Source organism: Pantoea sp. BAV 3049, assembly GCF_009765445.1.
Lineage (GTDB): Bacteria > Pseudomonadota > Gammaproteobacteria > Enterobacterales > Enterobacteriaceae > Erwinia.
In genome coordinates this window covers 1056959-1172301 of the sequence record NZ_WHOY01000031.1, presented here as the reverse complement: position 1 = coordinate 1172301, position 115343 = coordinate 1056959, and the positions used below count along the sequence as shown (strand labels likewise).

General features: G+C 54.9%; 100 protein-coding genes, 1 tRNA gene, 3 rRNA genes and 1 riboswitch (1 of these 105 cut by a window edge). Of the genes, 71 read left to right on the top strand and 33 right to left on the bottom strand.

The window, feature by feature from the left end:
• The 15 genes from frr to GSQ70_RS06190 all read left to right on the top strand — a co-directional run.
• Window positions 1-61, top strand: partial view of a ribosome recycling factor gene (gene frr, locus GSQ70_RS06260; RefSeq protein WP_158781747.1) — the final stretch only. Its footprint begins 497 nt before the window's first position; the window shows 61 of its 558 coding nt (coding positions 498-558); its start codon lies beyond the left edge, outside the window; the stop codon is at window positions 59-61.
• Between the two features lie 131 nt (window positions 62-192).
• Window positions 193-1395 (top strand): 1-deoxy-D-xylulose-5-phosphate reductoisomerase, encoded by a 1203-nt coding sequence (gene ispC, locus GSQ70_RS06255; protein WP_158781746.1) that lies wholly within the window; start codon window positions 193-195, stop codon window positions 1393-1395.
• Window positions 1396-1581: 186 nt separating this feature from the next.
• Window positions 1582-2334 carry a (2E,6E)-farnesyl-diphosphate-specific ditrans,polycis-undecaprenyl-diphosphate synthase gene (ispU, locus tag GSQ70_RS06250; RefSeq protein ID WP_158781745.1) on the top strand — a complete coding sequence of 251 codons (753 nt, stop codon included), beginning with the start codon at window positions 1582-1584 and terminating at the stop codon, window positions 2332-2334.
• Between the two features lie 18 nt (window positions 2335-2352).
• Window positions 2353-3210: a phosphatidate cytidylyltransferase gene (gene cdsA / locus GSQ70_RS06245; RefSeq protein WP_158781744.1), complete on the top strand. Its 858-nt coding sequence runs from the start codon at window positions 2353-2355 to the stop codon at window positions 3208-3210.
• 8 nt (window positions 3211-3218) lie between these two features.
• Entirely contained in the window at window positions 3219-4568 is a 1350-nt protein-coding gene (gene rseP / locus GSQ70_RS06240) for a sigma E protease regulator RseP (RefSeq protein WP_158781743.1), read from the top strand.
• A 55-nt stretch (window positions 4569-4623) separates the two neighbouring features.
• A complete protein-coding gene (bamA, locus tag GSQ70_RS06235; RefSeq protein WP_158781742.1) occupies window positions 4624-7026 on the top strand; it encodes an outer membrane protein assembly factor BamA in 2403 nt (800 codons plus the stop codon).
• A 159-nt stretch (window positions 7027-7185) separates the two neighbouring features.
• Window positions 7186-7683: a molecular chaperone Skp gene (skp, locus tag GSQ70_RS06230; RefSeq protein WP_158781741.1), complete on the top strand. Its 498-nt coding sequence runs from the start codon at window positions 7186-7188 to the stop codon at window positions 7681-7683.
• A gap of 3 nt (window positions 7684-7686) precedes the next feature.
• On the top strand, window positions 7687-8709 hold the full coding sequence (gene lpxD / locus GSQ70_RS06225) for a UDP-3-O-(3-hydroxymyristoyl)glucosamine N-acyltransferase (RefSeq protein WP_158781740.1): 1023 nt from the start codon (window positions 7687-7689) through the stop codon (window positions 8707-8709).
• A 159-nt stretch (window positions 8710-8868) separates the two neighbouring features.
• Window positions 8869-9324 (top strand): 3-hydroxyacyl-ACP dehydratase FabZ, encoded by a 456-nt coding sequence (gene fabZ / locus GSQ70_RS06220; protein WP_024965665.1) that lies wholly within the window; start codon window positions 8869-8871, stop codon window positions 9322-9324.
• A gap of 3 nt (window positions 9325-9327) precedes the next feature.
• On the top strand, window positions 9328-10116 hold the full coding sequence (gene lpxA / locus GSQ70_RS06215; RefSeq protein WP_158781739.1) for an acyl-ACP--UDP-N-acetylglucosamine O-acyltransferase: 789 nt from the start codon (window positions 9328-9330) through the stop codon (window positions 10114-10116).
• A 3-nt stretch (window positions 10117-10119) separates the two neighbouring features.
• On the top strand, window positions 10120-11265 hold the full coding sequence (gene lpxB, locus GSQ70_RS06210; RefSeq protein WP_158781738.1) for a lipid-A-disaccharide synthase: 1146 nt from the start codon (window positions 10120-10122) through the stop codon (window positions 11263-11265).
• A complete protein-coding gene (rnhB, locus tag GSQ70_RS06205; RefSeq protein WP_158781737.1) occupies window positions 11262-11885 on the top strand; it encodes a ribonuclease HII in 624 nt (207 codons plus the stop codon). The genes lpxB and rnhB overlap by 4 nt, the downstream gene beginning before the upstream one ends.
• Before the next feature lie 32 nt (window positions 11886-11917).
• Complete coding sequence (dnaE, locus tag GSQ70_RS06200; RefSeq protein WP_158781736.1) at window positions 11918-15400, top strand: DNA polymerase III subunit alpha; 3483 nt, start codon at window positions 11918-11920, stop codon at window positions 15398-15400.
• A 12-nt stretch (window positions 15401-15412) separates the two neighbouring features.
• On the top strand, window positions 15413-16372 hold the full coding sequence (accA, locus tag GSQ70_RS06195) for an acetyl-CoA carboxylase carboxyl transferase subunit alpha (RefSeq protein ID WP_158781735.1): 960 nt from the start codon (window positions 15413-15415) through the stop codon (window positions 16370-16372).
• Between the two features lie 848 nt (window positions 16373-17220).
• On the top strand, window positions 17221-17943 hold the full coding sequence (locus GSQ70_RS06190; RefSeq protein ID WP_199257229.1) for a DUF4297 family anti-phage-associated protein: 723 nt from the start codon (window positions 17221-17223) through the stop codon (window positions 17941-17943).
• A 685-nt stretch (window positions 17944-18628) separates the two neighbouring features.
• Here the strand turns inward: GSQ70_RS06190 and GSQ70_RS06185 are convergent.
• Entirely contained in the window at window positions 18629-19090 is a 462-nt protein-coding gene (locus GSQ70_RS06185; protein ID WP_158781734.1) for a hypothetical protein, read from the bottom strand.
• Between the two features lie 448 nt (window positions 19091-19538).
• Here GSQ70_RS06185 and GSQ70_RS06180 point away from each other — a divergent pair, with 448 nt between their 5' ends.
• Window positions 19539-20459 carry an Rpn family recombination-promoting nuclease/putative transposase gene (locus GSQ70_RS06180; RefSeq protein WP_158781733.1) on the top strand — a complete coding sequence of 307 codons (921 nt, stop codon included), beginning with the start codon at window positions 19539-19541 and terminating at the stop codon, window positions 20457-20459.
• A 393-nt stretch (window positions 20460-20852) separates the two neighbouring features.
• Here GSQ70_RS06180 and GSQ70_RS06175 read toward each other — a convergent pair whose 3' ends face one another.
• Window positions 20853-22886 carry a glycoside hydrolase family 3 N-terminal domain-containing protein gene (locus tag GSQ70_RS06175; RefSeq protein WP_158781732.1) on the bottom strand — a complete coding sequence of 678 codons (2034 nt, stop codon included), beginning with the start codon at window positions 22884-22886 and terminating at the stop codon, window positions 20853-20855.
• Between the two features lie 509 nt (window positions 22887-23395).
• On the opposite strand from GSQ70_RS06175, the gene GSQ70_RS06170 reads away from it, so the two are divergent.
• From GSQ70_RS06170 to GSQ70_RS06155, 4 genes are all read left to right on the top strand, one after another.
• Window positions 23396-25534 carry a lysine decarboxylase LdcC gene (locus GSQ70_RS06170; protein WP_158781731.1) on the top strand — a complete coding sequence of 713 codons (2139 nt, stop codon included), beginning with the start codon at window positions 23396-23398 and terminating at the stop codon, window positions 25532-25534.
• Between the two features lie 76 nt (window positions 25535-25610).
• Entirely contained in the window at window positions 25611-26000 is a 390-nt protein-coding gene (locus GSQ70_RS06165; RefSeq protein WP_158781730.1) for a VOC family protein, read from the top strand.
• Between the two features lie 57 nt (window positions 26001-26057).
• Window positions 26058-27479, top strand: coding sequence for a tRNA lysidine(34) synthetase TilS (tilS, locus tag GSQ70_RS06160; RefSeq protein WP_158781729.1), 1422 nt, complete (start codon window positions 26058-26060; stop codon window positions 27477-27479).
• A complete protein-coding gene (locus tag GSQ70_RS06155) occupies window positions 27476-27790 on the top strand; it encodes a cytochrome c (RefSeq protein ID WP_158781728.1) in 315 nt (104 codons plus the stop codon). Before tilS ends, GSQ70_RS06155 begins: the two co-directional genes overlap by 4 nt.
• A 36-nt stretch (window positions 27791-27826) precedes the next feature.
• Here the strand turns inward: GSQ70_RS06155 and rof are convergent, their stop codons facing one another.
• Window positions 27827-28090, bottom strand: a complete 264-nt coding sequence (rof, locus tag GSQ70_RS06150) for a Rho-binding antiterminator (protein WP_158781727.1) — start codon at window positions 28088-28090, stop codon at window positions 27827-27829.
• The gene (locus GSQ70_RS06145) at window positions 28077-28277 is read right to left on the bottom strand and encodes a YaeP family protein (RefSeq protein ID WP_158781726.1); all 201 of its coding nucleotides are present in this window, start codon (window positions 28275-28277) and stop codon (window positions 28077-28079) included. The genes rof and GSQ70_RS06145 overlap by 14 nt, the downstream gene beginning before the upstream one ends.
• A 129-nt stretch (window positions 28278-28406) precedes the next feature.
• Here GSQ70_RS06145 and GSQ70_RS06140 point away from each other — a divergent pair, with 129 nt between their 5' ends.
• Genes GSQ70_RS06140 through GSQ70_RS06130 form a run of 3 tightly spaced genes read left to right on the top strand, consistent with a single transcriptional unit; the run spans window position 28407 to window position 29808 of the window.
• Window positions 28407-28958: a YaeQ family protein gene (locus GSQ70_RS06140; protein ID WP_158781725.1), complete on the top strand. Its 552-nt coding sequence runs from the start codon at window positions 28407-28409 to the stop codon at window positions 28956-28958.
• A complete protein-coding gene (arfB, locus tag GSQ70_RS06135) occupies window positions 28955-29377 on the top strand; it encodes an alternative ribosome rescue aminoacyl-tRNA hydrolase ArfB (RefSeq protein WP_158781724.1) in 423 nt (140 codons plus the stop codon). The genes GSQ70_RS06140 and arfB overlap by 4 nt, the downstream gene beginning before the upstream one ends.
• Before the next feature lie 29 nt (window positions 29378-29406).
• Window positions 29407-29808 (top strand): copper resistance protein NlpE N-terminal domain-containing protein, encoded by a 402-nt coding sequence (locus GSQ70_RS06130; protein WP_158781723.1) that lies wholly within the window; start codon window positions 29407-29409, stop codon window positions 29806-29808.
• Window positions 29809-29956: 148 nt separating this feature from the next.
• On the opposite strand, the gene proS is transcribed toward GSQ70_RS06130, so the two are convergent.
• The 6 genes from proS to metN form a co-directional block, all read right to left on the bottom strand.
• Entirely contained in the window at window positions 29957-31675 is a 1719-nt protein-coding gene (gene proS, locus GSQ70_RS06125; RefSeq protein ID WP_158781722.1) for a proline--tRNA ligase, read from the bottom strand.
• Window positions 31676-31785: 110 nt separating this feature from the next.
• The gene (gene tsaA / locus GSQ70_RS06120; protein ID WP_158781721.1) at window positions 31786-32493 is read right to left on the bottom strand and encodes a tRNA (N6-threonylcarbamoyladenosine(37)-N6)-methyltransferase TrmO; all 708 of its coding nucleotides are present in this window, start codon (window positions 32491-32493) and stop codon (window positions 31786-31788) included.
• Entirely contained in the window at window positions 32490-32894 is a 405-nt protein-coding gene (gene rcsF / locus GSQ70_RS06115; protein WP_158781720.1) for an Rcs stress response system protein RcsF, read from the bottom strand. The genes tsaA and rcsF overlap by 4 nt, the downstream gene beginning before the upstream one ends.
• Window positions 32895-33049: 155 nt before the next feature.
• Window positions 33050-33865: a MetQ/NlpA family lipoprotein gene (locus tag GSQ70_RS06110; protein WP_158781719.1), complete on the bottom strand. Its 816-nt coding sequence runs from the start codon at window positions 33863-33865 to the stop codon at window positions 33050-33052.
• 33 nt (window positions 33866-33898) lie between these two features.
• Window positions 33899-34552, bottom strand: coding sequence for a methionine ABC transporter permease MetI (locus tag GSQ70_RS06105; protein WP_158781718.1), 654 nt, complete (start codon window positions 34550-34552; stop codon window positions 33899-33901).
• Window positions 34545-35576, bottom strand: a complete 1032-nt coding sequence (gene metN, locus GSQ70_RS06100; protein WP_158781717.1) for a methionine ABC transporter ATP-binding protein MetN — start codon at window positions 35574-35576, stop codon at window positions 34545-34547. Before metN ends, GSQ70_RS06105 begins: the two co-directional genes overlap by 8 nt.
• 179 nt (window positions 35577-35755) lie before the next feature.
• Between metN and gmhB the strand changes: the two genes are divergently transcribed.
• The 6 genes from gmhB (at window position 35756) to rrf (ending at window position 41884) form a co-directional block, all read left to right on the top strand.
• Window positions 35756-36316, top strand: coding sequence for a D-glycero-beta-D-manno-heptose 1,7-bisphosphate 7-phosphatase (gene gmhB / locus GSQ70_RS06095; RefSeq protein ID WP_158781716.1), 561 nt, complete (start codon window positions 35756-35758; stop codon window positions 36314-36316).
• 11 nt (window positions 36317-36327) lie between these two features.
• Window positions 36328-36549, top strand: a complete 222-nt coding sequence (locus GSQ70_RS06090) for a hypothetical protein (protein WP_158781715.1) — start codon at window positions 36328-36330, stop codon at window positions 36547-36549.
• Between the two features lie 154 nt (window positions 36550-36703).
• A 16S ribosomal RNA gene (locus GSQ70_RS06085) occupies window positions 36704-38243 on the top strand.
• A gap of 91 nt (window positions 38244-38334) precedes the next feature.
• A tRNA-Glu gene (locus GSQ70_RS06080) sits at window positions 38335-38409 on the top strand.
• 227 nt (window positions 38410-38636) lie between these two features.
• Window positions 38637-41543: ribosomal RNA gene (locus tag GSQ70_RS06075) — 23S ribosomal RNA — on the top strand.
• Window positions 41544-41768: 225 nt separating this feature from the next.
• A 5S ribosomal RNA gene (rrf, locus tag GSQ70_RS06070) occupies window positions 41769-41884 on the top strand.
• Together the 16S, 23S and 5S rRNA genes with 1 tRNA gene alongside form the textbook arrangement of a ribosomal RNA operon.
• An 87-nt stretch (window positions 41885-41971) precedes the next feature.
• Here the strand turns inward: rrf and GSQ70_RS06065 are convergent.
• The 3 genes from GSQ70_RS06065 to GSQ70_RS06055 form a co-directional block, all read right to left on the bottom strand.
• The gene (locus GSQ70_RS06065; RefSeq protein ID WP_158781714.1) at window positions 41972-43669 is read right to left on the bottom strand and encodes a M28 family peptidase; all 1698 of its coding nucleotides are present in this window, start codon (window positions 43667-43669) and stop codon (window positions 41972-41974) included.
• Window positions 43670-43756: 87 nt separating this feature from the next.
• Complete coding sequence (locus tag GSQ70_RS06060) at window positions 43757-44557, bottom strand: transporter substrate-binding domain-containing protein (RefSeq protein WP_158781713.1); 801 nt, start codon at window positions 44555-44557, stop codon at window positions 43757-43759.
• Window positions 44554-45762, bottom strand: coding sequence for a M20 family metallopeptidase (locus tag GSQ70_RS06055; RefSeq protein ID WP_158781712.1), 1209 nt, complete (start codon window positions 45760-45762; stop codon window positions 44554-44556). The genes GSQ70_RS06060 and GSQ70_RS06055 overlap by 4 nt, the downstream gene beginning before the upstream one ends.
• Before the next feature lie 161 nt (window positions 45763-45923).
• Between GSQ70_RS06055 and GSQ70_RS06050 the strand changes: the two genes are divergently transcribed.
• The 5 genes from GSQ70_RS06050 to aceK all read left to right on the top strand — a co-directional run bounded on the left by GSQ70_RS06050 (window position 45924) and on the right by aceK (window position 52947).
• Window positions 45924-46775 carry a LysR family transcriptional regulator gene (locus tag GSQ70_RS06050; protein WP_158785241.1) on the top strand — a complete coding sequence of 284 codons (852 nt, stop codon included), beginning with the start codon at window positions 45924-45926 and terminating at the stop codon, window positions 46773-46775.
• A gap of 104 nt (window positions 46776-46879) precedes the next feature.
• Window positions 46880-47809 carry a homoserine O-succinyltransferase gene (gene metA, locus GSQ70_RS06045; RefSeq protein WP_158781711.1) on the top strand — a complete coding sequence of 310 codons (930 nt, stop codon included), beginning with the start codon at window positions 46880-46882 and terminating at the stop codon, window positions 47807-47809.
• 385 nt (window positions 47810-48194) lie between these two features.
• Complete coding sequence (gene aceB / locus GSQ70_RS06040) at window positions 48195-49793, top strand: malate synthase A (RefSeq protein WP_158781710.1); 1599 nt, start codon at window positions 48195-48197, stop codon at window positions 49791-49793.
• Window positions 49794-49811: 18 nt separating this feature from the next.
• Window positions 49812-51116: an isocitrate lyase gene (gene aceA, locus GSQ70_RS06035; protein ID WP_158781709.1), complete on the top strand. Its 1305-nt coding sequence runs from the start codon at window positions 49812-49814 to the stop codon at window positions 51114-51116.
• A 19-nt stretch (window positions 51117-51135) separates the two neighbouring features.
• Entirely contained in the window at window positions 51136-52947 is a 1812-nt protein-coding gene (aceK, locus tag GSQ70_RS06030; protein ID WP_158781708.1) for a bifunctional isocitrate dehydrogenase kinase/phosphatase, read from the top strand.
• Here aceK and iclR read toward each other — a convergent pair.
• Window positions 52901-53734, bottom strand: coding sequence for a glyoxylate bypass operon transcriptional repressor IclR (gene iclR / locus GSQ70_RS06025; RefSeq protein WP_158781707.1), 834 nt, complete (start codon window positions 53732-53734; stop codon window positions 52901-52903). The two genes, aceK and iclR, sit on opposite strands and share 47 nt — an antisense overlap.
• 198 nt (window positions 53735-53932) lie before the next feature.
• On the opposite strand from iclR, the gene metH reads away from it, so the two are divergent.
• Window positions 53933-57616 carry a methionine synthase gene (gene metH / locus GSQ70_RS06020; protein WP_158781706.1) on the top strand — a complete coding sequence of 1228 codons (3684 nt, stop codon included), beginning with the start codon at window positions 53933-53935 and terminating at the stop codon, window positions 57614-57616.
• A 44-nt stretch (window positions 57617-57660) separates the two neighbouring features.
• Here the strand turns inward: metH and GSQ70_RS06015 are convergent, their stop codons facing one another.
• A complete protein-coding gene (locus GSQ70_RS06015) occupies window positions 57661-58377 on the bottom strand; it encodes a UTRA domain-containing protein (protein WP_158781705.1) in 717 nt (238 codons plus the stop codon).
• A 207-nt stretch (window positions 58378-58584) separates the two neighbouring features.
• On the opposite strand from GSQ70_RS06015, the gene GSQ70_RS06010 reads away from it, so the two are divergent.
• The 6 genes from GSQ70_RS06010 to GSQ70_RS05985 all read left to right on the top strand — a co-directional run bounded on the left by GSQ70_RS06010 (window position 58585) and on the right by GSQ70_RS05985 (window position 64880).
• Window positions 58585-59640: an ABC transporter substrate-binding protein gene (locus GSQ70_RS06010; protein ID WP_158781704.1), complete on the top strand. Its 1056-nt coding sequence runs from the start codon at window positions 58585-58587 to the stop codon at window positions 59638-59640.
• A 9-nt stretch (window positions 59641-59649) separates the two neighbouring features.
• Window positions 59650-60462 carry an alkaline phosphatase family protein gene (locus tag GSQ70_RS06005; protein ID WP_158781703.1) on the top strand — a complete coding sequence of 271 codons (813 nt, stop codon included), beginning with the start codon at window positions 59650-59652 and terminating at the stop codon, window positions 60460-60462.
• A complete protein-coding gene (locus GSQ70_RS06000) occupies window positions 60462-61301 on the top strand; it encodes an ABC transporter permease subunit (RefSeq protein WP_158785240.1) in 840 nt (279 codons plus the stop codon). The genes GSQ70_RS06005 and GSQ70_RS06000 overlap by 1 nt, the downstream gene beginning before the upstream one ends.
• A 20-nt stretch (window positions 61302-61321) precedes the next feature.
• Window positions 61322-62107 (top strand): ABC transporter permease, encoded by a 786-nt coding sequence (locus tag GSQ70_RS05995; protein WP_158781702.1) that lies wholly within the window; start codon window positions 61322-61324, stop codon window positions 62105-62107.
• A 2-nt stretch (window positions 62108-62109) separates the two neighbouring features.
• Window positions 62110-63105, top strand: a complete 996-nt coding sequence (locus GSQ70_RS05990; protein ID WP_158781701.1) for an ABC transporter ATP-binding protein — start codon at window positions 62110-62112, stop codon at window positions 63103-63105.
• A 149-nt stretch (window positions 63106-63254) separates the two neighbouring features.
• On the top strand, window positions 63255-64880 hold the full coding sequence (locus GSQ70_RS05985; RefSeq protein ID WP_158781700.1) for a Na/Pi cotransporter family protein: 1626 nt from the start codon (window positions 63255-63257) through the stop codon (window positions 64878-64880).
• A gap of 39 nt (window positions 64881-64919) precedes the next feature.
• On the opposite strand, the gene panS is transcribed toward GSQ70_RS05985, so the two are convergent.
• The 3 genes from panS to lysC all read right to left on the bottom strand — a co-directional run bounded on the left by panS (window position 64920) and on the right by lysC (window position 68341).
• A complete protein-coding gene (gene panS / locus GSQ70_RS05980; protein ID WP_158781699.1) occupies window positions 64920-65840 on the bottom strand; it encodes a ketopantoate/pantoate/pantothenate transporter PanS in 921 nt (306 codons plus the stop codon).
• Between the two features lie 202 nt (window positions 65841-66042).
• Window positions 66043-66735, bottom strand: a complete 693-nt coding sequence (gene aqpZ, locus GSQ70_RS05975; RefSeq protein WP_370521038.1) for an aquaporin Z — start codon at window positions 66733-66735, stop codon at window positions 66043-66045.
• A gap of 250 nt (window positions 66736-66985) precedes the next feature.
• On the bottom strand, window positions 66986-68341 hold the full coding sequence (lysC, locus tag GSQ70_RS05970; protein ID WP_158781698.1) for a lysine-sensitive aspartokinase 3: 1356 nt from the start codon (window positions 68339-68341) through the stop codon (window positions 66986-66988).
• 95 nt (window positions 68342-68436) lie between these two features.
• A riboswitch (Lysine riboswitch) is annotated at window positions 68437-68682 on the bottom strand.
• Between the two features lie 472 nt (window positions 68683-69154).
• On the opposite strand from lysC, the gene pgi reads away from it, so the two are divergent.
• The 8 genes from pgi to ubiA all read left to right on the top strand — a co-directional run bounded on the left by pgi (window position 69155) and on the right by ubiA (window position 77407).
• On the top strand, window positions 69155-70804 hold the full coding sequence (gene pgi / locus GSQ70_RS05965; protein ID WP_158781697.1) for a glucose-6-phosphate isomerase: 1650 nt from the start codon (window positions 69155-69157) through the stop codon (window positions 70802-70804).
• Between the two features lie 632 nt (window positions 70805-71436).
• On the top strand, window positions 71437-71685 hold the full coding sequence (gene yjbE / locus GSQ70_RS05960; RefSeq protein ID WP_158781696.1) for an exopolysaccharide production protein YjbE: 249 nt from the start codon (window positions 71437-71439) through the stop codon (window positions 71683-71685).
• 79 nt (window positions 71686-71764) lie between these two features.
• A complete protein-coding gene (locus GSQ70_RS05955) occupies window positions 71765-72412 on the top strand; it encodes a YjbF family lipoprotein (RefSeq protein ID WP_158781695.1) in 648 nt (215 codons plus the stop codon).
• Window positions 72409-73164, top strand: a complete 756-nt coding sequence (locus GSQ70_RS05950) for a capsule biosynthesis GfcC D2 domain-containing protein (protein WP_158781694.1) — start codon at window positions 72409-72411, stop codon at window positions 73162-73164. Before GSQ70_RS05955 ends, GSQ70_RS05950 begins: the two co-directional genes overlap by 4 nt.
• Window positions 73164-75260, top strand: coding sequence for a YjbH domain-containing protein (locus GSQ70_RS05945; RefSeq protein WP_158781693.1), 2097 nt, complete (start codon window positions 73164-73166; stop codon window positions 75258-75260). Before GSQ70_RS05950 ends, GSQ70_RS05945 begins: the two co-directional genes overlap by 1 nt.
• A gap of 186 nt (window positions 75261-75446) precedes the next feature.
• Window positions 75447-75845 carry a phosphate-starvation-inducible protein PsiE gene (gene psiE / locus GSQ70_RS05940; protein WP_158781692.1) on the top strand — a complete coding sequence of 133 codons (399 nt, stop codon included), beginning with the start codon at window positions 75447-75449 and terminating at the stop codon, window positions 75843-75845.
• Window positions 75846-75995: 150 nt separating this feature from the next.
• The gene (gene ubiC, locus GSQ70_RS05935; RefSeq protein WP_158781691.1) at window positions 75996-76520 is read left to right on the top strand and encodes a chorismate lyase; all 525 of its coding nucleotides are present in this window, start codon (window positions 75996-75998) and stop codon (window positions 76518-76520) included.
• A 2-nt stretch (window positions 76521-76522) separates the two neighbouring features.
• Complete coding sequence (gene ubiA / locus GSQ70_RS05930; protein WP_158781690.1) at window positions 76523-77407, top strand: 4-hydroxybenzoate octaprenyltransferase; 885 nt, start codon at window positions 76523-76525, stop codon at window positions 77405-77407.
• Window positions 77408-77468: 61 nt separating this feature from the next.
• Here the strand turns inward: ubiA and plsB are convergent, their stop codons facing one another.
• Window positions 77469-79892: a glycerol-3-phosphate 1-O-acyltransferase PlsB gene (gene plsB, locus GSQ70_RS05925; protein WP_158785238.1), complete on the bottom strand. Its 2424-nt coding sequence runs from the start codon at window positions 79890-79892 to the stop codon at window positions 77469-77471.
• A 128-nt stretch (window positions 79893-80020) separates the two neighbouring features.
• Here plsB and GSQ70_RS05920 point away from each other — a divergent pair, with 128 nt between their 5' ends.
• The 4 genes from GSQ70_RS05920 to GSQ70_RS05905 all read left to right on the top strand — a co-directional run bounded on the left by GSQ70_RS05920 (window position 80021) and on the right by GSQ70_RS05905 (window position 82892).
• Window positions 80021-80389, top strand: coding sequence for a diacylglycerol kinase (locus GSQ70_RS05920; protein WP_158781689.1), 369 nt, complete (start codon window positions 80021-80023; stop codon window positions 80387-80389).
• A 108-nt stretch (window positions 80390-80497) separates the two neighbouring features.
• Window positions 80498-81106 carry a transcriptional repressor LexA gene (gene lexA / locus GSQ70_RS05915; RefSeq protein ID WP_158781688.1) on the top strand — a complete coding sequence of 203 codons (609 nt, stop codon included), beginning with the start codon at window positions 80498-80500 and terminating at the stop codon, window positions 81104-81106.
• A gap of 12 nt (window positions 81107-81118) precedes the next feature.
• Entirely contained in the window at window positions 81119-82441 is a 1323-nt protein-coding gene (gene dinF, locus GSQ70_RS05910) for an MATE family efflux transporter DinF (RefSeq protein WP_158781687.1), read from the top strand.
• Window positions 82442-82682: 241 nt separating this feature from the next.
• Entirely contained in the window at window positions 82683-82892 is a 210-nt protein-coding gene (locus GSQ70_RS05905; RefSeq protein ID WP_158781686.1) for a CsbD family protein, read from the top strand.
• Between the two features lie 134 nt (window positions 82893-83026).
• Here GSQ70_RS05905 and zur read toward each other — a convergent pair whose 3' ends face one another.
• On the bottom strand, window positions 83027-83542 hold the full coding sequence (zur, locus tag GSQ70_RS05900) for a zinc uptake transcriptional repressor Zur (protein WP_158781685.1): 516 nt from the start codon (window positions 83540-83542) through the stop codon (window positions 83027-83029).
• 476 nt (window positions 83543-84018) lie between these two features.
• On the opposite strand from zur, the gene GSQ70_RS05895 reads away from it, so the two are divergent.
• Complete coding sequence (locus GSQ70_RS05895; RefSeq protein WP_158781684.1) at window positions 84019-85263, top strand: conjugal transfer protein TraF; 1245 nt, start codon at window positions 84019-84021, stop codon at window positions 85261-85263.
• A 397-nt stretch (window positions 85264-85660) separates the two neighbouring features.
• Here GSQ70_RS05895 and GSQ70_RS05890 read toward each other — a convergent pair whose 3' ends face one another.
• Complete coding sequence (locus tag GSQ70_RS05890; RefSeq protein ID WP_158781683.1) at window positions 85661-86557, bottom strand: LysR substrate-binding domain-containing protein; 897 nt, start codon at window positions 86555-86557, stop codon at window positions 85661-85663.
• Window positions 86558-86774: 217 nt separating this feature from the next.
• Between GSQ70_RS05890 and GSQ70_RS05885 the strand changes: the two genes are divergently transcribed.
• The 7 genes from GSQ70_RS05885 (at window position 86775) to pspG (ending at window position 92710) form a co-directional block, all read left to right on the top strand.
• Window positions 86775-87638, top strand: coding sequence for a transketolase (locus GSQ70_RS05885; protein WP_158781682.1), 864 nt, complete (start codon window positions 86775-86777; stop codon window positions 87636-87638).
• Entirely contained in the window at window positions 87635-88636 is a 1002-nt protein-coding gene (locus GSQ70_RS05880; RefSeq protein ID WP_158781681.1) for a transketolase family protein, read from the top strand. Before GSQ70_RS05885 ends, GSQ70_RS05880 begins: the two co-directional genes overlap by 4 nt.
• Window positions 88637-88663: 27 nt before the next feature.
• On the top strand, window positions 88664-89518 hold the full coding sequence (locus GSQ70_RS05875) for an NAD(P)-dependent oxidoreductase (RefSeq protein ID WP_158781680.1): 855 nt from the start codon (window positions 88664-88666) through the stop codon (window positions 89516-89518).
• A gap of 62 nt (window positions 89519-89580) precedes the next feature.
• Complete coding sequence (locus GSQ70_RS26225; protein ID WP_255455400.1) at window positions 89581-89706, top strand: hypothetical protein; 126 nt, start codon at window positions 89581-89583, stop codon at window positions 89704-89706.
• A 9-nt stretch (window positions 89707-89715) separates the two neighbouring features.
• A complete protein-coding gene (locus GSQ70_RS05870; protein ID WP_158785237.1) occupies window positions 89716-90903 on the top strand; it encodes an MFS transporter in 1188 nt (395 codons plus the stop codon).
• A gap of 144 nt (window positions 90904-91047) precedes the next feature.
• Window positions 91048-92043, top strand: coding sequence for a tRNA dihydrouridine(20/20a) synthase DusA (gene dusA, locus GSQ70_RS05865; protein WP_158781679.1), 996 nt, complete (start codon window positions 91048-91050; stop codon window positions 92041-92043).
• Between the two features lie 436 nt (window positions 92044-92479).
• On the top strand, window positions 92480-92710 hold the full coding sequence (gene pspG, locus GSQ70_RS05860; protein WP_199257228.1) for an envelope stress response protein PspG: 231 nt from the start codon (window positions 92480-92482) through the stop codon (window positions 92708-92710).
• A gap of 223 nt (window positions 92711-92933) precedes the next feature.
• Here the strand turns inward: pspG and GSQ70_RS05855 are convergent, their stop codons facing one another.
• Complete coding sequence (locus GSQ70_RS05855; RefSeq protein ID WP_158781678.1) at window positions 92934-93914, bottom strand: quinone oxidoreductase; 981 nt, start codon at window positions 93912-93914, stop codon at window positions 92934-92936.
• Window positions 93915-94014: 100 nt separating this feature from the next.
• Here GSQ70_RS05855 and dnaB point away from each other — a divergent pair, with 100 nt between their 5' ends.
• The 5 genes from dnaB to GSQ70_RS05830 all read left to right on the top strand — a co-directional run bounded on the left by dnaB (window position 94015) and on the right by GSQ70_RS05830 (window position 98768).
• On the top strand, window positions 94015-95430 hold the full coding sequence (gene dnaB, locus GSQ70_RS05850; protein WP_158781677.1) for a replicative DNA helicase: 1416 nt from the start codon (window positions 94015-94017) through the stop codon (window positions 95428-95430).
• Between the two features lie 119 nt (window positions 95431-95549).
• Window positions 95550-96014 (top strand): Lrp/AsnC family transcriptional regulator, encoded by a 465-nt coding sequence (locus tag GSQ70_RS05845; RefSeq protein ID WP_158781676.1) that lies wholly within the window; start codon window positions 95550-95552, stop codon window positions 96012-96014.
• A 257-nt stretch (window positions 96015-96271) separates the two neighbouring features.
• Window positions 96272-96886, top strand: a complete 615-nt coding sequence (locus GSQ70_RS05840; protein WP_158781675.1) for a YitT family protein — start codon at window positions 96272-96274, stop codon at window positions 96884-96886.
• 79 nt (window positions 96887-96965) lie between these two features.
• Window positions 96966-98159 (top strand): amino acid aminotransferase, encoded by a 1194-nt coding sequence (locus GSQ70_RS05835; protein WP_199257227.1) that lies wholly within the window; start codon window positions 96966-96968, stop codon window positions 98157-98159.
• Window positions 98160-98351: 192 nt separating this feature from the next.
• Entirely contained in the window at window positions 98352-98768 is a 417-nt protein-coding gene (locus tag GSQ70_RS05830; RefSeq protein ID WP_158781673.1) for a secondary thiamine-phosphate synthase enzyme YjbQ, read from the top strand.
• 40 nt (window positions 98769-98808) lie between these two features.
• On the opposite strand, the gene GSQ70_RS05825 is transcribed toward GSQ70_RS05830, so the two are convergent.
• Together GSQ70_RS05825 and GSQ70_RS05820 are read right to left on the bottom strand one after the other, a co-directional pair.
• On the bottom strand, window positions 98809-99258 hold the full coding sequence (locus GSQ70_RS05825) for a hypothetical protein (RefSeq protein ID WP_158781672.1): 450 nt from the start codon (window positions 99256-99258) through the stop codon (window positions 98809-98811).
• Window positions 99248-99763 carry a lysozyme gene (locus GSQ70_RS05820; RefSeq protein WP_158781671.1) on the bottom strand — a complete coding sequence of 172 codons (516 nt, stop codon included), beginning with the start codon at window positions 99761-99763 and terminating at the stop codon, window positions 99248-99250. The genes GSQ70_RS05825 and GSQ70_RS05820 overlap by 11 nt, the downstream gene beginning before the upstream one ends.
• 229 nt (window positions 99764-99992) lie before the next feature.
• Between GSQ70_RS05820 and GSQ70_RS05815 the strand changes: the two genes are divergently transcribed.
• Window positions 99993-100325, top strand: a complete 333-nt coding sequence (locus tag GSQ70_RS05815) for an MmcQ/YjbR family DNA-binding protein (protein ID WP_158781670.1) — start codon at window positions 99993-99995, stop codon at window positions 100323-100325.
• A 52-nt stretch (window positions 100326-100377) separates the two neighbouring features.
• Here GSQ70_RS05815 and GSQ70_RS05810 read toward each other — a convergent pair whose 3' ends face one another.
• The 6 genes from GSQ70_RS05810 to GSQ70_RS05785 form a co-directional block, all read right to left on the bottom strand.
• The gene (locus GSQ70_RS05810) at window positions 100378-101496 is read right to left on the bottom strand and encodes a M20 family metallopeptidase (protein ID WP_158781669.1); all 1119 of its coding nucleotides are present in this window, start codon (window positions 101494-101496) and stop codon (window positions 100378-100380) included.
• Window positions 101496-102251, bottom strand: coding sequence for a glutamine amidotransferase (locus tag GSQ70_RS05805; protein WP_158781668.1), 756 nt, complete (start codon window positions 102249-102251; stop codon window positions 101496-101498). Before GSQ70_RS05805 ends, GSQ70_RS05810 begins: the two co-directional genes overlap by 1 nt.
• Window positions 102252-102263: 12 nt before the next feature.
• On the bottom strand, window positions 102264-103343 hold the full coding sequence (locus GSQ70_RS05800) for a phosphotriesterase (RefSeq protein WP_158781667.1): 1080 nt from the start codon (window positions 103341-103343) through the stop codon (window positions 102264-102266).
• Between the two features lie 3 nt (window positions 103344-103346).
• The gene (locus GSQ70_RS05795) at window positions 103347-104357 is read right to left on the bottom strand and encodes an ABC transporter permease (RefSeq protein ID WP_158781666.1); all 1011 of its coding nucleotides are present in this window, start codon (window positions 104355-104357) and stop codon (window positions 103347-103349) included.
• Between the two features lie 10 nt (window positions 104358-104367).
• Window positions 104368-105114 (bottom strand): ATP-binding cassette domain-containing protein, encoded by a 747-nt coding sequence (locus tag GSQ70_RS05790; protein WP_199257319.1) that lies wholly within the window; start codon window positions 105112-105114, stop codon window positions 104368-104370.
• Window positions 105115-105484: 370 nt separating this feature from the next.
• Window positions 105485-106498: a LacI family DNA-binding transcriptional regulator gene (locus GSQ70_RS05785; protein WP_199257226.1), complete on the bottom strand. Its 1014-nt coding sequence runs from the start codon at window positions 106496-106498 to the stop codon at window positions 105485-105487.
• Between the two features lie 353 nt (window positions 106499-106851).
• On the opposite strand from GSQ70_RS05785, the gene GSQ70_RS05780 reads away from it, so the two are divergent.
• The gene (locus GSQ70_RS05780; protein ID WP_158785234.1) at window positions 106852-107805 is read left to right on the top strand and encodes a substrate-binding domain-containing protein; all 954 of its coding nucleotides are present in this window, start codon (window positions 106852-106854) and stop codon (window positions 107803-107805) included.
• A 37-nt stretch (window positions 107806-107842) separates the two neighbouring features.
• On the opposite strand, the gene GSQ70_RS05775 is transcribed toward GSQ70_RS05780, so the two are convergent.
• Entirely contained in the window at window positions 107843-108703 is an 861-nt protein-coding gene (locus tag GSQ70_RS05775; protein WP_158781664.1) for a PfkB family carbohydrate kinase, read from the bottom strand.
• Window positions 108704-108730: 27 nt separating this feature from the next.
• Between GSQ70_RS05775 and GSQ70_RS05770 the strand changes: the two genes are divergently transcribed.
• Both GSQ70_RS05770 and GSQ70_RS05765 read left to right on the top strand, forming a co-directional pair.
• Window positions 108731-109576, top strand: a complete 846-nt coding sequence (locus GSQ70_RS05770) for a BtpA/SgcQ family protein (RefSeq protein WP_158781663.1) — start codon at window positions 108731-108733, stop codon at window positions 109574-109576.
• Complete coding sequence (locus tag GSQ70_RS05765) at window positions 109576-110226, top strand: TenA family protein (RefSeq protein ID WP_158781662.1); 651 nt, start codon at window positions 109576-109578, stop codon at window positions 110224-110226. The genes GSQ70_RS05770 and GSQ70_RS05765 overlap by 1 nt, the downstream gene beginning before the upstream one ends.
• Window positions 110227-110324: 98 nt before the next feature.
• Here the strand turns inward: GSQ70_RS05765 and GSQ70_RS05760 are convergent, their stop codons facing one another.
• Together GSQ70_RS05760 and uvrA are read right to left on the bottom strand one after the other, a co-directional pair.
• Complete coding sequence (locus GSQ70_RS05760; protein ID WP_158781661.1) at window positions 110325-111377, bottom strand: NAD(P)-dependent alcohol dehydrogenase; 1053 nt, start codon at window positions 111375-111377, stop codon at window positions 110325-110327.
• 198 nt (window positions 111378-111575) lie between these two features.
• Complete coding sequence (uvrA, locus tag GSQ70_RS05755) at window positions 111576-114407, bottom strand: excinuclease ABC subunit UvrA (RefSeq protein ID WP_158781660.1); 2832 nt, start codon at window positions 114405-114407, stop codon at window positions 111576-111578.
• A gap of 304 nt (window positions 114408-114711) precedes the next feature.
• Here uvrA and ssb1 point away from each other — a divergent pair, with 304 nt between their 5' ends.
• A complete protein-coding gene (ssb1, locus tag GSQ70_RS05750) occupies window positions 114712-115248 on the top strand; it encodes a single-stranded DNA-binding protein SSB1 (protein WP_158781659.1) in 537 nt (178 codons plus the stop codon).
• Window positions 115249-115343 lie beyond the last annotated feature (95 nt).

Sequence of the window (115343 nt, the reverse complement as noted above, 5' to 3'; positions counted from 1 at the left end):
CTGTATCAAGAAAGTTGATACCGCGCTGGCAGAAAAAGAAGCAGAGCTGATGGACTTCTGAGTCCCTTTGGCTTCGCTGAAACGCCGTACAGATTGCCGTTCTTTTGAGTGGTCAGTCTTGCGGCGTTTTGCATTTAATTTCTTATCTGACGAGACGCCTGCGTTTCTCAGGTTTTTACACAGAGCACCCTCATGAAGCAATTGACTATCCTCGGTTCAACCGGCTCTATCGGTACCAGCACGCTGGCTGTGGTCAAAGCGAATCCGCATCTGTTTGCCGTGAAGGCGCTGGTTGCCGGGCACAACGTGGAGCTGATGGCGGAGCAGTGTCTGGCTTTTCGTCCTGCCTTTGCCGCGATGGCCGATGAGGTGTCTGCTTCGGCCCTGCGACTTCGTCTGAAAAGCCTGAATGTGGCGACCGAGGTCCTGAGTGGCGAGCAGGCGTCCTGTGAACTGGCCGCGCTGGACGATGTGGATCAGGTTATGGCGGCGATCGTCGGTGCCGCAGGATTAATGCCTACTCTGGCCGCAATTCGCGCCGGAAAACAGGTTCTTCTCGCCAATAAAGAGTCTCTTGTTACCTGCGGCCAACTATTTCTGGAGGCGGTAAGCAGCTCAAAAGCCCAGCTTCTTCCCGTCGACAGCGAGCATAACGCCATTTTTCAGAGTTTGCCTGCTTCCCTCCAGCAGCAGTTAGGATACGCTTCTCTGGAAGATAATGGCATTGACAGCATTATCCTCACGGGATCGGGTGGTCCCTTTCGCGAGTCGCCGCTGGCTGACCTGGTGAACATGACACCGGATCAGGCCTGTGCGCATCCGAACTGGTCAATGGGGCGTAAAATCTCCGTTGATTCGGCCACCATGATGAATAAAGGTCTGGAATATATCGAAGCCCGCTGGCTGTTTAATGCGACCGACGCTCAGATGGAAGTCATCCTGCATCCGCAGTCGGTGATCCACTCTATGGTGCGATACCGCGATGGCAGCGTGCTGGCTCAGCTAGGCTCGCCAGATATGCGTACACCAATTGCGCATGTGATGGCATGGCCGCAGCGCGTTCAGTCTGGCGCTAAACCGCTGGACTTTACCCGCATGGGGGCGATGACGTTCGCTGAGCCGGATTATGCACGTTACCCTTGTCTGAAGCTGGCGATTGACGCCTGCAAAATGGGGCAGGCTGCCACCACGGCGCTGAATGCAGCCAATGAAATTGCCGTAGCGGCATTTCTCGATGCGCAAATTCGTTTTACCGATATTGCTGCCGTGAATACCACCGTTCTGGAAACGCTGAGCGGTGATGAGCCCGACAGTGTGGAGTCGGTGCTGGAGATCGATCGCCAGGCCCGTGCCACGGCGCTGGCTTGTCTGCCACGTTTCAGCATTTCCCGGTAATTCCGTGCGGCAACCTGCCGCCATTTGTGAGGCGAGGGCGGAGATGGTATAGTCTTCGCCCGCCAAATGAAAATGACGTTGCATTGAGCGGTATTAGCTGCCGTGTTAAACACGGCTTTTTTGCGTCGGGCGGGTAGAGATTTCAGAAACCGTCGTATTTCTGAGTAAAGGAAATAATTACGCGTTATGTCGTCCGAAAATCAATTAAAAACCGATGACCTGCAGGGTGAAAATCCCCGCCACGTGGCCATCATTATGGATGGCAATGGCCGCTGGGCTAAGAACCAGGGGAAACTGCGCATTTCGGGCCATAAAGCAGGCGTGAAATCGGTTCGTCGTGCAGTCAGCTTTGCCGTGAGCAACAAGCTGGATGCGCTGACTCTGTACGCTTTCAGCAGTGAGAACTGGAACCGTCCGCCGCAGGAAGTGATGGCGTTGATGGAGCTGTTTGTCTGGGCTCTCGACAGCGAAGTGAAAAGTTTACACAAGCATAATGTCCGGCTGCGGATTATTGGTGACATTGGTCGTTTCAATGCCCGTCTGCAGGAGCGTATTCGTCGCGCTGAGGAACTTACTCAACAAAATGATGGACTCACACTCAACATTGCCGCGAATTATGGTGGACGTTGGGATATCATTCATGGCGTCAGAAAGATCGCCAGGCAGGTGCAGGAAGGTCTGATTCGTCCAGACCAGATCGAGGAAGAAACCCTGGGTCAGCATCTTTGCCTCAACGAACTGGCACCGGTGGATTTGGTAATAAGGACAGGGGGAGAGCATCGAATCAGTAACTTCTTGCTGTGGCAGGTTGCCTATGCGGAGTTCTTTTTTACCGATGTTCTCTGGCCTGATTTTGATGAACAAGTTTTTGAAGGTGCACTGAATGCGTTTGCACAACGAGAGCGCCGCTTTGGCGGTGCAGCACCCGGCGGCGCCTGAGCGCACTGGGGGTAATCTTTGCTGAAGTCTCGCCTGATTACCGCGTTTATACTGATTCCGGTTGTGATCGCAGCGCTGTTTTTGCTGCCGCCTCCAGGCTTTGCCATTGTTACGCTGGTCGTTTGCATGCTGGCCGCCTGGGAATGGGGGCAGTTTGCCGGTCTGGCTGCGCGTTCGCAGCGTGTCTGGCTGGCCGTGCTGTGCGGGCTACTGCTCGCCTTCATGATGTTCACTCTCCCTGCTTATCAACACTCTGTTCATCTTCCACAGGTTGCCGGCTCGCTTTGGGCCGCTTTGTGCTGGTGGATTGTGGCACTGGTGCTGGTGCTGTTCTATCCCGCTTCCGCCTCACTGTGGCGCGCTTCCAAAGTGCTACGGTTGGTGTTTGGCGTGCTGACCATCGTGCCGTTCTTCTGGGGCATGCTGGCGCTGCGTCAGTATCATTATCAGGCTGACCATTTCGCCGGAGCCTGGTGGCTGCTGTATGTGATGTTCCTCGTCTGGGGTGCAGACTCTGGCGCTTACATGTTTGGTCGCCTGTTCGGCAAGCACAAGCTGGCACCGAAAGTGTCTCCGGGTAAAACCTGGGAAGGCTTCTTTGGTGGGCTGGTGACTTCAGCGTTGATTGCCTGGCTGTTCAGCCTGTGGGCGCCGCTGTCTGTCTCCACCGGGATCCTGCTGGTCTGTTCTCTGGTTGCCGCGCTGGCATCCGTGCTGGGCGACCTGACCGAAAGTATGTTCAAGCGCGAAGCGGGAATCAAAGACAGTGGCAGTCTGATCCCAGGTCACGGCGGCATGCTGGATCGCATTGACAGCCTGACCGCAGCGGTGCCGGTGTTTGCCTGTCTGCTGCTGCTGGTCTTCGGGACGCTATAAGGGACTCTATGCTGAGCATTCTCTGGAGCCTGGGTGCGTTTATTGTTGCACTGGGCGTGCTGATTACCGTGCACGAATTCGGCCACTTCTGGGTGGCCCGTCGCTGTGGCGTCAGGGTCGAACGTTTCTCGATCGGCTTCGGTAAAGCCTTGTGGCGTCGCAGTGACCGCCAGGGCACCGAGTATGTGCTGGCGCTGATCCCACTGGGCGGCTATGTGAAAATGCTCGACGAGCGCGTCGAGAGCGTACCGCCGGAACTGCGCCACCAGGCCTTCAACAATAAAACCGTCTTTCAGCGTGCCGCCATTATCAGTGCCGGCCCCATCGCTAATTTCATCTTTGCCATCTTCGCTTACTGGCTGGTGTTTATCATCGGTGTCCCTGGCGTTCGTCCGGTTGTTGGCGAAATAGTGAGCGGTTCGCAGGCGGCAGAGGCTCAAATTGTTCCTGGCATGGAACTTAAAGCCGTTGACGGTATCGAAACGCCTGACTGGGATGCTGTGCGTATGGCTCTGGTGTCGAAAATTGGCGACCAGCAAACCACGCTCAGCGTGGCACCATTTGGCTCCTCTCAGGTCAGTGAAAAGCGGCTCGATTTGCGCAACTGGCAGTTCGAACCCGATAAGCAGGATCCGGTGACTTCGTTGGGTATCCGTCCACGCGGGCCACAGATTGAAACCGTGCTGGCAGAAGTACAGGCTAACTCGGCGGCAAGCAAAGCGGGTTTGCAAGCGGGCGACAGGATCGTTAAAGTCGATGGTCAGCCGGTGGACCAGTGGCAGAGTTTCGTCACCCTTGTGCGGGATAATCCCGGCAAAGCGATGGCGGTAGAGGTGGAGCGGCAGGGCAATCCGGTTGACCTGACTCTGACGCCGGACACCAAACCAGGCAGTAAGGCAGAAGGGTTTGCCGGGGTGATCCCGAAGATTGTCCCGCTGCCGGATGAATACAAAACGGTTCGCCAGTATGGGCCGTTTGCGGCGGCAGGTGAGGCCAGCGCCAAAACCTGGCAGCTGATGAAGCTGACAGTGAACATGCTGGGCAAACTGATCGTCGGCGAAGTGAAATTGAACAATCTCAGCGGGCCGATTTCAATCGCCCAGGGTGCTGGGATGTCGGCGGAATATGGCTTGATTTACTACCTGATGTTCCTGGCTTTGATCAGCGTGAACCTCGGGATTATCAATCTGTTCCCCTTGCCGGTATTAGATGGTGGGCATTTGCTGTTCCTGGCGATCGAAAAGATCAAAGGTGGACCGGTGTCTGAGCGAGTTCAGGACTTCAGTTATCGCATTGGCTCAATTTTGCTGGTGCTGTTAATGGGGCTTGCACTATTCAATGATTTCTCGCGTCTCTAGTCAGCCAGAAGGCTGTCTTCGCACGGGAACCAGTTAGGAAGAATGCATAACAACGATGGCGATGAAAAAGTTGCTCATAGCGTCGCTGCTGTTTAGCAGCGCCACCGTATACGCGGCAGACGGCTTCGTAGTGAAGGATATTCATTTCGAAGGCCTGCAGCGAGTCGCCGTCGGGGCGGCATTGCTCAGTATGCCTGTCCGCGTGGGAGACACCGTCTCCGATGAAGATATCAGTAATACTATCCGCGCGCTTTTTGCAACCGGGAACTTCGAGGATGTTCAGGTTCTGCGCGACGGCAACACCATGATCGTTCAGGTTAAAGAGCGTCCGACCATTGCCAGCATCACCTTCTCCGGTAACAAAGCGGTGAAAGATGATATGCTGAAGCAGAACCTGGAAGCCTCTGGCGTGCGCGTGGGCGAAGCCCTCGATCGTACGACCATCTCTTCGATTGAGAAGGGGCTTGAAGACTTCTACTACAGCGTCGGTAAATACAGCGCCAGCGTGAAAGCGGTGGTAACCCCACTGCCGCGTAACCGCGTTGACCTGAAACTGGTGTTCACCGAAGGTGTTTCCGCCAAGATCCAGCAGATAAATGTGGTGGGTAACAAAGCCTTCAGCTCTGACGAACTGATCTCCCGCTTCCAGCTGCGTGATGAAGTGCCGTGGTGGAACGTGGTTGGCGACCGCAAATACCAGAAGCAGAAACTGGCGGGTGACCTTGAAGCCCTGCGCAGCTTCTACCTCGATCGTGGTTATGCCCGCTTTAACATCGACTCCACGCAGGTCAGCCTGACGCCGGACAAGAAGGGCATCTACATCACCATCAACATCACCGAAGGCGATCAGTACAAGCTCTCCGGTGTGGTGGTGAACGGCAGCATGGCCGGTCACTCCGCGGAAGTGGAAGCGCTGACCAAAATCAAACCGGGCGAGCTGTATAACGGCGCGAAAGTCACCAAAATGGAAGACGACATCAAGAAGATGTTTGGCCGTTATGGCTACGCCTATCCTCGCGTGATGACTCAGCCTGAAATTAACGACGCGGACAAGACCGTGAAACTGCACGTCAGCGTGGATGCGGGCAACCGTTACTACGTGCGTAAAGTGCGCTTCGAAGGCAACGACACCTCGAAAGACTCCGTTCTGCGCCGCGAAATGCGCCAGATGGAAGGCGCATGGCTGGGCAGCGATCTGGTTGAGCAGGGTAAAGAGCGTCTGAACCGTACCGGCTACTTCGAAACGGTGGATACCGATACGCAGCGCGTACCAGGTTCTCCGGATCAGGTGGACGTGGTGTACAAGGTGAAAGAGCGTAACACCGGGACATTCAACTTCGGCGTCGGTTATGGCACCGAGAGTGGCGTCAGCTTCCAGGTTGGCGTAACCCAGGACAACTGGCTGGGTACCGGTAACACTGTTGGCATCAGCGGCACCAAAAACGATTATCAGACCTATGCTGAATTCTCACTGACCGACCCGTACTTTACGGTCGACGGTGTCAGCCTGGGTGGTCGTATCTTCTATAACGACTTTAAAGCGGACGACGCTGACCTGTCTGACTATACCAACAAGAGTTACGGTACAGACGGTACGCTGGGCTTCCCGGTTAACGAGAACAACACCCTGCGTGTGGGTCTGGGCTATGTCCATAACGACCTGTCCAACATGCAGCCGCAGATTGCGATGTTCCGCTATCTGCGTTCCGTGGGCCAGAACCCGGATCTGTCCGGTCGCGCAGAGTACTCTGCTGATGACTTCACGTTCAACTACGGCTGGACGTATAACAACCTTGACCGTGGTTTCTTCCCAACCTCGGGCAACCGCACCAACCTGAATGGTAAAGTGACCATTCCTGGTTCGGACAACGCCTTCTACAAAGCGACTCTGGATACGCAGCAGTATCTGCCGCTGAACCAGGATCGTACCTGGGTGCTGTTAGGTCGCGGTAAGGTCGGCTACGGTGATGGTCTGAACGGGAAAGAGATGCCGTTCTACGAGAACTTCTATGCCGGTGGTTCAAGCACCGTGCGTGGTTTCCGCTCAAATACCATCGGTCCAAAAGCGGCCTACTATAATAACGCTTCGAGCACCTGTTCAACTGGCGTGTACTGTGATTCCAGTGATGCAGTGGGTGGTAATGCCATGGCAACAGCCAGCGCTGAACTGATCACCCCAACGCCGTTCCTGAGTGAGAAGTATGCTAACTCGGTTCGTACCTCGCTGTTCGTTGATGCGGGTACCGTGTGGGATACCAAGTGGGAAAACACCGCTGATACTCGTGCTGCGGGCATCCCGGACTACAGCGAACCGGGCAACATCCGTATGTCGGCTGGTCTGGCGCTGCAGTGGATGTCTCCACTGGGTCCACTGGTGTTCTCTTACGCCCAGCCGTTTAAAAAGTATGACGGAGATAAGGCCGAGCAGTTCCAGTTTAACATTGGTAAAACCTGGTAAGCCGGTTCAGCAAGGAAGCTGAGGGAATGGAGGTTACCTCTTTTCCCACCACTTGCGGTGATTATCGCAAGTATCGCGCCGTTCACTGGCAACCTCGGGGTTGCCTTAACGCGCAACACCTGTGTCGAAGACACAAACGTTGATGGTAAGGAGTTTATAGTGAAAAAGTTGTTGTGTGCCGCAGGCCTCTCTATCGCTCTGGCGGTTTCCGCTGGTGCTCAGGCTGCAGACAAGATTGCAGTGGTGAACGTTTCCAGCATTTTCCAACAGTTACCGGCGCGTGCGACAGTTGCGAAACAGCTTGAAAACGAGTTCAAAAGCCGTGCGACAGAATTGCAGGGTATGGAACGCGATCTGCAGACCAAAATGCAGAAGCTGCAGCGTGACGGTTCAACCATGAAGGCCAGCGAACGCAGCCGCATGGAAAAAGACCTGATGGCTCAGCGTGAAACTTTCCAGACCAAAGCTCAGGCTTTTGAGCAGGATAACCGCCGTCGTCAGGCTGAAGAACGTAACAAAATCCTGAGCCGTATCCAGGATGCCGTTCAGAAAGTGGCTGACAACGAAGGTTATGACGTCGTTATCGATGCTAACGCTGTGGCTTATGCCGGTAAATCCAAAGACATCACTGCTGATGTTCTGAAACAGGTTAAATAATCGATGTCTTCAATTCGACTGGCTGATTTAGCCCAGCAGTTGGATGCAGATTTGCACGGAGATGGCGAGCTCGTCATCTCCGGCATTGCTTCTATGCAATCCGCCCAGGCAGGACAAATCACTTTTCTCTCTAACAGCCGTTACCGCGAGCAGCTCGCAGCCTGTCAGGCTTCAGCCGTGGTGCTGACGGAAGCGGATCTGGAGTGCTTCCAGGGCGCAGCTCTGGTTGTAAAAAACCCTTATCTTACCTATGCGCGTATGGCGCAGATCCTCGACAGTACCCCGCAGCCTGCCAAAGATATCGCACCAGGTGCGGTCATTGATGCCAGCGCGAAACTGGGCCAGAACGTCTCTGTCGGGGCGAATGCGGTGATCGAATCCGGCGTTGAGCTGGGCGATAACGTGGTGATTGGCGCTGGCTGTTTTGTCGGCAAGAACACCCGTATCGGCGCGGGCACACGCTTGTGGGCCAACGTGTCGGTTTACCATGAAATTCAAATCGGTGAGCACTGCCTGATCCAGTCCGGTACGGTTATCGGTGCGGATGGCTTTGGTTACGCTAACGATCGCGGCAACTGGGTGAAAATCCCGCAGCTGGGCACGGTGGTGATCGGCGATCGCGTGGAAATCGGTGCCTGTACCACTATCGATCGCGGAGCGTTGGATAACACTCAGATCGGGAATGGTGTTATCATTGACAACCAGTGCCAGATTGCACATAACGTTGTGATTGGCGACAATACCGCAGTTGCGGGCGGCGTCATTATGGCGGGTAGCCTGAAAATTGGCCGCTACTGCATGATTGGCGGTGCAAGCGTAATTAATGGTCACATGGAAATTTGTGACAAAGTTACGGTCACCGGAATGGGAATGGTCATGCGACCAATTACCGAACCTGGGGTATACTCTTCCGGGATTCCGCTGCAACCCAACAAAACCTGGCGCAAAACAGCCGCGTTGGTAATGAACATCGATGAGATAAGCAAGCGCTTAAAAACCATCGAGCGCAAGGTCGGTAAAGACTGACTGAGCGTTTGTTGCCAGCACGATGACCTGCTTTCAAAAATACAATGCTAAGCATGGAAAGCTTGCGCACAGAAACTGATTTGCGGCCTGCGAGAGTCTTTCGATCTTCGCAGGCCGTGTTATTGATGCCATCAGAATTTTTAGGACAGGAAGAGTATTTTGACTACTGAAACTCATACTCTGAAGATTGAAGAGATTATTGAACTGCTGCCGCACCGCTATCCGTTTCTGCTGGTCGATCGCGTACTCGAATTTGAAGAGCACAAATTCCTGCGCGCAGTGAAGAACGTGTCGGTCAACGAACCGTTTTTCCAGGGCCATTTCCCTGGTAAACCGATTTTCCCAGGCGTGCTGATTTTAGAAGCTATGGCGCAGGCTACCGGTATTCTGGCGTTTAAAAGCGTTGGCAAACTTGAGCCGGGCGAGCTGTACTACTTCGCCGGGATTGACGAAGCGCGCTTCAAGCGCCCGGTAGTGCCTGGCGACCAGATGATCATGGAAGTCACCTTCGAGAAAACCCGCCGTGGTCTGACCCGCTTCAAAGGCGTGGCGACTGTTGACGGTAAAATTGTCTGCGAAGCAACGATGATGTGTGCCCGCAGTCGGGAGGCATAATTCGTGATTGATGCAACTGCTGTTATCCATTCAAGTTCCGTTATTGAAGAGGGCGCCATCATTGGCGCTCGCGTCCATATTGGTCCTTTCTGTTTCATTGGCGCTAACGTTGAGATTGGTGAGGGCACCGTCCTGAAATCTCACGTGGTGCTCAATGGGCACACCCGTATTGGCAAAGACAACACCATTTACCAGTTCGCCACTATTGGTGAAGCGAACCAGGATCTGAAGTACGCTGGTGAGCCGACCCGTGTTGAAGTGGGCGATCGTAACAGCATCCGTGAGAGCGTCACCATTCACCGCGGTACCGCGCAGGCGGAAGGGGTGACCAAAGTCGGCAGCGACAATCTGCTGATGGTCAATGCGCACGTTGCTCACGACTGCGTGATTGGCGATCGCTGTATCCTCGCCAACAACGCCACTCTCGCGGGCCATGTGACCGTGGATGACTATGCCATTATTGGTGGGATGACCGCAGTTCATCAGTTCTGCACTATCGGTGCGCACGTTATGGTCGGCGGCTGTTCAGGCGTTGCTCAGGACGTGCCGCCGTACGTGATTGCCCAGGGTAACCATGCCACGCCATTCGGTATCAACCTTGTCGGCCTGCAGCGTCGTGGCTTCAGCAAAGAAGCACTACATGCAATCCGTAATGCCTACAAGATCCTGTACCGCAGCGGTAAAACGCTCGATGAAGCGAAGCCGGAGATTGCCGACATCGCCCGTGAGCATCCTGAAGTGCAGCCGTTCTATGATTTCTTCGCCCGCTCCACGAGAGGTCTGATTCGTTAACTTATGCCACAGCATCCTTTAACGATTGCCCTGGTCGCCGGAGAAACCTCCGGCGATATTCTTGGTGCCGGTCTTATCCGTGCGCTGAAGGAAAAGCACCCTGATACCCGATTTGTCGGTGTCGCCGGGCCGCTGATGCAGGCCGAAGGCTGTGAAGCCTGGTATGAGATGGAAGAGCTGGCGGTGATGGGGGTGGTGGAAGTGCTGGGTCGCCTGCGTCGCCTGCTGAAAATCCGTCGCGAACTTACGCAACGATTCACCGAGCTGCAACCCGACGTCTTTGTCGGCATTGATGCGCCAGATTTCAATATCACCCTTGAGGGGCGTCTCAAGCAGCGCGGTATCCGCACTATACATTACGTCAGTCCGTCAGTCTGGGCGTGGCGTCAGAAGCGCGTATTCAAAATTGGCCGCTCCACCGATCTGGTGCTGGCATTCCTGCCATTTGAAAAAGCCTTCTACGATCGTTTTAACGTTCCCTGCCGCTTTATTGGCCATACCATGGCTGATGCCATGCCGATTGAGCCGGACAAGCGCGCCGCGCGTCTGGAGCTGGGTATTGCTGAGGGGACACCCTGCCTGGCTCTGTTGCCGGGCAGCCGCGGCGCGGAAGTGGAAATGCTCAGCGGTGACTTCCTGAAAACCGCCGCGCTGCTGCGCAAGAAGTGGCCCGATCTGGAAATCGTCGTCCCGCTGGTCAATCCGCGCCGCCGTGAGCAGTTTGAGAAAATCAAAGCGGAAGTGGCTCCCGATCTGCCGATGCATCTGCTGGATGGCAAAGGGCGCCAGGCTATGATCGCCAGCGATGCCGCATTGCTGGCCTCTGGCACGGCCGCGCTGGAGTGTATGCTGGCCAAATGCCCGATGGTGGTTGGCTACCGCATGAAGCCCACCACTTTCTGGCTGGCGAAGCGTCTGGTAAAAACCGACTACGTTTCACTGCCTAATCTGCTGGCGGGCCGCGAGCTGGTGAAAGAGCTGCTGCAGGATGAGTGCCGGCCTGAGCTGCTGGCTGCTGCGCTGGAGCCGCTGCTGGCGGAAGGCGAACCCCGTGACCGGCTGCTGGCCACCTTTGCGGAGCTGCATCACCAGATCCGCTGGAATGCCGATGAGCAGGCCGCAGCGGCCGTACTGGAGCTGTGTTCATGAGCAATTTTATCTATCCTGTCGCCACCTGTATTGCCGGAGTGGACGAAGTGGGCCGTGGCCCGCTGGTCGGCGCGGTCGTGACGGCAGCGGTGATCCTCGATCCGGCCAGGCCAATTATCGGGCTGGCGGATTCGAAAAAACTATCTGAAAAACGGCGTATTGCGCTGTTTGAAGAGATCAAAGAAAAAGCGTTAAGCTGGAGCCTGGGCCGCGCCGAACCGGAAGAGATCGACCAGCTCAATATCCTGCACGCCACCATGCTGGCAATGCAGCGTGCGGTAGCCGGTTTGTCCATCACGCCTGATATGGTGCTGATAGACGGCAACCGCTGCCCGGCACTGCCAATGCCGTCGCAGGCCGTGGTGAAGGGCGACAGCCTGGTTGCTGAGATCAGTGCCGCTTCCATCATCGCCAAAGTCACCCGTGACCGTGAGATGGCCGAGCTGGACCTGCTGTTCCCGCAGTACGGTTTTGCACAGCACAAAGGTTACCCGACGGCGCTCCATATGGAGAGGCTGGCGCTGCATGGTGTGACGCCATACCATCGCCGGAGTTTTGCGCCAGTGCGTAATGCGCTGCTGGACGCTGAAGTCGCGGCTGTTGCCACGACCACGCTGTAATTTTCATTTCTCAGCCTTAAGCGGGATCAACTATGGCCGAACCTCGTTTTATTCATTTGCGTGTACACAGTGACTACTCCATGGTGGATGGACTGGCTAAAACTGCACCGCTGGTGAAAAAAGCGGCGGCGCTCGGCATGCCCGCTATTGGTATCACCGACTTCACCAACCTGTGCGGCCTGGTAAAGTTTTACGGCACCGCGCACGGGCAGGGCATCAAGCCGATCATCGGCGCTGATTTCAACGTCGCCAGCGAGGCGATGGGCGATGAACTGTCCCAGCTGACGGTGCTGGCTGCCAACAATACCGGCTACCAGAACCTGACGCTGCTGATTTCAAGAGCCTACCAGCGAGGCTATGGCGCAGCGGGACCGATCATTGATCGTGACTGGCTGGTTGATCTGAAAGAGGGATTAATCCTGCTCTCCGGGGGACGCCGTGGTGACGTGGGCAAGATGCAGCTGCGCGGTAATGCTGTACTGGTTGCCGAATGCCTGGCGTTCTACCAGCAGCACTTCCCGGATCGTTACTATCTTGAGCTGACCCGCACCGGCCGGCCGGATGAAGAAACCTGGCTGCATGCTGCGGTTGAGCTGGCGATTGCCGAAGGTATCCCGGTCGTGGCCACTAATGAAGTCTGCTTCCTTGAGGAAGGGGACTTTGACGCGCATGAAATCCGCGTTGCCATTCACGATGGCTTCACTCTTGACGATCCCAAACGTCCGCGCCTGTACAGCCCTCAGCAATATCTGCGTACCGAAGAGGAGATGTGTGAGCTGTTCTCAGACATCCCTGAAGCGCTGGAAAACAGCGTAGAAATTGCCAGGCGTTGTAACGTCACCATCCGCCTGGGTGAATACTTCCTGCCGCAGTTCCCGACCGGTGACATGACCACCGAAGACTTCCTGGTGGCGAAATCCCGCGAGGGCCTGGAAGAGCGTCTGGAATTCCTGTACCCGGATGCGGAAGTGCGGGCGCAGAAAAGGCCGGAATATGACGAACGCCTTGAAATCGAGCTGAACGTTATTAACCAGATGGGTTTCCCCGGCTACTTCCTGATCGTTATGGAGTTTATCCAGTGGTCGAAGGATAACGACGTGCCGGTAGGGCCGGGACGTGGTTCCGGTGCCGGTTCGCTGGTGGCCTATGCGCTGAAAATCACCGACCTCGACCCGCTGGAATTTGACCTGCTGTTCGAACGTTTCCTCAACCCGGAACGTGTTTCGATGCCCGACTTCGACGTCGACTTCTGCATGGAAAAACGTGACCTGGTGATTGAGCACGTGGCCGAGATGTATGGCCGCAAAGCGGTATCCCAGATTATTACCTTCGGTACCATGGCAGCCAAAGCGGTAATCCGCGATGTGGGGCGCGTGCTGGGGCATCCGTACGGATTCGTCGATCGTATCTCCAAGCTGGTGCCGCCAGACCCGGGCATGACGCTGGAGAAAGCCTTTGCAGCCGAACCGCAGCTGCCAGAAATTTATGAAGCAGATGAAGAAGTTAAAGCGCTGATCGACATGGCGCGCAAGCTGGAAGGGGTCACACGTAACGCCGGTAAACACGCCGGGGGGGTGGTCATCGCCCCCACGCAGATCACTGACTTTGCGCCGCTCTACTGTGATGAAAACGGTAATCACCCGGTCACCCAGTTCGACAAGAATGACGTGGAATATGCTGGCCTGGTGAAGTTCGACTTCCTCGGGCTGCGCACGCTGACCATCATCGACTGGGCGCTGGAGATGATCAACGCCCGTCGCGAGAAACAGGGCGAGCCGCCGCTGGATATCGCGGCAATCCCGCTTGATGACAAGAAAAGTTTCGATATGCTGCAGCGCTCGGAAACCACCGCGGTCTTCCAGCTTGAATCGCGCGGCATGAAAGATCTGATTAAACGTCTGAAGCCTGACTGCTTCGAAGATATGATCGCTCTGGTGGCCCTGTTCCGCCCGGGTCCGTTGCAGTCTGGCATGGTCGATAACTTTATTGACCGTAAGCATGGCCGCGAAGAGATTTCCTATCCGGATATCCAGTGGCAGCACGAGTCGCTGAAGCCGGTACTGGAGCCAACCTACGGCATCATCCTGTATCAGGAACAGGTGATGCAGATTGCTCAGGTGCTGGCAGGCTACAGCCTGGGCGGCGCGGATATGTTGCGTCGTGCGATGGGTAAAAAGAACCCGGTCGAGATGGCGAAGCAGCGCGGTGGTTTTGAGGATGGTGCGAAAGCGCGTGGGGTGGACGGCGAGCTGGCGATTAAGATCTTTGACCTGGTGGAGAAATTCGCCGGTTATGGCTTCAACAAATCTCACTCCGCTGCGTATGCGCTGGTCTCTTACCAGACGTTGTGGCTGAAAGCGCACTATCCTGCCGAGTTTATGGCAGCGGTAATGACCGCCGATATGGACAACACCGAGAAAGTGGTTGGGCTGGTGGACGAGTGCTGGCGCATGGGCCTGAAGGTGCTGCCGCCGGATATCAACTCTGGCCTGTACCCGTTCCATGTCAATGGCGATGGCGAAATCGTCTACGGTATTGGCGCAATCAAAGGTGTGGGTGAAGGCCCGATTGAGGCGATTCTGGAAGCCCGTAATCAGGGCGGCTATTTCCGCGAGCTGTTCGACCTCTGCGCGCGCACCGATACTAAAAAGCTGAATCGTCGCGTGCTGGAGAAGCTGATCATGTCCGGTGCGTTTGACCGTCTTGGTCCGCACCGTGCAGCCCTGATGAGTGCGCTGAGCGATGCGCTGAAGGCTGCCGATCAGCATGCCAAAGCAGAGGCGATTGGCCAGGCAGATATGTTTGGCGTGCTGGCGGATGAGCCGGAGCAGATTGAACAATCTTATGCTGACGTGACCCGCTGGCCGGAACAGGTTCAGTTGGATGGCGAAAGAGAAACATTAGGGCTTTACTTAACCGGGCACCCGATCAATCAGTATCTGAAAGAGATCGAGCGCTACGTTGGGGGAATGCGCCTGAAAGACATGCACCCGACCAGACGTGGTGAAGTCACCATGGCGGTTGGTCTGGTGGTGGCGGCCCGCGTGATGGTAACAAAACGCGGTAACCGGATTGGCATCTGTACCCTGGACGATCGATCCGGTCGACTGGAAGTGATGTTATTTACAGATGCTTTAGACAAGTTCCAGCATTTGCTGGAAAAAGACCGTATCCTGATCGTCAGCGGACAGGTCAGCTTCGATGACTTCAGCGGGGGGCTTAAAATGACCGCCCGCGATGTGATGGACATTGATGAAGCCCGTGAAAAATATGCACGTGGGCTTGCTATCTCGCTGACGGACAGGCAAATTGATGACCAGCTTTTGAACCGTCTCCGTCAGTCACTGGAACCCCACCGTTCGGGGACCATTCCGGTACATCTCTACTACCAGAGAGAGGATGCGCGAGTGAAGCTGCGCTTTGGCGCAGCGTGGCGCGTGTCGCCCTGCGATCGTTTATTAAACGAACTGCGGTCGCTGATAGGGTCGGAGCAGGTGGAACTGGAGTTTGACTAAAACAGGAATATTATGAGTCTTAATTACCTGGATTTCGAACAGCCAATCGCAGAGCTTGAAGCGAAAATTGATTCGCTCAAGTCGGTTGGCCGTCAGGATGAAAAACTGGATATTAATCTGGATGAAGAAGTGCAGCGTCTGCGCGAAAAAAGCGTTGAGCTGACCCGTAAGATCTTCTCCGATTTGGGTGCATGGCAGATTGCCCAGCTGGCGCGTCATCCATTGCGTCCTTACACGCTGGACTATGTCCGCAACGTATTTACCGATTTTGACGAGCTGGCTGGCGATCGCGCCTATGCGGACGATAAAGCCATTGTGGGCGGTATTGCTCGTCTGGACGGTCGCCCGGTGATGATCATTGGTCATCAGAAAGGCCGCGAAACCAAAGAGAAAATTCGTCGCAACTTTGGGATGCCGGCACCAGAGGGGTACCGCAAAGCGCTGCGCCTGATGGAGATGGCCGAGCGTTTCAATATGCCGATCATTACCTTTATCGACACCCCAGGCGCTTACCCTGGTGTGGGTGCGGAAGAGCGTGGACAATCTGAGGCTATCGCACGCAACCTGCGTGAGATGTCCTGCCTGAAAGTACCAGTGATCTGTACCGTAATCGGTGAAGGCGGTTCCGGTGGTGCACTGGCTATCGGCGTTGGCGATAAGGTGAACATGCTGCAGTACAGCACCTACTCGGTGATCTCACCGGAAGGCTGTGCGTCGATCCTGTGGAAAAGCGCTGATAAAGCGCCGCTGGCGGCAGAAGCGATGGGCATCATTGCTCCGCGTCTGAAAGAGCTGAAGCTGATCGACACGGTGATCCCTGAGCCGCTGGGTGGTGCACACCGCAACCCGGTAGCGATTGGCGCATCACTGAAGGAGCAGCTGCTGGCGGATCTGGCGGATCTGGACGTACTGAGTAAAGAAGAGCTGCTGGATCGTCGTTACCAGCGCCTGATGAACTACGGCTACGCCTGATAGCTGACAGGCTCGCATAAAGCGGGCTCCGGACTTTGAACTGTTATAGGGAGCGATCCTTGTGGCGGGTCAGAGTCTGGAGCCCGTTTTTTTTGTGTTGAGTTTGGAGGTCGAGTGATGGGATGGTGCTTCGGTTTGGTGACGGCTCATAATTGCTGTTTACAAGGGAGTGTCGCTGCTGGCTTAGTTGGATTGGGATAATTTGGATTCGCGGTAAGTTGGGGAGGTCGCTTCAGGTTCATGAGTTCGCTGGAGGGGGTATCCGGAACACGGACACGCCGTGAAATCATCCCTGATGGCTTGAGTCGCGCGTCCATGCGCGACACAGTCCGCTTATCCGGATAACCCCTCCTGTCAGAAGCTATGGTGTTGCTGTGATGAGGTGATGCTTTAGATTTTGGCTTTTTCTTACTAAATGCTCAGAAACCGGTGGGGGAGTTTCAGGTGCTGGAGACAAATTCATAAAATGGTCTTCCAGATAAAATGGACCGATGAACCATACGGTGGCGTTTTGGCAAAAGAGTTTTGTATGGTTGGGATGATGCCAGGGCTGAGCCATCCAACTTTGTATTTACCATCACACAAGTTGTTGTACAAGCGCAGTTCATCGGCTTTGTGCCAGAAGCGGACGTTGATAACACGTATACTGCGTAATGAGTAAACCAATGAAACTTATGTTAACTGGTTCTCATTTTATGACTATGAATAGCATTTTATAGCTTATTAAGATGTATGATTTCGAGGATTCCCGCGAGGATGCTTATTTAAGATTGCTATTTTCTGATTTCCTTTAACATTCTCGATGACCAGCATTTTGACTATGCATCTGCTTGCAGCATGCATGTTAAATGTGGAAATTAGTAATTTCAAAGAAAATATCAACGATAACTATTGGATATGCTATGGCCGAAAGAAGTGCAGTTGACACAATACGAGGTTATTTTTACCAATTCGATCTGACTATTCTCAGCATCTTGAATCTAACATCCTTAGACGAATCTGTTGAAATCGAATGCACTGAGGACATTGATATTCGAACCGCTTCTGAAGTCACCGCCACACAATGCAAATATTACGCCAAGACCGAATATAACCACTCTGTTATAAAAGATGCGATTAAGCATATGCTATCACATTTCAAGGAAACGCTGGCAGGTACGAAGCCAAAAATCTTTTACTCAATTTACGGACACTATGCATCTGGTCAAGAAAAGTTAGATGAAGAGATAGACATTGATTTCCTAAAGACGCATTTCCTAACCTACACCAAAGAAAAAGTCACCTACCACCATCATCAGGACTTACAACTTACCGATGCAGATCTGGAAGAGTTCCTGAAGCGGTTAACCATAAACATCAGAGCAGTAGAGTTTGACACACAGTTTCGTGAAGTGATCGACATTCTTCAAACGATCTTTAATGCTAAGCCGTTTTCAGCAGAATACTTTTATTACAACAACTCTCTAGCTGTTATACGCGAACTTTCAACCGAGGCTGCTCAAAAAAATCGCTCAATGCAGCAACTTTGTTGCTATGCGCTTAACCAACCCGGCAGATCAAGGTTACGTTAAAAAGTTACTTCCAGACTCGCTCGGTTCGTTAATCGATAAAATGACATCCTTCCGTCAGGGGGAGGCATTACTAGTCGGTGAATCAATAATTCTTCCCTCAATCGTCCAAATTGAACCTTGTACACACTCCCCATCTTCTAGTGATATCCCTTACTGGCAACTCTGGAAGGAGGAATGGAAATTCATGGACTTTGCTGGAATTAAGGCAGAGTGGTATAAATAATCGAAAAATTTCCTGTTAGTAAGTGAAGTTCATGTGTTTTTAATTTGAGTCGATTTGTCCAGAATCGACTCAAAGTATATGTGCCTATGGATAGTTTTAACCTCAATTATATCTTGTTCCTACGCCCGCATGTTAAAATGCCTGGTTGAACTCTATTTGTCTATATCCTTGTAGATTAGAGTGGGTTTATTTTATTCTGGTTTTTATTTACCGTGGTCTGATGATGATCGTAGATTTCAATAATGCAATTAAGTCCGCTTTAGGTTCACAGCGGACCGTGGTCATTGCGTCACAATCGGACATTAAATACCTCACTGTGTGTTGAACAATGGGTGCACGTCAGAACCATCAAGAATATATTTGGAATTATTTAAAACGATTCTGCGGCAGGGTCACTACAGCGGGATGGAAAACCCCTTCTGCCACATAAACAGCCCCGTTTCAGTGGCAGAAGGACATCTTTTACCTGACCTGGACTAAGCCGCTGTACGTCTCGATATAGCGGGGTGCTTTAAGATCCTCAACCAAGAAGCTCACCAGATCGAACAGCAATTCGGTAAGCACTTCCTGCGTATCTGAATCTGCCGCACGGTTACGTAATATCTGAGTTAAGGCACGACAGTATCGGGTGATGATTTCAGGCTCTGCGACGAACGCAGTGTTATGAAAATCCGTAACCTCTGCCGCCGTGAGCTGCGGAAGTCGATAATCAGGAACAGGTTCGTCAAAAGCCAACTGTAAATGCTCCAGACTGCCTGCTATTTTTTCATAAATTGCGAAGCGCTCCGCAGAAATATCCGTTTCCATCAGCACCGAAACGAGACGCTCGTTATATTCCGCCAGATCGATAAAGTCCATTCCGCTGGTTAGCGGGGAAAGATGTATAAATTCAGGACGAGTTTGAGTAAACTGATTTACAGCCATGGTGTTAGTCTCCTTAACATTGTGGTCAGAGGCTCGTCAGTGGTTCCAAGCACTGGCGGGTCTCGCTATTTACTGCCACCTTATTTATTCGGTGCCCATCCACTATATCCCTCTTGTCTTTCCCGTCAATACTGTATAAATCGTTTTCTGTTCAATGATTTGATGCTTCATTTTGTTCTGGAATCTCGATAGTAAAATAATGCAATAACGTGGCGTATTTCATCATTTATTCGAAGGTGTATCCAGTTTTTGTCGAAAAAAGACAGGGTAGTTAATTATTTTCTTTGGAAGGTTTCTTCGAGGGGTTAAAATGTATTGTGAATTTGTTTTAAATGGTGGTCAATGGCTTGTAATTAATCTTTATCATAAATTTTAATTTTAGTTAAAATGAGAAAGCTTAATGTTGCGGTTATTCACGTAATTTAAAGGCTGTCAGCCAGGGAATAATATGAACAGCACAACAACACTTCACGATGCCACATTTCGTCAGTTTCTGACGCATCCTGAAGTCGCCCATGATTTTATGGAATTGCACCTTCCTGCGGAATTGCGCGCAAAATGCGACCTCAGTACCCTTAAGTTAGAGTCCGGTTCATTTGTTGAGGATGATCTTCGCCAGTTTTTCAGCGATGTTCTTTACAGTCTTAAAACTACTGATGGCGATGGCTATGTTCATGTCTTAATCGAGCATCAGTCTTCGCCGGATAAGCATATGGCGTTTCGCCTTATACGCTATGCGGTGGCCGCGATGCAGCGCCATCTCGAAGCGGGTCACAAGAAGTTGCCACTGGTGATCCCCATGCTGTTTTATGCCGGCAAACGCAGCCCCTATCCTTGGTCTACATGCTGGCTGGACGAATTTGATGACCCAGAGCTGGCAGGCAAACTTTATGGCGGAACGCTGCCGCTGGTAGATGTTACGGTTATTCCTGACGATGAAATTATGCAGCATCGAAGGATGGCAGCACTGACATTGCTGCAGAAGCATATTCACCAGCGTGACATTTCAGTCCTGATGGACCGACTGGCCACATTGCTGATGGCTGATTATCTCTCTTCACCGCAGATAAAGGCGCTGATACACTATTTAATAGTGACTGGGGAGTCTTCAGACTTCGAAGTCTTTGTACGCGAACTGGCACTGCGGGTGCCGCAACATGGAGACACACTGATGACCATAGCGCAGCAGCTCGAACAGAAAGGGCGAGCGGAAGGGATCAAGGAGGGACGAGCAGAAGGCCGAAGTGAAGGCATAATCGAGGGTAAACTCGAAGTTGCCAGGACTATGCTGCAGAGTGGTCTCGATCGCAATACCGTCATGACGATGACCGGTCTTACTGAAGACGAACTGGCGCAAATCCGTCATTGATTCTGATATTTGCCTGGCTATCCACTGTAAGACCAATTTTCTATGCTGTTTTTAGTCGGCACCAAATAGTATTGCAGTCTGAAAGAGTCTCTTTAGTGCAGGCATTTTACTCCCCAACAACTCTGAAGTTCGCGGGTGGCGGTCAGTTCCCCCTCTGTCGGATGTTTGCCGCATGGACGCGGCAATCAAGGCTACATGGACGTATTCACGCCGTACCGCCGGAGGGGGAACTGACCGACGCTGATCACAGATGCCGGTTTTGATTCGACGGTGCCGACCCGACACCGAACTCAGAGGCCGTTTTAACCTGACCATACTGAACTGACGCCGATCACAAAGGCCGGTTTTGACCCAGCCAACTTTGGACTCCGGCCTCTTTTATTAAAATGCCGTTCAGAGCTGAATCCCTGCTCCGAGTGAGAACAAAGGATCGGCAGAATCATGCGCCACGTCTTCTTTTTGCTCCAACACCGCCTGCCAGCTGGAGGGCAGCTCAAACGGTAATTTACCCTGCGCTTTACTCTTGCCGGTGATCACATCCAGCACCGCCCGATCGGAAGCGCCGAAATTAGCCAGTAATGCATCGGTTTTATCAAGAATGTTGGTCAGGATCGCCGGACGATCGAGGTACACCGAAATAACCGTGGGAATGTTCAGATCCTTCACCTGCTTGATCAACTGATAATCTTCACTGCCGCTGTAGATACCTGCTTTTGCATCAAGTACCACGGTATCAGCGTCATCAAAGCCCAACTGACCAAAATTTACTGAGCCGAAAGGATAGTGCGGATCGTTCTGATGTGGAGTATCCACCCGCAGGATCGCGATCTCCGCCTCTTCCGGCGTCGCCACCAGTTCCAGCCCGTAACTTTCAGCCACGGTGGCATTAACATTGTGCAGGAAGACCTTTTTGCCGCTCACTGACAGTGGCAATACCGAGTTGTTATTCTGCAGCAGGATCTGTGAACGGCGCTGAGCATCATCGGCCTGTTGCTGGAATTTACTGTTGCCGACGATTGTTGCCGCCTGGCTCTCATCCACATAAGGTTTTTCAAACAGACCCAGTTCAAACTTCTGCTGCATGATTCGGGTGACTGAGGCATCAATCGTGGCGATCGGCAACTGCTGCTGGTTGATCGCGGCAATCAAATCGCTGGCGTCAGTGGTGCCGCCGAACTGATCGATACCGGCTTCGACCGCTTTCACTACGCGCTGCTGGCGGCTAAGGTTTTCAACTCCCCATGACATTCCTGTCCCTGCAGTCCACGGGGAAACGCCAGCTGCGATGTCTGCATCACTGATACCGGTACTGCATTTTCCTTCACAGCTTTCCAGAATGCCCCAGTCGCTGAGGATCACGCCGGTAAAACCGAAACGCTCCCGCAGCATCCCGGTCAATACCTGCTGATTAAAGCCGAATCCTACTTTTTCAATCAGCTGATCTTTGTACCATAAGCCGACAGGCTGACCGTAGTACGGCATCACCGAAGCCACTCTGGCGGCAAAGGCTCCTTCAAAAGGCACCAGGTGATATTCCAGATTCTCGCCGGGATAAACCTGCTCCTTGCCATAAATATTATGAGGATCCAGTCCGTCAAGCTGTGGCCCGCCACCGGCAAAGTGTTTTACCACGGTAATGACGCTGGTCGGGAGCAGGCCCCGGTCGCCATCCTGGAACCCTTCGATGTAAGCCTGCACCAGTTTTTTGGCCAGTTGGTTATCTTCGCCGAAGGTACCATTAATCCTGCCCCAGCGAGGCTCGGTCGCCAGATCGGCCTGCGGTGACAGGGCCATGTGTATACCCACTGCCCGGTATTCCTGGCGGGCAATATCGCCAAAGGTTTTCACCAGGCTGGCATCGCCGATCGCTGCCAGACCCAGCGTCTCTGGCCACTGCGAGAAACTGCCTGCCGCCACACTGGTCGCGTTCGGATCGTTGACAAAATGGTTACGCGGATCGGTACTGATGGTGACCGGGATCCCCAGTCGGCTGTGCTCCGCCAGCGCTTGCAGTGCGTTATTGTCGGCAGAGATATACTCTGGGTTGCCTGCCATACGGGTGATAAATGTATTAACGAATTTGCGATCGATATCTGCTTCAGCGGCACTCATATCCACGCGACCTGCCGTATCAAGGGTGATTGTGCCGTGCATCATCGCTCCGGCTTTTTCGTCAACAGTCATCCGCGAAACAAGATCGCGAGCGCGTTTTGCACTGTCCAGCCGCCAGTCCTCAAAAGGCTCCAGCGTGCCATTGTTATTCATGTCCTTAAACTTAAGATTATCGACGGTAATTAACGGCAGGGTGCGGCTTTCCAGTTCGGCTTGTTTGGTTGGCGTATCATGAGAACCATTATTATCGCACCCGGTTAATCCGGTGCTCAGCAACCCGATGATTATCAGGGTTAATCCTTTTTTTAATACCATGAGAAGAACTCCATTCAGGTAGAGAGGGAATCGTTCAGATGAAAAAAACCAATATCTTCCTTGGTGTTTTTTTGTTTACAATCAATCAGGTATATATTTTCTTTGTTATTATTGCATTTTTTTAATCACATGAAATGCAGGAATTAATTATTTGGGATTGTCTTCACATTTTACTTTTTAGCCCGTGTTACTTTTTGGTTGAAAGCGGGAAGTTTATTCTTCGTATATAAATATAATTCTGGAATTAACAGGTAAATGGCTGGGGGGCGCAATTATTTTATTTTAGAATCGTTCTGCTTTCGAAAGGGAGGGGCAATTCACTCTCTTTTTCAGAAAATGTTATTAATTCCAGGTTTATCTCTCTGTCAATCCGAATGGGAAGGCAACAGTATTGATGTTGAACGGGTATGTTTTGGATGAGCAAGGGTGACGGCTCAGACTAACTCTCTCCTGTTGCGGAGCAATGTTCGCTATGCTTATCCCTGCGCATGATCACCAGGAGGTACGCATTGAATATTATCGCAATCATGGGACCGCATAACGCATTCTATAAAGATGAACCCATCCGTGAACTGGTCGGGGCGCTCGGCACCCTGGGATACCAGACCATTTACCCGAAAGATGCCAACGACCTGCTGAAACTGATTGAGCACAACCCGCGCATCTGCGGAGTGATCTTCGATTGGGACGAATACAACTTCGATTTGTGTAGTGAAATCAATCAGCTGAATGAATATCTGCCGCTGTATGCTTTCATCAACACCCACTCCACCATGGACGTCAGTGCCAATGAAATGCGCATGGCGATGTGGTTCTTTGAATATGGCCTTGGCGTGGCGGAAGAGATCGCCCAGCGTATCCGCCAGTACACCGATGAATATATCGATACCATCACGCCGCCACTGACCAAAGCGCTGTTTACCTACGTGAAAGAGGGAAAATACACCTTCTGTACTCCTGGTCATATGGCGGGAACCGCCTTCCAGAAAAGCCCGGTCGGCACGCTGTTTTATGATTTTTTCGGGGCCAACACCCTGAAGGCTGACATCTCTATCTCGGTGACCGAGCTGGGATCGCTGCTTGACCATACCGGCCCGCACCTTGAAGCGGAAGAGTATGTGGCCCGCACCTTTGGCGCTGAACAAAGCTATATGGTGACCAACGGCACCTCAACGTCCAACAAGATTGTTGGCATGTATGCTGCTGCGGCTGGCAGTACCGTGTTGATTGACCGCAACTGCCACAAATCCCTGACTCATCTGCTGATGATGAGCGACATCATCCCCATCTGGCTGAAGCCAACCCGCAACGCACTGGGGATACTTGGCGGGATCCCCAAACGAGAATTCACCAGAGAAAGCATTGCGCTGAAAGTAGCCCAGACCGACCGCGCCAGCTGGCCGGTGCACGCGGTGATCACCAACTCCACCTATGACGGCCTGCTGTACAACACGAAGTATATCAAGGAGACGCTGGACGTCCCTTCAATCCACTTTGATTCTGCCTGGGTGCCTTATACCAACTTCCATCCGATTTACAGCGGCCTGAGTGGCATGAGCGGTGAGCGGACACCGGGCAAAGTGATCTATGAAACGCAGTCGACGCACAAACTGCTGGCGGCTTTCTCGCAGGCGTCGCTGATCCACATTAAGGGTGACTACGACGAGCAGACCTTTAACGAAGCCTATATGATGCACACCACCACCTCGCCGAACTACTCCATAGTGGCTTCAATTGAAACCGCGGCGGCGATGCTGCGTGGCAACCCCGGCAAGCGGCTGATCAACCGCTCCGTCGAGCGGGCGCTGCATTTCCGCCGTGAGGTGCAGCGCCTGCGCGAAGAGTCGGATGGCTGGTTCTTCGATATCTGGCAGCCGGAAGGGGTCGATGAGCCAGAATGCTGGCCGATCCAGCCGGGAGAAGAGGACTGGCACGGCTTTATGGATGCCGATGCCGATCATATGTATCTCGATCCGATCAAAGTCACCATCCTCACGCCGGGCATGAGCGAGCAGGGCGTGATGGCGGAAGAAGGGATCCCGGCAGCGCTGGTTGCGAAGTATCTGGATGAGCGCGGCGTGGTAGTGGAAAAAACCGGCCCGTATAATCTGCTGTTCCTGTTCAGCATTGGCATCGACAAAACCAAAGCGATGAGCGTGCTACGCGGGCTGACGGAGTTTAAGCGTGCGTATGATCTTAACCTGCGGGTGAAGAACATGCTGCCGGATCTCTACGCCGAGGATCCTGACTTCTACCGCAACATGCGGATCCAGACGCTGGCGCAGGGCATCCATAATCTGATCCGCCAGCACGATCTGCCGCGCCTGATGCTGCAGGCTTTCGCCACGCTGCCGGAAATGAAAATGACCCCACATCAGATGTTCCAGCAGCAGGTGAAGGGGAATGTGGAAACGGTGGAGATTGGTGAGCTGGTGGGGCGCGTGTCGGCCAATATGATCCTGCCTTATCCGCCAGGCGTGCCGGTGGTGATGCCGGGAGAGATGATCACCGAAGAGAGCCGTGCGGTGCTCGATTTCCTGCTGATGCTGTGCAGTATCGGGGAACATTATCCGGGTTTTGAAACGGATATCCACGGCGCAAGGCTGACGGAAGAGGGGCAATATCTGGTGCGCGTGCTGAAAGAGTAGTTCCAGAATTGTGCCATTGTCGCCGCGCGCCGGGCTGCGTAATCTAGCCGATGGAAGCTATTACAAAGGAGTCACTATGTTAGGTATTAAGCAGGTTCATCACATCGCTATCATCGCCAGCCAGTATGAAGTCAGTAAATCTTTTTACTGTGACGTGCTTGGCTTCACCCTGATGGGCGAAGTGTACCGGGAAGCCCGCGACTCGTGGAAAGGGGACCTGGCGCTGAACGGCCAGTACACCATTGAGCTGTTTTCGTTCCCATTCCCGCCAGCGCGGCCGACCCAGCCTGAAGCCTGCGGCCTGCGTCATCTGGCCTTCAGCGTGGCGGATATTGATGCCGCGAAAGCGCATCTGGAAGCAAAAGGCGTGATTTGTGAAACGATCCGCATTGATCCGGTGACCGACAAGCGCTATACCTTCTTCTCCGATCCGGATGGTTTGCCGCTGGAGCTGTATCAGGCGTAAGATAACGCCATACCGACCCGGTCAGGCATGGCCGGGTTGCCACTCCATGGGATCGAAATGTCACTGCTTCACCTTCAACAGCAACTTGCCGGACATCAGCGCCTGCTGGTGGCCTACAGCGGCGGGCTCGACTCCAGCGTGCTGCTGCATCAGCTGATCCGCCTGCGGCAGCAATTTCCTGAGCTTCAACTACGTGCGATCCATATCCATCATGGACTGAATCCGCTGGCTGACGGTTGGTCCATGCACTGTCAGCAACAGTGTGCAGAGTGGCAGGTTCCTCTGGAAGTGGTGAAAGTGAAGGTTGATAGCCGGAAAAAAGGCATTGAAGCCGCCGCGCGCCATGCACGTTATCAGGCTTTTCTCGACCATTTGCAGGAAGGGGAAGCGTTGCTGACCGCCCAGCATCAGGACGACCAGAGTGAAACGCTGCTGCTGGCGCTGAAGAGGGGGAGTGGTCCGGCTGGTCTGTCCGGAATGCCTGCTTATGCCCTGCTTGATACTCACCCACATTTACGCCCTCTGCTCGCCTTTTCCCGGCTGCAGCTGGAAGCCTGGGCGGCAGAGCATCAGCTGCAATGGATTGAGGATGACAGCAATCAGGACGAACGCTTTGACCGAAACTTCCTGCGGCAGACGGTGTTACCGCTGCTGACCACGCGCTGGCCACATTTTTCTCAGGCAGTTTCACGCAGCGCAAGCCTGTGCGCTGAGCAGGAGCAACTGCTGGATGAGTTGCTGATGGAATCGCTGAGTGAGCTGGTGGATCGGCAGAATTCGCTGGCGATTGAGCCGCTGCTGGGAATGAGTGAAGCCCGACGGGGCGCGCTTCTCCGCCGCTGGATTGCGCGGAAACAGGGACTGATGCCATCCCGTGATGCGCTGTTGCGGATCTGGCAGGAAGTGGCCTGCAGCCGTGAAGATGCAGAGCCGTGCCTGCTGCTGGGCAGTCATGAGGTTCGCCGCTATCGCAACCGGCTTTACTGGCTTGAGCAGAGTGAGCCTTTACGCGATGCGGTGATTGAGTGGCCTGCCAGTGAGAGGAGTGTGAGGTTGCCTGCCGGAGCAGGATGGCTGGTGCGGACGGAGACGGAAGCGATGGCTTCTGGTGAAGAGGCAGCCACTGGCCCTGCTGCCAGTGGGCTGGAGGGTATGGTGTGTTCTGTGACAACAGAAGAAAAAGCCTCCGGCCCTTCAGGCGGAAAGACAGTCACCATTCGCCCTCCCTCAGAGCAGGAAAGGGTCACCGTGCGCTTCCGGGCGCAGGGAAAATTTCATATTATCGGGCGAGCTGGCAGCCGTCCGCTGAAAAAAATCTGGCAGGAACTTGCGATTCCGCCCTGGCAGCGTGAACGCACGCCGCTAATTTTTTATGGCGATCAATTGATTGCCGCTATGGGCGTCTTTGTGACCCGTGAAGGCAATCCCGGAAAGCAACCCGGCTGGCAAATCTGCTGGCAACAAGAGAAAGAGCAATGATCATAAAAACACTGCTGGCCCTGACGCTGGCTGCATCGAGTATACCGGCACTGGCGGCAGGGAATGTGCAGGCAGGCAAGGACAAATCTGCCCGCTGTCAGGCCTGTCATGGTGCTGCAGGAAAATCGGCTGCCCCCATCTATCCCAATCTTGCCGGGCAGAAAGCGGCTTACCTTGCGCAGGCGCTGCATGATTATCAAAATGGGGGACGCAGTGGCGGTCAGGCGGAAGTGATGAAGGCTTTCGTGGCGGGACTGAGTGACGGCGATATTGACGATCTGGCTGCTTATTATGCCGGTTTGCAACCCTGAAAAGGCTGTGGGCGGGAAGATCCCGCCCGCGTGGGTTTAATCAGACTCGCTGACGACAACAGTGCCCAGCTCCGGATGACTGAAGCTGGCAATATGGTCCAGGCGCAGTTCACGGACTTCACCAGACAGGTCGATAGCAAGGTATTCCACGTTCTTACGTGACACCATGTCCGTCGCTTTGGCCTTCAACTGCTCACCGTTTTTCAGGGCCAGCACCAGCATCCAGTTATTCTGACAGGCGAGTTCCAGGTTGTCGTAATCATCGCAGTTGATCGGTTTATAGGCTTCATTCGTCAACATAATCGCTCACCAATAAGTTTGCAGCAGCAAAAGCTGCCTGTTCCCTGATGGAAGAGTGTAGCTCAGTATTAGCCGCTACCTCATCAAGTGCTTTCAGAACGCAAGCTAATGCGTCCGGCACGTATCCCAGATCGCCGCTGCCGATTTCAGCGTATTTGCGACGAACTAATTCACAATACTTTTGCACGTGCACCTCAAGAGTTTTCTCTGGCGATTTAACGACTATAACACAGGATTTTACGTGAAATCAGCCCACCGGCGAGTGATTTGCTGTGTCAACGGGTTACAATAGCGGTTAATCAAGATAAGGAACCTCATGGCACTTAAAGCAACGATTTACAAAGCGATGATTAACGTTGCCGATATGGACAGAAATGTTTTTATCGACAGCAACCTGACGCTGGCCCGTCATCCCTCCGAAACGGAAGAGCGGCTGATGCTGCGACTGCTGGCATGGGTGGTGAACGCCAACGAGCGGCTGGTCTTTACTCGTGGGTTGAGTGCAGAAGATGAGCCGGAAATCTGGCTACTCAACGATCACAACGGCATTGAAATATGGGTGGAACTGGGCCTCCCGGATGAGCGCCGGGTAAAAAAAGCCTGCAACCGTTCCGCCAGCGTTTATCTTTATACTTACAACGCCCGGGCTGCCCAAATCTGGTGGCAGCAGAACCAGAACAAGCTGCCGTACAATAATCTGACCATTCGCTTTCTGGATGATGAGCAGCTCAGTGCATTGACCGGCCTGGCGTCCCGTTCCATGAACCTGCAGGCCACGGTGCAGGATGGCACAATCTGGCTGTCCGACGAGCAAAAACACCTCGAACTGCGCTTTACCGACTGGCTGGTTTTCGGCAAACTGGCATGATTGTTTTGTCACGCAGCGTCACCATCCCGGACAGTGAGCTTGAGTTGACCGCGATCAGGGCACAGGGCAACGGTGGTCAGAACGTTAATAAAAGCTCCACGGCTATCCACCTGCGTTTTGATATCCGTGCTTCAAGCCTGCCGGAGTTCTATAAAGAGCGCCTGCTGGCTGCCAGCCACCACCTGATCTCGCCGGAAGGCGTGGTGGTCATCAAGGCGCAGGAGTACCGCAGCCAGGAAATGAACCGGGAGGCGGCGCTGAAGCGGCTGGAAAACCTGATTCAGGAACTGACGGTGGTGGAAAAGACGCGGCGTGCCACCCGGCCCACGCTGGCTTCCAAAAAACGTCGGCTGGAAAGCAAGGCCCGTAAAGCCTCTACCAAATCACTGCGCGGCAAAATGCGTCGCGCTCCGGAATAAACCGACTTGCCTGGGGCAGGAGGAACCAAGTGAAAAAAATCATCGTGGCAATGCTGGTAACGCTGTTTTTCGGCTCATTGCTCGGCTGCCAGAATCACGAGACCGTTTCTGCGGCACAAACGCCGGATACCATGATGCAGAAGTATCAGGGCGTTATCCCCTGTGCTGACTGCGAGGGCATTCAGGTTTCTCTCTCCCTGCAACAGGGCGGACGCTACACTCTGAGCGAACATTATCTGGGATCGTCTGATGTCAGTAACGCGCAGCAGGGCCACTGGAGTCGTACGGCAGAGAAGCTGGTGCTGATTTCTGATAAAGGCGAGAAGCGTTACTTCCGTCCGCTGAATGACGGGCTGGAGATGATGGATACGCAGGGTAATCCGATTCAGTCTGTCAACAGCTACAGGCTGGCAGCGGTTAAAGAAGGCTGAGTCCGATGCCGGAACAGTCTGGTAAAGCGTAAACCTGGAAAGTGTGATGCTGAGGGGCACAGCGGGATGAAGCTTAAAGCGTTGTGCTGAAAGTCAGCAGGTAATAAAGCGGCGGTGGGCTGAGTGATTCAGTCCGCCGCCGTTGTTTTTATGCGTTTACAACGCTTACCAGGAAATCCAGGAGCTCGCTGGTTTTGATCATGCGCTTTTCACCTTCGCGACGGGATTTGTACTCAATCTCTTCGCTGTCCAGGTTACGGTCGCCAATCACGATAGTGTGCGGCACGCCAATCAGTTCCATATCGGCAAACATCACGCCCGGACGCTCTTTACGGTCATCCAGAATGACATCAATACCTTTCGCACGCAGCTGGCCGTAAAGCTGTTCTGCCAGCTCCTTCACGCGGAAGGATTTGTGCATGTTCATCGGCAGGATAGCCACCTGGAACGGAGCCAGCGCGGCAGGCCAGATAATGCCACGATCGTCATGGTTCTGCTCAATTGCTGCGGCAACGATACGGGTAATACCGATACCGTAACAGCCCATGGTCAGAATCTGGTTACGGCCGTCTTCGCCCTGCACTGAGGCTTTCATCGCTTCAGAGTACTTGGTGCCGAGCTGGAAGATATGGCCCACTTCGATTCCGCGCTTGATCAGCAGCGTACCTTTACCGTCCGGGCTGGCATCGCCTTCCACCACGTTGCGGATATCTGCCACGCGCGGCAGCGGCAGATCTCGCTGCCAGTTCACGCCGGTGAAGTGCTTGCCATCTTTATTGGCACCGGTCGCGAAGTCGCTCATTGCGGCCACGGTGCGGTCAATCACGACTGGCAGGGCCAATCCTACCGGGCCAAGTGAACCCGGGCCGGCACCCACAGCAGCACGGATCTCTTCTTCAGACGCGAAAGTCAGTGGCACGGCAACGATATCAATCTTCTCCGCTTTCACTTCATTCAGCTCGTGATCGCCGCGCACCAGCAGGGCAACCAGACCATGGCCGCTCTCTTTGGTGGCTTTGACCATCAGCGTCTTGACGGTTTTCTCAATCGGCAGGTTGAACTGCTCAACCAGAGCAGCGATGGTTTTGGCGTCCGGCGTGTCGATTTCGGTCATCGCCTGAGCGGCATCCGCACGGCTTGCCGCCGGGGCTACCGCTTCAGCCAGCTCAATGTTGGCGGCATAGTCGGAACCGGTAGAGAAGACGATATCGTCTTCGCCGCTTTTCGCCAGTACCTGGAATTCATGAGAAGCGCTGCCGCCGATTGAACCGGTATCCGCCTGCACCGCGCGGAAGTCCAGACCCATACGGCTGAAGCTCTGGCTGTAGGCGCGGTACATATCGTCGTAGGTCGCCTGCAGGGATTCCTGCGAGGTGTGGAACGAGTAAGCATCCTTCATGATGAACTCACGTGAACGCATCACGCCAAAGCGCGGACGAACTTCATCACGGAATTTGGTCTGGATCTGGAACACGTTCAGCGGCAGCTGCTTGTAGGAGCTCAGCTCGTTGCGGATCAGATCAGTGACCACTTCCTCATGCGTCGGACCCAGAACAAACGGGCGTTCGCCGCGATCGACAAAGCGCAGCAGCTCGGGGCCGTACTGCTCCCAGCGTCCACTTTCCTGCCACAGATCGGCGGGTTGTACCACCGGCATGGAAATCTCGATAGCACCGGCGTTGTTCATCTCCTCACGCACGATGTTTTCAACTTTTTTCAGTACGCGCAGGCCGGTTGGCAGCCAGGTGTACAGGCCGGAGGCCAGTTTGCGGATCATCCCGGCGCGCAGCATCAGCTGGTGGCTGATCACTTCAGCGTCGGCAGGAGTCTCCTTCTGGGTGGAGAGCAGATATTGAGTAGTACGCATGAGTTACGATTCCAGTTAAGCAAAGAGCTTACGAATTAAGCCAGGCAAAAAAATTGCTGGCGGCTAGTGTACCAGCGTGTCCGGAGACTCAAAAGATGCCGGGGCATAAATTAACGACTGTCGACGGCGGTCACCAGCGTCCCCGTGGCGTTCACGCACCAGCGGACATTGAAATCCAGTAGCCAGGCAGCATATTCGCGCCCGGGTTCTTCTCCTTTACGGTAGGCCGGGCGGGGATCCTGAGCGAGGACCTGGCAGATAAAGCGTTCAAGATGCGGGTATTTCGGTTGCTGGCGGGCAATCTGCTGCTGCGCATGAGCGGAGAAGGTCACCGGCATATCAGCAGCCGGAGCCTCCTGAGCAAAGCCAGCCTGCGCGTGTGGGAGAGACTCCGCAAAAGGCAGATAGGGTTTGATATCCACTACAGGTGTGCCATCAACCAGGTCCAGGCTGCCCAGTTCCAGGATCACGCCACCTTGTTCCGTGCGGATGCCGATCAGTTCAACCAGCGACATGCCAACAGGATTCGGACGGAAGGTGGAACGGGTTGCGAACACGCCCATCCGGGCATTGCCTCCCAGTCTCGGTGGTCGGACAGTGGGGCGCCATCCTCCTTCCATTGTCTGATGAAAGACAAACAGCAGCCACAGATGGCTGAACGCTTCCAGGCCGCGAACGGCTTCCGGCTGATTGTAAGGGGCGAGCAGGTGCAATTCTCCACCGCCGTCCTGAATCAAACCGGGTTGGCGGGGAACGGCAAACTTCTCCTTCCAGGGAGAACGGATAGTGCCGATTTGCTGGAAGGAAAAGGAACTCATTGATTGGTCACTTTCAGCGCCGAACCCTGACAGACGGCCTGGCGATAGCAGCCCTGCGAGTTAGTGAGGATTTCACACTTGTGAAGGAGTACGGCGTTGGCCTTCATGCCGGAAGCATGGATCTGCATCCGTTTTCGTGCCGTGTTGATGTTCGGCGGCGAGCTCTGCCGGCTGCTCTGGCAGTCTTCACCATAGACTTCACCCAGGTCGCGGAACGGTTTGCTCACCAGGTCGCTGGCGTTGGTGTAGATTTTAACCGGCGAAGGACGGGGAGCGGGTTTAGCCTGTTCCTGCTCGGTTTGCGTAGGCTGCCTGAAAGGCTCAACTGGCTTATAAGGTTTATGCAGCAACGTACACCCTGTCAGCGAAAGGGCTAACAAACAGAGCGGTAAAACTCGCATGGGGGGATCCTTATGTTCGGTTCGGTAAAAGTGGCGTTATTGAAACAAGCCCCGGAGGAAATAACAAGCGCTCAGAATGGAACAAAGCGGGCTGCAGCCCGCTTTGTTCAGGTGATAACAGGCATACCGGCGATATGTGCCGGAACTGAAGCCAGTTACCAGCCTTTTACTGCGCCACCGTTAAAGATTTTATCAGCGGCTTCGCTCACTTCGTCAGATTGATAGGCCTGCACGAATTTTTTAACGTTTTCAGCATCTTTGTTATCTTCACGGGAAACAATGATGTTCACGTAAGGGGACTCTTTGTCTTCAACAAAGATACCGTCTTTCGCCGGAGTCAGGTTGATCTGGCTGGCGTAGGTCGTATTGATAACTGCCAGAGCGATCTGCTGGTCATCCAGTGAACGTGGCAGCTGCGGCGCTTCCAGTTCGACCAGCTTGATATTTTTTGGGTTCTCAATCACGTCCAGAGAGGTTGGCATCAGGCCAACACCGTCTTTCAGCTTGATCAGGCCCACTTTCTGCAGCAGCAGCAGGGAACGGCCGAGGTTGGTCGGGTCATTAGGGATGGCAACCTGTGCGCCGTTCTGCAGCTCATCCAGAGATTTTATTTTCTTGGAGTAGCCCGCGATTGGGTATACAAAGGTATTGCCGACCGGCACCAGCTTATAGCCACGGTCCTTGATCTGCTGATCCAGATATGGCTTGTGCTGGAAAGCGTTGACGTCGATGTCGCCTTTGCTCAGCGCTTCGTTCGGCAGCACGTAATCGTTGAAGGTCACCAGCTCAACGTCCAGGCCGTATTTATCTTTCGCGACTTTCCTGGCGACTTCAGCAACCTGCTGTTCAGCACCGACAATCACACCGACTTTAATGTGGTTTGGATCTTTCTCTTTCTGATCGCAACCAACCAGCGCTAACGTACCAATCAGCGCACCCACAGCGGCAAGAGTTTTAAAATTAAAAGACATATCCCTTCCTTAATAATCAGAACGTACTGTTGTTTACTTGTGGGTGACTGCACGAACGATGCGGTCGCCACAGAACTGAATTAAATAGACCAAAACCACTAATAAGACCAGAACCGTATTCATCACTGTCGCGTTATAGCCAATATAACCATACTGGATACCGATCTGACCCAGGCCACCGGCACCCACGGCGCCACCCATTGCGGAATAACCCACCAGGGTGATCAGCGTGATGGTCGCGGCATTGACCAGGCCTGGCAGCGCTTCCGGTAGCAGAACCTTTTTCACGATCTGCATTGGCGTTGCGCCCATGGCACGGGAGGCTTCAATCAGGCCGGCAGGCAGTTCCAGCAGCGTGTTTTCAACCATACGGGCAATAAAGGGCGCTGCACCGATAGTTAAAGGCACGATGGCAGCTTGCAGACCAATTGAGGTGCCGACGATCATGCGGGTGAACGGGATCATCCACACCAGTAAAATGATAAACGGAATGGCACGAAAAATGTTAACCAGCGCGGACAGTGAACGGTAGAGCGCGCGGTTTTCAATAATTTGTCCCGGACGGGTGACGTAAAGCAAGACGCCCAAAGGCAGACCCAGCACGAAACCGAAGAAGCCAGAAACGAAGGTCATTACCAGCGTCTCCCAGACGCCGCGGCAGAGAAGAAGAATCATTGCCTCAGACATAACCTAATACCTCTACCTTCACGTGGTGTTCTTTCAGAAAATCTATGGCTGCCTGTGCGTCCGCTTCCGTCCCGTGCATTTCGGCCAGCATAATGCCGAACTTCACGCCGCCTGCATAATCCATCTGGGCGCTGATAATATTATTGTTCACGTTAAAGCGACGGGCTGACTCGGAAAGCAGCGGCGCGTCAACTGACTGACCAGTGAACTCCAGGCGTAGCAACGGTACGCTGTCCGGGCGGGCTTCTGCCGACATACGCGCGGCATAATCATCCGGAATATCCAGATGCAGCGTGGACTGGATAAACTGCTGTGCCAGGGGCGTTTTAGGATGCGAGAACACTTCGCTTACCGTATCTTTCTCGATCAGCTCGCCATTACTGATAACAGCGACCTGATCGCAGATGCGCTTAACCACATCCATCTCATGAGTGATCAGCAAAATGGTGATCCCCAGCCGGCGGTTAATGTCTTTCAGTAGTTCGAGGATCGAGCGGGTGGTGGCCGGATCCAGCGCGCTGGTGGCTTCGTCGCACAGCAGCACTTTCGGGTTGCTGGCCAGCGCACGGGCAATGGCCACGCGCTGTTTCTGTCCGCCGGAAAGGTTTGCGGGCCAGGCATCGTGCTTGTCGGCCAGTCCAACCAGATCGAGCAGCTCGCTGACGCGGGTTTTGATTTCGCTTCTGGACAGCTTGCCCAATTCCAACGGCAGGGCAACGTTGCCGGCTACCGTCCGGGAATTCAGCAGGTTAAAATGCTGGAAGATCATGCCAATCTGGCGGCGGGCCAGCGTCAGCTGACTTTCTGAAAGGGTAGTCAGGTCCTGGTTATCGACCAGCACGCTGCCGGACGTTGGGCGCTCAAGCAGGTTAACGCAGCGTATCAGGGTACTTTTACCCGCGCCCGAGGCGCCAATCACGCCGTAAATTTGTCCCGCAGGCACATGCAGGCTGACGTCAGACAGCGCTGTAATGGTGCGTGTACCCTGCTGGAACACTTTGGTGATATGAGAGAGTTTTATCATTTTATTAGGTGATGCATTATCCGTGGCGTTTATTTTAGTGCATTCCGACCAGGGCGGAAGGCGAGTGGATGTTAAGGCATCCAGACGTCTGAATCAATCAAAGTCATTCAAACTGGCATTCTCGTGGTGAGCGCAATCATGCGATACTCTACGGCAAATTTAGTAGCAGGAGTTTCTACGTGGCAGACAAAGTCCCCGCAATTTTTCTGGATCGTGACGGCACGATAAATGTTGACCATGGTTACATTCATGAGATCGACAACTTTCACTTTATTGATGGCGTGATCGATGCGATGCGCGAGCTTAAGAAGATGGGCTACGCGCTGGTGCTGGTGACTAACCAGTCCGGCATCGCGCGCGGTATCTTTTCAGAAGACACCTTTATGCAGCTGACAGAGTGGATGGACTGGTCACTGGCCGACCGGGATGTCGATCTCGACGGCATCTACTTCTGTCCTCATCATCCGGAAGCTATAGAAGAAGAGTATCGCCAGCAGTGTGATTGCCGTAAGCCGCAGCCGGGGATGCTGTTGTCCGCGCAGAAAGAGCTGAATATCGATATGGCAGCTTCTTATATGGTCGGTGACAAGATTGATGACATGTTGGCAGGTAAAGCGGCCGGAGTCGGTATAAAGGTATTAGTTCGTACCGGGAAGCCGGTAACAGAAGAGGGGGAAAAAGCGGCGGATTGGGTGATTGATAGCCTGGCTGACCTTCCTGCAAGGATAAAACAGGGCTAAAAAGCAGCGTTGTGAACGAAGTTTCAGCGAACGAGAAAAAACTTCGTTTTTATGCTTGCCTTCCCGCGGCGCATCCCTATAATGCGCCTCCATCGAACGGCAACGAGCAAGCGCTCAGCGTGCTGAAAGATGAAGAGGAAATTCCTGAAAAAATGGGGTTGACTCTGAAAGAGGAAAGCGTAATATACGCCACCTCGCGACAGGCAGCCACGCTGCGTCGCACCGCTCTTTAACAATTTATCAGACAATCTGTGTGGGCACTCGCAGGATTGATATCAGCGTCTCCGGACGTAAAAAATATCAAGTCTCACGAGTGAACACATAATGAAATTCATTATGACGTTTTACAGATGAGCATCGCTGAACGTGTTTCAGCAAATCAAACTTAAATTGAAGAGTTTGATCATGGCTCAGATTGAACGCTGGCGGCAGGCCTAACACATGCAAGTCGAACGGTAGCACAGAGAGCTTGCTCTCGGGTGACGAGTGGCGGACGGGTGAGTAATGTCTGGGAAACTGCCCGATGGAGGGGGATAACTACTGGAAACGGTAGCTAATACCGCATAACGTCTACGGACCAAAGTGGGGGACCTTCGGGCCTCACACCATCGGATGTGCCCAGATGGGATTAGCTAGTAGGTGGGGTAACGGCTCACCTAGGCGACGATCCCTAGCTGGTCTGAGAGGATGACCAGCCACACTGGAACTGAGACACGGTCCAGACTCCTACGGGAGGCAGCAGTGGGGAATATTGCACAATGGGCGCAAGCCTGATGCAGCCATGCCGCGTGTATGAAGAAGGCCTTCGGGTTGTAAAGTACTTTCAGCGGGGAGGAAGGCGGCAGGGTTAATAACCCTGCCGATTGACGTTACCCGCAGAAGAAGCACCGGCTAACTCCGTGCCAGCAGCCGCGGTAATACGGAGGGTGCAAGCGTTAATCGGAATTACTGGGCGTAAAGCGCACGCAGGCGGTCTGTCAAGTCAGATGTGAAATCCCCGGGCTTAACCTGGGAACTGCATTTGAAACTGGCAGGCTGGAGTCTTGTAGAGGGGGGTAGAATTCCAGGTGTAGCGGTGAAATGCGTAGAGATCTGGAGGAATACCGGTGGCGAAGGCGGCCCCCTGGACAAAGACTGACGCTCAGGTGCGAAAGCGTGGGGAGCAAACAGGATTAGATACCCTGGTAGTCCACGCCGTAAACGATGTCGACTTGGAGGCTGTTCCCATGAGGAGTGGCTTCCGGAGCTAACGCGTTAAGTCGACCGCCTGGGGAGTACGGCCGCAAGGTTAAAACTCAAATGAATTGACGGGGGCCCGCACAAGCGGTGGAGCATGTGGTTTAATTCGATGCAACGCGAAGAACCTTACCTGGCCTTGACATCCACGGAACTCAGCAGAGATGCTTTGGTGCCTTCGGGAACCGTGAGACAGGTGCTGCATGGCTGTCGTCAGCTCGTGTTGTGAAATGTTGGGTTAAGTCCCGCAACGAGCGCAACCCTTATCCTTTGTTGCCAGCGATTCGGTCGGGAACTCAAAGGAGACTGCCGGTGATAAACCGGAGGAAGGTGGGGATGACGTCAAGTCATCATGGCCCTTACGGCCAGGGCTACACACGTGCTACAATGGCGCATACAAAGAGAAGCGACCTCGCGAGAGCAAGCGGACCTCATAAAGTGCGTCGTAGTCCGGATCGGAGTCTGCAACTCGACTCCGTGAAGTCGGAATCGCTAGTAATCGTGGATCAGAATGCCACGGTGAATACGTTCCCGGGCCTTGTACACACCGCCCGTCACACCATGGGAGTGGGTTGCAAAAGAAGTAGGTAGCTTAACCTCCGGGAGGGCGCTTACCACTTTGTGATTCATGACTGGGGTGAAGTCGTAACAAGGTAACCGTAGGGGAACCTGCGGTTGGATCACCTCCTTACCTGAAGATACCTTCCTCCGCAGTGTCCACAACAGATTGTCTGATAGAAAAGTAACGAGCAGGACGGCTGCGAAGTCGTGACACTTTCAGTGTCCCCTTCGTCTAGCGGTTAGGACTCCGCCCTTTCACGGCGGCAACAGGGGTTCGAATCCCCTAGGGGACGCCACCTGCCTGGTGACAGGTGAAAGATGTCTCCAACAGTATCTCAAAACTGGTTTACCGGAAGGTGAGTCACGTTTGAGATATTTGCTCTTTAACAATCCGGAACAAGCTGAAAATTGAAACGACATGTCGTTTTCATTCTCCGTAATAAGAATGAAGTCAACGATATGTTCGAGTCTCTCAAATGCTTACAGCTGACAACGTGTCCTGCGGGACGCTTGTGGGTTGTGAGGTTAAGTGACTAAGCGTACACGGTGGATGCCCTGGCAGTCAGAGGCGATGAAGGGCGTGCTAATCTGCGAAAAGCGCCGGTAAGGTGATATGAACCGTTACAACCGGCGATACCCGAATGGGGAAACCCAGTGCAATCCGTTGCACTATCGCAACATGAATACATAGTGTTGCGAGGCGAACCGGGGGAACTGAAACATCTAAGTACCCCGAGGAAAAGAAATCAACCGAGATTCCCCCAGTAGCGGCGAGCGAACGGGGAACAGCCCAGAACCTGAATCAGCTTGTGCATTAGTGGAAGCGTCTGGAAAGTCGCAGGGTACAGGGTGACACTCCCGTACACAAAAATGCACCTGCTGTGAGTTCGATGAGTAGGGCGGGACACGTGGTATCCTGTCTGAATATGGGGGGACCATCCTCCAAGGCTAAATACTCCTGACTGACCGATAGTGAACCAGTACCGTGAGGGAAAGGCGAAAAGAACCCCGGCGAGGGGAGTGAAAGAGAACCTGAAACCGTGTACGTACAAGCAGTGGGAGCACCTTCGTGGTGTGACTGCGTACCTTTTGTATAATGGGTCAGCGACTTATATTCTGTAGCAAGGTTAACCGTATAGGGGAGCCGCAGGGAAACCGAGTCTTAACTGGGCGTTAAGTTGCAGGGTATAGACCCGAAACCCGGTGATCTAGCCATGGGCAGGTTGAAGGTTGGGTAACACTAACTGGAGGACCGAACCGACTAATGTTGAAAAATTAGCGGATGACCTGTGGCTGGGGGTGAAAGGCCAATCAAACCGGGAGATAGCTGGTTCTCCCCGAAAGCTATTTAGGTAGCGCCTCGTGAACTCATCTCCGGGGGTAGAGCACTGTTTCGGCTAGGGGGCCATCCCGGCTTACCAACCCGATGCAAACTGCGAATACCGGAGAATGTTATCACGGGAGACACACGGCGGGTGCTAACGTCCGTCGTGAAGAGGGAAACAACCCAGACCGCCAGCTAAGGTCCCAAAGTCATGGTTAAGTGGGAAACGATGTGGGAAGGCACAGACAGCCAGGATGTTGGCTTAGAAGCAGCCATCATTTAAAGAAAGCGTAATAGCTCACTGGTCGAGTCGGCCTGCGCGGAAGATGTAACGGGGCTAAACCATGCACCGAAGCTGCGGCAGCGACGCTTATGCGTTGTTGGGTAGGGGAGCGTTCTGTAAGCCGTCGAAGGTGGACCGTGAGGTCTGCTGGAGGTATCAGAAGTGCGAATGCTGACATAAGTAACGATAAAGCGGGTGAAAAGCCCGCTCGCCGGAAGACCAAGGGTTCCTGTCCAACGTTAATCGGGGCAGGGTGAGTCGACCCCTAAGGCGAGGCCGAAAGGCGTAGTCGATGGGAAACAGGTTAATATTCCTGTACTCGGTGTTACTGCGAAGGGGGGACGGAGAAGGCTATGTTGGCCGGGCGACGGTTGTCCCGGTTTAAGCGTGTAGGCTGGTGTTCCAGGCAAATCCGGAACGCTTTAAGGCTGAGGCGTGATGACGAGGCACCACGGTGCTGAAGTAACAAATGCCCTGCTTCCAGGAAAAGCCTCTAAGCATCAGGTAACATCAAATCGTACCCCAAACCGACACAGGTGGTCAGGTAGAGAATACCAAGGCGCTTGAGAGAACTCGGGTGAAGGAACTAGGCAAAATGGTGCCGTAACTTCGGGAGAAGGCACGCTGGCGCGTAGGTGAAGGGACTTGCTCCCGGAGCTGAAGCCAGTCGAAGATACCAGCTGGCTGCAACTGTTTATTAAAAACACAGCACTGTGCAAACACGAAAGTGGACGTATACGGTGTGACGCCTGCCCGGTGCCGGAAGGTTAATTGATGGGGTTATCCGTAAGGAGAAGCTCCTGATCGAAGCCCCGGTAAACGGCGGCCGTAACTATAACGGTCCTAAGGTAGCGAAATTCCTTGTCGGGTAAGTTCCGACCTGCACGAATGGCGTAATGATGGCCAGGCTGTCTCCACCCGAGACTCAGTGAAATTGAACTCGCTGTGAAGATGCAGTGTACCCGCGGCAAGACGGAAAGACCCCGTGAACCTTTACTACAGCTTGACACTGAACATTGAGCCTTGATGTGTAGGATAGGTGGGAGGCTTTGAAGCGTGGACGCCAGTCTGCGTGGAGCCAACCTTGAAATACCACCCTTTAACGTTTGATGTTCTAACCTGGCGCCGTGATCCGGCGTGGGGACAGTGTCTGGTGGGTAGTTTGACTGGGGCGGTCTCCTCCCAAAGAGTAACGGAGGAGCACGAAGGTCAGCTAATCACGGTCGGACATCGTGAGGTTAGTGCAATGGCATAAGCTGGCTTGACTGTGAGAGTGACGGCTCGAACAGGTGCGAAAGCAGGTCATAGTGATCCGGTGGTTCTGAATGGAAGGGCCATCGCTCAACGGATAAAAGGTACTCCGGGGATAACAGGCTGATACCGCCCAAGAGTTCATATCGACGGCGGTGTTTGGCACCTCGATGTCGGCTCATCACATCCTGGGGCTGAAGTAGGTCCCAAGGGTACGGCTGTTCGCCGTTTAAAGTGGTACGCGAGCTGGGTTTAGAACGTCGTGAGACAGTTCGGTCCCTATCTGCCGTGGGCGCTGGAGAATTGAGAGGGGTTGCTCCTAGTACGAGAGGACCGGAGTGAACGCACCACTGGTGTTCGGGTTGTCATGCCAATGGCACTGCCCGGTAGCTAAGTGCGGAAAAGATAAGCGCTGAAAGCATCTAAGCGCGAAACTTGCCTCGAGATGAGTTCTCCCTGGGCCCTTGCGGCCCCTGAAGGGACGTTGAAGACGACGACGTTGATAGGCCGGGTGTGTAAGCGCAGCGATGCGTTGAGCTAACCGGTACTAATGACCCGTGAGGCTTAACCTTACAACGCCAGAAGCGTTCTGGTGGCGTCTGAGAGACGCAAAAGAGATTTTCAGCCTGAACCGGATAAGAATTTAGCTGTTCTGCGGACTGATGTCCGAAGGATTTTGCGCAGAGAGAAGGCGGCAAGTGCAGTGAGGGAAGGAGCATACGAGGGTATGTGACTGAGCTTACCAGCGCAGGTAACGCAGTATCTGCACGAAAGACACAGGACGGCACCAAGATTTGCCTGGCGGCTGTAGCGCGGTGGTCCCACCTGACCCCATGCCGAACTCAGAAGTGAAACGCCGTAGCGCCGATGGTAGTGTGGGGTCTCCCCATGCGAGAGTAGGGAACTGCCAGGCATCAAATAAAACAGAAAGGCCACCCTTACGGGTGGCCTTTTTGCTTTCAGACAGGAACCCCGGCCTGACGGCCGGGGTTTTTTGCGTTTACGATCCGGAAATCTTTTCCAGCAGCTTGCCACTTTGCCGCAGCAAACTCACTGCCCGATCTCGCTGGCGAATAAACTGTGTCATCATGGTGAGAAAAGTGAGCGGCGTTGTGGTTTGCTGCCGCTGCTCGCGTAAAAGCTGCAGACCAGGGAAAGCTCCGCCATGGTAGCTCCGATCATAATGGTAATCATCAGTTGAGCTGTAACGGACGCGGTGCCACAAGGCCACGGCCTGGCAAACAGCTTGCCTCTTACTTTGATCTTCCTGAAATCCCTCAATATCAGCAAGTTGTTTCATTAGCTGCAGCAGTTCGCTTCCGATCGGCGCAAGATCAAACTGCGGGTCAAGAGAGTGTTGTAACTGATCCAGCTCCTGAACCAACAACGTCAGATAGCCGGCAGGATCCAAGGGTAATGCTTCGTCACAGAGTAATTGTGTCAGCCAGCCAATGTGGATTCGGCAGTCGCGCCAGAGAATGGCATCGTCAACTTTGTCACGGGTATCTTCCTCAGTATGCCACCACCAACCCCCACCGCTGCCTGGTGACTGGCTGATGCGGGTTTCCGGCTCCTCGCGGAAGGCAAAATGCAGTGGAATACCACAGCCCCAGAAAGACTGATCGCCACCTTTTCCCAGCGGGGTGATGCGACGCGCTGGCTTGCCTGTCGCCTCATTGATTATCTGATTCAGGTAACCGGTCTTCTCCGCGCCGCTGGCATTGACCACCACTTCAGTTGCGTCTTTGCAGCCGGGTGAATCCACATTGAGATGCGCCACGCAGCGCTGTTGAAGTTCACGGCGATAATGGTCGGCGTACCAGGTCGATCCGCCATAACGGGCATTGGAATGTCCGGGCCACCAGGCAATGCGTAATCCGCGCTTTAGCAGAGGCTGCTGCTGATGGAAGTATGCCGCTACGGCCAGGCAGAGTGCATTGCCGGTGGCATTATCCGTCAGGCCCTGATGCCAGGAATCATAGTGGCTGGAGAGCAGGACAAATTCGTCGATCTCACCAGGAATATCCACAACGGGCAGGCTACAGTGAGCAACATGCTCATTCAGCGTTGTGGTCAGCCTGGCAGCAACAGGCCCCTGATTGCGGCGCACAATCTCCAGTAACTGACGGCCAAGTTGATGGTTAACTGAAATAACGGGAAGGGCAGGATAGAGCTGCATATCATCAGGAACCGGCGTTCCCCAGACCGGCCCCACCGTCTCTTCATGCAGCGCTTCTTCAGCCGATCCCCAGATATGGATCAAGCCAACCGCCCCGGCCCGGACCAGGCGCTGAACATAATCTTCAAAAGCCTGATCGGCAATCACAATCTTACCACGCACTGAAGCTTCCCAGCCTGCCCGCTCCAGGTCAGCGACCTGCTGAAGGGAACGCCGGTCATAAACCAGCGTTCCTGTCACCCCATCCGGGCAGTTTGCTGAAAAAGAACGGGTTTTCGCCTCCCCCTGCCATTGTGGAAAATCCGGCAAAGTCAGCGAGGCCGTCAGCGGATCGCTGAGATACAGCTGGCAGGTTTCACGCACGGGAGAGAGGCCCACGGCGCTAAGCTGTTGCATCAGCAGATCCACTGAGCGTTCTGCCTCTTCACTCCCCGAGAGGCGGTCCAGATGCATCCACCGATCCAGCAAAGCATCCATCAGTGGCGCAAGCTCAGTCCGGTCTGGCTCATTAAGCCGCATAGGGATCTCCCTCTTTATCAGATTTTCTCTGCTGCATACGGTGTGCGCCCTTCATCTGATGTTCTCTGCTGCAAGCAGCCTCCCGACTCATTTCGCCGCTTCAGGCGTGGCCGTCCTGGTCACTTTCATCTCGATATCACCAAAGTAGTGCTGCTTAATCTTCTGCCAGGTGCCATCGGCCATGATCTTAGCCAACCCCTCATTCAGCAGCTTCTGCGTCTTCACGTCGCCCTTGCGTACGCCATAGGCTGAACCGATGCTGAACAACACATCGTCACGCACTTCGGGGCCGGTCAGTGCAAAGTCTTTGCCTTCCGGCTTCTGTAAGAAGCCAAAGGTGACGGCAACGGCCGGGCTGAGCGCACCATCAAGACGGCCTGCCGCCAAATCCTGATAAATAACGTCCTGGTCGGGATAGGTTTTCACGCTGACGCCTTTTGGTGCCCAATACTTATTGGCGTACATCTCCTGAATAGATCCCTGCTGCACGGCGATATTTTTACCCTGTAGGGATTCCGGCGTAGGCTGCAAAGTCGAACCTTTTTGCGCCACCAGTTGTGAAGGAACGTGATAGATAAAGTTGCTGAAATCTATCGACTTCTTACGTTTGGTTGTCGCACCCAGCGGCGAGATGAAATCCACTTTCTTCGCCATCAGCGACGGGATCTCGGCATCAAAGCTGCTGACGACATACTCACATTTCACCGCCACTGCTTTGCAGACGGCATTGGTGATATCGATTTCGAAGCCGGTCGGCGTGCCGTTAACATCCCGGTACTGGAACGGTGGATAAGTCAGATCGGCACCGACACGCAGGGTTTCACCTGCTGCCAGGGCGGAAGAACAACAGAGGGCCAGCATCGCCAGCGTCAGAACACGGGTTTTCATTGTTTTGCTCCTGCCGTAATCGTTTGTGATTGCCACTCGATAAACTCGCTCCTGACGGCCATCAGCCGGGCCTCATCGTGGCATAAGTCATAAGCCGTCATCGCCAGCGCTTTTGCGGCGGTCAGCATGGCGGTTAATCCTGCCGGGGAGCCTGCCGCTGCGGCAAACTCCGGCGTGTGGGGTGTTACATCACCAATGCGCAGATAGGGATGGATAGCCGCAGTGACCTGGCTGACGTTGCCAATATCGGAAGAACCGACGCCGCCACTTTTTGGCGGGTCATAACTCTCCACGCCCATCAGCGCCAGGTTGCGGGTAAAGCTCTCTGCCAGGGCCAGATTGTTGTTCCGCTCGGCGTAGATCAGGCCTTCTTCAATCTCTACGCGAGCCCCGGTCATCTCTGCTGCCCCTTTTGCTGCGGCATAAACTTTACGGCGAACCTCACTCAGACCCCCCACGGTAGCTGCGCGGAGGATAAATTTGGCTTCGGCATAGGCCGGGACAATATTGGCTGCGCTGCCACCGTTAGTGATTACGCCATGAACACGCACATCGTCGGTGAAGAACTGACGCAGGGCATTGATACCGTTAAAGGTGTGGATCACCGCATCCAGGGCGCTGATGCCAAGCTGGGGAGCGGAGGCGGCATGAGACGATTTACCGTAAAACTTAAACGTCGAGTCATGGCAGGCCAGAGCGCCGCGCACCACCATATTCTTCTCCCGTGGATGGAACATCATTGCCGCATCCACATCGTTGAAAACACCTTTTTCAACCATGATAATTTTGCCGCCGCCGTCTTCCTCTGCCGGTGTACCAATCACTTCAATGCAGCCATCAAAATTCAGCTCTGCTGCCTTCAGCGCCAGGGCAGCCGTCACTGAAGCGCTGCCTATCAGGTTATGGCCACAGGCATGTCCCAGCTCAGGCAGGGCATCATATTCGGCCAGAAAGGCAATGGTCGGGCCGCCTGTGCCTTTACGCCAGGTCGCCCGGAAGGCTGTTTCCAGCCCACCGGTGCCGGTTTCAATGGCAAAACCCGCGTTGCGTAGTGGGGCAATCAGTGCCGCCGCCGAACGGTGCTCTTCAAAGCTCAGTTCAGGATTCTGGTGCAGGTTCATCGCCAGCTCCTGCATTGCCGGGCTGATTGCCTCCACGGCATAAATAATTTTATCTTTCTGCGCGTTTTTGGTGCGTAAAGACATATTGGCTCCCCAATCAGGTGCAGTTAATTTCTGTTAAATTAGAGTGTTAAACAGATATAGGCTTTTTTCTGCACAATTCCCAATTGAGCTTTTTTATGGCTTGCAAAGCCTGCCCAAAAAATATTTTATGGATGTGGGTTTCTGGCATGGCAGAGAGTGAGATGAATGAAAAAGACTGGTTAATTATCCGGACCGTTTGGCAGTACAAAAACATCACCCGCGCTGCCGAACAGCTGTTTACCTCGCAGCCTGCGCTGAGCTACCGGTTAAAGCAGATCGAGCGCAAGCTGTCGATCCAGCTGTTTGAGGAGAGTGGGCGCGGGCTGACATTTTCCGCTCAGGGACGCTATCTGGCGCAGCATGCGGAAACCGTACTGGACGAACTGCATCTGTTGAAAACCACTCTGCAAAGCCTGAATGGCCCGCAACAGGGGAAATTGCGCATCGGCGTTTCCAGCAATTTCGCCGCCTATCGTCTGCCCGATCTGCTGGCCGAATTCAGTCAGCAGCACCCCGGTATCAACATCAATCTGGTCAGCGGCCTCAGTGAAGAGATGTATTTGAAACTCCAGCGTGGCGATGTGCATCTGGCGCTGGTGAAGGATGATTACGGCTGGAAAGAGGGCAAAAGGCTGATCGATGAAGATAACTACTATCTGATCAGTCGGCAGCCAATTGACCTGGCGCTGCTGCCCCATCTGCCGCAGATTAAAATCAACCATGGCGGGCATATCACGCGGCTGATTGAACGGTGGTGGAATGCCAATTATTCACTGGCACCTCGTGTGGCGATGAGCGTGGACAAACTGGAAGTGTGCCTGGCCATGGTCGAAAGGGGGATGGGCTATGCCATTGTCTCCAGCTATCAGCCGCTGGCGGAGTCGCTGTTTCGCACGCCGATTGTGGTGGGCAATGAACCGGTGAAAAGCCGCACCTGGCTGTTATATCGCCATGCCAGCGCCGATGCTGCCGTGACGCTGCCTTTCGTCGAGCTGTTCAGCGACCACAGATGAAACATTTTCAACTAGCAGATGAGACCTCGACATTTGCCGGTGCGCACGTTATCTTTGGCTGTCTGGATGTCTAAACGTTTAAATGGTTAGTTGAGGGAGAGGTTATGCCAATCAGGGTACCCGATGAGTTACCAGCCGTGAATTTCCTGCGCAACGAGAACGTCTTTGTGATGACTTCCTCGCGCGCCAGCACTCAGGAAATCCGTCCGTTGAAGGTGCTGGTGCTGAATCTGATGCCGAAAAAGATTGAAACAGAAAACCAGTTTCTCCGTCTGCTCTCCTACTCGCCATTACAGATTGATATTCAGCTGCTGCGCATCGACAGCCGTGAATCGCGTAATACGCCAATGGATCACCTGAATAACTTCTACTGTAATTTTGAAGATATTCAGCATGACAACTTTGACGGACTGATCGTCACCGGCGCGCCGCTGGGGTTGGTTGATTTTAATGATGTGGCCTACTGGCCGCAGATCCAGCGTGTACTTCACTGGGCGAAGGAGCATGTGACCTCCACGCTGTTTGTCTGCTGGGCCGTGCAGGCCGCACTGAATATTCTGTATGGCATTCCGAAGCAAACCCGCGAGAACAAGCTGTCTGGTGTGTATGAACACCAGATCCTGCATCCTCATGCTTTACTCACCCGTGGCTTTGACGACAGCTTCCTGGCACCGCATTCACGCTATGCCGATTTCCCCAGCCAGCTGCTGCGCGATTACACCGATTTAGAGATCTTTGCTGAATCGGATCAAACCGGAGCTTATCTGTTCGCCAGTAAGGACAAGCGGCTGGCCTTTGTTACCGGCCATCCGGAGTACGATGCGCTGACGCTTTCGGGGGAATATCATCGCGACTATGAAGCCGGACTGAACCCGGAAATTCCATTTAATTATTTCCCGCAGAATAATCCTGAGCTGCCACCACGTGCCAGCTGGCGCAGCCACGGTAACCTGCTGTTTTCTAACTGGCTGAACTATTACGTCTATCAAATCACCCCATTCGATCTGCGGCATATGAATCCGACACTGGAATAGCGGATCCTCTGGATCCGTTAACGCAGAGAACAGCGCCGATCGCACCTGACGATCGGCTTTTTATTGCCTCTTACTCTGCCATTTCCCCCTGATTAACTGCTTTATCGATCCCCTGTCGCTCCTCCGTAGCCCTTCTGCCGACCTGTTTCCCACACCTTGTCTCTACCCGATAAATCGCACACGAAAATACCTTCCTTCCTGAATATAAATTTAATTATATATTAATCAATAGGTTATTTTTAATTTCATTAATAAATGGAAATAGTTTTTGATTTTGTTATTTGGTTGTTTATATTTTGATCCTGCGGGTTAAAAAACACCCAGCGGCAGGATCGTCCTCTCAGCAGGGACGGTTACCCGACTGGATCGATGACGGGAGTGAGTTATGACACAACAGGTTATCAGCACGGAACTGGCGTTCCAGCGCCCTTTAGGTATGGCAGAACGGCACATTCTGACCGATGCTGCAGTGGATTTCCTTGGCGAACTGGTGGCGAAATTCGCTCCGCGTCGTGCGGATTTACTGGACGCCAGAGTCTGGCAGCAGCAAAAATTTGATGCTGGCGAGTTGCCGGGATTCATTACGGAAATGGATTCCATTAAAAACAGCGAGTGGAAAATTCGTGGGATCCCGGAAGATTTGCAGAATCGCCGTGTGGAGATCACCGGGCCGGTCGAACGCAAGATGGTGATCAATGCGCTGAATGCCAATGTGAATGTTTTTATGGCGGATTTTGAGGACTCGCTGGCACCCAGCTGGGATAAAGTGATCGACGGCCAGATCAACCTGCGCGATGCGGTAAACGGCACCATCAGCTACAGCAATGAAGCGGGAAAGATCTACCAGCTTAAGCCCGATCCTGCGGTACTGGTTTGCCGCGTGCGCGGTCTGCATTTGCCGGAGAAGCATGTCACCTGGCGCGGCGAAGCGATCCCCGGCAGCCTGTTCGATTTTGCCCTGTACTTCTTCCACAACGTGGATGCCCTGCTGGCGAAAGGCAGTGGTCCCTATTTCTACCTGCCGAAAACACAAAGCTGGCAGGAAGCAGCCTGGTGGAGCGACGTTTTCAGTTATGCAGAGGATCGTTTTGATCTGCAACGCGGCACGATTAAAGCCACTCTGCTGATCGAAACGCTGCCTGCAGTCTTCCAGATGGACGAGATCCTGTTCAGCCTGCGCGATCATATCGTTGGCCTGAATTGCGGCCGCTGGGACTACATCTTCAGCTATATCAAAACCCTGAAAAATCATCAGGATCGGGTTCTGCCTGACCGGCAGTCCGTTACCATGGAAAAGGGCTTTCTGGATGCCTATTCCCGACTGTTGATCAAAACCTGCCATCGTCGCGGCGCTTTTGCGATGGGCGGCATGGCGGCGTTTATCCCCAGTAAAGAGACGGAACGCAATCAGTGGGTCCTTAACCGGGTGAAGGCGGACAAAGAGCGCGAAGCGGCAAATGGTCATGATGGCACCTGGATTGCCCATCCGGGCCTTGCTGATACGGTGATGGCGGTCTTTAACGAGGCGCTGGGCGAACGGACAAATCAGCTCAACATCCTGCGTGAAAACGATGCGCCAGTGACCGCAGAGCAGCTGCTCGAACCTTGTGCCGGTGAGCGTACCGAAGCAGGAATGCGCGCCAACATTCGCGTTGCTGTCCAGTACATCGAGGCGTGGATATCCGGCAACGGCTGCGTACCGGTTTACGGACTGATGGAAGATGCCGCCACGGCTGAGATTTCCCGCACCTCAATCTGGCAATGGATACGCCACGGTAAAACGCTGGAGAACGGCCAGACCGTCACCGCAGACTTGTTCCGCCAGATGCTGGCGGAGGAAATGCTGGTTATCCAGCAGGAACTGGGCGAACAGCGCTACTGCCAGGGCCGTTTTACCGAAGCCGCAGAGTTGATGGAGCGCATTACTACCGAAGCCGAACTGGTCGAGTTCCTGACTCTGCCGGGCTACCGCTTACTTCACTGATAACAGGGGATTACCGCTATGACTTCTCGTGCCCAACAGATTCAGCAAACAGAACAGGCGTGGCGCAATGCACGCTGGGAAGGTATTACCCGCCCGTACACGGCGGCCGAAGTAGTGAAGCTGCGTGGCTCAGTGAACCCCGCATGTACGCTGGCGCAGCACGGTGCGGAAAAGCTCTGGCACCTGCTTAATGGCGGGGCCAAAAAAGGCTATATCAACAGCCTCGGAGCGCTTACCGGAGGCCAGGCGCTGCAGCAGGCCAAAGCCGGGATTGAGGCGATCTACCTCTCTGGCTGGCAGGTGGCAGCAGATGCAAACCTGGCCGGTAGCATGTATCCCGACCAGTCATTGTATCCGGCGAACTCGGTACCGTCGGTGGTGGAGAAGATCAACAACACTTTCCAGCGCGCTGACCAGATCCAGTGGGCGAGCCAGATTGAGCCGGGCGACCCGCGCTATGTAGACTACTTCCTGCCGATCATTGCGGATGCGGAAGCCGGTTTCGGCGGCGTGCTGAATGCTTTTGAACTGATGAAGGCGATGATCCAGGCGGGGGCGGGCGGCGTACATTTTGAAGACCAGCTGGCCTCGGTGAAAAAGTGCGGGCATATGGGGGGCAAAGTGCTGGTTCCCACTCAGGAAGCGATTCAGAAGCTGGCAGCGGCCCGCCTGGCAGCTGATGTGATGGACGTACCGACCGTGCTAATCGCCAGAACCGATGCGGATGCGGCTGATTTGATCACTTCAGACTGCGACGAATATGACCGGGAATTTATCACCGGTGAACGTACGGCGGAAGGCTTCTTCCGCACCCGCGCCGGGGTGGAACAGGCCATCAGCCGCGGGCTGGCCTATGCGCCTTATGCCGACGTGCTGTGGTGCGAAACCTCAACGCCCGATCTGGAGCTTGCCCGCCGCTTTGCCGAAGCAATCCATGCCCGCTTCCCCGGCAAACTGCTGGCCTATAATTGCTCGCCGTCGTTTAACTGGAAGAAGAACCTTGATGACCGGACCATCGCTCACTTTCAGCAGTCGCTGGCGGACATGGGTTACCGCTTCCAGTTCATCACCCTGGCCGGGATCCACAGTATGTGGTTCAACATGTTCGACCTGGCACACGCTTACGCCCAGGGGGAAGGTATGAGGCACTACGTGGAAAAAGTGCAGCAGCCTGAATTTGCCGCGCGGGAGCAGGGCTACACCTTCTCTTCGCATCAGCAGGAAGTGGGGACCGGCTATTTCGACAGCGTCACCACCATTATTCAGGGTGGCGTATCGTCGGTAACGGCGCTGACCGGCTCGACCGAAGAACAGCAGTTCTGATTGTCTGACAGGAGGCCCCATGCCACAACTGGAAACGCTGATCGCCCGGACCATCCTGCAGGGATTCGATGCGCAATATGGCCGGTTTCTGGAAGTTACGGCTGGGGCCCAGCAGCGTTTTGAGCAGGCTGACTGGCACGCCGTGCAGGAAGCTATGAAGGAGCGTATTCACCTTTACGATCGTCATGTCGGGCTGGTGGTGGAGCAGTTGCGCTGCATCACCGGCCAGCAGGTTCACGACGGGGATTTCCTGCTGCGGGTGAAGGCGATTTACACGGAATTGTTGCCGGACTATCCGCGCTTTGAAATCGCCGAAAGTTTTTTTAACTCAGTCTATTGTCGCCTGTTCGGCCATCAGCTGCTGACGCCGGAAAGGTTGTTTATCTTCAGCTCTCAGCCGGAGAGGCGTTTCCGCTCCATTCCCCGCCCGCTGGCAAAAGCGTTCTTCGCCGCTGCAGGCTGGTATGCACTGCTGAGCAGCGTGCTCAACGATTTGCCGCTGCGGCTGCCGTGGCAGGACCTGGCGCGGGACATCCGTTTTATCATTGCTCACCTGCAGGAAAACTTTGCTGAGGACGACCTCGCACAGGGATCGCTGCAGGTGGCTAACGAACTGTTTTATCGCAATAAAGCAGCCTGGATGGTGGCTAAACTGCGCCTGCCATCCGGTGTTTACGCTTTTCTGCTGCCGATCCATCGCAGTGAACAGGGCGAGCTGTATGTGGATACCTGCCTGACGCGCAGGCGCGAGGCCAGCATCGTGTTTGGCTTCGCCCGTGCCTATTTTATGGTGTATGCACCGCTGCCTGCCGCGCTGGTGGAGTGGCTGCGTGAAATCCTGCCCGGTAAAACCACGGCCGAACTGTATATGGCAATTGGCTGCCAGAAGCATGGAAAAACAGAGTGTTACCGCGAATACCTGACTTACATGGCAGAAACGCAGGAGCAGTTTGTGATTGCGCCCGGCGTGCGGGGGCTGGTGATGGTGGTGTTCACCCTGCCTGGTTTCGATCGGGTATTCAAGGTGATCAAAGATCGCTTTGCGCCGCAGAAAGAGGTTACGCCGGAACGGGTCCGGCAATGCTATCAGCTGGTTAAAGAGCACGATCGTGTGGGAAGGATGGCCGACACCCAGGAATTTGAAAATTTCGCTATCGATAAAGCCCGTATCGGCGAACAGTTGCTGGCTGAATTACAGCGCGAGATCCCGGAAAAAATGTGTGAAGAGGGGGGTAAACTGGTGATCAGCCACCTCTACCTGGAACGCCGGATGACGCCGCTGAATATCTGGCTGGAACAGGCAGATGCACAGCAACGGCGCGAAGCGATTGAGGAGTACGGCAACGCGGTCAGGCAACTGGCAGCGGCAAACATCTTCCCCGGAGACCTGCTGTATAAAAACTTTGGCGTCACGCGCCACGGCCGGGTGGTTTTCTACGACTACGATGAAATCAGCTATATGACGGAAGTGAATTTCCGTGAGATCCCGGCTCCGCGCTACCCGGAGGACGAGCTGAGTTTTGAGCCCTGGTACAGCGTGGCCCCGGAAGATATTTTCCCCGAGGAGTTTCGCAACTATCTCTGCGCCGATCCGGCGATTGCCGCGCTTTTTGAAGAGATGCACAGCGAGCTGTTCAGCGCCCGCTACTGGCAAAGCCTGCAGGCGCGCATCCGTGCCGGGCATATTGAGGATGTTTACGCCTACCGCCGCCGTCAGCGCTTCTGCCAGCGCTACGGGTCAGAGCAAAGGGCGTCCAGCATCCGGTTTTCCGTCCTGACAGAGACTAGCGAATGCCACCGTACTCGCGGGTCACTTCCTTCGCTGCCTTGATCACCAGCGCACCCAGCTCGGTCACACGATCGTCGGTGACGCGGGAAATCGGGCCGGAGATGGAGATGGCTGCAAACGGTTCGTGATGCTCGTCGTAAATGCACGCCGCCACGCAGCGCAGCCCCAGCGCATGTTCTTCGTCATCAAAGGCGTAACCCATCTTACGCACCAGCGCGAGGTTCTCTTTCAGGCTGTGCGGCGACATCAGCGTCTGTGGCGTGTAGTGGTGCAACCCCTGGCGATGCAGCAATTCGCTGACCTGCGCATCATCCAGATTGGCGAGGAAGGCTTTACCCGCGCCGGAAGCGTGCATCGGCAGCTTGCCACCAATAGGAGCGGACATGCGCATCAGCTGGGTGCATTGCACCTGGTCAATGATCACCGCCTGACGGTCGCTGAGATCCAGCACTGCCAGATTGACCGTTTCGCCAGAATCTTCCATCAGCTTGCGTAGCATCGGATGCACCAGCGCCAGCAGGTTACGGCTTTGCAAAAAGCTGCTGCCAACCACGAAAGCGTGTGCGCCAATGGTCCACAGGCCAAGATCGCCCACCTGGCGAACAAAGCCCTGCTGTTGCATGGTGGTCAGTAAACGGTGGGTGGTGGAGTTTGGCAGCCCGGCCTGCTGGGCAAGCTCGGTCAGTGCCACGCTGCCGTGCGATTCTGCGATAAATTCCAGTAATTTAAGACCGCGGGTCAGCGACTGTACCTGACCGGCTGGCTGAACGGATTGAGCGGCGGCAGCGCGGGGTTTCTTGCCGCGTTTCACCACTGCGGGGGTAGCCATAGCAGGCTCCTTAGTTTTCACCATGTGGAAATCATTTTCGTTTTATTGGTCAATAATGCAACGTCAGCCTGACTGGTCGGAGTAGTTGCCTCCACAAGCTGAAAATCTCTCAAGATCGCTGACTTTGTCCTGCCGGAAAGTTATGCCAGTATATTCTGCTGGCGGATTTGCCGCAGGGTGACGTGGAAGAGGTTGAGAGTGACAGACAAAACAGAAGAGCTGCGTCAGCAGCTGGCAAAGCGCATCATGGTGCTGGACGGCGGCATGGGCACCATGATCCAGAGCTATCGTCTGTCCGAGTCGGATTTTCGCGGCGAGCGGTTTGCCGACTGGCAGAGCGACCTGAAGGGCAACAACGATCTGCTGGTACTCACCCGTCCGGACGTGATCGGTGCCATTCATAACGGCTATCTGGAAGCCGGTGCCGACATTCTCGAAACCAATACCTTCAACTCCACCACCATCGCCATGGCCGATTACCATATGGAATCGCTGTCGGCAGAAATTAACTTTGCTGCGGCAAAGCTGGCGAGGGCCTGCGCCGATGAATGGACGGCACGCACGCCGGATAAGCCGCGCTATGTGGCCGGAGTGCTTGGTCCGACAAACCGCACCTGTTCAATTTCCCCGGACGTTAACGATCCGGCTTTCCGTAACGTCACCTTTAACCAGCTGGTGGATGCCTACCGCGAATCCACGCGGGCGCTGGTGGAAGGCGGGGCGGACATCATCATGATTGAGACGGTGTTCGACACCCTCAACGCCAAAGCGGCGATTTTCGCCGTGCAGACTGAGTTTGAAGCGCTTGGCGTGAAGCTGCCGCTGATGATTTCCGGCACCATCACCGATGCCTCCGGGCGCACGCTCTCAGGACAGACTACCGAAGCCTTCTATAACTCCCTGCGTCACGCAGAGCCGCTCTCTTTTGGTCTGAACTGTGCCCTCGGACCGGATGAGCTGCGCCAGTATGTGGCGGAGCTGTCGCGAATTGCGGAAGGCTACGTGACCGCGCACCCGAATGCAGGTCTGCCTAATGCCTTCGGGGAATACGATTTAGACGCGAAGATCATGGCGGAGCAGATTGGTGAATGGGCGCAGTCCGGCTTCCTGAATATCGTGGGTGGCTGCTGTGGTACCACTCCTGATCACATTGCGGCGATGGCGAAAGCCGTAGAGGGTGTGGCTCCCCGTCCGCTACCTGAGCTCCCGGTTGCCTGTCGACTTGCCGGCCTGGAGCCGCTGACCATCAGCGCCGACTCGCTGTTTGTTAACGTCGGCGAACGGACCAATGTGACCGGCTCGGCTAAATTTAAACGTCTGATCAGAGAAGAGAAGTATAACGAGGCGCTGGACGTTGCCCTGCAGCAGGTTGCCAGCGGCGCGCAGATTATCGATATCAACATGGATGAAGGGATGCTGGATGCGGAAGCGGCGATGATGCGCTTTCTCAACCTGATTGCCGGTGAGCCAGATATCGCCCGGGTGCCGATCATGATCGACTCTTCGAAATGGGAGGTGATTGAAAAAGGCCTGCAGTGCATCCAGGGCAAAGGCATCGTTAACTCCATTTCAATGAAAGAAGGCGTTGAGGTCTTCGTGCATCATGCCCGGCTGGTTCGGCGTTATGGCGCGGCGATGGTGGTGATGGCCTTTGACGAAGTGGGTCAGGCCGACACCCGCGAACGTAAAATTGAAATCTGCCGCCGGGCCTACAAGATCCTGACAGAAGAAGTCGGTTTCCCGCCTGAAGACATCATTTTCGACCCTAATATCTTCGCCGTTGCCACCGGCATTGAAGAACATAATAACTACGCGATGGACTTTATCGGGGCCTGCGAAGACATCAAACGCGAGCTGCCTCATGCGATGATCTCTGGCGGCGTCTCCAACGTGTCATTCTCCTTCCGTGGGAATGATCCGGTGCGTGAAGCGATTCACGCGGTGTTCCTTTACCACGCCATCCGCAACGGTATGGATATGGGCATCGTCAACGCCGGACAGCTGGCGATCTACGATGACCTGCCTGCTGAACTGCGTGATGCGGTCGAGGATGTGGTGCTCAACCGCCGCGATGATGGCACCGAGCGGCTGCTGGAGCTGGCAGAAAAATACCGTGGCAGTAAATCCGACGATGAAAGCAACAAACAGCTGGCAGAATGGCGCAGCTGGGAAGTAGAAAAACGGCTGGAATACTCGCTGGTTAAGGGCATTACCGAGTTTATCGAAGTGGATACCGAGGCCGCACGGCAGAACGCCAGCCGCCCGATCGAAGTGATCGAAGGGCCGCTGATGGCCGGGATGAACGTGGTCGGTGACCTGTTCGGTGAGGGCAAAATGTTCCTGCCGCAGGTGGTGAAATCGGCGCGCGTCATGAAGCAGGCTGTGGCCTATCTGGAACCCTATATTGAGGCCAGCAAAGAGAAGGGCAGCACCAACGGCAAGATTGTGCTGGCAACGGTGAAGGGGGATGTGCACGACATCGGCAAGAACATCGTCGGCGTGGTGCTGCAGTGTAATAACTACGAAATTATCGACCTTGGCGTGATGGTACCGGGCGACAAAATCCTGAAGACGGCCCGTGAGCACAATGCCGATATTATCGGGTTATCCGGCCTGATCACGCCGTCGCTGGATGAGATGGTCAACGTTGCCAAAGAGATGGAGCGCCAGGGTTTTACCGTGCCGCTACTGATTGGTGGAGCAACCACCTCTAAAGCGCATACCGCCGTAAAAATCGAGCAGAACTACAGTGGCCCGACGGTTTACGTGCAGAATGCCTCGCGTACCGTGGGCGTGGTGTCGTCACTGCTTTCGGCCGCTCAGTACGATGATTTTGTTGCCCGCACGCGGAAAGAGTACGAAACCGTCCGCATTCAGCATGGCCGTAAAAAGCCGCGTACGCCACCGGTCAGTTTGCAGGTCGCCAGAGATAACTATCTGGCGCTGGACTGGGAGAACTATACACCTCCGGTAGCGCACAGGCTGGGTGTGAGCGAAGTGAGCGCTAACATTGAAACGCTGCGCAACTACATCGACTGGACGCCATTCTTTATGACCTGGTCGCTGGCCGGCAAATATCCCCGCATTCTGGAAGATGAAGTGGTGGGCGAAGAGGCGAAACGCCTGTTCGCCGATGCCAATGCGATGCTGGATGAGCTGAGCGCCAGAAAATCACTTAATCCGCGTGGCGTGGTGGGGATTTTCCCGGCTAACCGCGTGGGCGACGACATTGAAATCTATCAGGACGAATCCCGTTCCCATATTTTGAAAGTGAGTCATCACTTACGTCAACAGACAGATAAAACGGGCTTTGCGAACTACTGCCTCGCCGATTTTGTCGCCCCTAAATCCAGCGGAAAGGCTGACTACCTCGGCGCGTTTGCCGTGACTGGCGGACTGGAAGAGGATGCGCTGGCTGAGGCGTACGATGCGCAGCATGATGATTACAACAAGATCATGGTGAAGGCGCTGGCTGACCGGCTGGCCGAGGGCTTTGCGGAGTATCTGCACGAGCGCGTGCGTAAGGTGATTTGGGGCTTTGCCTCCACGGAAAACCTCAGCAATGAAGAGCTGATCCGCGAAAACTATCAGGGCATCCGCCCGGCACCTGGCTACCCTGCCTGCCCCGAACACACCGAGAAAGAGACGATCTGGCAGCTGTTGGATGTGGAATCCCACACCGGGATGAAACTGACGGAGTCTTTCGCCATGTGGCCGGGCGCGGCGGTTTCCGGCTGGTATTTCAGCCATCCGCAGAGTAAGTACTTCGCGGTGGCGCAGCTGCAGCGCGATCAGATTGAAGATTACGCCCGCCGTAAAGGGATGCCGGTCAGTGAGGTCGAGCGCTGGCTGGCACCTAACCTGGGGTATGACGCGGACTGAGACCGTTTTTCAGGCCTGCAGGATTTGTTCAACGAGTCCTGCCGTCAGCTCCGTCCCTCTCTGACCTCTACGGCAATATACAAAGCGTCATAGCGCCAGTACTCGTAGTCACAATCGATAATACGGTCGTGCTGATCCCGGTTGATGCGGGTAATGAACAAAGCCGGGCTCCCAGCCGCGACTTTTAGGGCCGGAGCAGCCAGCTTCGGCAGCGGAGTGGGCAGCATATTGAACCCTACGCGGCCATAGCGGATACCGTATTCCTCCTGGTAGAGATTGGTCAGCGAACGGGTGAGATCAAAGCTCAGCAGGTCAGGAAAATAGACCGGGTTGAGGTAATGCTCAACATACAGCACGGCACGATTATCAATCCGCCGCAGGCGGCAGATACGGTAAACGTCATCCCCTTCACGCATTTCCAGTTTATCGGCCAGCTCCCGGCTGACCTTCACCGTCAGCGCGTTGAGCACTTCGGTCTGCGCGGTGCGCCCCTGCTGTTCTGCCATGGCGTGAAAGTGGCTGCGCAACAGCGGATCGTAAGCCAGCCGTGGTGGGGCGATAAACCAGCCACGACGCAGCTCACGATAAATCATCCCCTGAGACTCCAGCTGGCCCAGCGCCTCGCGTAGCGTAATGCGTGTCGTGGAGAACTGCTCACTGAGGCTGCGCTCGGAAGGCAGGCGACCGTTGGCAGCGAAATCGCCCGCGCGGATGCGCTCTCCCAGCGTCTGACAAATGACATCCACAGTTAATGCTTTCATCACATCAAAGCCTCAATTTGGTGCGAAGCTGCACAGAATTCGAACGACAGTGGCGCGTAAACCCCAAACCACTGCTATCAGAAATGTTGGACTAGTCCAGTACCCCGCTGGCCTGACATAAATCTGTCATATCGCCAGGCTAGATTGGCTCGGATCTTGCTGGACTAGTCCAGAAGGCCATTCAACTTATCATCCGGAGCAGCAGTTATGAAATCTTTGTTCGCATCTGTGTTAGCCAGTGCCATTTTCCTTGCCCTGCCGGGCGCGCATGCTGCCGACACGGCCGCTCTGGAAAAAGCGGCCAAAAGCGAAGGGCAAGTGAACAGCGTCGGCATGCCTGACAGCTGGGCTAACTGGAAAGAAACCTGGGCTGATATCACCAGTAAATACGGTATTCAGCATGGTGATACCGATATGTCTTCTGCTCAGGAACTGGCGAAATTTGCCGCTGAGAAGAGTAATGCCACGGCGGATATCGGTGACGTCGGCGCGGCCTTCGGCCCGGTAGCCGTGCAGAAAGGTCTGGCGCAACCTTACAAACCGAGTACCTGGGATCAGGTTCCGGCATGGGCGAAAGACAAAGACGGTAACTGGATGCTGGCCTATACCGGCACCATCGCGTTTATCGTCAATAAAGATCAGGTTAAAGACGTGCCGCACAGCTGGGCAGACCTGAAAAAAGGCAAATACGTGGTGACCATCGGTGACGTTGGCGTGGCGGCTCAGGCAGCGAACGGCGTGCTGGCGGCGGCTTACGCAATGGGCGGCAGCGAGAAAAACCTCAAACCTGCGCTGAGCTTCTTCAGCGACCTGGCAAAGGAAGGCCGCCTGGGCGTGACCGATCCGGTGATTGCCAACATCGAGAAGGGTGAAATCCAGGTTGCCGTGGTCTGGGACTTCAACGGCCTGAACTACCGCGATCAGATCGATAAGAGCAAATTCGAAGTGGTGATCCCTTCTGACGGCAGTATCACTTCGGGCTATACCACCATCATCAACAAGTACGCCAAACACCCTAACGCCGCCAAACTGGCTCGTGAATACATTTTCTCTGATGCCGGTCAGATCAACCTGGCCCGTGGTTATGCCCGTCCAATTCGCGCCGAGCATCTGACTCTGCCTGCGGACGTTCAGGCCAAGCTGCTGCCGAACTCTGAGTATAAAAATGCTCATCCGATTGCCGATCCGGAAGCCTGGGACAAAGCCTCTAAAATGCTGCCTCGTCTGTGGCAGGAAAACGTTATCGTGAATATGAAGCAATAAGGATTCGGCATGAAAACAATTCTGGTAGTGCTGGACGGCCTGAGTTATGAGGTGGCGCGACATGCGATGGGCTATTTGCAGGCAGAGTGCGCCCAGGGGAACGGGCAGCTCTACCAGATGACGTGTGAGCTGCCCTCGCTCTCACGTCCGTTGTACGAGTGCATTCTCACCGGCATCACGCCGGTGAAAAGCGGAATTATTCACAACGGGGTCAGCCGTCTGAGCAAAGAGCGCAGTATTTTCCACTATGCGCGCGATGCCGGGCTGACCACGGCGGCAGCGGCCTATCACTGGGTGAGCGAGTTATATAACCGCTCGCCGTGGCAGGCCGCCCGCGATCGCCACACTGAAGACGCAGCCCTGCCGATTCAGTACGGCCACTTTTACTACGACGACGGCTATCCGGATTCTCACCTGTTTGAGGATGCCGAGAGCCTGCGTCTGCGTTACAACCCGGACTTCCTGCTAATCCACCCGATGAACATCGACGATGCGGGCCATAAATTCGGCCTCTCCACGCCGCAGTATCGCAACCGTGCTCGCATAGCCGATGGCTACCTGTCGCACTGGATGCCGGCATGGCTGGCCGAAGGGTATCAGGTAGTGGTCACTGCCGATCACGGCATGAATGATGACCGCAGCCACGGCGGCACTCTGCCGGAAGAAACTCAGGTGCCGCTGTTTGTCTTTGGCGAAGCATTCTCACTGCAAAACGATGCGGCACCGCTGCAGACCGATCTTTGTGGCACACTGTGCGAGATCCTCGGCGTCGATCACGACAAGCCGGTTTGTCCGGCGCTGCTCAGACAGGAGATGGCGTGATGAAGGGCAAAGGAATAGCGCTGCTGTGCCTGCTGCCTTTTGTGGTGTTCTATCTCGCTTTTCAAATCGCCCCGCTGGTGTGGATTGCGATCAACAGCTTCTACAGCGAAATGAACGAGGCGTGGGGCTGGGGCAACTACAGCGATATCCTCACCTCGACGTTTTATCAGCAGGCGATCCGCTTCTCGCTGGATATCTCATTCTGGTCCAGTGTTTACGGCCTGATTATCGCCTTACTGGGGGGCTACTCGCTGCATCAACTGGGTGGCGGCAAACTCCACCGCTTCTTTATGTCCTTCACCAACATGACCAGCAACTTTGCCGGGGTACCTCTGGCGTTTGCCTTTGTGATCCTGCTGGGGCTGAACGGCTGCCTGACGCTGTTGATGCGTAAATACCAGCTGATGGAGACCTTCAGGCTCTACTCCACCGACGGGCTGATTGTGGTTTACACCTGGTTCCAGATCCCGCTCGGCATTCTGCTGCTCTATCCGGCGTTTGACGGGCTAAAAAAGGACTGGCAAGAGTCGGCAGCGCTGCTGGGAGCCAGCCGCTGGCGCTACTGGTGGCATATTGGCTTGCCCATTCTGACGCCTGCGCTGCTCGGAACTTTCGTCATCCTGCTGGCGAATGCGCTGGGGGCTTACGCCACGATTTATGCTCTGACCACCGGCAACTTCAATGTGATCCCGGTGCGGATTGCGGCGCTGGTGTCGGGGGATATTTCGCTCGATCCAAATATGGGCAGTGCACTGGCGATGCTGCTGGTGATCCTGATGTCGGCGATCACCGTGGTCCATCAGTGGCTGGTTCGTCGCAGCTACCAGAACGCGCGCTAACCCAGAAGGAGACTGTGACGATGTCGCGAAGTGAACATATTTACCATCGGATGATTGTCTGGCTGGTGTTCCTGATCCTGGCGCTGCCGCTGCTGGCGACGCTGCTGTATGCGTTGGCTACCGAATGGGGCGCCACTATCCTGCCGGAAGGCTTCACGCTGAAGTGGATGACACAGCTGTGGAGCGACCCGCGCTTCCTGATCGCGCTGTGGCATTCCCTGCTGATTTGCTTCGGAGCGCTGCTGTTTTCGCTGGTGCTGGTCTTGCCGACCATGTTTGTGATCGCTTACTACTTCCCGAAACTGGATGCGGTGATGAACGTGCTGATCCTGCTGCCGTTTGCCGTGCCGCCGGTAGTCTCTTCGGTGGGGCTGCTGCAGCTCTATTCCGCGCCGCCGCTGATGCTGACGGGCACGCCGTGGATCCTTATTGGCTGCTACTTCACTATCGCGTTGCCGTTTATCTATCGCGCTATTTCCAACAATATGCAGGCGATCAATATGCGTGAGTTGATTGATGCCGCGCATCTGCTGGGTGCCAGCACCTGGCAGGCCGCGCTGTTGGTGGTGCTGCCTAACCTGCGTAAAGGGGCGTTTATTGCGGTACTGCTCTCGTTCTCGTTCCTGATCGGTGAGTTTGTGTTTGCTAACATGCTGGTCGGCACCAGCTATGAAACGCTGCAGGTTTATCTTTACAACGTGCGCAACGCCAGCGGTCATTTCAGCAGTGCGCTGGTTGTCTCCTATTTCTTTGTTGTCCTGCTGGTGACCTGGCTGGCAAACGCCCTGAACCGCGAGAGAGGCTGAAGATGTCTTCCTACCTGAATGTCACCCGACTGAATAAAAGCTATGGCCCGACGACAATTTTCCAGAATATCGACTTCAGCGCCAGCGAAGGGGAATTTGTCACGCTGCTGGGGCCGAGCGGCTGCGGAAAATCCACGCTGCTGCGCTGCCTGGCCGGGCTGACTTCGGCCGACAGCGGGCAGATTTTGCTGCAGGGGCAGGACATTGTGCCGCTGACCCCGCAGAAGCGCTCGATTGGCATGGTATTCCAGAGCTACGCGCTGTTCCCAAACATGACCGTGGAGCGCAACGTGGCCTTTGGCCTGAAAATGCAGAAGCTTAATGCTGCTGAGATTCAGCGCCGCGTCGGGGAAGTGCTGGAGCTGGTGGAGTTGAACGACTACGCAAAACGCTATCCGCATCAGCTCTCCGGCGGGCAGTGTCAGCGTGTGGCGCTGGCCCGTTCGCTGGTTACCCAGCCTCGTTTGCTGCTGTTGGATGAGCCATTGTCCGCGCTCGACGCCCGCATTCGTCGCCACCTGCGTGACCAGATCCGGCGTATTCAGAAAGAGCTGAACCTGACCACGCTGTTCGTGACGCACGATCAGGAAGAGGCGCTAACCCTTTCCGACCGTATCGTGTTGATGAACAAAGGGAAAATTGTACAGAACGGTAACGCAGAATCGCTGTATACCCAACCGGCAGACCTGTTTGCCGCCGGGTTTATCGGGAATTACAACTTGCTGACGGCGGAGCAGGCATCCCGTCTGACCGGTGAAAGCTACAGCGGTCAGGTGGCGCTGCGTCCTGAGTCGGTGCAGTTCTGCGCGCCACAACAGGGGATCCCGGCGGAAATCCTCAGCCACAGCTTGCTGGGTAACGTTATCCGCTACCGCGTGAAAGCCCGGGATGTGGAGCTGTGGGTGGATGTCCTTAACCGTTCGCCGGACGATCTGCACCCGGAAGGCTACCAGATTGGCCTGCAGCTGGATAAGCTGACCCTGCGTGAGGTGGCCTGATCCCGCCGCGTTCAGGCTTTAGCAGGCCAGATCAACTATCACGCTGATTAAAAAGATTTTTTCAGCGTATCAGCTAAACTTAACGTACTCATCAGGACGAGTCCCCGTCCTGAATCCGTTACTTTTGCAAAGCTGTGAGGTCGATATCGGTGCTAACCCTGCTTAACCTTCTTTCTGCTGTGGCGCTGCTGGTCTGGGGAACGCATATCGTGCGTACCGGCATTATGCGCGTGTACGGCGCTGATTTACGGCGCGTGCTCAGCCGCAGCGTCTCCAAAAAACCGATGGCCTTTATCTCCGGCATTGGCGTAACCGCACTGGTGCAGAGCAGCAATGCCACCACGCTGCTGGTCACTTCTTTTGTCGCTCAGGATCTGGTGGGGCTGACGCCCGCGCTGGTGATTATCCTGGGTGCCGATGTGGGTACGGCGCTGATGGCGCGTATTCTGACGTTCGATCTCTCCTGGCTTTCGCCGCTGTTTATCTTCTTTGGCGTGGTGTTCTTCCTTGGCCGCAAGCAGACCCGTGCCGGTCAGCTGGGCCGGGCCAGCATAGGTCTGGGGCTGATCCTGCTGGCGCTGCAGCTGATTGTGGCCGCCGCGACGCCAATTACCCAGGCGGCGGGAGTGAAAGTGCTGTTCTCTTCGCTGACCGGTGATGTGATGCTGGATGCGCTGATTGGCGCAGTGTTCGCCATCATCAGCTATTCCAGCCTGGCCGCAGTGCTGATCACCGCCACGCTGACCGCCACTGGAGTGATCTCCTTCAAGGTGGCGCTGTGTCTGGTAATAGGCGCAAACCTGGGTAGCGGGCTGCTGGCAATGCTGAACAACAGCGCCTCGAACGCCGCCGGAAAGCGGGTGGCGCTTGGCAGCCTGTTGTTCAAATTTATCGGCTCGCTGATCGTGCTGCCCTTTATCGATCCGCTGGCCGCACTGTTGCATAAATTGCCGGTCAACGATGAAGAACTGGTGATTTTCTTCCACGTTTTCTACAACCTGATCCGCTGCCTGACGATGGTGCCTTTTGCCGGGGCAATGGCGCGGCTGTGTGAGCGTCTGATCCGCGTCGAGCCGGAAACCGATCTGCGGCTTAAACCACGGCATCTGGATGCCAGTGCGCTGGATACCCCGGCGCTGGCGCTGGCCAATGCCTCGCGGGAGACGCTGCGCATGGGCGATGTACTGGAGCAGATGCTGGTGACTTTCAGTAAGGTAGTGCATGGGGAGTTGCGCGAAGACCGTGAGATCCGCAGACTGGATGACGACGTGGACGTGTTGTACACCGCCATCAAGCTCTACCTGGCGCAGATGCCGAAAGAAGACCTGCCGGAAGAGGATTCGCGGCGCTGGGCCGAAATCATCGAGATGGCGCTGAACCTGGAAATGGCTGGTGATATTCTGGAGCGGATGAGTGGCGACGTGGCGGATAAATCGCTGGCGGCCCGGCGGGCTTTTTCCGTTGAGGGTATGGGCGAACTGGATGCATTGCTGGAGCAGCTTACCGCCAATCTGCGCCTCAGCCTGTCGGTGTTTTTATCACGCGATATTACCAGCGCCAAACGCCTGCGCCGCTCCAAGCATCGTTTTCGCATCACCAACCGCCGCTATTCGCATAAGCATGTGGACCGCCTGCATCAGCATAACGTCCAGAGCATTGAGACCAGTTCGCTGCACCTTGGTCTGCTGGGGGATATGAAGCGCCTGAACTCGTTATTTTGTGCGGTGGCCTACAGCGTGCTGGAACAGCCGGATGACGAACGTGATGAGGAGTGATAACCGTTCCCCCGCCGCAGGCAGGGGAGCGTGCAGAAGTTACTTCTTCTTATCGACAGGCTTGCCGGACCAGTAACCCGCCAGCAGGGAGCCGGAAAGGTTATGCCAGACGGAGAACAGGGCACCTGGCAGAGCCGCCAGCGGGGAGAAGTACAGTTTACCCAGCGTGGCCGCCAGGCCGGAGTTCTGCATGCCCACTTCCAGTGCCAGCGTGCGGCAGGTTGATTCATCAAAGCCAAACAGCTTGCCGCCCCAGTAGCCGCCAAGCAGGCCAATGGCGTTGTGCAGGATCACTGCCGCAATCACCATCAGGCCGACCGAGCCGATAAAGCCCTGACTGCCTGCCACCACCGCGCTGATGATCAGCAGAATGCAGACCATGGAAAATGCAGGCAGATAAGGCTCCACGCGCTTCACCAGGCCATTCATGGTGTGGTGCACGATCAGGCCGATACCAATGGGTACTACCACGATTTTCACGATGCTCAGCAGCATGCCTACCACGTCGACCTGAATATGGGTGTCGACATACAGTTTAGTCAGCAGTGGCGTGGCGAAAACGCCGACCAGCGCAGAAACGGAAGAGATGGTCACTGACAGGGCGACATCGCCTTTCGCCAGATAGATCATCACGTTTGAGGCGGTGCCGCTGGCCACGCTGCCCACCAGGATCATTCCGGCGGCCAGATCTGGCGGCATATGGAACAGCTTAGCCAGTCCCCAGGCGGCCAGCGGCATCACCAGATAGTGCAGGAACGTCCCGGCCAGTACCGGTGCGGGGCGGGTCAGCACCCGTTTGAAATCATTAATGTTCAGCGTTACGCCCATGCCAAACATAATCAGCATCAGCAGATAAGTGACCCACGGGCCGATGCCCAGGAAAGTGGTAGGGGAGTAATAAGCGGCGACAGAGAGCAGGACTGCCCATAACGGAAACAGTCGGGTAACGGTGGCGAGCATAGCCAGACTTCCTTTTAATATGTTGTATTTATACCACTTTAAAGTGGGTATTTTCAGAGCAGGTTTTGCCATAGGTGATTCGCTTTGCCCGGAACGGGGGAAAAGTGAACGCCGAATCATAGCATTAAAACGGAAAGGGGAAAGAAGGGGAAAAGGGGGGAAGGCGGGTTAATTGTGATCAACCCGCCAGCAAAGCAGAAAATTACTCTTTGGTTTCCAGCAGGCCGCGATAAATCAGGCCACCGATAACACCACCCACAATCGGCATCACCCAGAACAGCCACAGCTGATCAATGGCCCAGCCACCCTGGAAAATCGCCACGGCGGTGCTGCGAGCCGGGTTTACAGAGGTATTGGTTACCGGGATGCTGATCAGATGGATCAGCGTCAGCGCCAGACCAATCGCAATCGGGGCGAAGCCAGCCGGAGCGCGTTTATCGGTCGCACCGTGGATGATCACCAGAAAGACAGCGGTCAGTACCACTTCAATCACCATGGCGGAAAGCATCGAGAAACCACCCGGAGAGTGTTCGCCGTAACCATTGGAAGCGAAGCCGCTGGCCGCCGCATCAAAACCAGCATGACCGCTGGCAATCACGTACAGCACGCCAGCAGCAGCCAGACCCCCGATCACCTGAGCCACAATATAGCCAGGGATCTGAGCGGCAGGGAAACGGCCGCCAGCCCACAGGCCCAGCGTTACCGCCGGGTTAAAATGGCCGCCGGAAATGTGTCCGACGGCGTAAGCCATGGTCAGTACGGTCAGACCAAATGCCAGCGCCACCCCGGCAAACCCAATACCCAGGCCCGGAAACCCTGCAGCCAGTACCGCGCTGCCACAACCACCGAACACCAGTACAAACGTCCCTAAAAATTCAGCCACAAATTTTTTCATAATAACCTCAAAGTTTTTATTGTTAATCAGCGGGATTATCAATATTGGCGACAGTATTTCAATTCATTAATTTGAGATTAATGCAGTAAAAATACCACTGATGTTAATTAAGATTAATTCGGTGTTAATAAGTCGGAAGTTATTAAAAAGATTGAACTTGTTTCTGGCAGAGCAGAATGGATGCAGCAAAGGCGGGATAATCGCGGCGTAAAATAACCGGGCCAGGCCCGGTCAGATAACTTAATTTCTTTTATTCGAACAGGTTATGGTGCAATGCCTGCACTACCCGTTCAGCGTCATTGCCCGGCACCAGGAAGCACAGGTTATAGCTGCTGGCACCGTAGCAAATCAGGCGCAGGTTGAAAGGTTCCAGCACGCCGAACACTTCTTTGCCCACGCCACAGGCCTTGGACAGATTATTCCCAATTATGGCCACCAGCGCCAGATTCTCTTCCACTTCAACGCGGCACAGGGAAGAAAGCTCGGTAAGCAGGGCCTGGGTCAGCAGACTTTCACCGGTGGTGGAAGAGCCGGTGGTGTCCAGAGTCAGGGCCACGCTGACTTCTGAGGTGGTAATCAGATCCACGGAAATACTGTGGCGCGCCAGAATGTTGAACAGCTCAGCCAGGAAACCGCGTGCGTGCAGCATGTTCAGACTGTGCAGTGTCAGCAAAGTTTGCTTGCGGCGCAGGGCCAGCGCCCGGAACAGCGGTGGATTCTGCGTCTGGTTGCAGACCCGGGTACCGCCTGCAGCAGGATCCCTGCTGGAGCCGACGAAGACCGGAATATCGCGGCGAACCGCTGGCAGCAGCGTGGCCGGGTGCAGCACTTTTGCCCCGAAGGTCGCCATTTCGGCCGCTTCTTCGAAGGTGATTTCATCAATGCGCTTGGCCGCTGGCACCACACGCGGATCGGTGGTGTAGATCCCCGCCACGTCGGTCCAGATGTCGATGCGGCTGGCGTGCAGCGCCTCACCAAGCAGGGCGGCGGTGTAGTCGCTTCCGCCACGGCCCAGCGTGGTGGTGCGGCCTTTTGCCTCACTGCCGATAAAGCCCTGGGTCACGATCAGGGCTTCCTGCAGACGCGGAGCCAGCTGGGACTGTGACAGCTCAGCCAGCAGCTCCACGTCAGGCTCTGCGCGGCCAAAGCGGTCGCTGGTGCGCATCACTTTACGCACATCAAACCACTCTGACGCCACCTGACGCTGACGCAGGATCTCCACAAACAGCAGGCTGGACATCAGTTCACCGTGGCTGACCAGCTCGTCAGTCAGGGCGGTTGAAGTGGCCAGTGCTGCCGCTTCCGACAGCATGGTGATGTTTTCCAGCATGCGATCGACTTCTTCACGGATCACTTCCGGCTTGTCGAGCTGGTCGACAATGGCGTACTGAATACGGCGGATTTCATCCAACAGGTAAGCGCGCTGTTCCTGTTCCTGACCATCAGCCAGGGAAACCAGCAGGTTGGTAACGCCCGCGGAGGCAGAAAGTACCACCAGACGGACATTCGGATCGGACAGCACCACGTCGGCGCTGCGATTCATCGCGGTAAAGTCGGCAACGCTGGTGCCGCCAAATTTCGCCACGATCAATGAAGATTGGGACATGTCTTGACATACCTCGTGTCAGGTTAGATTCCATCAGCCTTGGCACAAGGGAAGAGCAGAAACGGGGCAGACGTAGAAAAGGGGATTACTACGAGTCACCCAGAAGCGCCCCACCTTGTATACCCGACCCGCTGTGGCAGCTGTACGGCCGCAACGCAGTGAATCTGAGTATGGATCGTTCGACTGCGAACGACCCTGGTGACAACCCAGAGGATTCAGCCCCTGCGGTCGATGCGCCCCACTCCGCGTGATTTGCACCTCGGCGTCGCTCCCCCTGATGTGTTTTCACCGGATTCGGTTCCTCCAACACACTGCCTGGGCGACGCGCCTCTTCTGGCTTGCGCATCAAGATGCGCAACTAGCGGACTACAAATATCCGGTTATGGCTTTGCTGTCAATCACTGCCGTTTGAGGAATTCTCATTTTACCCTGGTGCTGTCAGCGGGGGCCAGCCCTGCCACGCCGCCGTATACCTTTTATTGCAGGAACCGGGAAAAGGCACCGGCAATCAAATTTGCCTGGACGGCAAGGCTTACAGTCACTTATCCCGCCTTAACGATTCACCCTTCAAAGGCTGAAAGAGGGGGGATGCGACGATAAAATTTTTCCTTTCGACAGCAGAATAGTCATACTGAAACGCTGAGCGGGCATCATCCCCGTCGCCTGAATTATAAATAGCCCCGGACACAGGAGAGGTCTGCGCCTCCCGTGATAGTTGTAACCTGTTGCAGGAAAAGGGGAGCTGACGGCTCGTAACAGGTAACATGGCGTCCGGTCTGATTTCCGGTTCTTAAATAACAAGAGTGTGTTGCTATGAAAAATATCAATCCGACACAAACCGCTGCCTGGCAGGCGCTGCAGCAGCATTTTGAAGAGATGAAAGAGGTCGAGATCGCCGATCTGTTTGCCAAAGACGGTAACCGTTTTGCGACCTTCTCTGCCACCTTTGATGACCTTATGCTGGTGGACTTCTCCAAAAACCGCATCACCAGTGAAACCCTCAGCAAGCTGCAGGCTCTGGCCAAAGAGACCGACCTGCAGGGTGCTATCAAGTCGATGTTCTCCGGCGAAAAAATTAACCGTACCGAAGATCGTGCCGTTCTGCACGTTGCCCTGCGTAACCGCAGCAACACCCCGATTGTGGTGGATGGCAAAGACGTGATGCCGGAAGTGAACGCGGTGCTGGATAAGATGAAATCTTTCTCTGCGCGTATCATCAGCGGCGAGTGGAAAGGCTACACCGGCAAACCGATCACGGATGTAGTGAACATCGGTATCGGCGGTTCCGACCTGGGGCCATTTATGGTCACCGAGGCACTGCGTCCGTATAAGAACCACCTGAACATGCATTTCGTGTCTAACGTTGACGGCACGCACATTGCTGAAACGGTGAAAGATCTCAGCCCGGAAACCACGCTGTTCCTGGTCGCTTCCAAAACCTTCACCACGCAGGAAACTATGACCAACGCCCACAGCGCGCGTGACTGGTTCCTGAAGGCTGCGGGTGATGAGAAGCACGTGGCGAAGCACTTTGCGGCTCTTTCCACCAACGGTAAAGCCGTGGGCGAATTTGGTATTGATACCGCCAACATGTTCGAATTCTGGGACTGGGTCGGCGGCCGTTATTCCCTGTGGTCAGCGATTGGTTTGTCGATCATCCTGTCAGTTGGTTTCGACAACTTCGAGAAACTGCTGAGCGGCGCGCATGCCATGGACAAGCACTTCTCCACCACGCCTGCTGAGAAAAACCTGCCGGTGATCCTGGCGCTGATCGGCATCTGGTATAACAATTTCTTTGGTGCTGAAACCGAAGCTATCCTGCCTTACGATCAGTATATGCACCGCTTTGCTGCCTATTTCCAACAGGGCAACATGGAATCCAACGGCAAGTATGTTGACCGTAACGGCACTCCGGTGACTTACGAAACCGGCCCGATTATCTGGGGCGAGCCAGGCACCAATGGGCAGCATGCGTTTTATCAGCTGATCCATCAGGGCACCAAAATGGTCCCTTGTGACTTTATCGCGCCTGCCGTCAGCCACAACAAGCTGGGTGACCATCACGCGAAATTGCTGTCGAACTTCTTCGCGCAGACTGAAGCGCTGGCGTTCGGTAAATCACGTGAAGTGGTAGAGAAAGAGTTTACCGATGCCGGCAAAGACGCGAAGTCTGTTGAGCATATCGTTCCGTTCAAAGTGTTCGAAGGTAACCGTCCAACCAACTCCATCCTGCTGCGCGATATTACGCCGTTCAGCCTGGGTGCGCTGATTGCGCTGTATGAACACAAAATCTTCACTCAGGGCGCAATCCTCAATATCTTCACCTTCGACCAGTGGGGCGTTGAGCTGGGCAAACAGTTGGCAAACCGCATCCTGCCGGAACTGACCGGTAGCGAGCAGGTCAGCAGCCACGACAGCTCCACCAACGGTCTGATTAACCGTTATAAAAACTGGCGTGGCTGATCTCTTTAGCTGACAGTTTCAGGGCCGGTTGCACAAGCTCCGGCCCTTTATTTTGCCCGTAGCCTCCGTCACAGGTCCGCCTTTATCTTTTTTTGGTCCTGGTTGACAGGTTGGTGACTCCCCGTCCCGCCGCCTGTGTCGGGGGTTGCAGAGGAGAGTCATTACAATCTCCCCCGTCATTACCCCCAAAATTTGATCAACTCAGCCCTTCATGGCTAAGGAAAATCTTAAAACCGTTGATTATTGAGGCTTTTACGCCAAGATAATTCTGAAAACCTTAGCTGGCATTTTTGCAGGCAAAGGCGGGGAATTTTCAATTAATTATTTGATAAATATGATTTTAAATCAGGCTGGTTTGATGATTACGCCATTTCGTGTTAATCCCCGCCGCTAAAGCAGATTACCAGTTAATGGCACTAAGATGGCTTCAGATCACAGTTATTAATGCCAGTAACCTGAGCTAATGGATTAAATACTGCCTGAACCTGCCAAATGGCGTTGATTTTAATCAACCAGAATCCCCTGTAAGCCACGCCGTATCAGCCCTCAATTCTGTTAATTTATTGCCTTATACTGAACGCGCCTGAAACCCTTCAGGTTGGGTATCCATTCATTTAATGAAGGGAAATGATATGAAAAAAACCTTATGTGCTGCTGCAGCCATCGCTTATCTGGCCACAGCTTCAGCCGCGTTCGCTGCACCTGAAGAAGCCGGTGCTGCTGCGGGTGCAACTGCGGGAACGCTCTCCGCAGGAACCACCACGGCTGTGGGTATTGGTGCGCTTGGCGCACTGGTTGGCGTAGCGCTGGCAGCAAGCAGCGGTGGTAACGGGTCTAACACCGGCACCACTACGACCACCACCACGGCGACCACTCGCTAAGTTCGGTAAATTAATCATAACCACACGGCTGTGTGGTTATTTTTTGACATTGTCAGACTTTGTTCAGGGACTCACACAGGTGCGCTATATATCACTGCTGCTTCTATGCCTGCTGCTCCAGGCCTGTACACAAACACAAAAAGGGCTGACTGATTCGGTAAAACTCGCCCTGCTGGGGCCAGACGATGTTCAGGTCACCCCTGAACAGGTTGAAAGCCTGCCCTATGCCAGCATGTATCTGCGCGTGAATGACGGGCAGAGGATCTTCGTGGTGCTGGGTTTTGATGAAAACGGTCAGCAAAAGTGGATCACCCGCGACCGCTCGGTGGTGGTCACTCAGCATGGGCGGGTGGTGAAAACGCTTGGGCTGACTGACAATCTGGTGGATGTCACCAATCTGCAGCAGGATCCGCTGGCCGATGCATTGCACCTGACGGAAGGGGCCAGTTGGACGCGCACGCTGAGCTGGACCGAGGCCGGGAAGTTTCGCGCCGGTACGGCGGTTTCTCACTTCACGCGAGGGAACGATCAGGTGCTGGATCTGGCGGGCAATAAAGTTGCCTGCCGCGTCTGGCAGGAGCACGTAGAGCTGGCCGCAGACGGTAAATCCTGGACCAACATCTTCTGGGTCGACACCACCACTGGTCAGATCCGCCAGTCACGGCAGACGCTGGGCGGCGATTACTTCCCCATTGAAACCACCATCCTGAAGCCGGCGAAATCATGAAAAAAATAACCTCTCTCCTCGCAGGGATGGCTGCCTGCGTGTCGCTGAGCGTGTCTGCAGAAAGCCAGGTCACGGTCTTTTATCCGGGGCAGACGCAGACGGCAGTCGTCCGCCATGCGCAAAATCTGGCTCAACTGGTGACCAGCCCGGAGCTGAAGGGCAAAACCTGGTGGCCGGGTACGGTGATCGCCGAAAAAATGGCGACGGCGGTGGCGCTGCAACAGCAACAACAGCTGCTGGCACGGCTGAAGGCGTGGAGCAACGAGCTGCATGCGGATGATGATGCGGATAAAGCAGCGGTAGTGGATAACCTCCTGCAGCAGGTGGCCGCAGTGAAAGTGACCGGACGGCAGATCGTCAATCTCGATCCTGACTGGGTACGTGTGCGTGCGGCGGAAAACCGCCGTCTGGAAGGCGATTACAGTGTGTATACCCTGCGGGAGCCAACCAATGTGACCCTGGCGGGCCTGGTCAGCGGCAGCGGGAAAACGCCGTGGCTGCCCGGACGGACTGTTGTTGATTACCTCGGTGACCACGACCGTCTCGTCGGTGCGGAACGTAACTTTGCCACGGTGATTGCACCTTCGGGCGAGACAACGGAAGTGCCGATTGCTTACTGGAATCGCCGCCACGTTGAGCCAGAGACTGGCAGCATTATTTACGTTGGCTTCTCCTCCTGGTCGCTGCCTGGCCAGTATGCAGATCTTAACCAGCAGATTATCTCTGTTCTGACGCACCGGATCCCTGACTGATGAAAAAAACCTGTCTTCTCAGCCTGCTGGCAGTTTCCGTTGCCTGCGCCTGCCAGGCCCAGGCGGCCACCTGGCCCGATGCGCCAGGTCCTTCTCAGTCCGACTTCGGCGGTGTGGGCCTGCTGCAGGTGCCCACCGCGCGTATGGCAAAGGACGGCGAGTTCAGCCTGAATTATCGCTACAACGATCAGTATCGATTTTACTCCTCGTCGGTACAGCTGTTTCCCTGGCTCGAAGCGACGATCCGCTATACCGATGTGAAAACCCGTCGTTACAGTGCGGTAGAGAGTTTCAGTGGTAACCAGTCTTATAAAGACAAAGCCTTCGACCTGAAAGCGCGTTTGTGGCAGGAAGGCTACTGGCTGCCGGAATTCTCGGTTGGCGCCCGTGACCTTGGCGGTACGGGTCTTTTCGACAGTGAATATTTTGTGGCGACCAAAGCCTGGGGACCATTCGACTTTACGCTGGGACTGGGCTTCGGCTACCTCGGCAACAGCGGCACGGTGAAAAACCCATTCTGTGAAGCTGACAGCAGCTACTGCTACCGTTCAGACAACAATGGCACCGCGGGTTCAGTGAGCGGCAAGGACATGTTCAAAGGCCCCGCGGCCCTCTTTGGTGGTGTGGAATATCAGACGCCGTGGCAGCCGTTGCGCCTGAAGGTGGAGTACGAAGGCAACAATTATCAGGACGATTTCGCCGGGCGCCTGGAGCAGAAAAGCAAAGTTAACGTCGGGGCAATTTACCGTCTTACCGACTGGGCCGATGTTAACGTCAGTTATGAGCGTGGCAACACCTTTATGGCGGGCTTCACGCTGCGCACCAACTTTAACGATCTGCATTCAGCCTCCGTCGATGTGCCCAAACCGGCTTACAAGCCGCAGCCACAGGGCGAATTCCTTGATTCGACAGTGGCGGCAGACCAGCTGACCGATCTGAAATACAACGCCGGCCTGACGGGGCCGAACATGCAGGTGAAGGGCAATACCCTGTACGTGACCGGCCAGCAGTCCAAGTACCGCAATACCCAGGAAGGGATCGACCGCGCGAACGTGATCGTGATGAACAATCTGCCAGAGAATGTGGATACGGTGGACATCACTGAAACCCGCAACCGGATGCCGCAGGTGACCACCCGGACCAGCGTGGACAGCCTGCGTCAGCAGCTGGAAGGTTATCCACTGGGTCAGGAAAAAATGCTGGATCAGCAGCGCGTCAATCCGGTTGATCCGGGCCGTACTGAACAGGGTTACCATATCGATCCGGATGACTTTACCTACAATATTGCTCCGGTGCTGAACCAGTCTGTTGGCGGACCGGAAAGCTTCTACCTTTATCAGGTTGGGGTGATGGGCAGCGCCAGCTACTGGCTGACTAACCACCTGTTGCTTGATGGCAGCGTGTTTGGCAACCTGGCAAACAACTACGACAAGTTCAACTACAACGGCGCGCCTTCTGATTCCTCGTTACCGCGCGTACGCACCCATATTCGCGACTACGTTGAAAACAACGTCTATGTGAATAACCTGCAAGCCAACTACATGCACTACCTCGGAAATGGCTTCTATGGGCAGGTTTATGGCGGTTATCTGGAAACGATGTACGGCGGTGTGGGGGGCGAAGTGTTGTACCGTCCGCTCGACTCTGACTGGGCATTTGGCGTGGATGCCAACTACGTCAAGCAGCGTGACTGGGACAACATGATGCAGTTCACCGACTACAACGCAAAAGTCGGCAATCTGACCGCTTACTGGCGACCTTCGTTCTTCAACCATCAGGTGCTGGTGAAGGCGAGCGTCGGGCAGTATCTGGCCGAAGATAAAGGGGCGACGATTGACGTCTCTCGCCAGTTCGACAGCGGCGTGATCGTCGGGGCTTACGCCACCAAAACCAACGTATCAGCAGAAGAATACGGTGAGGGCGACTTCACTAAAGGCTTCTACATATCGATTCCGATGGATCTGTTCACCGCCACGCCAACCCGCGGCCGTGCGCAGGTTAACTGGACGCCGCTGACGCGAGATGGCGGTCAGATGCTGGGTCGTAAGTACCAGCTGTATGATATGACCAGCGATCGCGACGAAAACTTCCGTTAAGTGACAGTGGGTCAGATTCACCTGGCCCGCTCTATTCTGCAAAGTGAACATCTCAGGGGCGAATGGCTTCGCCCCCTCTCTGTCCGCCTGCCCCTGCGCAAAAACTTGTGAACTTCGTCACGCTGAAGCATATTGTGCATGTCGGGATTATCCTGACAGTTAACAGTGACTTCAGAGGATGTTTGCATGATTACCGCCACACGAATTGCCTGGGTTTTACAGATGGTGCTGAATATTGGCCTGATTATTCTGGCCGGTATTCTGGCGATTTTTTTGGGCAAGGAAACCTTCCACCTGGCCAACGTATTGTTGAACACCGGCGAGCAGACTTCCTCTTATCTGTTGATCGAGGGGATTGTTATCTACTTCCTCTATTTCGAGTTTATTGCCTTAATTGTCAAATACTTCCAGTCGGGATATCACTTCCCGCTGCGCTATTTTGTCTATATCGGTATCACGGCGATTATCCGTCTGATTATCGTCGACCATAAAAACCCGTTTGATACGCTGGCCTACTCGATCGCGATCCTGATCCTGGTGTTCACCCTGTGGCTGGCGAACAGCAACCGACTGAAAAGGGAATAAGCTGCAAATCCTGGAGGCCCGGCCGCCTGTAAAGCGTCTCGCGCTATTGACGGCCAATGCTCCCAGCACAGGCTGGGTATTAATACTCTGTGTTCTCAGGCAGGGTCTGCGTTACACTATCCCTCCAAAATTTTTTGCCCGGAGAGGCCAATGACCGATCACGCGCTGACACAGCTGCGCGCCCTCGAATGGCTACCCACTTCCTCATCTTTACTGACGGCCCCGCAGCTTGACTGGCTGATGGAAGAAGATTCCATGACCCGGCGCTTTGAGCGCCATTGTGGTCAGGTCACGGTTGAGGTGTTGCAGGAAGGATTTATCAACGCGGAACAGGTGGGGACTGAAGCGTCCTTATTACCGCAGGAGTCGCGCTACTGGCTGCGGGAAATCCTGCTGTGCGGCGACGGGGTTCCCTGGCTGGCTGGCCGCACCGTTGTGCCGGAGTCGACGCTGAACGGTCCGGAGCAAATGCTGCAGCGGTTGGGCACGCGCCCGCTGGGCCGTTACCTGTTTGCTTCTTCAACCCTGACGCGCGATTTTATCGAACCAGGGCTGGTGGACGGATTGTGGGGACGTCGCTCGCGTCTGCGTCTCTCCGGCAAACCATTATTACTGACCGAACTGTTTTTACCGCCCGCACCGCTCTACTGGTCGGTGCAGGCCGAAGGGAGTTAGCTGTGGAAAGAAGTTTGCCAATGAGTAAATTCCAGGCATACAGCCGCCTGATGCGTATCGACAAGCCGATTGGATCGCTGCTGCTGCTGTGGCCGACCCTGTGGGCTCTGTGGCTGGCCGGAATGCGTATTCCACCGCTGAACGTGCTGGCAGTCTTTATCATCGGCGTGTTCTTTATGCGTGCCGCAGGATGCGTGGTGAATGACTTCGCCGACCGCAAAATCGACGGCCACGTGAAGCGTACCCAGTCCCGTCCACTGCCCAGCGGCGCGGTGACCTCAAAAGAAGCTAAGGTGCTGTTTGCCGGGCTGGTGCTGGTCTCTTTCTGTCTGGTGCTGACCATGAATGCGATGACCATCTGGCTGTCGTTCGGCGGGTTGGCGCTGGCATGGGTTTATCCGTTTATGAAGCGCTACACCCATCTGCCCCAGGTGGTGCTGGGCGCGGCCTTTGGCTGGGCGATCCCGATGGGCTGGGCCGCGGTGAGTGAAACCGTACCGCTGGCTTGCTGGCTGTTGTTCCTGGCAAATATCTGCTGGACGGTGGCCTACGATACGCTGTATGCGATGGTGGATCGCGATGATGATCTGCGGATCGGAGTGAAGTCGACGGCGATCCTGTTCGGTCGCTTTGATAAGCTGATCGTCGGCCTGCTGCAGTTCGCCACGCTGGTGCTGATGGCGTTGATTGGCTGGATGATGCAGCTGGGCGGCGCGTTTTACTGGTCACTCCTGCTGGCCGCCACGCTGTTTGTGCATCAGCAGCGGCTGATTACCACCCGTGAGCGTGATGCGTGTTTCCAGGCCTTCCTGAACAATAACTATGTCGGCCTGGTCCTGTTTGTCGGTATTGCGCTCAGCTGCGCGCCACTGAACAGCTGGCTCTGATCGGCAGGCACAAAAAAAGGCCGGTGAGCAATCACCGGCCTTTTCATTTCAGAACCCCGCTTTACTCGTGCGCTACCGCACTTTCAATGGTCATCCTGACTTCCTGAGTAATCAAATCTGCCAGCATCTGGTAGACCTTGTGGGTCTGCTCAACCAGCGCATCGCCGGTATCGCTGATGTAGCCTTCGTCGCGCAGCGTCAGCACCAGCGTGGAGAATACCGCCTTGTCGAAGAACTCCGGCGCATTGATACCGTGCAACACTGACAGACGCTGGGCCATCGTCCGGCTCTCTTTCTCAAGCGTACCGCGGTTAATCGACGGATTAGCACTGAGGATTGAGAAGGTGATCGCATAACGCTGCAGCGTCTCACGCACGCCAGCAGCCAGTAGTTGCAGAGTATGGAAACGGGCAGGGCTGAGGCGTAACTTCTGCTCATCAGCGGTCAGCAGACCCTGACGGGCCATTTCGCTGACCAGCGCGTCCAGCACGGTCGGCAGGTTCTCTTTATCCCAGCGCAGGAACAGCTCGGTTTTCAGCATTGGATAGATCACGCTGACCTGGCGCAGCAGCTCGGCACGTGTCAGTTCCCGATGCTGCATCAGGATCACCGCAATCACCGACGGCATCACCAGCATATGGTGAATGTTGTTACGGTAATAGGTCATCAACACCGCCTGTTCACGCGGCAGAACGATGATTTCTCCGATATTATCCTGCTCAATCTCGAACTTGTTCATGCCCAGCGCATGATCCAACAGCGCTTCGGGTGTCATATCCGGCACGGTGGAGTCCGGCGAATATGGCACGTTGCGCATCAGCTGCGTGTAACATTCCAGCTGTTCGGTCAGCTGCTCACGGGTCAGTGAACGCTGACGTGAAGCCAGCAGGGCGGTTACGCACAGGTTCATGGCGTTAGCTGCACCGGCGTTGTTGATACGCACCATCACGCGCTGAGCAATATCGTTCACCGCAGGCGTCAGCCATGCCGGGCGCTGTGCCTCGATAGGATCGATAGAGTCACGCCATTCCGGCACGTGCTTGTTCAGATAGTTAACCAGCGGCAGCGGTTCACCAAAGTTAACGTAGCCCTGGCCCAGGTTACGCAGCTTGCGCAACCCGTTGACCATCTGCATAAAGCCTTCTTTCTCTTTGGTCGCACCGCGCAGCTCTTTGGCGTAAGTTCCCACCTCCATCACGTGCTCGTAACCGATATAGATCGGCACCAGCGTGATAGGGCGGTTGCCGCCACGCAGCATCGCCTGAATGGTCATTGACAGCGTGCCGGTTTTCGGATCCAGCAAACGACCGGTACGGGAGCGGCCACCTTCCACAAAGTATTCAACCGAATAGCCACGGGTAAACAACTCACCCAGGTATTCACGGAACACGGTGGAATAGAGCTTGTTGCCCTTAAAGGTACGACGGATAAAGAACGCGCCCAGGCGGCGGAAAATCGGGCCTGCTGGCCAGAAGTTCAGGTTGATACCGGCGGCGATATGCGGCGGCACCAGCCCCTGGTGATAAAGCACGTAGGAGAGCAGCAGATAGTCCATGTGGCTGCGATGGCAGGGCACGTAGACGATTTCATGGCCGTCCTGTGCCAGCTGACGCACGCGCTCGCCGCCATTAACATTAATCCCCTGATACAGCTTGCTCCACGTCCAGCCCATCACGCGGTCGGTCAGGCGGATCGCTTCATAGGAGAAGTCTGCGGCAATCTCTTCCATCAGTTCAACGGCGTTCTGCTGAGCTTTTTCATGGGAAATTTTCTTGCTGCGCGCCTCATCTTCTACCGCCTTGGCGATAGCTTTGGACTGCAGCAGCTTGTTGAACAGATCCTGACGCACCGGCAGACGAGGGCCAATTGCGGCCAGACGCTGGCGGGCAAAGTGCATTCTGGCCACTCTTGCCAGCTTCTGGGCAATGGTTTTGTCCGTACCGTGTTCAGTAGCCATGCGGCGCAGCGAAACCATCGGCGAAAAACGCACGAAGCTGTCGCGGCCCAGCCACAGTACGGCGAAGAACTTCTGCACACCGTTCAGCACCCGCAGATGAGGCTGATCGTCGCCCTGCACTTCACGGCCTGGGGCGCGGCCAAACATCACCGATACCGGCACCATTTGCACATCAAGCAGCGGGTTACTGCGGTGCAGATCCAGATACTCGTGAAACAGCTTTACTGATTCCACGTTCGGCATGAAATAGGGGAACACGCGGGGGCCATCATGGATAAATACATGACGTGGCAGTACGGTACCATCAATTTCCAGCGGATCGAGAGGATCGGGGAGATCCTGTTTGCGACACTGTTCACGCAGCGCCAGAAGATCGGCCTTTGAATCGTACGGCAGCACATACATAATAGGGCGCGATGTATCGAGCCCCAGCTCAGCGACCGGCTCGGCAGGAATCGCTTTACTTTTTACCAGGAGTTTAACCGGTAAATTCAATAAGTTATAATATAAATTACGCCAACCTGACATAGACAACATGAAGCCTCTTGTTAGCAAAGCGCGGCAAGCATACCAGAAAGCGCTTGCGAGATCTGTGGTGTTGCAAAATGTGCGCCACTCACACATTGACGTTAAAGATCACAAAGGGTTCCCTCATTATGGCAAATAACGTCACCGGATTGACCCGAATCATAAAAGCCGCAGGCTACTCATGGAAAGGCCTGCGTGCCGCCTGGCACAACGAAGCGGCCTTCCGCCAGGAAGCGATTGCGGTGATTGTCGCGATTGTGGTGGCCTGTTGGCTGGATGTGAATGCGATCACGCGCGTGCTGCTGATTGGCTCTGTGGTGCTGGTGATCATCATTGAGATCATCAACAGCGCGATTGAAGCGGTAGTCGATCGTATCGGCAGCGATTTTCATCCTTTATCTGGCCGGGCGAAGGATATGGGGTCCGCCGCCGTGCTGCTGGCTATTTTGCTGGCGCTATTTACCTGGATAACGCTCCTGTTTGCGCATCTGAGCTGAGGTTTGCTCAATCTGACGGGTTCAATGTTTTTTCTCCATGTTTAGGTTTTCATCGCGTAAATACCTGTATATACTCACAGTCGACTGTATAAACAACCAGGGGGCGGGATGAAAGCATTAACGGCAAGGCAGCAACAGGTTTATGAGCTGATACGCGACCATATTAACCAGACCGGCATGCCGCCAACGCGGGCGGAAATCGCTACGCAGCTTGGCTTCCGTTCCCCCAATGCGGCTGAAGAACACCTTAAAGCACTGGCGCGTAAAGGGGTAATTGAGATCGTTTCCGGCGCTTCACGCGGAATCCGTCTGATGATAGAAGAAGTGGAAGGCCTGCCGCTGATTGGCCGCGTCGCCGCCGGTGAGCCGCTGCTGGCCGAGCAGCATATCGAAGGCCACTATCAGGTTGACCCTGGCCTGTTTAAACCTGGTGCGGATTTCCTGCTGCGAGTCAGCGGCATGTCGATGAAAGATATCGGCATTATGGATGGTGACCTGCTGGCCGTGCATAAAACCCAGGACGTGCATAATGGCCAGGTTGTGGTGGCACGTATTGATGATGAAGTGACAGTAAAGCGCCTGAAGAAGCAGGGCAATGTGGTGCAGCTGCTGCCAGAAAACAGCGAATTCCAGCCGATTGTGGTCGATCTTCGTCAGCAGACGCTGTCAATTGAAGGACTGGCTGTGGGTGTGATCCGCAACGGTAACTGGTTGTAATCCCTATTTATCGTGCGATTTCTGACCTCTTCAGATAAACACCTCTGGCGGCTCGCGCTGCCAATGATCCTGTCGAACGTCAGCGTTCCGCTGTTGGGGCTGGTCGATACCGCCGTCATTGGTCATCTCGACAGCCCCAGCTATCTTGGCGGCGTGGCGGTGGGGACCACCGCCACCAGCTTTCTGTTTATGCTGCTGCTGTTTCTGCGCATGAGTACCACCGGGCTGACCGCACAGGCCTTTGGTGCAGGCGACAAACCTGCGCTGGCAAGGGCCCTGATGCAGCCCCTGCTGATTGCGCTGCTGGCCGGGCTGGCCTTTATCCTGCTGAAATCCCCTCTGAACCATCTTGCGCTGTCGATAGTCGGTGGCGACCCTGCGGTGTTACATCAGGCCGCGTTGTTTATGAATATTCGCTGGCTGAGTGCCCCGGCCACGCTGGCAAATCTGGTGTTGCTGGGCTGGCTGCTTGGCGTGCAGTACGCCCGGGCCCCGGTGATCCTGCTGGTGATCGGCAACCTGGTGAATATCATGCTGGACCTGTGGCTGGTGCTCGGTCTGAAGTGGGGCGTTGAAGGTGCCGCTGCGGCCACCGCCATTGCCGAATATGTCACGCTGATTATCGGGCTGTTAATGGTCTGGCGGGTGATGAAGCTGCGTGGCATTTCCCTGGCAATGCTGAAAACGGCGTGGCAGGGAAACATTGCCAGGCTGCTGCGTCTGAACCGCGATATTATGCTGCGCTCGCTGCTGCTGCAGTTGTGCTTTGTTTCGTTAACCATCTTTGGCGCACGCCTTGGCGCTGAGGTGGTGGCGGTGAATGCCATTCTGATGATGTTCCTGACCTTTACTGCCTATGCGCTGGATGGCTTTGCCTACGCAGTGGAAGCCTGCTCGGGTGAAGCATACGGAGCGCGGGATGGCAGCAAGCTACTGTCGATTTGGCGCGCAGCGTGCCGACAAGCCGGGGTGGTTGCGCTGCTGTTTTCGCTGTTCTATGCCTTTTCCGGGCCCCGTATTATTGAGTTACTCACCTCACTGCCTGAACTGCGGCAGCAGGCGGACGCTTACCTGTTCTGGCAGATAGTTCTGCCCGTCTGCGGCGTGTGGTGTTATCTGCTGGATGGGATGTTCATCGGCGCCACTCGTGCCAGCGAGATGCGCAACGGCATGGTGATTGCAGCACTGGGTTACGGGCTGACGCTGTTTACCGTGCCATTGCTGGGCAATCATGGCTTGTGGCTGGCTGTGACGGTGTTCCTGCTGTTGCGTGGCGTGACCCTCTGGTTTATCTGGCGACGCCACTGGCAGAACAACAGCTGGTTCGCTGACTGACATATTTAGTTACTTAAGTTTGCCGCTTCGTTAGTTCATGATCTCCCTGACTTTTCGCTATCTCTTATCTCTTTTCTACCCCTTTTTCGGGCCAGAAATTCGCCATGACAGGCAAAACCTCCATCATCTACTATAATTATCTGTAAGTTCAGCTGTTAAGTAGCGATTTATATTGCTGTTGTAGCTTTTGCTGAGACGATGCCACTAAAATTGTTAGCACCTAAGGTCTAGGAGTGACAAGATGAATAAAGACGAAGCCGGCGGTAACTGGAAGCAGTTAAAAGGTAAAGTGAAAGAAAAATGGGGCAAGCTGACCGATGACGATATGACCGTCGTTGAAGGCAAACGAGATCAGCTTGTTGGTAAAATTCAGGAACGTTATGGCTATGCGAAAGACCAGGCTGAGAAAGAAGTCAGCGACTGGGAAAGCCAAAATAACCACCGCTTCTGACCTGTTTTCTGATATGAAGTAAGTGTTTCAGGACGATGCTCCTACTCTGGCACATGGAAAGTGCCACTTACCTTTCCAATCCTTATTTCCCCCGAAAATTCCTCTCCAGGGTCAATCAGTCACTCTATTTATGTTTAACGCCCGCGCTTTTTCGTGTTGACGGTATGGTCATGCTGGCACGCATCCTGATGTGTACAGGCTTCCACTTCCACACACTCGCGACACAATCCATGCGCTTCGATAACGCTATTAGTCAGGGCAAAGCCTGAAGACAGGGCCAGCGATTTTAAGATTTTTTCAACACCATCAGCATGCTTTTCCGCCACGGCACCACAGCGATCGCAGATTAACATCGCCGATGTGTGCGAAGGCTCTTCGAAATGGTGGCAGACCACATAGCTGTTGGTTGACTCGACACGATGCACAAAACCCTGTTCGAGCAGGAAATCCAGCGCACGATAAATAGTTGGCGGTTTTGCCTGTGGCTCAGTGGTCCGCAACAGGTCAAGCAGGTCATAGGCGCTAATGGCACCATGGTGCTGGGTCATCAGACGCAGCACTTCCAGACGCTGCGGCGTAAGCCGGACATTGCGCTGCTGACAGAGCGCCTCAGCCTGCGACAGGATTTTTTCAGCACTGCTTACGTTCATAACTTTCCCCTGGGCCAGATCAGATTGTTATGTTATCACGCCCGCTGCAAAACGCCGAATCCCGCCCCATCGCGCCTTTTGACCAGATCTATCAAGCTTAACCGGCTGAATGCGCTCTGAAAATAACTGGTATTTGCGTTAAGCGTAAATTGTGAAGTGATATTAAACTTTTTTCACTCTGTTAGTTGTGCCATAAATTTTCAATAAAACTCTATTAATGTTAGTTGCAGCCTGAAATGTTACTGACTACCTTGATAAGGGGGTTTAAGACAGTTCTGTACAGAAAAAACTGAGATAACAGGCTTATACATTAGTCTGATAACAGATAAACAAATTAGCAATGAGCAGAAAAGCCCCTGCATTGTCCCTTAATTCACAGCAATGAATTGCCGTCTGTATGTTCATTATGCAGTCAGATGCATTGTGCACGCTTTTGATAAGCGCTTTCTCCTCTTTCTGGATGGGTTTAAGGTAAAATGGCATATAAATTCAGCAAGTTAAGCAGGTTTTCCCGGCCTGTATTGTTCCCCGCCTTATTTCTTGTTCCGCTCAGCGCGCTGGCCGCTGGCAATTATTATGATGCCCGCAATGACGCGATGGGTGGAACGGGCGTTGCCTCTTCAACCTACGGCACGGCGGTGCTGGCTAACCCGGCGCTGATGACGAAAGCTCAACCTGATGACGATGTCAGTATTATTTTGCCTGCAGTCGGGGTGCAGATGACGGATAAAAATAAACTGATTGATAAGGTCGATGATCTCACCGACAGCGTGGATCGCTATCAGGACATTGCCAACAGTTCATCATTTAACTTTGCTGATTATCCAAAAATTCAGGCTGCGGCGGGCGATCTGGCTGGTCAGTTGCGCAACATCAAAGGCAATCAGGCTTCCGGGACGGCGGGCGCAGCTTTTGCCGTCACGGTCCCGAACGCAGTTCTGCCCTTTGCCTTCGTGACTAAAGCCTATGGCACGGCGCACGTCACGGCGGACGTGACCCAGAGTGATATCGATTATCTGCAGGGCGTGGCGGATGGCACCAGGTTCCCTTTACCTGGCGACCAGAATAAGCTGACCTCAGCGGGACTGGGGCGGGGTGCTATTGTCTATGACTACGGTATCGCTATCGCGCATGAATTTAATATTGCCGGCCATCCCGTGTCCTTCGGCGTGACACCAAAGCTGCAGAAAGCCTACCTGTATAACTACAGCGCATCGGTTTATAACTACGACAAATCAGATTTCACTAAAGGGCGCTATAAAAACAGCGACAGCGGTTTCAACATCGATGCTGGTGCAGCCACCGATCTGGGTGATAACTGGACGTTGGGCTTAAGTGCACAGAACCTTATCTCCCGTGATATCGATACCAAAGAGATCAGCGGTTATAAAGATACCTACCAGATCAGCCCAATCGTTACGCCTGGCGTATCGTTCCACACTGAACGCTTTACTGCCGCGCTGGATGTGGACGTCACGCCAACCAAACGCTTTAAAACGCAGGGCGAAAGCCAGTATGCGGGCGTGGGTGCGGAATACCGTCTGTTGAGCTGGTTGCAGCTGCGTGCGGGTTACCGTGCGGACATGAAAAATACCGATACTAACGTGGCAACAGCCGGTTTTGGCCTGTCACCGTTTGGCAAAGTGCATCTGGATCTGGCCGGTATGAAGGGAGATGACAACACCTGGGGTGCCGTTGCCCAGCTGAACTTTACCTTCTGACGGTAGGCGGGCGGGAAGGTCGGACTGGTCCTGAAATGTTGGACATTCATCTGACATATCAGGATTGGTTCAGCTCCCCAGCCCGTAGTTATGCCGCACAGGTTCCAGTATCGACCGCCTGCTTTTGCTGCCGGGGCCGCAGCCACTTCAGCAGGCCAATTCCCCCTGCGACAGCCGCTCGCTTTTCTTTTTCTGCTTCAGCATCATTTTCTCACTGAGTTCGAACGTTCTTTCTGACCTGGGAAAGGGTGCTTAAGCAGGCGGGATGACACAATATAAACCCGCTGTGAGCCATCTCTCAACAGAGACAGGGCGAGGTGAATCTGGTCACATTTCCGACGTTCTCTTTTCAGGCATGGGCCTGAACCTGGGAAGGTAACCGTGATCTTCGTCACCGCTAATTCTGCCCTTTACCCAGTCCCAGTTCGGCCAGCAGCCAGCTTTTGAAAGTCTCAAACGCAGGGTGAGGGTGCTTATTACGGGGGTAAACCAGATAGTGCCCGATGTAGTGAATCTCCCGGGTACTGTCGACCAGCGGGCAGACCAGCGTGCCACGCTGCAGCTCGCGCTCAGCCAGCAGCTTGGATTCCAGTACCACACCCAGACCATCCACCGCTGCGGTAATCGCCATAAAGCTGCGATCGAAGCGCAGGCCATATTGTCGCGGCGGCAGCAAATCATTGGCTTCAAACCAGCCCTTCCACTGATACAGCTGTACGTCACACTGGATAAGCGTCTGATTATAAAGATCCTCCGGCACCCGGATCTGCTCTGCAATCTCCGGACTGCATAACGGCGTCAGCTCCTCCACCGCCAGCGGGATTTTTTCATAAGGAGAGGGGCGCGGCTCACCGTAAACAATATCCAGATCGAAATCATCCTGCTCAAAACGCGCGTATTCCGTGCTGGCCGACAGCCGTAAGTCAATGTGCGGGCAGGCTTTAACAAAGGCCGACAGGCGTGGCAGCAGCCACTGGTTGGCAAAGCTGGGCGCGGTGTGAAGGCGCAGCGGACGGGATTCTTCCGCACTGATTAATGAGAAGCCCAGCTGGATTTCGTCAAAAGCCCGCTGGATATGCTCCAGCAGTATCGCACCGTCATGGGTGAGCTGGATCTCGCGGGTGGTGCGCTGAAACAGCCGCAGCGACAGCGTCTCTTCCAGCTTGCGGATGGCGTGGCTGATGGCGCTGGGAGAGAGATCCAGTTCTTGTGCGGCGGCGGCAAAAGAACCGGTACGCCCGGCGGCTTCGAAGGCGCGTAAGAAGGGTAATGGGGCTTTGGATATCAGGTTCATTGGTGAATACCATTCATCTGGTGATGCAAAATATGCTTTTGTCGCAGCGGGCTGTGGCTCAGTAATCTTTCACCTGGTCAGACGCACAGGCGCAGCGCTGAAGCCGGTAACAGATGAACTGTATGCGTGAATAATATCACTTTATTAACATTGCGCGATGCAACTTAACAGCCCCGCCCGCGCGTCGTTGTCTGCCGCTAACATCAGGAACCCGATTATGACAAATCTTGCAGAACCCGAACTGGCCGTCACTCATTCGCTGGCTTCTCTGGCACATCATGCTTACCGCATTCGCCGTTTTGCGTTGCGTATGGGGGAAGTTCAGGGCCAGGGGTATATTGGCCAGGCGCTGGGGCTGGCCGACGCGCTGGCGGTGGCTTACTGCCACGCCATGAACTACCGGGCCGATGAGCCTGAGTGGGAAGGGCGTGACCGCTTTCTGCTTTCGCATGGCCATTACGCGATTGCGCTGTATGCCGCGCTGATTGAGGCCGGGATCATTGCGGAAGAAGAGCTGGATACCTACGGATCGGATGACAGCCGCCTGCCAATGTCCGGTATGGCGACCTATACACCGGGAATGGAGATGTCAGGCGGCTCGCTGGGACAGGGAATGAGTATCGCCGTCGGCATGGCTCTGGGGCTGCGGCAGAAAAAGAACCCGGCGTTTGTTTACAACTCCATGTCTGATGGCGAACTGGACGAAGGGGCAACCTGGGAAGCCGCGATGTCTGCCGCCCATCACCAGCTCAGCAATCTGATCGTGATGGTCGATATTAACCAGCAGCAGGCCGACGGCCCGTCGCAGAAAATCCTTGGCTTTGAACCGCTGCAGGATAAATGGCAGGCCTTTGGGTGGTACGTTCAGCGGGTGAATGGCAATGACATCGCCGCCGTGAAGCAGGCTTTCGATCGGGCCCGTCATCACGCTGAGCCTGTGCCGCGTGTGATCCTGCTGGATACGCTGATGGGCAAAGGCGTGCCGTTCCTTGAAAGCCGTGAGAAAAACCATTTTATCCGTGTTGAAGCCGAAGAGTGGCAGCAGGCGATTGCCATCCTCGACCAGGGAGCCAAAGCATGAGAACAACTACCCAACAAAAACCGCGCCTGACCACCTCGGCGATGATTGCGTCTATTGCTTCTGAAGGACAGCGCACTGTAACCGCGCCTTTCGGTCATGCTCTGGTAAAAGAAGCAGCGAAAAGGCAGGAAATTGTCGGCATGACCGCCGATCTGTCGAAATATACCGATCTGCATATTTTTGCTGATGCTTATCCGGAGCGGCATTTCCAGATGGGGATGGCCGAGCAGTTGCTGATGGGGGCGGCAGGTGGTATGGCGAAAGAAGGTTTCATCCCTTTCGCCACGACATATGCCGTATTCGCTACTCGTCGCGCCTATGACTTTATTCATCAGGTGATAGCTGAAGAGCACCTGAACGTGAAAATTGCCGCTGCGCTGCCGGGTCTGACCACCGGCTATGGTCCGAGCCATCAGGCAACCGAGGACATTGCGCTGATGCGTGGGATCCCGGGAATGACCATTATCGACCCGTGTGATGCGCTGGATACCGAACAGGCAGTGGCCGCCGTTGCTGCCCACCAGGGGCCGGTCTATATGCGTTTGCTGCGTGGCAAAGTACCGCTGGTGCTGGATGAATACGATTATCAGTTCGAGCTGGGCAAGGCAAAAATGCTGTGTGACGGTAACGACGTCCTGCTGATCTCCTCCGGCATTATGACCATGCGCTCGCTGGAGACGGCTAAAGCGCTGGCGGAGGACAACGTCAGCGTGGCGGTGCTGCATGTGCCGACCATCAAACCGCTGGATGAAGCGACGATTATCGCGCAGTGCAGTCGTCCGGGACGCTTGGTGGTGGTGGTGGAAAACCACAGCACCATCGGTGGGCTGGGTGAAGCCGTCGCCACCACGCTGATGCGCACACAGGTCATCACCCCGTTCAAACAAATCGCCCTGCCTGACAGCTACCTTGATGCAGGTGCGCTGCCAACGCTGCATGACCGCTACGGCATTTCCAGCAGCGCGATGGTGGCTTCACTCAAATCCTGGCTGCGTTGATACGCGGTCACACCGGGGAGAATCAAGATGAACGTTATTTTTGTTGGCGTCGGGGCTATCGGCCTGCCAATGGCAGCACAGATCAAGCTGGCGGGACACGCGGTGGTTGGTGTGGATGTCTCTGAAGCCTCGCGGATGAGAGCGCTGGAGCAGGATATCGAGGTCGTCAGCCGTTTTGACGATGCGCCCACAGCGGATGTGGTGGTGGTGATGGTTGCCACACCGCAGCAACTGGCCGATCTGGTCACTCAGGCTGAGGGAAAAGTCACCGGCCAGCGTTGGGTCATTATGTCGACCGTCGGGCCAGATGCGGTGCGTGAGCAGGGCGAGCGTTTACGCCAGATGGGCACCTGCGTGATTGATGCACCGGTAACAGGGGGAACCGCGAGAGCGAAAACGGGTGAGTTGGTGATTTTCGCCGCCGGTGCGCCCGATGAGCTGGAAGCGGTGCAGCCCGTACTGCGTGCCATGGGGACCGTGCGCGTTGTCGGCAGTCGCATTGGCGACGGACAGGGGATCAAGGTGATCAATCAGCATCTTTGTTCGATCCATATCGTGGCTGCGGCTGAAGCGTTGAATCTGGCGCAGGCATTGGGGCTGGATCAGGCTGCCGTGCTGTCGCTGGTGGAGAAGGGGGCAGCCGGATCCTGGATGCTCTCCGATCGCGGTCCACGCATGCTGGAAGGGACGGATGTGAGCGTCTCCAGTGCGATCAATATTTTCGTCAAGGACAGCGGACTGGTGGCAGAAGCGGCCAGAGCCTGTACAGCGGATGTGCCGTTGCTGCAGATAGCGCACCAGCGTTATCTGGCCGCAGCGGAGGCTGGCCTGGGCCTCAGGGATGACAGTCGGGTCATCGAGACCTGGTCACCTTCGCGGTAAACAAGCCCTGGTGACTACTCTGAAAGAAAAACTACCTCAACAACAATAATCAGGGGTAACACATGAACACTTCATCTGTACAACCTGCAAACCAGGACAATCCGGTCAAGGTCTCGTTTGCCTCAATGATCGGATCGGCGGTAGAAAGCTATGACTTCTTTATCTATGGCACCGCTGCGGCCGGGTAATTCGGGCCGATTTTTTTTCATACCAAAGAGCCGCTGATCGGCATCCTTGCGGCGTTTGCCACCCTGGCAGTCGGTTTTCTGATGCGGCCGCTGGGTGGCTATCTGGCGGGGCACTTCGGTGACCGCTATGGGCGCAAGACCGTGCTGTTCTGGTCGCTGCTGGCAATGGGGCTGGCAACCGTGATGATCGGTGCGCTGCCCACTTACGATCAGGCCGGAGTCTGGGCTCCGGTGATGTTGATCCTGCTGCGGATGATCCAGGGGATCGGCTTTGGCGCCGAGTGGGGCGGAGCCGTACTGATGGCCTTTGAACACGCACCGGCGAAGAAACGGGGTTTTTACGGCGCGGTGCCGCAGTTGGGGATCCCACTGGGCCTGCTACTGGCTAACGGCGTGTTCCTGCTCTCCTCTGCCCTGTTTGAAGGTGACTGGGTGTGGCGCGTGCCGTTCCTGATCTCCTTTGTGATGGTTGCCATCGGGATCTTTATCCGGATGAGTGTGCAGGAGTCGCCGGATTTTGAAAAAGCGAAAGCGGAGCACAAGATCGTCAAACAGCCTGCGCTGGAAGTGGTTCGCAGCGACTGGCGGATTATTATGAGGATCATCGGGTTGCGCCTTGCTGAAACCGGCGGTTATTACCTCACCACCAGCTTTATGCTGTCATATGTAGTGCTGGCAAGCATCACGACGAAAGAACATGTGCTGTGGGGAACGCTGATTGGTTCCGCTATTGGCCTGGTCAGCCATCTGATCTATGGCTCGCTGAGCGACAAAGTGGGCCGCCGTCCGATCTTCCTGATCGGCGCGGTCTTCACCATTCTGTTTGGCATTCCGATGTTTATGATGATCAACACTGGCGCGGTGCTGATGGTGGTCACGGCGGTTTCTCTGTCGCTGCTGTTCAGCCACGATCCGATCTTTGCCGTTGAGTCGAGCTGGTTCTCCGAGCAGTTCCCGGCCCATGTCCGTTCCTCAGGTATTTCACTGGGCTATAATGGGGCTTCCGTGGTGGCTGGCTTACTGCCCTTTATCGCCACTGGCGTGTACGGCATGGTCGGCTGGATTGGGCCGGCGGTGATGTTCTCAATGCTTGGCGTCATCTCTGCACTCTGCGCGTTCCGCACGAATGAGACGGCTCCGGTGATTGTTGAGAAGCAGGCAGTGAGCCGCGTGCCTTCCAGAGCAAGGACGGTGTAGTTTAACGGGATAAGCTCAAACCGGACTGACAGGTCACTCCTTCAGCCCGGTTTTGGTTTCTGCCGCGGGTGATTGCTGAAGCCAGGCATGCTATCATTGCGCACAATATCGTCATTTGTTAATCACACCGAGTTTGCGCGCTTTATGACCCAGAGTTTACCTGCCCACCGCTTTTCCATTGCCCCTATGCTGGACTGGACCGATCGTCACTGCCGTTATTTTCACCGACAGCTGACCCGCCAGGCGTTGCTGTACACCGAAATGGTCACCACCGGTGCCATCATTCATGGCAAAGGGGACTATCTGGCCTGGAGCCAGGAAGAGCAGCCCGTCGCGCTGCAACTGGGTGGCTTCGATCGTGCTGCGCTGGCTCAGTGTGCTGAGCAGGCACAAGCGCGGGGTTACAACGAGATCAACCTCAACGTCGGATGCCCTTCCGATCGCGTGCAGAACGGGCGCTTCGGAGCCTGTCTGATGGGTGAAGCGGCGCTGGTAGCGGATGGCATTAAAGCGATGCGCGAACGGGTATCAATTCCGGTGACGGTGAAAACACGTATCGGCATTGACGATCAGGACAGCTACGAGTTCCTGTGTGACTTTATCCGTCAGGTTTCTGAGCAGGGCGGCTGTGAGATGTTTATCATCCATGCCCGTAAAGCCTGGCTGTCGGGCCTCAGCCCGAAAGAGAACCGCGAAATCCCGCCCCTGGATTACGAGCGTGTTTACCAGCTTAAGCGTGATTTCCCGCACCTGACCCTGTCGATTAACGGCGGCGTGAAGTCGCTGGAAGAAGCCAAAATGCATCTGCAGCATGTGGATGGGGTGATGATGGGCCGTGAAGCCTACCAGAATCCAGGCCTGCTGGCGCAGGTTGATCGTGAACTGTTTGGCTGCGACCGCGAGCCGGTTGATCCGGTCGCCGTCGTGCGTTCAATGTATCCGTATATCGAGCGCGAGCTGGCACAGGGAACCTACCTCGGCCATATTACCCGCCATATGCTGGGGCTGTTCCAGGGGCTCCCGGGCGCACGTCAGTGGCGCCGTCATCTGAGCGAGAATGCGCACAAACCCGGTGCCAATATTGAAACGGTAGAGCAGGCGCTGGCGCTGGTGGTCGATAAGATCCCGGCTGCGGTTTAACGGCAAAGCCGTCGCCGAATGCCCTGAATCATCAACGCTAAGTTTCAGGCAATTTTCCGGTTGCTTTGAATTAGCAACGCTAAGTTAAAGCGCATTCTCCGAATGCCTTTAAGCAGCAAGACCAATGTTTTCTGGGGGAGAGGTTATCCGGATAACCTCTCCAGCGGGCATACCAACCGTCAGCGACTTAACAGGGCCATCAACTTACCTGGCCACCCAACTGCCTTCTTATCCCCCGTATCCTGGCAGGCTCTTGAACGTACCAGTCCTGTTCAACACCAATCCTTCGTTAATTCTTCACCACTTAATAATCAATTTCACCACGTCCGCTTTCACACTACCAACTGATTTTCTCAAAATTCAATCAGATAGATAAAATCCAATCCTGGCACGTATCTTGTAATACTCCTCCAGTCACTTATCTGGAGCTCCCCTGATGGAAATCTTATTCGTCCTTGGCTTTTTTGTAATGCTACTACTGACCGGCATCTCCGTGCTCGGTATCATCGCGGCACTCGTTGTTGCAACTGTAGTGATGATGTTTGGTGGCCTGCTGGCAGTTGTGATCAAAATGTTGCCGTGGCTGCTACTGGCCGTGGTGGGCGTGTGGATATACCGCGCTTATAAAAAACCTCAGTCGAGAGCTGACCGCTGGTTATCCCGGTAATATCAACATGTTGGCGAATTTTCCGCGTGGCGGAATGCGGGCTGGATCACAACATGGCAGATTGTTCAGACGATTTTGCAATTAAACATATTTTTTACTTATGAATTCTGCCAGGATGGTTTCATTGAATTGAAACGAATTCATCGCCGCTGACCCTACAAACAGCGCGAACTATAAAAAAGAAAAAAGGGCTTCCTTCGGGAAGCCCAATTTATTTCAGGCGTCAGGGGATCAGCAAACTGGAACCCTGAGTCGCACGGCTCTCCAGCGTCTTATGCGCCCGCTGGACATCGGTTAAAGCAAACTTCTGCTGCTCCGGAACATCCACCTTAATGGCCCCACTTGCAATCAGTGAGAACAGCTCGTTGCTGGCGCTGGTCAGTGCTTCCCGCGTGGTGATGTAACCATTCAGTGAGGGACGGGTGACATACAGTGAGCCTTTCTGGTTCAGAATCCCCAGATTCACACCGCTGACCGGGCCGGATGAATTACCAAAACTGACCATCAGGCCGCGACGTTGCAGACAGTTCAGCGAAGCTTCCCAGGTATCTTTGCCCACCGAATCGTAAACCACCCGCACCTTCTTACCGTCGGTCAGTTCTGCCACTCGCCGGACAATATCCTCTTCACGGTAATTGATGGTCGCCCATGCCCCGGCTTCCTTCGCCCGTACCGCTTTCTCGGCTGAGCCTACGGTGCCGATCAGATGAGCGCCCAGCGCCTTCGCCCACTGGCAGGCAATCAGACCCACACCGCCCGCTGCGGCCTGGAACAGAAAGACTTCATCCGGTTGCACCACGTAAGTCTGGCGCAGAAGATAATGCACGGTCAGCCCTTTCAGGAAAGAGGCCGCCGCCTGCTCGTAAGAAATCCCGTCGGGCAGCAGCGCCAGCTTATCGACATTCACCGCATGAAACTCGCTATAGGCTCCCAGCGCGGACTGAGCGTAAACCACGCGGTCACCAGGCTTCACAGCCGTCACGCCCTCGCCAACACTTTTCACCACGCCCGCCGCTTCGGTGCCTAAGCCCGCAGGCAACGAGGCCGGATACAGACCGCTGCGCACATAAGTATCGATATAGTTGATGCCGATTGCTTTATTCTCAACAATCACTTCGTCCGCTGCGGGCTCCGGGATATCAACGTCAATTACCTGCATCACTTCCGGGCCGCCATGCTGGCTGATTTGTATACGTTTTGCCATGGTCACTCCTGTTGATTCTGCGTCATTGAGGGAGGACGAAAGGCCACCAAACGGGTATACTTGCGCGCTTCCCCCCTCAGATTTTTGGTATTGCATCACTATGGCAGGAAATAAACCCTCCAACAAATCCGCTGAAAAACGTGAGCCGCGCGACCGGCAAATGGAAGGGCTTAAATTGCCGCCCCATTCTCTGGAAGCGGAGCAATCCGTGTTGGGCGGGTTAATGCTGGATAACGAACGCTGGGACAACGTCTCGGAACGTGTGGTGGCGCAGGATTTCTTCAGCCGCCCTCACCGGATGATCTTTAGCGAAATGCAGCGCCTGCTGGAACTGGGCAAGCCCATAGATCTGATCACGCTCTCAGAATCAATGGAGACCAAGGGTGAACTGAGCATGGTGGGCGGTTTTGCCTACCTCGCTGAGTTATCAAAAAACACGCCAAGTGCGGCGAACATCGGCGCTTATGCGGATATCGTTCGCGAACGTGCGGTTGTGCGTGAAATGATCGCCGTAGCCAATGAGATCGCTGATGCGGGCTACGATCCACAGGGGCGTACCAGTGAAGATCTGCTCGATCTGGCAGAGTCCCGCGTTTTCCAGATCGCTGAAAATCGGGCCAACAAAGATGAAGGGCCGAAAAGCGTCGATCAGATCCTTGAAGCGACGATCTCCAGGATTGAATCTCTCTATCAGACCCCGCATGACGGCGTGACCGGGGTGGATACCGGCTATCAGGATCTCAACAAGAAGACCGCTGGTCTGCAGCGTTCGGATTTGATCATCGTAGCCGCTCGTCCTTCGATGGGTAAAACCACTTTTGCAATGAACCTTTGCGAAAATGCGGCGATGTTGCAGGATAAACCAGTGTTGATCTTCAGTCTGGAGATGCCCGGCGAACAGATTATGATGCGTATGCTGGCCTCGCTGTCCCGCGTGGATCAGACCCGTATCCGTACCGGCCAGTTGGATGATGAAGACTGGGCGCGTATCTCCAGCACCATGGGCATTCTGCTGGAGAAAAAGAACATGTTTATCGATGACTCCTCGGGCCTGACGCCGACGGAAGTCCGCTCCCGCGCACGCCGTATTTTCCGCGAACACGGTGGCCTGAGCCTGATCATGATCGATTACCTTCAGCTGATGCGCGTGCCTGCGCTGTCCGATAACCGTACGCTGGAAATTGCCGAAATTTCCCGTTCCCTGAAGGCGCTGGCGAAAGAGCTTCAGGTGCCGGTGGTGGCGCTGTCGCAGCTTAACCGCTCGCTGGAGCAGCGTGCCGATAAACGCCCGGTCAACTCGGATCTGCGTGAGTCCGGTTCTATTGAGCAGGATGCCGACCTGATTATGTTTATCTACCGTGATGAGGTTTATCACGAGAACAGCGATCTGAAAGGCATCGCCGAAATTATTCTGGGTAAGCAACGTAACGGACCCATCGGGACCGTGCGCCTGACCTTTAACGGCCAGTGGTCACGTTTTGATAACTACGCCGGGCCTGCCTTCGATGAAGAATAATTCTTCATGCACAGGTTGTGCATCCTCTCACTGGTCATCAGAAAATAGTGTTGGACAAGGGCACGAAAAATGCGGTTATCTGTCCGGGTAGCGTACCTGATAAGCCGCCCGGATCGATAATGACCCAGATTGATGATTACGACCTTAAGATACTGACTTTACTTGAAACAAATGGTCGACTGACCAATCAGGAACTGAGTGATTTGGTCGGGCTTTCCGCCTCCCAGTGCTCGCGACGGCGGATCAACCTGGAACAGGCAGGTTTGATTCTCGGCTACCATGCACGGCTCTCGCCTGACGCGGTTGGACTGGGGATGATTGGCCTGATCGAAGTCCGCCTGATTAATCATACTTCTGATTATGTCGACAGCTTTCACCGCATGGTGGCGGAAGAGTCCGGAATTGTTGACGCTTACAAAACCACGGGTGATGCCGATTATCTGCTGAAGGTGGCGGTTGCCGATCTGGCAGGCCTCAGCGCCCTGATCAGCCAGCTGGTAGCGGGGCATCAGAGCGTATCGCACGTAAAAACTTCCGTGGTGCTCACCCGTCTGAAAGAGAATGGGGTAATGACTCCGGTGTAACCGGGTTATTGCTCCACCTTGGTGCAGCATGGATCAATAAGGTGCATCAGATCGCATTGTGATGCGCAAATCACGCGGAAAAATGAATTTTAATGCGTGAAATGACGAGGTGCCCCGTCTTTCATGCATGAAAATATGTAGCAAAGCGCCTTGTATTTAATGGGTTAATTCGCTGGCACCAATCCGGCAGTCGTCTTACTGCCGGATTGGTGCGATTTTTGCTGATAACAGAGATTATTTCTCTGAGAATCCGCATCATGGATAACGTAGTACAGCCCGCAAAAATCCCCCATACCTTCATTGAAGATGCCCTGGCAATCCTGTTTGGCACGCTGCTGGTCTCCTTCGGTATTACATTGCTGAAGACGGCTGGCGCGCTCACCGGCAGTACCGCCGGAATTGCCTTTCTGATCGGCTATCTCACCCACGTTTCCTTCGGCGTAGCCTTCTTTGTCATTAATATCCCGTTCTACTGGCTGGCTGCGCGCCGCATGGGTTGGGCCTTCACCCTGAAAACGTTCTGCGCGGTGGGGCTGGTATCTCTGTTCACGCATTTACATCCGCTTTTCATCCATTTTTCCGGGCTGGATCCGTTCTACGCTACTCTGTTCGGTAACGTGATAATGGGAATTGGGTTTATAGTATTATTCCGGCACAAAGCCAGCCTGGGCGGCATCAATATTCTGGCGTTATGGCTGCAGGATCGGTACGGTATTCGTGCCGGTAAACTGCAAATGGGCGTGGATACCTGCGTGGTGCTGGCCTCGCTGTTTGTGGTGCCGTTGCCGATGCTGGCGGCCTCAGTCGCTGGTGCGCTGATCCTCAATCTGATTATCGCCATGAACCACCGCCCGGGCCGCTATTACGTCTGAGCCGCCGGATGAATAAAGAAGTGAAGCGTCCCTGAGGGTGGCGCCAGCCTGACCCAATCAATTAATGGAGATCTGCACCGTGTTTCAAAACGTTGATGCCTATGCCGGCGATCCAATTCTTTCCCTGATGGAAACTTTCAAGCAGGATGCGCGACCGCATAAGGTCAACCTGAGCATCGGGCTGTATTACGACAGAGAGGGTCAGATCCCACAGCTGCAGGCCGTGGCCGAGGCTGAAGCCCGTCTGAATGCTGAGACACACAATGCGGCAGTTTATCTGCCGATGGACGGTCTGGCTTCTTACCGCAGCGCGATTGCTCCGCTGCTGTTCGGGCAGGATCATCCTGCCTTGCAGGCGGGCCGTATTGCGACCATCCAGACCGTTGGCGGGTCTGGCGCGCTGAAAGTGGGGGCGGATTTCCTGAAAGCCTATTTCCCGAACTCTCAGGTCTGGGTCAGCGATCCTACCTGGGATAATCACGTGGCGATCTTCTCCGGTGCAGGTTTCCAGGTGAATACCTACCCGTGGTACGACGAAGAGACCAACGGCGTGAAGTTCGAAGAACTGGTCGCGCAGCTGAAGACGCTGCCTGCGCAGAGCATCGTGCTGCTGCACCCTTGCTGCCATAACCCGACTGGTGCAGATCTGACTAACGACCAGTGGGACATCGTGACTGAAGTGCTGAAAGGCCGCGATCTGATCCCGTTCCTCGACATCGCCTACCAGGGCTTTGGCGCAGGCATGGATGAAGATGCTTATGCTATCCGCTCCATCGCCGCAGCTGGTCTGCCCGCGCTGGTCAGCAACTCCTTCTCGAAAATATTCTCCCTGTATGGCGAGCGCGTTGGCGGTCTGTCCGTGGTCTGCGATGATGCAGAAGAAGCGTCCCGCGTGCTGGGCCAGCTGAAAGCGACCGTGCGCCGCAACTACTCCAGCCCGCCAAACTTCGGTGCTCAGGTGGTTTCCTGCGTGCTGAACGATGCGCAGTTGAAAGCGAACTGGCTGGCGGAAGTGGAAGAGATGCGTCTGCGCATTCTCTCCATGCGTCAGGCTATGGTTGAAGTGCTGACCACGGCGATGCCTGGCAAAAACTTTGATTACCTGCTGAAGCAGCGCGGCATGTTCAGCTACACCGGCCTGAGCGAAGAGCAGGTTGACCGCCTGCGTAACGAGTTCGGTGTCTACCTGATTGCCAGTGGCCGTATGTGCGTGGCAGGTCTCAACAGCAAAAATGTTAATCAGGTCGCCGAGGCCTTTGCGGCCGTGATGTAAGTCAGGCTGAAGACTTTGACGGCTCCTGCGGGAGCCGTTTTTCTTGCAGCAAGCGGGATAGTCACCCGGTCAATTCCACTCTTTTCCCTTTGCGGGTTTACCTTTTCGCCTTTTGCTCCACACTTAACAGAACCCAGACCAGTTTGAGGCTCAGGGGATACACTTATATTGATTCAGCTAAGGAGCAGGACGATGTGGTACCAGCAAACGATCACTTTAGCCCCCAAATCTCGCGGGTTTCATCTGGTGACGGAAGAAATTACTGAAGAGCTGCGTCGCCTGAGCGATGTGCAGGTGGGGCTACTTCATTTGCTGCTGCAGCATACTTCTGCCTCGTTGACGCTGAATGAAAATTGCGATCCCACGGTGCGTGGCGATATGGAGCAACACTTTCTGCGGCAGGTGCCGGAAAGTGCCCCCTACGAGCATGATTATGAAGGCGCGGACGATATGCCTGCACACATCAAATCTTCGCTGCTGGGGGTATCGCTGATGTTGCCGGTCAGTCGTGGGCGTCTGGTACTCGGAACGTGGCAGGGCATTTGGCTGGGGGAACACCGCATTCACGGCGGGGCCCGGCGTATCGTTGCCACGCTGCAAGGGGAATAAAAATCAGTCCCGGCCACCAATGGCGGTCGGGACTTGTACATCAATTATTTATTGCTATGATCCTGATATTAAACTTTTTGCAGTCATTAGTCGTACAAATGCCACTGAACCAAAGCTCTCCATGTTCACCCACCATAATGCCGGTGTCTTTAGCAAATAATTCTTCATATTTCTGATTCAGGATGATTTGGGTCAGATGTTTATTGAAGACAACGTCGTACTTTTTGATGAAAGTACTCTTATTTTTAATGTCGATTTTTTTACTGTTAACGGAAACGGTAATAGGATAATCAATCATAGCGGCAACGGCCTTTTTATTCCCGCTGGCTACGGCATGTTGTAGCTCCGTCAGAAATTGATGATATTGGTTATGAGTTCCCGCTCCCATGAGAGTATCAATTCTGCTATCTTTCTCACTAACCGAATCAGCAACCGCTGTTCCTGCTATTCCCAGAGACAAAATCAGATAAATAAATAAGTTACTCAACATCCTGAAGTCCTTGTTTGAACGGTGCGGCTTCATCCAGCCTTCGTTTGTAGAGTGAGGCCAGCAATCTCGGTTTTCCTGTTCTGTGCCCTTTAGCATCATGCTTATAGACGTAAACATATTTGAGAATTTTATCATGGACGGCTTTCATATCGCCACGATCGGCGGCCGCCATGATGGAGGCGGGAGTGCCCACGTTATAGCAAAAGGAGACTAAAGCATCGAATTGTTGCTGTGTTAGCGGATAGTGAGGCACCTTGAGGCGGATGTATCGTTCAACCTGATGGACGTGTGTTGCCAGGGCTGTGTTGATATCATTTATGGTCACTGATTTTCTTAATTCAGCCTCTGTGCACGTCCCGTAATGTGCCAATGTACCTACACCCCATGTGCAATTTCCTTTGTCGGGACCGAGATCGTTGTAATAGTGATAAATTACGCCTTCACGAAGACGCAAATCCCGATAACCTGAAGCACTGAACGAGAGCTGATTGTTTACACCAGACATAAGTTCTCCTTTCCTATGTTAAGCATTGATAGAACAGAGCCGTACAGACCACAACCCTGTTCTCTTTGGTTTTATGGTGCACTTGTTGCTATCGCCTATACTCATTTACCAAACCAGGTAAGTAAATTTAAATACGTCAAGCCGTTGCGGTAATAGTGATCCAGTTCAAATTCGGTTCATAACTGCCTCAAAGGCGTATCGTTGCCACGCTGCAAGGGGAATAAAAAACATGAACGTATCGGATCTTTTGTCTTATTGCATGGATAAGCCGGGCGCGGAACAGAGCGTGCACAGCGACTGGAAAGCCACGCAGATCAAGGTGGATGACGTGCTGTTTGCGCTGGTGCATGAAGTGGACGGGCGGCCAGCCGTGGCACTGAAAGCGACACCTGCGCTGGCTGATTTGCTGCGTGAAGAGCATAAAGATGTGCTGCCCAGCGAGCACCTGAACAAATCGCACTGGAGCACGGTGCTGCTGGACGGGTCGCTGAAGGATTCACAGATTTACTATCTGGTGGATGCTTCCTGGCAGCAGGCGCTGGATACTAAAACGGCGCATTGATGGCCGCTAGAGCGCCCACGTTGAGGATTTGCCACCGCCGTTATGGCAGAATTTATTTCGCCTGCCAGTCGCAAATCAATTCGCCATAGAGCTTTTCAGCCTCTGCCAGACGGCTGAGCAGGCAGTATTCGTCGGTCTGGTGCGCCATAGCCGGCTCTCCCGGGCCTAAAATAATGCAGGGAGGATGGTTCAGGGCCGGAAGCAACAGTGAGGCATCGGTGAAGTAGGGCACAATCTTCGCCGCCAGGGGTTCAGGATGCAGCGGCTGGCAATGCTGATAAACACTGGCAATCCAGTCGTTATCTTCTGCGCTCAGTACTGCAGGCAGATCCACCAGAGTGGAAATCGTCACCGTCTCACCCAGCGCGGTGGACAGGTTTTGCCGGATGGTGACATGTTGCAGATTTGGCGCGGTGCGGATATCCACATCAAACTGCGTGCGGTCGGGAACGGAATTGATATTCAGCCCGCCCTGAATCCGGCCCACGTTGAGCGTCGGTTTTTTCATTAACGGATGCGGCGCTCCCGGTTCGAACTGGCGGATTTTCCCCAGCGCTTCCGCCGCCAGATAAATCGCGTTAATCCCCAGCTCCGGCATGGCACCGTGGGCCGTTTTTCCCCGGGTTTCACAACGTAGCCAAAGAGCACCTTTATGGCCGATAACCGGATAGTTCGCGGTTGGCTCGCCGACGATCAATGCACCCACTTCCGGTAAATCTCCGCCAGCAATTAGCGCTTCGGCACCGTCACAACCGGTTTCCTCACCGCCGGTGATCAGAAGAATCACGCCTTTGCCTGCACGGATTGCGGCCTGATGAGTAACGCAGGCGACGGCGAAGGCAGCGACTGCCGCTTTCATATCACTGGAGCCACGCCCGTACAGGCGATTGTCGACGATGTCGGCCCCAAAGGGGGCGTACTGCCAGGTCTGATTGCCCAGTGGCACCGTATCCAGATGACCGGTAAAGGCCAGCGGGCTGCCAGCCTGGGTTCCCGGCATGCGGGCGATCAGATTACAGCGATCTTCGCCAAAGCTGCTGAGGGTGACTTCAAAACCCTGGTCACTCAGCCATCCGGCGAAAAAGGCCATGCAGGCGGCCTCATCGCCAGGGGGATTGATGGTGTCAAAACCCAGCAGGCGCTGTGCCAGTTGCAGAGTCCGATCTACCATCAGGCTTTCTCCGTCAGCCAGTCCAGACAGTTAATCCACAGCTGGCGATAGCCCGGCCACGCGGCGAACTCATTTGGCAGCCAGTGAGCGGACATGTCGCTGGTCCACACCAGCGAGCGGCCCTGCTGATATTCCCGAACGGCCAGCAGTGGGTGTTCAGTTCCGGCGACCTTCGCCAGCAGTTTCCCTTCGGGCTGCATTTCGACTTCGTTATAGCCCAGCAGCCATGGCCAGTCGCCAGAAATCTCGCTGAAAACCGCGTGCGGCTCCCTGATTTCCGGGTAAATCCCTTCCGGTGACTCAATGCGGTCATCCCAGGGCAGGCAGCGCACTGGCAGCACTTTTTCTACAGGAGTATTGCGATAGCGCGCGCCACCGTTAATTCCCTGGAAGCTGTAATAGCCACCAATCATCATCAGGCTGCCGCCCGCCGCCACATAGTCATGGATCAGCGCCAGACGGTTCGGCGTGCGCTGGCTTTTGAGCCAGGTATCCGGGTGCAGCAATAGCGTATTGGCCCCGATGTCGGAGAGAATAATGGCGTCCCACCGCTGTAGCTCAGCCAGCGTCAGCGGAAAACTGACCGGCGCTTCATGGGCTGGCATATGGGTAATGGCGTAATCGCTGTCGGCCAGCGTCGCGAGGAAATCAGTCGCGCCGTTGTGCCAGGTAGCGGTGGCGAACTGGTCGAAGCCCTTAACATGGGTGGAGGTGCTGGTCCAGGATTCTCCGACCAGCAGAATTTTCTTTTGCATCACACTCTCCCTTTACCCGCCAAACACGCGCTGCGGATTAGCAATCATTAATGTTTCAAGCTGCCCGCCGCTGACGCCATGACGGCGCAGGCGGGGAACAAAATGTTTAAGGATGTAGCCATAACCATGGCCGCCGTAGCGGGTGAGCATGGTTTTCAGGAACACGTCCTGCGACAGCAAAATCTGGTGAATGAAGCCGTCTTCAATCAGCTCGCAGATGGCGCGGGCATTCTCTTCGTCCGAAGGGGACTGTGCGGATTCATCAGCGTAGTAATAGCTCATGCCAATCATGTCGTATTCGAGGAAGGCCCCGCGCTGCGCCAGTTCCCGCTGATAGGTTTTGTCGGCAAAGCTGGGGTTCATATGGCACAGGACGGTATGGCGCAGATCGGCCCCTTCCTGCTCAAGGATATCCAGCACCTTATGCCCCAGTCGTTCCCAGCCTGGCAGATGCACCTCAATCGGCACGCCGGTAGCGGCACTGGCTCTTCCCGCCGCGCGCAGCGATTTCTCTTCATCGGCGGTGAACCGGCTGGAAACGCCGATTTCGCCGATCAGTCCGGCAATCACTTCTGGTTTTTCCTCCGCGCCGCCGACGTCGTAAATCAGCTTCTGCGTCAGTTGCTCAACGGTGATGGTTTTCACCCACTCCGGGTGTGAAGGCTCCAGATACAGCCCGGTCCCCATCACGATATTCAACCCGGTAAGGCGTGAAATCCGCTGCAACGCCTTCGGGTCGCGGCCGATGCCGATATTGGTCGGGTCGATAACCGTTTCACCGCCCAGTGCGCGGAACTTCATCAGCTCTTCAATCGCCACATCGGCGTCAAACAGCTGGCAGTTATCCCGGCTCATCAATGGGTTAAGTGACAACTCCCCGAGATTCTCAATCTTTACCGGCATCTCGGCCATATGACGATCGCTGCAACAGCAGGGAGGGACCCATTTGCCCGAGGCATCCAGCAGAATGTGTTCGTGCATCAGCGTCACGCCCATCTCACCCAGCGGCATTGGTCCCAGCACGGTCATCACATGGCCGCTACTGACTCCAACCGGCAGCGGATCGGCATGGCGAAAAATCGATCCTTTCATCGGCTATCCTTTCGACGGCGTTCGCGCCGGGTTGAGAATGCGGGTGTTCAGCCAGATCGCCAGCAGGATAATAGTGCCGGTGGCAATCTGGGTGTAGAACGGCGAGATATGCGAGAGGATCAGACCGTTCTGGATAATGGCGATCGACATCGCGCCCAGCAGCGTACCGATAATGGTGCCGAAGCCGCCAAACAGGCTGGTACTGCCCAGCACCACCGCGGCGATAACCTGCAGCTCAAAGCCTTCGCCCTGGTTAGAGGAGCCGCTGCCAAGACGGGCAGTGATGATCATCCCCGCCAGCGCTGCCGCCATCCCACTGATCATGTACACGCGCACCGTTACCGCTTTGGTATTGATCCCGCTGCGGCGCGCGCCTTCGGCATTGGCACCGATAGCGGTGACATAGCGGCCAAAACGCATATGATTCAGTACGATATGACCGACTAACAGCACCACAATGCCAATCAGCGCGGGCATCGGAATGCCAATAACCCAGGCTCGCCCCATAAACGTGAACGCACTGTCAGCAGGGATGGGAATGGAATAGCCCTGAGTGATCAGCAGCGCCACGCCACGCACCACCGCCAGCGTTGCCAGGGTGACGATAAACGCCGGTATCCCCTCGTAGGCGATGAAAAAGCCGTTGACCGCCCCGACCAGCGCACCCAGCAGCAGGCCGCCGATCAACACCACCGGCCAGGGTAATCCCCAGTTATTCAGTGCGATAGCCGACAGCGCCCCGACCAGCGCCAGCGTGGAACCGACGGACAAATCGATGCCGCCAGTGGTGATCACCAGCGTCATGGCAGTGGCAACAATCAGCAGCGGGGCACTCTGACGGATGATGTTCAGCCAGTTAGTGCCGCTGAGAAAGTTGCTGGTGATAAGCCCAAACACCACGCAGCAGAAGATAAAAAACAGCGCGATGCTGACAACACCCGAATGGTTGTGCAGCATGCGGCGCGGCAGCGAGTGCCGAATGACACGGGAACCGCTTAAATTGACCATACTCATCCTGGTTACCTCAGTGCGCGGCGGCGGAATGCGCGGTGAACTTTTCACCCACGATCAGGTTAACGATGTCGCCAAGGCTGGTTTCCGCCACCAGGCGATCGGCTACGTTGGTGCCTTCGTACATCACCATAATGCGGTTGCAGACCAGGAACAGATCCTGCAGCCGGTGGGTAATCAGGATCACGCTGACGCCTCGTGCGCTGACCCGGCGGATCAGTTCCAGCACCGCTTCCACTTCGGCTACCGCCAGCGCGGCGGTCGGTTCGTCCATGATCAGCACTTTCGGTTCGAACGCGGCTGCACGGGCAATGGCAATCGCCTGGCGCTGACCGCCGGAGAGATTACGCACCAGCAGACGGGTATCCGGAATTGAAATTCCCAGCCCCTTCAGCATCTCGCGGGCATCAGCATGCATTCTGGCCTGATCGAGAAAGGGAATGCCGAGCACATGTTTCATCGGCTCACGGCCCATAAACAGATTACCCGCCACGTCGACGGTGTCGCACAGCGAGAGATCCTGATAAACCATTTCGATATGGCAACGGCGGGCATCTGCCGGGTTGGTGAAGTGCTGCTCTTCGCCATCAATACGGATCGCGCCGCTGGTGGGCACGACTGCTCCGGAAAGCACTTTGGTCAGGGTGGATTTCCCTGCACCGTTGTCGCCGACCAGACCGAGAACTTCGCCCGGAGCCAGCTGCAGATTGACGCCGCGCAGCGAACGGATCGAGCCGTAGGTCTTGGTAATGTTGACCATTTCTACCCGCGCGGTGGCAGGCTTAGGCTGTTGCATTAGGGACTCCCATCGCCAGACAGTTGGTGGACGGTGATGCTGGAGAAAAATGTTCCGTTGCTCGCGGATTACTTCTTGTAAACCGGTTTACCTTGGCAACGGAACCGTCTCCATCTGCATCGGGACAAAGCAAATATTTGTTCGCCGGGATAAGCAAAGCAGCTTCCATGCCAGCACTGGCGCGATGAGGGAGTCGGTGTTTCTAACCTGCTGTAAAAACTTCAGATAATTTTAAATGTACGTGTAAACCGGTTTACTAAACAGCGTCAGGGGACTCCTTGCCGCTCGCTTTTTGCGCCATTTTTGTGCGCAATTTGCGCCATTTTGGTCAGTATTAACGTGACTGAATGGAGTCGCGACCGACCCAGGTGACGGGCAGGCGGGTTTCGGCGGGTACATTTTCTTCGCCGTTTAGCAGGCGGAGCATCAGGCTGACGGCCGCCCGGCCCAGCTCCCGTGCGGGCTGGCGGATAGTGGAGATCCGTGGCTGGGTGAAATCGGCATAGCTGGCATCATCGAAGCCGACCAGTGAAAGCGACTCCGGCGCGCGCAGGCCCAGCTCACGGAGGCCATCCAGCAATCCGAGCGCTAAAAAGTCACTGGCGGCGAACACGGCTGTGGGGCGGCGGTCGCGGCTGAACAGCTGGCGCAGCGCCTGCTGGCCGAACTCGCGCTGATAGTCACCGTACATCACCCACTCTGGCGGGCACTGTAAACCGGCCTGCTCCAGAGCGGTGCAAAATCCCTGATAACGTTCGCGCACGCTCATCAGCTCGTCAGGCCCGCCGATAAACGCGATGTCGCGATGGCCCGCAGCAATCAGCTGCTGTGTGGCGAGCATGCCTCCCTGGACGTTGTCGGCAAATACTTTAGGTACGCGGCTGCCGGGAATATCTTCATCCAGCAGGACGATTCGCTGATGACGCTGAATTTCCTGACGTAACAGCCCGTTATCCGGGCGGTTGGTGGTGAACAGCAGGCCGTCGACCTGGCAGGTATCCAGCCAGCGGATGAACTGGCTCTCTTTTTCCGGATTGTTGCGGGTAATACAGAGTACCAGGCTGTAACCGTGCTCAAAGGCAGCTTCTTCAGCCGCATCCGCCAGTTCCGCAAAGAACGGGTTGGTGATATCCGGCAGCACCAGCCCGAGCGTTTCGCTGCCGCCTTTGCTCAGGCGTCGGGCCAGACTGTTGCCGCGATAATCCAGCTGGCTGATGGCTGATTCAATTCGCGCAATGGTCTCCTGCGGCAGGACGATGCTGTTGTTCATGTAGCGGGAAACCGTGGCCTTTGACAGCCCGGCAAGCGCCGCCACATCGGATAACAGAATGCGTTTTTTAATCATCATTCACGCCACGTCAGAGAAGGAAGGGTATCTGTAACATAGTTAAGCGCCGCTGTTATAGCACTTTCTGATGACGGAACGCAGTTGAAAAATAGCGCTTGACAAAAATACGGCCACGGAGAATTGTAATAGCCAGTTTACCTGCACCACCCGGGAAGCGATTCCCAACCGACAACGATCATTTTATCCAGACGCCGAAACGGACCGGCCGTCAAAATGTTTCCTGTCGGCCTTTGCTGACAATCTGCGTCTATTTATGGGGTTGCTCAGCCTTCAGTCTGATATTTGTCCTGCCAACAAATTTTCTGCTCAGTCTTTTACGACTGTGGTAGCGATCAATCCCAATGAGGATAATGATGATGGTATTTAACACCGGAAAATTGCGTATCGTAGCTCTGGCAACTGCATTATTGGCATCGGGCAGTTATATAAGTGGTGCGATAGCTGCGGCTCCCACTTATGCATTAGTTCAGATTAATCAGCAGGCCCTGTTTTTTAACCTGATGAATAAAGGCGCACAGGATGAAGCCAAAGCCAGCGGTAAAGATCTGGTAGTGTTCAACGCTACGGATAATCCGGTGGCGCAGAATGATGCGTTTGAAAACTATATTCAGCAGGGTGTGAAAGGCATTCTGGTGGATGCGATTGATGTTAACGGCATTATGCCTGCGATTAAAGAAGCGGCGGCTGCACATATTCCGGTGGTGGCTATCGATGCGGTGTTACCGGCTGGCCCTCAGGCGGCACAGGTTGGTGTTGACAATATTGAAGGCGGTAAAATTCTCGGCAAATTCTTCCTCGATTACGTGAAGAAGGATATGGGTGGTAAAGCGCGGCTGGGCATTGTTGGAGCGCTAAACTCGGCTATCCAGAACGATCGTCAGAAAGGCTTTGAGGACACGATAAAAAGCAACAAGCAGATTACCGTGGCTGACGTGGTGGATGGCCGCAATATTCAGGATAACGCCATGACGGCGGCGGAAAACCTGATCACCGGTAACCCGGACCTGACGGCGATTTATGCCACTGGTGAGCCGGCACTGCTCGGTGCTATTGCCGCAGTGGAAAACCAGGGACGCCAGAAGGATATCAAGGTGTTTGGCTGGGATCTGACGGCGAAAGCCATCAGCGGTATTGATGGGGGTTACGTGGCCGCCGTGCTGCAGCAGGACCCGGAGAAAATGGGTTCTGAAGCGTTAAAGGCTCTTAATGCCATCACTTCTGGCAAAACCGTGCCGAAGAAAATCCTTGTTCCGGCAACTGTCGTAACCAAAGCGAACGTTGACCCGTACCGCTCGCTGTTTAAGTAACTCCGTTCCGGTCCCTCTGTTGAGGGGCCGGTTTCGGTCAGCTCTGAAGAAGAGCAGCCAGTTCGTGCGGTTGAGGGAAGGCGCTCCAGGTGCCATGGCGGCTGACGGTTATCGCCGCAGCTTTGCTGGCGTGAGTGAGTGCTAACATATCAACAGGGGTTTGACGCAACAGAGCAGAGGCCAGCATCACGGCGAGGAAGGTATCGCCCGCACCGGTGCTGTCAACCGCCTGCACGGGTTCAGCCGGGCAATAGAGCTGCTGCTCCGCCGTCGTCAGCCCGGCGCCCTGAGAACCGTGAGTGATCACTAACGTTTTAACACCAGCAGGCTGCAGTTCGGCGGCTTCTGGCTGGTTCAGGACGGCAATATCCACCAGCGGCCAGAGCTGAGCGAAGGCTGGCTTGACCGGTGAAGGGTTAAACACGGTGGTCATGCCACGTGCTTTTGCCAGCTGAAACAGGTCACGGGTTTTCTCAAAGGAGAAATTGCCCTGTTGCAGCAGAATATCGCCGGGTCGTGCCTCAGCCAGAGTCTTGGTGATGGTTTCCAAGCTCAGAGAGTCTGCCGCGGTGGTGGTGGTAATAATAGCGTTATCACCGTCGGCACTGTTGAAAATAATTGAGGTATCACTGTGGCAGGATAAACAGAAATCAGGCAGTAGCTGCAACGGTTCAGAACTTATCTGTTCTCTGATCCAACTGCCATTACTGTCATTTCCCGTCGCGGCTATTAATGTAGTCGGAATGCCGCAGCGGGAAATTATAATTGCCTGATTCGCGCCTTTGCCGCCGATATCTTGTGAAATTTTATGCCCATGAATGGATGATCCTTTTGTGGGAATATCGGGTATCGCCCAGCTTTCATCGACGGTGATATTACCGGTGACATAAACACGCATAGTGTTTCCTTAAACAGGATGAAGAAGATGGGTTCTATATCAGCAGAAAAAACTGACGCAATACAAGCTATTTTTTCACGTAAGAAAGCGGTGATAGGTGTTATTCACTGCGCCCCCTTTCCGGGCGCGCCAAAATATAGTGGAAAAACAGTGGGTGATATAATTGAGCGTGCACTTCGTGATGCTGATAATTATATTTCAGGTGGTGTTCATGGCCTGATTATTGAAAATCATGGCGACATTCCTTTTTCCAAACCGGAGGATATTGGTCCGGAAACGGCAGCCATCATGGCGGTGATTACCGATAAAATCCGCACCCGCTTTAATGTTCCGCTGGGGATCAACGTGCTGGCTAACGCCGCTATTCCGGCGCTGGCTACGGCACTGGCCGGTGGGGCCGATTTTGTCCGCGTAAATCAGTGGGCGAATGCTTATATCGCCAACGAAGGTTTTATCGAAGGGGCTGCCGCGAAAGCACTGCGCTATCGCAGCCAGCTACGCGCCGAACATATTAAAGTGTTTGCTGACAGCCACGTGAAGCACGGCAGCCATGCGATTGTCGCCGACCGTTCGATTCAGGAGCTGACCCGCGATGTGGACTTTTTCGAAGCGGACGCGGTGATCGCCACCGGTCAGCGTACCGGAGACAGTGCCACCCTGAGCGAAATTGATGAAATCCGTGGTGCAACCGCGCTGCCGCTGCTGGTGGGTTCGGGCGTGACGCCGGATAACGTCAGCGAAATCCTCTCCCGTACCCAGGGGGTGATCGTCGCCAGCGCGCTGAAGGTTGATGGCGTCTGGTGGAACGATGTTGAGTTGGCTCGCGTCAAACACTTTATGGCTGCGGCTCGTGTAGCGCTGGGGGAAGAATAGTGGAAGCGTTCAGCGAGCGTTTACTGCGTGAACATCAGGGGGACTGGCAGGCGATGCAGCAGCACCGCTTCGTCTGCGAGATTGAGCAGGATAGCCTGCCGGAACAGGTGTTCAACCGCTATCTGGTGTTTGAAGGCAACTTTGTGGCAACCGCTATCGCCATCTTCTCACTGGGTGTGGCTAAAGCGCCCGGTATCCGCCAGCAGCGCTGGTTGATTGGCGTGCTGAACGCTTTGGTGGATACACAGATTGCCTGGTTTGAGAGCGTGCTGGCAAAGCGTAACGTTGATCCGGCAAACTATCCGGACGATCTGCCCGGCGTGCGGCGTTTTCGCGATGGCATGCTGAACGTGGCACAGCGCGGCAGCTACGAGGAGATTATCACGCTGATGTTTGGTGCTGAGTGGATGTATTACCACTGGTGCAAGCGAGTGAGTGCGGCAACCCAGAGTGATGAGGACGTGCGTCGTTGGGTTGAGCTGCATGCGGAAGAGGAGTTTTTCCAACAGGCCAGCTGGCTGAAGGAGGAGCTGGATCGCTGTACGGCAGAACTGAGCGCGGAGCAGCGGTTTGCGCTGTCAGAGTTGTATGGCAAGGTGCTGAAGTGGGAGATAGATTTCCATACGGCGGCTTATCCTGAAGAGGGCTGAATTTCGCTAAGGCAGGTCAAAATCACTAAACAGGGCGGAATAAATCCGCCGCTGGGGCCGGTTATTGGCAGGGGCGATGTTATTCGCCCCATTTTTTATTAACCGCGTAACGTATCGATATCGATCACAAAGCGGTATTTCACGTCGCTTTTCAGCATACGTTCATAGGCTTCGTTAATCTCATTCATCTTGATCATCTCAATATCAGAAACGATATTGTGCTTGCCGCAGAAATCCAGCATTTCCTGAGTCTCTTTAATGCCGCCAATCAGTGAACCAGCCACGCTGCGACGTTTAAAGATCAGGTTAAATACCTGCGGTGATGGATGGTCATGTTCAGGAACGCCAACCAGCGTCATGGTGCCATCGCGACGCAGCAGGGTGATGAACTGGTTCAGATCATGCTGAGCCGCTACGGTGTTCAGGATGAAGTCGAAGCTGTTGGTGTGTCCAGCCATCTGATCGGCATCTTTAGAGATTACCACTTCATCAGCACCCAGGCGTTTACCGTCTTCCACTTTAGAAGGGGAAGTGGTGAACAGCACGACATGCGCGCCCATCGCATGGGCAATTTTCACGCCCATATGGCCAAGGCCACCCAGACCCACGATACCGACTTTTTTACCCGGGCCGACGCCCCAGTGGTGCAGAGGAGAGAAGGTGGTGATACCGGCACACAGCAGCGGTGCGGCACCAGCCGGGTCCAGGTTGTCGGGGATGCGCAGCACGAAATCTTCGTGAACAATCACCTGAGTGGAGTAGCCACCGTAAGTGGTTTCGCCAGTGACACGGTCCTGACCGTTATAGGTTCCGGTGAAACCGTTTTCGCAGTATTGCTCAAGGTCTTCTTTACAGCTGTCGCAGGTGCGACAGGAGTCAACCAGACAGCCCACGCCGACTAAATCACCCACTTTGTATTTGTGAGTGTGGCCGCCAACTGCGGTGACGCGGCCAACGATTTCATGGCTAGGGACGACCGGAAAAAGGGTGTTTTTCCATTCGTTGCGGGCCTGGTGAAGGTCGGAGTGGCAAACGCCACAGTACATAACCTCAATCTGGACATCGTGTTCACGCAGTTCGCGCGGCTGGTATTCAAACGGGGCCAGCTTTGATTTTGCGTCCTGGGCTGCATAAGCATGAGTAACGTTCATGGTGTCTCCAGTAATTGAAAGTGTCTTGTTCGTGACGCTAAAACGAGAACTCTAAGGATAGTTAGTCAGCGGCAAAGGGGGTATACCGGAATCTGTTTAAATCTTGCCTGATCCTGCAAACATTTGTCTGATGGGGCAAAAAAGGGGGGCGAGTAAGTTTCTGCGGTAGTGGGGGCGAAGTCATTCGCCCCACAAACATTATTTAATATTTAACAAAGGCTTCAGGAAGCGGGCAGTGTGCGACTCCTTGCACTTCGCGACCGTCTCCGGCGTACCGGAAACGAGGATCTCCCCGCCGCCGCTGCCGCCTTCCGGCCCCAGGTCAACAATCCAGTCGGCGGTTTTGATCACATCAAGATTGTGTTCAATCACCACGATGGTGTTGCCCTGATCGCGTAGCTGATGCAGCACTTCCAGCAGTTGCTGAATATCCGCAAAGTGCAGGCCGGTGGTCGGCTCATCAAGGATATACAGTGTCTGGCCGGTTCCGCGCTTCGACAGTTCCCGGGCCAGCTTAACGCGCTGTGCTTCACCGCCGGACAGCGTGGTGGCCGATTGACCAAGGCGGATATAGGAAAGCCCCACATCCATCAGCGTCTGCAGCTTACGCGCCAGCGCCGGAACGGCATCAAAGAACTCGCGTGCTTCTTCAATGGTCATCTCCAGCACTTCGTGAATGCTTTTGCCTTTGTATTTAATCTCCAGAGTCTCACGGTTATAGCGTTTGCCCTTGCAGTGATCGCACGGCACGTAGATATCCGGCAGGAAGTGCATTTCCACCTTGATCACGCCGTCACCCTGACAGGCTTCGCAACGTCCACCACGCACGTTAAAGCTGAAGCGGCCCGGCGTGTAGCCACGGGTACGGGACTCTGGCACGCCAGCAAACAGTTCACGTACCGGGGTGAAAATGCCGGTATAGGTGGCAGGGTTGGAACGTGGCGTACGGCCAATCGGGCTCTGGTCGATATCAATGACTTTATCGAAATGCTCCATGCCGCTGATTTCGCGATAAGGCGCAGGCTCTGCGATGGTGGCACCGTTCAACTGGCGCTGAGCGATCGGGAACAGCGTGTCATTGATTAGCGTGGATTTGCCCGAGCCGGACACGCCGGTGATGCAGCTGAACAGCCCGACTGGCAGCGTCAGCGTCACATCTTTCAGGTTGTTGCCCTGTGCGCCGGTCAGCTTCAGCACTTTATTAGGATCGCCTTTAACACGATCCTCCGGCACCGCAATCCCACGCTTGCCGCTAAGGAACTGCCCGGTCAGGGAAGCCTCCACGGCCATAATGTCATCGACCGTACCTTCTGCCACAACCTGACCGCCGTGCACGCCGGCACCCGGACCAATATCGATCACATGGTCGGCGGCGCGGATCGCATCTTCATCGTGCTCCACCACAATAACCGTATTGCCGAGGTTGCGCAGATGCACCAGCGTCTCCAGCAGGCGTTCGTTATCGCGTTGGTGCAGGCCGATTGAAGGTTCATCCAGCACGTACATCACGCCGACCAGACCCGCGCCGATTTGGCTGGCAAGGCGGATACGCTGCGCTTCACCGCCAGAGAGCGTTTCGGCGGAACGGGACATGGACAGGTAGTTCAGGCCAACGTTGACCAGGAACTTCAGGCGGTCGCCAATCTCTTTCAGCACCTTCTCAGCAATCTGTGCGCGCTGGCCGCTCAGTTTCATGTTCTGGAAGAACTCCATCGCATGACCGATGCTCATGTCAGAAATGGTTGGCAGCGTGGTGTTTTCAACAAACACATGGCGCGCTTCACGACGCAGGCGCGTGCCTTCACAGCTGGCACAAGAGCGGTTGCTGATAAACTTTGCCAGATCCTCGCGAACTGCCGCAGATTCCGTCTCTTTATAGCGGCGCTCCATGTTATGCAGCACGCCTTCAAACGGATGGCGACGGATTGAAGTATCACCGCGGTCGTTAATGTATTTAAACTCGATATTCTCTTTGCCTGATCCGTACAGGATCACCTTGCGGGATTTTTCATCCAGCGTGTCGAACGGCACTTCGATATCAAACTTCAGATGCTCTGAAAGTGAGCGCAGCATCTGGAAGTAGTAGAAGTTACGGCGATCCCAGCCGCGGATTGCGCCGCCAGCCAGAGAAAGCTCCGGATTCTGCACTACGCGATCCGGATCGAAATATTGCTGCACGCCCAGTCCGTCACAGGTCGGACAGGCCCCGGCCGGGTTGTTGAAGGAGAACAGGCGGGGTTCCAGCTCGCTCATGCTGTAGCCGCAGATTGGGCAGGCAAAGTTGGCGGAGAACACCAGCTCTTCGGCTTCCGGATCGTCCATATCGGCGACCACGGCGGTTCCGCCAGAAAGCTCCAGCGCGGTTTCAAAGGATTCGGCCAGGCGCTGCTGCAGATCTTCACGCACCTTGAAACGATCCACCACTACTTCGATGGTGTGTTTCTTTTGCAGCTCCAGCTTGGGAGGATCCGACAGATCGCAGACTTCACCATCAATACGCGCGCGGATATAGCCCTGAGAAGCCAGGTTCTCCAGCGTTTTGGTGTGTTCGCCTTTGCGCTCCTTGACGATTGGCGCCAACAGCATCAGGCGGCGCCCTTCCGGCTGCGCCAGCACGTTATCCACCATCTGGCTGACGGTTTGTGCCGCCAGCGGGACGTCATGATCCGGGCAGCGCGGCTCGCCCACGCGGGCAAACAGCAGGCGCAGGTAGTCGTGAATTTCAGTGATGGTGCCCACGGTGGAGCGCGGGTTGTGTGAGGTTGACTTCTGTTCGATCGAAATGGCTGGCGACAGCCCCTCTATATGATCGACATCCGGCTTCTCCATCAGGGAGAGAAACTGGCGCGCATAGGCAGAAAGCGATTCCACATAGCGGCGTTGCCCCTCGGCGTACAGCGTGTCAAACGCCAGCGAGGATTTGCCCGAACCTGACAGGCCGGTGACAACAATCAGTTTGTCGCGAGGGATGATCAGGTTGATATTCTTCAAATTATGGGTGCGGGCACCCCGTACTTCGATCTTATCCATTCACAATTCCCGGATTAACACAGACCTCACCATGCCTGTCCGGCACGGCCAGAATGAAGCCTGTTATTATGGCACAAAATAACCTGATTAGATATACAGTGTTTTGCTGGATCCTTTAGACCGGGATCGGCTGCTGCCACTGCCCGATAAAGTTTATTTTTACGATCCTTCTCCAGCCGCGGGATGTAACGCTGCAAGCCGGATCTGTTGCTGTGGATCTGGATCCGAAGATAGGATTTGCGGGTATACAATGTTAGAATTTCCGGCTTAGACTTAAAGCTGAATAATTATCGGAGACACGTACATGGCCAGCAGAGGCGTAAACAAAGTGATCCTGGTGGGCAACCTGGGTCAAGATCCGGAAGTCCGCTACATGCCAAATGGCGGCGCCGTTGCCAACATTACCCTGGCCACGTCCGAAAGCTGGCGTGACAAGCAGACCGGCGAAACTAAAGAGAAGACCGAGTGGCACCGCGTGGTGCTGTTCGGCAAGCTGGCAGAAGTGGCGGGCGAATACCTGCGCAAAGGCTCTCAGGTTTATATCGAAGGCGCGCTGCAGACCCGTAAATGGACTGACCAGGCCGGTGTCGAAAAGTACACCACCGAAGTGGTGGTTAACGTCGGCGGCACCATGCAGATGCTGGGCGGCCGTCAGGGCGGTGGCGCAGGCGCACCAGCAGGTGGCGGTCAGGGCAACAATAACGGTTGGGGCCAGCCGCAGCAGCCGCAGGGCGGCAACCAGTTCAGCGGCGGCCAGCAGTCCCGTCCGCAGCCACAGCAGAGCAGCGCGCCGGCGAATAACGAACCGCCAATGGATTTCGACGACGATATCCCATTCTGATTATCTTGCGACAATTTGTTAATATTGTTGATAAAAAGCCCCGAATTGCCGGGGCTTTTTTTATGCCCGATGCTTTCTTATGTTACCTATGCTGA

Excerpts from the sequence above, each read along its gene's own strand:
- ispC (WP_158781746.1), top strand. The coding sequence starts at position 193 with ATGAAGCAATTGACTATCCTCGGTTCAACCGGCTCTATCGGTACCAGC.
- ispU (WP_158781745.1), top strand. The coding sequence starts at position 1,582 with ATGTCGTCCGAAAATCAATTAAAAACCGATGACCTGCAGGGTGAAAAT.
- rseP (WP_158781743.1), top strand. The coding sequence starts at position 3,219 with ATGCTGAGCATTCTCTGGAGCCTGGGTGCGTTTATTGTTGCACTGGGC.
- bamA (WP_158781742.1), top strand. The coding sequence starts at position 4,624 with ATGGCGATGAAAAAGTTGCTCATAGCGTCGCTGCTGTTTAGCAGCGCC.
- lpxD (WP_158781740.1), top strand. The coding sequence starts at position 7,687 with ATGTCTTCAATTCGACTGGCTGATTTAGCCCAGCAGTTGGATGCAGAT.
- lpxB (WP_158781738.1), top strand. The coding sequence starts at position 10,120 with ATGCCACAGCATCCTTTAACGATTGCCCTGGTCGCCGGAGAAACCTCC.
- rnhB (WP_158781737.1), top strand. The coding sequence starts at position 11,262 with ATGAGCAATTTTATCTATCCTGTCGCCACCTGTATTGCCGGAGTGGAC.
- dnaE (WP_158781736.1), top strand. The coding sequence starts at position 11,918 with ATGGCCGAACCTCGTTTTATTCATTTGCGTGTACACAGTGACTACTCC.
- accA (WP_158781735.1), top strand. The coding sequence starts at position 15,413 with ATGAGTCTTAATTACCTGGATTTCGAACAGCCAATCGCAGAGCTTGAA.
- GSQ70_RS06190 (WP_199257229.1), top strand. The coding sequence starts at position 17,221 with ATGTGGAAATTAGTAATTTCAAAGAAAATATCAACGATAACTATTGGA.
- GSQ70_RS06185 (WP_158781734.1), bottom strand. The coding sequence starts at position 19,090 with ATGGCTGTAAATCAGTTTACTCAAACTCGTCCTGAATTTATACATCTT.
- GSQ70_RS06180 (WP_158781733.1), top strand. The coding sequence starts at position 19,539 with ATGAACAGCACAACAACACTTCACGATGCCACATTTCGTCAGTTTCTG.
- GSQ70_RS06175 (WP_158781732.1), bottom strand. The coding sequence starts at position 22,886 with ATGGTATTAAAAAAAGGATTAACCCTGATAATCATCGGGTTGCTGAGC.
- GSQ70_RS06165 (WP_158781730.1), top strand. The coding sequence starts at position 25,611 with ATGTTAGGTATTAAGCAGGTTCATCACATCGCTATCATCGCCAGCCAG.
- tilS (WP_158781729.1), top strand. The coding sequence starts at position 26,058 with ATGTCACTGCTTCACCTTCAACAGCAACTTGCCGGACATCAGCGCCTG.
- GSQ70_RS06155 (WP_158781728.1), top strand. The coding sequence starts at position 27,476 with ATGATCATAAAAACACTGCTGGCCCTGACGCTGGCTGCATCGAGTATA.
- rof (WP_158781727.1), bottom strand. The coding sequence starts at position 28,090 with ATGTTGACGAATGAAGCCTATAAACCGATCAACTGCGATGATTACGAC.
- GSQ70_RS06140 (WP_158781725.1), top strand. The coding sequence starts at position 28,407 with ATGGCACTTAAAGCAACGATTTACAAAGCGATGATTAACGTTGCCGAT.
- arfB (WP_158781724.1), top strand. The coding sequence starts at position 28,955 with ATGATTGTTTTGTCACGCAGCGTCACCATCCCGGACAGTGAGCTTGAG.
- proS (WP_158781722.1), bottom strand. The coding sequence starts at position 31,675 with ATGCGTACTACTCAATATCTGCTCTCCACCCAGAAGGAGACTCCTGCC.
- tsaA (WP_158781721.1), bottom strand. The coding sequence starts at position 32,493 with ATGAGTTCCTTTTCCTTCCAGCAAATCGGCACTATCCGTTCTCCCTGG.
- rcsF (WP_158781720.1), bottom strand. The coding sequence starts at position 32,894 with ATGCGAGTTTTACCGCTCTGTTTGTTAGCCCTTTCGCTGACAGGGTGT.
- GSQ70_RS06110 (WP_158781719.1), bottom strand. The coding sequence starts at position 33,865 with ATGTCTTTTAATTTTAAAACTCTTGCCGCTGTGGGTGCGCTGATTGGT.
- GSQ70_RS06105 (WP_158781718.1), bottom strand. The coding sequence starts at position 34,552 with ATGTCTGAGGCAATGATTCTTCTTCTCTGCCGCGGCGTCTGGGAGACG.
- metN (WP_158781717.1), bottom strand. The coding sequence starts at position 35,576 with ATGATAAAACTCTCTCATATCACCAAAGTGTTCCAGCAGGGTACACGC.
- GSQ70_RS06065 (WP_158781714.1), bottom strand. The coding sequence starts at position 43,669 with ATGCGGCTTAATGAGCCAGACCGGACTGAGCTTGCGCCACTGATGGAT.
- GSQ70_RS06060 (WP_158781713.1), bottom strand. The coding sequence starts at position 44,557 with ATGAAAACCCGTGTTCTGACGCTGGCGATGCTGGCCCTCTGTTGTTCT.
- GSQ70_RS06055 (WP_158781712.1), bottom strand. The coding sequence starts at position 45,762 with ATGTCTTTACGCACCAAAAACGCGCAGAAAGATAAAATTATTTATGCC.
- GSQ70_RS06050 (WP_158785241.1), top strand. The coding sequence starts at position 45,924 with ATGAATGAAAAAGACTGGTTAATTATCCGGACCGTTTGGCAGTACAAA.
- metA (WP_158781711.1), top strand. The coding sequence starts at position 46,880 with ATGCCAATCAGGGTACCCGATGAGTTACCAGCCGTGAATTTCCTGCGC.
- aceB (WP_158781710.1), top strand. The coding sequence starts at position 48,195 with ATGACACAACAGGTTATCAGCACGGAACTGGCGTTCCAGCGCCCTTTA.
- aceA (WP_158781709.1), top strand. The coding sequence starts at position 49,812 with ATGACTTCTCGTGCCCAACAGATTCAGCAAACAGAACAGGCGTGGCGC.
- aceK (WP_158781708.1), top strand. The coding sequence starts at position 51,136 with ATGCCACAACTGGAAACGCTGATCGCCCGGACCATCCTGCAGGGATTC.
- iclR (WP_158781707.1), bottom strand. The coding sequence starts at position 53,734 with ATGGCTACCCCCGCAGTGGTGAAACGCGGCAAGAAACCCCGCGCTGCC.
- GSQ70_RS06015 (WP_158781705.1), bottom strand. The coding sequence starts at position 58,377 with ATGAAAGCATTAACTGTGGATGTCATTTGTCAGACGCTGGGAGAGCGC.
- GSQ70_RS06010 (WP_158781704.1), top strand. The coding sequence starts at position 58,585 with ATGAAATCTTTGTTCGCATCTGTGTTAGCCAGTGCCATTTTCCTTGCC.
- GSQ70_RS06005 (WP_158781703.1), top strand. The coding sequence starts at position 59,650 with ATGAAAACAATTCTGGTAGTGCTGGACGGCCTGAGTTATGAGGTGGCG.
- GSQ70_RS06000 (WP_158785240.1), top strand. The coding sequence starts at position 60,462 with ATGAAGGGCAAAGGAATAGCGCTGCTGTGCCTGCTGCCTTTTGTGGTG.
- GSQ70_RS05995 (WP_158781702.1), top strand. The coding sequence starts at position 61,322 with ATGTCGCGAAGTGAACATATTTACCATCGGATGATTGTCTGGCTGGTG.
- GSQ70_RS05990 (WP_158781701.1), top strand. The coding sequence starts at position 62,110 with ATGTCTTCCTACCTGAATGTCACCCGACTGAATAAAAGCTATGGCCCG.
- panS (WP_158781699.1), bottom strand. The coding sequence starts at position 65,840 with ATGCTCGCCACCGTTACCCGACTGTTTCCGTTATGGGCAGTCCTGCTC.
- aqpZ (WP_370521038.1), bottom strand. The coding sequence starts at position 66,735 with ATGAAAAAATTTGTGGCTGAATTTTTAGGGACGTTTGTACTGGTGTTC.
- lysC (WP_158781698.1), bottom strand. The coding sequence starts at position 68,341 with ATGTCCCAATCTTCATTGATCGTGGCGAAATTTGGCGGCACCAGCGTT.
- pgi (WP_158781697.1), top strand. The coding sequence starts at position 69,155 with ATGAAAAATATCAATCCGACACAAACCGCTGCCTGGCAGGCGCTGCAG.
- yjbE (WP_158781696.1), top strand. The coding sequence starts at position 71,437 with ATGAAAAAAACCTTATGTGCTGCTGCAGCCATCGCTTATCTGGCCACA.
- GSQ70_RS05950 (WP_158781694.1), top strand. The coding sequence starts at position 72,409 with ATGAAAAAAATAACCTCTCTCCTCGCAGGGATGGCTGCCTGCGTGTCG.
- GSQ70_RS05945 (WP_158781693.1), top strand. The coding sequence starts at position 73,164 with ATGAAAAAAACCTGTCTTCTCAGCCTGCTGGCAGTTTCCGTTGCCTGC.
- psiE (WP_158781692.1), top strand. The coding sequence starts at position 75,447 with ATGATTACCGCCACACGAATTGCCTGGGTTTTACAGATGGTGCTGAAT.
- ubiC (WP_158781691.1), top strand. The coding sequence starts at position 75,996 with ATGACCGATCACGCGCTGACACAGCTGCGCGCCCTCGAATGGCTACCC.
- plsB (WP_158785238.1), bottom strand. The coding sequence starts at position 79,892 with ATGTCAGGTTGGCGTAATTTATATTATAACTTATTGAATTTACCGGTT.
- GSQ70_RS05920 (WP_158781689.1), top strand. The coding sequence starts at position 80,021 with ATGGCAAATAACGTCACCGGATTGACCCGAATCATAAAAGCCGCAGGC.
- lexA (WP_158781688.1), top strand. The coding sequence starts at position 80,498 with ATGAAAGCATTAACGGCAAGGCAGCAACAGGTTTATGAGCTGATACGC.
- GSQ70_RS05905 (WP_158781686.1), top strand. The coding sequence starts at position 82,683 with ATGAATAAAGACGAAGCCGGCGGTAACTGGAAGCAGTTAAAAGGTAAA.
- zur (WP_158781685.1), bottom strand. The coding sequence starts at position 83,542 with ATGAACGTAAGCAGTGCTGAAAAAATCCTGTCGCAGGCTGAGGCGCTC.
- GSQ70_RS05895 (WP_158781684.1), top strand. The coding sequence starts at position 84,019 with ATGGCATATAAATTCAGCAAGTTAAGCAGGTTTTCCCGGCCTGTATTG.
- GSQ70_RS05890 (WP_158781683.1), bottom strand. The coding sequence starts at position 86,557 with ATGAACCTGATATCCAAAGCCCCATTACCCTTCTTACGCGCCTTCGAA.
- GSQ70_RS05885 (WP_158781682.1), top strand. The coding sequence starts at position 86,775 with ATGACAAATCTTGCAGAACCCGAACTGGCCGTCACTCATTCGCTGGCT.
- GSQ70_RS05880 (WP_158781681.1), top strand. The coding sequence starts at position 87,635 with ATGAGAACAACTACCCAACAAAAACCGCGCCTGACCACCTCGGCGATG.
- GSQ70_RS05875 (WP_158781680.1), top strand. The coding sequence starts at position 88,664 with ATGAACGTTATTTTTGTTGGCGTCGGGGCTATCGGCCTGCCAATGGCA.
- GSQ70_RS26225 (WP_255455400.1), top strand. The coding sequence starts at position 89,581 with ATGAACACTTCATCTGTACAACCTGCAAACCAGGACAATCCGGTCAAG.
- dusA (WP_158781679.1), top strand. The coding sequence starts at position 91,048 with ATGACCCAGAGTTTACCTGCCCACCGCTTTTCCATTGCCCCTATGCTG.
- pspG (WP_199257228.1), top strand. The coding sequence starts at position 92,480 with ATGGAAATCTTATTCGTCCTTGGCTTTTTTGTAATGCTACTACTGACC.
- GSQ70_RS05855 (WP_158781678.1), bottom strand. The coding sequence starts at position 93,914 with ATGGCAAAACGTATACAAATCAGCCAGCATGGCGGCCCGGAAGTGATG.
- dnaB (WP_158781677.1), top strand. The coding sequence starts at position 94,015 with ATGGCAGGAAATAAACCCTCCAACAAATCCGCTGAAAAACGTGAGCCG.
- GSQ70_RS05845 (WP_158781676.1), top strand. The coding sequence starts at position 95,550 with ATGACCCAGATTGATGATTACGACCTTAAGATACTGACTTTACTTGAA.
- GSQ70_RS05840 (WP_158781675.1), top strand. The coding sequence starts at position 96,272 with ATGGATAACGTAGTACAGCCCGCAAAAATCCCCCATACCTTCATTGAA.
- GSQ70_RS05830 (WP_158781673.1), top strand. The coding sequence starts at position 98,352 with ATGTGGTACCAGCAAACGATCACTTTAGCCCCCAAATCTCGCGGGTTT.
- GSQ70_RS05825 (WP_158781672.1), bottom strand. The coding sequence starts at position 99,258 with ATGTTGAGTAACTTATTTATTTATCTGATTTTGTCTCTGGGAATAGCA.
- GSQ70_RS05820 (WP_158781671.1), bottom strand. The coding sequence starts at position 99,763 with ATGTCTGGTGTAAACAATCAGCTCTCGTTCAGTGCTTCAGGTTATCGG.
- GSQ70_RS05815 (WP_158781670.1), top strand. The coding sequence starts at position 99,993 with ATGAACGTATCGGATCTTTTGTCTTATTGCATGGATAAGCCGGGCGCG.
- GSQ70_RS05810 (WP_158781669.1), bottom strand. The coding sequence starts at position 101,496 with ATGGTAGATCGGACTCTGCAACTGGCACAGCGCCTGCTGGGTTTTGAC.
- GSQ70_RS05805 (WP_158781668.1), bottom strand. The coding sequence starts at position 102,251 with ATGCAAAAGAAAATTCTGCTGGTCGGAGAATCCTGGACCAGCACCTCC.
- GSQ70_RS05800 (WP_158781667.1), bottom strand. The coding sequence starts at position 103,343 with ATGAAAGGATCGATTTTTCGCCATGCCGATCCGCTGCCGGTTGGAGTC.
- GSQ70_RS05795 (WP_158781666.1), bottom strand. The coding sequence starts at position 104,357 with ATGAGTATGGTCAATTTAAGCGGTTCCCGTGTCATTCGGCACTCGCTG.
- GSQ70_RS05790 (WP_199257319.1), bottom strand. The coding sequence starts at position 105,114 with ATGGTCAACATTACCAAGACCTACGGCTCGATCCGTTCGCTGCGCGGC.
- GSQ70_RS05785 (WP_199257226.1), bottom strand. The coding sequence starts at position 106,498 with ATGATGATTAAAAAACGCATTCTGTTATCCGATGTGGCGGCGCTTGCC.
- GSQ70_RS05780 (WP_158785234.1), top strand. The coding sequence starts at position 106,852 with ATGATGGTATTTAACACCGGAAAATTGCGTATCGTAGCTCTGGCAACT.
- GSQ70_RS05775 (WP_158781664.1), bottom strand. The coding sequence starts at position 108,703 with ATGCGTGTTTATGTCACCGGTAATATCACCGTCGATGAAAGCTGGGCG.
- GSQ70_RS05770 (WP_158781663.1), top strand. The coding sequence starts at position 108,731 with ATGGGTTCTATATCAGCAGAAAAAACTGACGCAATACAAGCTATTTTT.
- GSQ70_RS05760 (WP_158781661.1), bottom strand. The coding sequence starts at position 111,377 with ATGAACGTTACTCATGCTTATGCAGCCCAGGACGCAAAATCAAAGCTG.
- uvrA (WP_158781660.1), bottom strand. The coding sequence starts at position 114,407 with ATGGATAAGATCGAAGTACGGGGTGCCCGCACCCATAATTTGAAGAAT.
- ssb1 (WP_158781659.1), top strand. The coding sequence starts at position 114,712 with ATGGCCAGCAGAGGCGTAAACAAAGTGATCCTGGTGGGCAACCTGGGT.